General features: G+C 61.4%; 112 protein-coding genes and 1 riboswitch (2 of these 113 cut by a window edge). Of the genes, 76 read left to right on the top strand and 36 right to left on the bottom strand.

Features of this window, described 5'->3' with window-relative positions:
- On the top strand, positions 1-163 hold the final stretch of the coding sequence (locus tag G6N74_RS04925; protein ID WP_165114991.1) for a hypothetical protein. 434 nt of this gene lie to the left of the window's left edge; only the last 163 of its 597 coding nucleotides appear in the window; the start codon falls outside the window, past its left edge; its stop codon occupies positions 161-163.
- A gap of 216 nt (positions 164-379) precedes the next feature.
- On the opposite strand, the gene G6N74_RS04930 is transcribed toward G6N74_RS04925, so the two are convergent.
- On the bottom strand, positions 380-1018 hold the full coding sequence (locus tag G6N74_RS04930; RefSeq protein ID WP_165114993.1) for a TetR/AcrR family transcriptional regulator: 639 nt from the start codon (positions 1016-1018) through the stop codon (positions 380-382).
- 471 nt (positions 1019-1489) lie between these two features.
- Between G6N74_RS04930 and G6N74_RS04935 the strand changes: the two genes are divergently transcribed.
- From G6N74_RS04935 to G6N74_RS04980, 10 genes are all read left to right on the top strand, one after another.
- The gene (locus tag G6N74_RS04935; protein WP_165114995.1) at positions 1490-3904 is read left to right on the top strand and encodes a GcvT family protein; all 2415 of its coding nucleotides are present in this window, start codon (positions 1490-1492) and stop codon (positions 3902-3904) included.
- A gap of 83 nt (positions 3905-3987) precedes the next feature.
- On the top strand, positions 3988-4842 hold the full coding sequence (gene purU / locus G6N74_RS04940) for a formyltetrahydrofolate deformylase (protein ID WP_165114997.1): 855 nt from the start codon (positions 3988-3990) through the stop codon (positions 4840-4842).
- A gap of 20 nt (positions 4843-4862) precedes the next feature.
- The gene (locus G6N74_RS04945) at positions 4863-6116 is read left to right on the top strand and encodes a sarcosine oxidase subunit beta family protein (RefSeq protein ID WP_165114999.1); all 1254 of its coding nucleotides are present in this window, start codon (positions 4863-4865) and stop codon (positions 6114-6116) included.
- Positions 6117-6126: 10 nt separating this feature from the next.
- The gene (locus G6N74_RS04950; RefSeq protein WP_165115001.1) at positions 6127-6390 is read left to right on the top strand and encodes a sarcosine oxidase subunit delta; all 264 of its coding nucleotides are present in this window, start codon (positions 6127-6129) and stop codon (positions 6388-6390) included.
- On the top strand, positions 6387-9221 hold the full coding sequence (locus tag G6N74_RS04955) for a 2Fe-2S iron-sulfur cluster-binding protein (RefSeq protein ID WP_165115003.1): 2835 nt from the start codon (positions 6387-6389) through the stop codon (positions 9219-9221). Before G6N74_RS04950 ends, G6N74_RS04955 begins: the two co-directional genes overlap by 4 nt.
- Positions 9214-9738 (top strand): sarcosine oxidase subunit gamma family protein, encoded by a 525-nt coding sequence (locus G6N74_RS04960; RefSeq protein ID WP_165115005.1) that lies wholly within the window; start codon positions 9214-9216, stop codon positions 9736-9738. The genes G6N74_RS04955 and G6N74_RS04960 overlap by 8 nt, the downstream gene beginning before the upstream one ends.
- A 334-nt stretch (positions 9739-10072) precedes the next feature.
- Positions 10073-11674 (top strand): ABC transporter substrate-binding protein, encoded by a 1602-nt coding sequence (locus G6N74_RS04965; protein ID WP_165115007.1) that lies wholly within the window; start codon positions 10073-10075, stop codon positions 11672-11674.
- A 34-nt stretch (positions 11675-11708) separates the two neighbouring features.
- Positions 11709-12650, top strand: a complete 942-nt coding sequence (locus tag G6N74_RS04970) for an ABC transporter permease (protein WP_281353946.1) — start codon at positions 11709-11711, stop codon at positions 12648-12650.
- 1 nt (position 12651) lies between these two features.
- Positions 12652-13485 carry an ABC transporter permease gene (locus G6N74_RS04975; protein WP_165115009.1) on the top strand — a complete coding sequence of 278 codons (834 nt, stop codon included), beginning with the start codon at positions 12652-12654 and terminating at the stop codon, positions 13483-13485.
- Positions 13485-15119, top strand: a complete 1635-nt coding sequence (locus tag G6N74_RS04980; RefSeq protein ID WP_165115011.1) for an ABC transporter ATP-binding protein — start codon at positions 13485-13487, stop codon at positions 15117-15119. Before G6N74_RS04975 ends, G6N74_RS04980 begins: the two co-directional genes overlap by 1 nt.
- 72 nt (positions 15120-15191) lie before the next feature.
- On the opposite strand, the gene G6N74_RS04985 is transcribed toward G6N74_RS04980, so the two are convergent.
- Entirely contained in the window at positions 15192-16094 is a 903-nt protein-coding gene (locus G6N74_RS04985; RefSeq protein ID WP_281353947.1) for a LysR substrate-binding domain-containing protein, read from the bottom strand.
- A 93-nt stretch (positions 16095-16187) separates the two neighbouring features.
- Here G6N74_RS04985 and G6N74_RS04990 point away from each other — a divergent pair, with 93 nt between their 5' ends.
- The 3 genes from G6N74_RS04990 to G6N74_RS05000 all read left to right on the top strand — a co-directional run bounded on the left by G6N74_RS04990 (position 16188) and on the right by G6N74_RS05000 (position 19361).
- Entirely contained in the window at positions 16188-17441 is a 1254-nt protein-coding gene (locus G6N74_RS04990) for an aromatic ring-hydroxylating oxygenase subunit alpha (protein WP_165115015.1), read from the top strand.
- A gap of 1 nt (position 17442) precedes the next feature.
- The gene (locus tag G6N74_RS04995; RefSeq protein ID WP_165115017.1) at positions 17443-18519 is read left to right on the top strand and encodes a flavin reductase family protein; all 1077 of its coding nucleotides are present in this window, start codon (positions 17443-17445) and stop codon (positions 18517-18519) included.
- 146 nt (positions 18520-18665) lie between these two features.
- On the top strand, positions 18666-19361 hold the full coding sequence (locus tag G6N74_RS05000; RefSeq protein WP_246245650.1) for a tyrosine-type recombinase/integrase: 696 nt from the start codon (positions 18666-18668) through the stop codon (positions 19359-19361).
- Between the two features lie 125 nt (positions 19362-19486).
- Here the strand turns inward: G6N74_RS05000 and G6N74_RS05005 are convergent, their stop codons facing one another.
- Positions 19487-19696 (bottom strand): hypothetical protein, encoded by a 210-nt coding sequence (locus G6N74_RS05005; RefSeq protein WP_165115019.1) that lies wholly within the window; start codon positions 19694-19696, stop codon positions 19487-19489.
- A 252-nt stretch (positions 19697-19948) separates the two neighbouring features.
- On the opposite strand from G6N74_RS05005, the gene G6N74_RS05010 reads away from it, so the two are divergent.
- Entirely contained in the window at positions 19949-20620 is a 672-nt protein-coding gene (locus G6N74_RS05010) for a Crp/Fnr family transcriptional regulator (RefSeq protein WP_165115021.1), read from the top strand.
- A gap of 113 nt (positions 20621-20733) precedes the next feature.
- On the opposite strand, the gene G6N74_RS05015 is transcribed toward G6N74_RS05010, so the two are convergent.
- Positions 20734-21459 carry a response regulator gene (locus tag G6N74_RS05015; RefSeq protein WP_312857834.1) on the bottom strand — a complete coding sequence of 242 codons (726 nt, stop codon included), beginning with the start codon at positions 21457-21459 and terminating at the stop codon, positions 20734-20736.
- 76 nt (positions 21460-21535) lie between these two features.
- Positions 21536-25231: a PAS-domain containing protein gene (locus G6N74_RS05020; RefSeq protein WP_165115023.1), complete on the bottom strand. Its 3696-nt coding sequence runs from the start codon at positions 25229-25231 to the stop codon at positions 21536-21538.
- A gap of 373 nt (positions 25232-25604) precedes the next feature.
- On the opposite strand from G6N74_RS05020, the gene G6N74_RS05025 reads away from it, so the two are divergent.
- The 10 genes from G6N74_RS05025 (at position 25605) to G6N74_RS05070 (ending at position 32875) form a co-directional block, all read left to right on the top strand.
- Positions 25605-25973 (top strand): hypothetical protein, encoded by a 369-nt coding sequence (locus G6N74_RS05025; protein ID WP_165115025.1) that lies wholly within the window; start codon positions 25605-25607, stop codon positions 25971-25973.
- A 110-nt stretch (positions 25974-26083) separates the two neighbouring features.
- Positions 26084-26323 carry a DUF1127 domain-containing protein gene (locus G6N74_RS05030; RefSeq protein ID WP_312857835.1) on the top strand — a complete coding sequence of 80 codons (240 nt, stop codon included), beginning with the start codon at positions 26084-26086 and terminating at the stop codon, positions 26321-26323.
- A 43-nt stretch (positions 26324-26366) separates the two neighbouring features.
- Positions 26367-27170: an alpha/beta fold hydrolase gene (locus G6N74_RS05035; protein ID WP_312857842.1), complete on the top strand. Its 804-nt coding sequence runs from the start codon at positions 26367-26369 to the stop codon at positions 27168-27170.
- A gap of 189 nt (positions 27171-27359) precedes the next feature.
- Positions 27360-28379, top strand: coding sequence for an isopenicillin N synthase family dioxygenase (locus G6N74_RS05040; RefSeq protein ID WP_165115029.1), 1020 nt, complete (start codon positions 27360-27362; stop codon positions 28377-28379).
- Between the two features lie 391 nt (positions 28380-28770).
- Positions 28771-30126, top strand: coding sequence for an LLM class flavin-dependent oxidoreductase (locus tag G6N74_RS05045; protein ID WP_165115031.1), 1356 nt, complete (start codon positions 28771-28773; stop codon positions 30124-30126).
- Positions 30127-30443: 317 nt separating this feature from the next.
- Positions 30444-30773, top strand: coding sequence for an ArsR/SmtB family transcription factor (locus G6N74_RS05050; RefSeq protein ID WP_165115033.1), 330 nt, complete (start codon positions 30444-30446; stop codon positions 30771-30773).
- Complete coding sequence (locus G6N74_RS05055) at positions 30770-31252, top strand: SRPBCC family protein (protein ID WP_165115035.1); 483 nt, start codon at positions 30770-30772, stop codon at positions 31250-31252. The genes G6N74_RS05050 and G6N74_RS05055 overlap by 4 nt, the downstream gene beginning before the upstream one ends.
- A gap of 116 nt (positions 31253-31368) precedes the next feature.
- Complete coding sequence (locus G6N74_RS05060) at positions 31369-31782, top strand: GFA family protein (RefSeq protein ID WP_165115037.1); 414 nt, start codon at positions 31369-31371, stop codon at positions 31780-31782.
- Positions 31783-31907: 125 nt separating this feature from the next.
- Positions 31908-32486 carry a 2'-5' RNA ligase family protein gene (locus G6N74_RS05065; protein ID WP_165115039.1) on the top strand — a complete coding sequence of 193 codons (579 nt, stop codon included), beginning with the start codon at positions 31908-31910 and terminating at the stop codon, positions 32484-32486.
- Between the two features lie 35 nt (positions 32487-32521).
- Positions 32522-32875 (top strand): ArsC family reductase, encoded by a 354-nt coding sequence (locus G6N74_RS05070; RefSeq protein ID WP_165115041.1) that lies wholly within the window; start codon positions 32522-32524, stop codon positions 32873-32875.
- Between the two features lie 68 nt (positions 32876-32943).
- Here the strand turns inward: G6N74_RS05070 and G6N74_RS05075 are convergent, their stop codons facing one another.
- Positions 32944-34197 (bottom strand): aminopeptidase, encoded by a 1254-nt coding sequence (locus G6N74_RS05075; RefSeq protein WP_165115043.1) that lies wholly within the window; start codon positions 34195-34197, stop codon positions 32944-32946.
- Positions 34198-34230: 33 nt separating this feature from the next.
- Positions 34231-35181 (bottom strand): LysR substrate-binding domain-containing protein, encoded by a 951-nt coding sequence (locus tag G6N74_RS05080; RefSeq protein WP_205826536.1) that lies wholly within the window; start codon positions 35179-35181, stop codon positions 34231-34233.
- 99 nt (positions 35182-35280) lie between these two features.
- On the opposite strand from G6N74_RS05080, the gene G6N74_RS05085 reads away from it, so the two are divergent.
- Positions 35281-35484 (top strand): hypothetical protein, encoded by a 204-nt coding sequence (locus G6N74_RS05085; protein ID WP_165115045.1) that lies wholly within the window; start codon positions 35281-35283, stop codon positions 35482-35484.
- Here G6N74_RS05085 and G6N74_RS05090 read toward each other — a convergent pair.
- On the bottom strand, positions 35481-35888 hold the full coding sequence (locus G6N74_RS05090; protein WP_165115047.1) for an MAPEG family protein: 408 nt from the start codon (positions 35886-35888) through the stop codon (positions 35481-35483). The genes G6N74_RS05085 and G6N74_RS05090 overlap by 4 nt on opposite strands.
- Positions 35889-36018: 130 nt before the next feature.
- Here G6N74_RS05090 and G6N74_RS05095 point away from each other — a divergent pair, with 130 nt between their 5' ends.
- Together G6N74_RS05095 and sbmA are read left to right on the top strand one after the other, a co-directional pair.
- On the top strand, positions 36019-37185 hold the full coding sequence (locus G6N74_RS05095; RefSeq protein ID WP_246245651.1) for a YbfB/YjiJ family MFS transporter: 1167 nt from the start codon (positions 36019-36021) through the stop codon (positions 37183-37185).
- A gap of 122 nt (positions 37186-37307) precedes the next feature.
- Complete coding sequence (sbmA, locus tag G6N74_RS05100; RefSeq protein WP_165115049.1) at positions 37308-38582, top strand: peptide antibiotic transporter SbmA; 1275 nt, start codon at positions 37308-37310, stop codon at positions 38580-38582.
- Between the two features lie 149 nt (positions 38583-38731).
- On the opposite strand, the gene G6N74_RS05105 is transcribed toward sbmA, so the two are convergent.
- Positions 38732-39745 (bottom strand): polysaccharide deacetylase family protein, encoded by a 1014-nt coding sequence (locus G6N74_RS05105; RefSeq protein ID WP_165115051.1) that lies wholly within the window; start codon positions 39743-39745, stop codon positions 38732-38734.
- A 219-nt stretch (positions 39746-39964) separates the two neighbouring features.
- Here G6N74_RS05105 and G6N74_RS05110 point away from each other — a divergent pair, with 219 nt between their 5' ends.
- The 8 genes from G6N74_RS05110 to G6N74_RS05145 all read left to right on the top strand — a co-directional run bounded on the left by G6N74_RS05110 (position 39965) and on the right by G6N74_RS05145 (position 46546).
- Positions 39965-40630 (top strand): tetratricopeptide repeat protein, encoded by a 666-nt coding sequence (locus G6N74_RS05110; RefSeq protein ID WP_165115053.1) that lies wholly within the window; start codon positions 39965-39967, stop codon positions 40628-40630.
- A 9-nt stretch (positions 40631-40639) separates the two neighbouring features.
- Positions 40640-42070: a ribosome biogenesis GTPase Der gene (der, locus tag G6N74_RS05115; RefSeq protein WP_165115055.1), complete on the top strand. Its 1431-nt coding sequence runs from the start codon at positions 40640-40642 to the stop codon at positions 42068-42070.
- Between the two features lie 404 nt (positions 42071-42474).
- Entirely contained in the window at positions 42475-43662 is a 1188-nt protein-coding gene (locus G6N74_RS05120) for a cell wall hydrolase (RefSeq protein ID WP_376767682.1), read from the top strand.
- A 254-nt stretch (positions 43663-43916) separates the two neighbouring features.
- Positions 43917-44327 carry an AtpZ/AtpI family protein gene (locus G6N74_RS05125; RefSeq protein ID WP_312857843.1) on the top strand — a complete coding sequence of 137 codons (411 nt, stop codon included), beginning with the start codon at positions 43917-43919 and terminating at the stop codon, positions 44325-44327.
- Positions 44328-44363: 36 nt separating this feature from the next.
- A complete protein-coding gene (locus tag G6N74_RS05130; protein ID WP_165115059.1) occupies positions 44364-45113 on the top strand; it encodes a F0F1 ATP synthase subunit A in 750 nt (249 codons plus the stop codon).
- Between the two features lie 72 nt (positions 45114-45185).
- On the top strand, positions 45186-45410 hold the full coding sequence (locus G6N74_RS05135; protein ID WP_091918644.1) for a F0F1 ATP synthase subunit C: 225 nt from the start codon (positions 45186-45188) through the stop codon (positions 45408-45410).
- Between the two features lie 65 nt (positions 45411-45475).
- Entirely contained in the window at positions 45476-46057 is a 582-nt protein-coding gene (locus G6N74_RS05140) for a F0F1 ATP synthase subunit B (protein ID WP_165115061.1), read from the top strand.
- A 9-nt stretch (positions 46058-46066) separates the two neighbouring features.
- Positions 46067-46546, top strand: a complete 480-nt coding sequence (locus G6N74_RS05145; protein WP_091918642.1) for a F0F1 ATP synthase subunit B — start codon at positions 46067-46069, stop codon at positions 46544-46546.
- Positions 46547-46637: 91 nt separating this feature from the next.
- Here the strand turns inward: G6N74_RS05145 and rnhB are convergent, their stop codons facing one another.
- Together rnhB and G6N74_RS05155 are read right to left on the bottom strand one after the other, a co-directional pair.
- Positions 46638-47336, bottom strand: coding sequence for a ribonuclease HII (rnhB, locus tag G6N74_RS05150; protein WP_165115063.1), 699 nt, complete (start codon positions 47334-47336; stop codon positions 46638-46640).
- Positions 47337-47529: 193 nt separating this feature from the next.
- The gene (locus G6N74_RS05155) at positions 47530-48684 is read right to left on the bottom strand and encodes a PA0069 family radical SAM protein (RefSeq protein WP_119819420.1); all 1155 of its coding nucleotides are present in this window, start codon (positions 48682-48684) and stop codon (positions 47530-47532) included.
- Positions 48685-50029: 1345 nt separating this feature from the next.
- On the opposite strand from G6N74_RS05155, the gene G6N74_RS05160 reads away from it, so the two are divergent.
- Positions 50030-50536: a glycosyltransferase gene (locus tag G6N74_RS05160; RefSeq protein WP_165115064.1), complete on the top strand. Its 507-nt coding sequence runs from the start codon at positions 50030-50032 to the stop codon at positions 50534-50536.
- A 15-nt stretch (positions 50537-50551) separates the two neighbouring features.
- Here the strand turns inward: G6N74_RS05160 and moaB are convergent, their stop codons facing one another.
- From moaB to G6N74_RS05195, 7 genes are all read right to left on the bottom strand, one after another.
- A complete protein-coding gene (gene moaB, locus G6N74_RS05165) occupies positions 50552-51103 on the bottom strand; it encodes a molybdenum cofactor biosynthesis protein B (RefSeq protein WP_165115065.1) in 552 nt (183 codons plus the stop codon).
- 3 nt (positions 51104-51106) lie between these two features.
- Entirely contained in the window at positions 51107-51973 is an 867-nt protein-coding gene (locus G6N74_RS05170) for a 4-(cytidine 5'-diphospho)-2-C-methyl-D-erythritol kinase (protein WP_165115066.1), read from the bottom strand.
- Between the two features lie 20 nt (positions 51974-51993).
- Positions 51994-52179, bottom strand: coding sequence for a hypothetical protein (locus G6N74_RS05175; protein WP_165115067.1), 186 nt, complete (start codon positions 52177-52179; stop codon positions 51994-51996).
- Positions 52180-52251: 72 nt separating this feature from the next.
- Positions 52252-53121, bottom strand: coding sequence for a S49 family peptidase (locus tag G6N74_RS05180; RefSeq protein ID WP_165115068.1), 870 nt, complete (start codon positions 53119-53121; stop codon positions 52252-52254).
- 73 nt (positions 53122-53194) lie between these two features.
- A complete protein-coding gene (locus G6N74_RS05185) occupies positions 53195-53974 on the bottom strand; it encodes a tRNA1(Val) (adenine(37)-N6)-methyltransferase (protein WP_165115069.1) in 780 nt (259 codons plus the stop codon).
- A gap of 8 nt (positions 53975-53982) precedes the next feature.
- Positions 53983-54207, bottom strand: a complete 225-nt coding sequence (locus G6N74_RS05190; protein WP_165115070.1) for a putative signal transducing protein — start codon at positions 54205-54207, stop codon at positions 53983-53985.
- A 243-nt stretch (positions 54208-54450) separates the two neighbouring features.
- Positions 54451-56103 carry an alpha/beta hydrolase gene (locus tag G6N74_RS05195; RefSeq protein WP_165115071.1) on the bottom strand — a complete coding sequence of 551 codons (1653 nt, stop codon included), beginning with the start codon at positions 56101-56103 and terminating at the stop codon, positions 54451-54453.
- 226 nt (positions 56104-56329) lie between these two features.
- Between G6N74_RS05195 and G6N74_RS05200 the strand changes: the two genes are divergently transcribed.
- The 4 genes from G6N74_RS05200 to glyS all read left to right on the top strand — a co-directional run bounded on the left by G6N74_RS05200 (position 56330) and on the right by glyS (position 62864).
- Positions 56330-57346 (top strand): polyprenyl synthetase family protein, encoded by a 1017-nt coding sequence (locus tag G6N74_RS05200; RefSeq protein ID WP_091913752.1) that lies wholly within the window; start codon positions 56330-56332, stop codon positions 57344-57346.
- 135 nt (positions 57347-57481) lie between these two features.
- A complete protein-coding gene (locus tag G6N74_RS05205) occupies positions 57482-59500 on the top strand; it encodes a tetratricopeptide repeat protein (protein WP_165115073.1) in 2019 nt (672 codons plus the stop codon).
- A 94-nt stretch (positions 59501-59594) separates the two neighbouring features.
- The gene (locus tag G6N74_RS05210; protein WP_205826563.1) at positions 59595-60530 is read left to right on the top strand and encodes a glycine--tRNA ligase subunit alpha; all 936 of its coding nucleotides are present in this window, start codon (positions 59595-59597) and stop codon (positions 60528-60530) included.
- A complete protein-coding gene (gene glyS, locus G6N74_RS05215) occupies positions 60531-62864 on the top strand; it encodes a glycine--tRNA ligase subunit beta (RefSeq protein WP_165115077.1) in 2334 nt (777 codons plus the stop codon). It begins immediately after the preceding gene.
- 26 nt (positions 62865-62890) lie between these two features.
- Here the strand turns inward: glyS and G6N74_RS05220 are convergent, their stop codons facing one another.
- Positions 62891-63310 (bottom strand): hypothetical protein, encoded by a 420-nt coding sequence (locus tag G6N74_RS05220; RefSeq protein WP_165115079.1) that lies wholly within the window; start codon positions 63308-63310, stop codon positions 62891-62893.
- 187 nt (positions 63311-63497) lie between these two features.
- On the opposite strand from G6N74_RS05220, the gene G6N74_RS05225 reads away from it, so the two are divergent.
- The 3 genes from G6N74_RS05225 (at position 63498) to G6N74_RS05235 (ending at position 66664) form a co-directional block, all read left to right on the top strand.
- Positions 63498-64442 (top strand): L-threonylcarbamoyladenylate synthase, encoded by a 945-nt coding sequence (locus tag G6N74_RS05225; RefSeq protein ID WP_165115676.1) that lies wholly within the window; start codon positions 63498-63500, stop codon positions 64440-64442.
- A 9-nt stretch (positions 64443-64451) separates the two neighbouring features.
- Positions 64452-65882 (top strand): FAD-binding oxidoreductase, encoded by a 1431-nt coding sequence (locus tag G6N74_RS05230; RefSeq protein WP_165115678.1) that lies wholly within the window; start codon positions 64452-64454, stop codon positions 65880-65882.
- 215 nt (positions 65883-66097) lie between these two features.
- A complete protein-coding gene (locus tag G6N74_RS05235) occupies positions 66098-66664 on the top strand; it encodes a DUF6101 family protein (RefSeq protein WP_165115081.1) in 567 nt (188 codons plus the stop codon).
- Positions 66665-66891: 227 nt separating this feature from the next.
- Here G6N74_RS05235 and ubiA read toward each other — a convergent pair whose 3' ends face one another.
- Positions 66892-67875: a 4-hydroxybenzoate octaprenyltransferase gene (gene ubiA / locus G6N74_RS05240; protein WP_165115083.1), complete on the bottom strand. Its 984-nt coding sequence runs from the start codon at positions 67873-67875 to the stop codon at positions 66892-66894.
- A 137-nt stretch (positions 67876-68012) separates the two neighbouring features.
- Between ubiA and purD the strand changes: the two genes are divergently transcribed.
- The gene (gene purD, locus G6N74_RS05245) at positions 68013-69287 is read left to right on the top strand and encodes a phosphoribosylamine--glycine ligase (RefSeq protein WP_165115085.1); all 1275 of its coding nucleotides are present in this window, start codon (positions 68013-68015) and stop codon (positions 69285-69287) included.
- Complete coding sequence (gene arsC / locus G6N74_RS05250) at positions 69284-69688, top strand: arsenate reductase (glutaredoxin) (RefSeq protein ID WP_165115087.1); 405 nt, start codon at positions 69284-69286, stop codon at positions 69686-69688. Before purD ends, arsC begins: the two co-directional genes overlap by 4 nt.
- A gap of 226 nt (positions 69689-69914) precedes the next feature.
- On the opposite strand, the gene G6N74_RS05255 is transcribed toward arsC, so the two are convergent.
- Positions 69915-71039: a glycoside hydrolase family 25 protein gene (locus G6N74_RS05255; RefSeq protein ID WP_165115680.1), complete on the bottom strand. Its 1125-nt coding sequence runs from the start codon at positions 71037-71039 to the stop codon at positions 69915-69917.
- A 233-nt stretch (positions 71040-71272) separates the two neighbouring features.
- Here G6N74_RS05255 and G6N74_RS05260 point away from each other — a divergent pair, with 233 nt between their 5' ends.
- Both G6N74_RS05260 and G6N74_RS05265 read left to right on the top strand, forming a co-directional pair.
- Positions 71273-73051 (top strand): acyl-CoA dehydrogenase family protein, encoded by a 1779-nt coding sequence (locus G6N74_RS05260; protein WP_165115088.1) that lies wholly within the window; start codon positions 71273-71275, stop codon positions 73049-73051.
- A gap of 19 nt (positions 73052-73070) precedes the next feature.
- Entirely contained in the window at positions 73071-73820 is a 750-nt protein-coding gene (locus G6N74_RS05265) for a crotonase/enoyl-CoA hydratase family protein (RefSeq protein ID WP_165115089.1), read from the top strand.
- Between the two features lie 54 nt (positions 73821-73874).
- Here the strand turns inward: G6N74_RS05265 and G6N74_RS05270 are convergent, their stop codons facing one another.
- A complete protein-coding gene (locus tag G6N74_RS05270; RefSeq protein ID WP_165115090.1) occupies positions 73875-74327 on the bottom strand; it encodes a BA14K family protein in 453 nt (150 codons plus the stop codon).
- Positions 74328-74535: 208 nt separating this feature from the next.
- On the opposite strand from G6N74_RS05270, the gene G6N74_RS05275 reads away from it, so the two are divergent.
- Positions 74536-75477: an adenylate/guanylate cyclase domain-containing protein gene (locus G6N74_RS05275; protein WP_165115091.1), complete on the top strand. Its 942-nt coding sequence runs from the start codon at positions 74536-74538 to the stop codon at positions 75475-75477.
- Between the two features lie 80 nt (positions 75478-75557).
- On the opposite strand, the gene pdxH is transcribed toward G6N74_RS05275, so the two are convergent.
- A complete protein-coding gene (gene pdxH / locus G6N74_RS05280) occupies positions 75558-76175 on the bottom strand; it encodes a pyridoxamine 5'-phosphate oxidase (protein ID WP_165115092.1) in 618 nt (205 codons plus the stop codon).
- Positions 76176-76296: 121 nt separating this feature from the next.
- Here pdxH and G6N74_RS05285 point away from each other — a divergent pair, with 121 nt between their 5' ends.
- The 4 genes from G6N74_RS05285 (at position 76297) to G6N74_RS05300 (ending at position 79543) form a co-directional block, all read left to right on the top strand.
- Positions 76297-76689 (top strand): RT0821/Lpp0805 family surface protein, encoded by a 393-nt coding sequence (locus G6N74_RS05285; RefSeq protein ID WP_165115093.1) that lies wholly within the window; start codon positions 76297-76299, stop codon positions 76687-76689.
- A 376-nt stretch (positions 76690-77065) separates the two neighbouring features.
- On the top strand, positions 77066-77995 hold the full coding sequence (locus G6N74_RS05290) for a DnaJ C-terminal domain-containing protein (RefSeq protein ID WP_165115094.1): 930 nt from the start codon (positions 77066-77068) through the stop codon (positions 77993-77995).
- Between the two features lie 109 nt (positions 77996-78104).
- Positions 78105-78923 carry an enoyl-ACP reductase FabI gene (gene fabI, locus G6N74_RS05295; protein ID WP_165115096.1) on the top strand — a complete coding sequence of 273 codons (819 nt, stop codon included), beginning with the start codon at positions 78105-78107 and terminating at the stop codon, positions 78921-78923.
- A 32-nt stretch (positions 78924-78955) separates the two neighbouring features.
- Complete coding sequence (locus G6N74_RS05300) at positions 78956-79543, top strand: histidine phosphatase family protein (protein WP_165115098.1); 588 nt, start codon at positions 78956-78958, stop codon at positions 79541-79543.
- Between the two features lie 160 nt (positions 79544-79703).
- On the opposite strand, the gene G6N74_RS05305 is transcribed toward G6N74_RS05300, so the two are convergent.
- Positions 79704-79952, bottom strand: coding sequence for a DUF1344 domain-containing protein (locus G6N74_RS05305; protein WP_165115100.1), 249 nt, complete (start codon positions 79950-79952; stop codon positions 79704-79706).
- A 185-nt stretch (positions 79953-80137) separates the two neighbouring features.
- On the opposite strand from G6N74_RS05305, the gene aroC reads away from it, so the two are divergent.
- Positions 80138-81238, top strand: coding sequence for a chorismate synthase (gene aroC, locus G6N74_RS05310; RefSeq protein ID WP_165115102.1), 1101 nt, complete (start codon positions 80138-80140; stop codon positions 81236-81238).
- 104 nt (positions 81239-81342) lie between these two features.
- Positions 81343-82440, top strand: a complete 1098-nt coding sequence (gene ribB / locus G6N74_RS05315) for a 3,4-dihydroxy-2-butanone-4-phosphate synthase (protein ID WP_165115104.1) — start codon at positions 81343-81345, stop codon at positions 82438-82440.
- A gap of 64 nt (positions 82441-82504) precedes the next feature.
- On the opposite strand, the gene G6N74_RS05320 is transcribed toward ribB, so the two are convergent.
- Positions 82505-83719, bottom strand: coding sequence for an MFS transporter (locus G6N74_RS05320; protein ID WP_165115106.1), 1215 nt, complete (start codon positions 83717-83719; stop codon positions 82505-82507).
- 116 nt (positions 83720-83835) lie between these two features.
- Here G6N74_RS05320 and G6N74_RS05325 point away from each other — a divergent pair, with 116 nt between their 5' ends.
- Positions 83836-84435, top strand: coding sequence for a TetR/AcrR family transcriptional regulator (locus G6N74_RS05325; protein WP_165115108.1), 600 nt, complete (start codon positions 83836-83838; stop codon positions 84433-84435).
- A gap of 8 nt (positions 84436-84443) precedes the next feature.
- On the opposite strand, the gene bluB is transcribed toward G6N74_RS05325, so the two are convergent.
- Positions 84444-85166, bottom strand: a complete 723-nt coding sequence (bluB, locus tag G6N74_RS05330) for a 5,6-dimethylbenzimidazole synthase (protein WP_165115110.1) — start codon at positions 85164-85166, stop codon at positions 84444-84446.
- 47 nt (positions 85167-85213) lie between these two features.
- Positions 85214-85397: riboswitch (cobalamin riboswitch) on the bottom strand.
- A gap of 122 nt (positions 85398-85519) precedes the next feature.
- Here bluB and G6N74_RS05335 point away from each other — a divergent pair.
- From G6N74_RS05335 to G6N74_RS05370, 8 genes are all read left to right on the top strand, one after another.
- Positions 85520-86446: a histone deacetylase family protein gene (locus tag G6N74_RS05335; protein WP_165115112.1), complete on the top strand. Its 927-nt coding sequence runs from the start codon at positions 85520-85522 to the stop codon at positions 86444-86446.
- Between the two features lie 3 nt (positions 86447-86449).
- Complete coding sequence (locus G6N74_RS05340; protein WP_165115114.1) at positions 86450-86701, top strand: exodeoxyribonuclease VII small subunit; 252 nt, start codon at positions 86450-86452, stop codon at positions 86699-86701.
- Positions 86702-86772: 71 nt separating this feature from the next.
- The gene (locus G6N74_RS05345) at positions 86773-87045 is read left to right on the top strand and encodes a DUF2277 domain-containing protein (protein WP_165115116.1); all 273 of its coding nucleotides are present in this window, start codon (positions 86773-86775) and stop codon (positions 87043-87045) included.
- A gap of 137 nt (positions 87046-87182) precedes the next feature.
- Positions 87183-88103 (top strand): pirin family protein, encoded by a 921-nt coding sequence (locus G6N74_RS05350; RefSeq protein ID WP_165115118.1) that lies wholly within the window; start codon positions 87183-87185, stop codon positions 88101-88103.
- Between the two features lie 106 nt (positions 88104-88209).
- Positions 88210-90123, top strand: a complete 1914-nt coding sequence (gene dxs / locus G6N74_RS05355; RefSeq protein ID WP_165115121.1) for a 1-deoxy-D-xylulose-5-phosphate synthase — start codon at positions 88210-88212, stop codon at positions 90121-90123.
- Positions 90124-90223: 100 nt separating this feature from the next.
- A complete protein-coding gene (locus tag G6N74_RS05360; RefSeq protein WP_165115123.1) occupies positions 90224-90523 on the top strand; it encodes a hypothetical protein in 300 nt (99 codons plus the stop codon).
- A gap of 38 nt (positions 90524-90561) precedes the next feature.
- Positions 90562-91323 carry a TlyA family RNA methyltransferase gene (locus tag G6N74_RS05365; protein ID WP_165115125.1) on the top strand — a complete coding sequence of 254 codons (762 nt, stop codon included), beginning with the start codon at positions 90562-90564 and terminating at the stop codon, positions 91321-91323.
- Positions 91320-92561: a class I SAM-dependent RNA methyltransferase gene (locus tag G6N74_RS05370; protein ID WP_165115127.1), complete on the top strand. Its 1242-nt coding sequence runs from the start codon at positions 91320-91322 to the stop codon at positions 92559-92561. The genes G6N74_RS05365 and G6N74_RS05370 overlap by 4 nt, the downstream gene beginning before the upstream one ends.
- A 7-nt stretch (positions 92562-92568) precedes the next feature.
- On the opposite strand, the gene G6N74_RS05375 is transcribed toward G6N74_RS05370, so the two are convergent.
- The 4 genes from G6N74_RS05375 to G6N74_RS05390 all read right to left on the bottom strand — a co-directional run bounded on the left by G6N74_RS05375 (position 92569) and on the right by G6N74_RS05390 (position 96206).
- Entirely contained in the window at positions 92569-93270 is a 702-nt protein-coding gene (locus G6N74_RS05375) for an NAD-dependent deacylase (protein ID WP_165115129.1), read from the bottom strand.
- A gap of 49 nt (positions 93271-93319) precedes the next feature.
- Positions 93320-94081, bottom strand: a complete 762-nt coding sequence (locus G6N74_RS05380; protein WP_165115131.1) for a methylamine utilization protein MauJ — start codon at positions 94079-94081, stop codon at positions 93320-93322.
- A gap of 19 nt (positions 94082-94100) precedes the next feature.
- The gene (gene tldD, locus G6N74_RS05385; RefSeq protein ID WP_165115133.1) at positions 94101-95513 is read right to left on the bottom strand and encodes a metalloprotease TldD; all 1413 of its coding nucleotides are present in this window, start codon (positions 95511-95513) and stop codon (positions 94101-94103) included.
- Positions 95514-95597: 84 nt separating this feature from the next.
- Positions 95598-96206 (bottom strand): invasion associated locus B family protein, encoded by a 609-nt coding sequence (locus G6N74_RS05390; RefSeq protein ID WP_165115135.1) that lies wholly within the window; start codon positions 96204-96206, stop codon positions 95598-95600.
- A 385-nt stretch (positions 96207-96591) separates the two neighbouring features.
- On the opposite strand from G6N74_RS05390, the gene coxB reads away from it, so the two are divergent.
- The 11 genes from coxB to rnhA all read left to right on the top strand — a co-directional run bounded on the left by coxB (position 96592) and on the right by rnhA (position 105763).
- Positions 96592-97458: a cytochrome c oxidase subunit II gene (coxB, locus tag G6N74_RS05395; protein WP_165115137.1), complete on the top strand. Its 867-nt coding sequence runs from the start codon at positions 96592-96594 to the stop codon at positions 97456-97458.
- A gap of 38 nt (positions 97459-97496) precedes the next feature.
- Complete coding sequence (gene ctaD, locus G6N74_RS05400; protein WP_165115139.1) at positions 97497-99146, top strand: cytochrome c oxidase subunit I; 1650 nt, start codon at positions 97497-97499, stop codon at positions 99144-99146.
- Positions 99147-99219: 73 nt separating this feature from the next.
- Positions 99220-100167 carry a heme o synthase gene (locus G6N74_RS05405; RefSeq protein WP_165115141.1) on the top strand — a complete coding sequence of 316 codons (948 nt, stop codon included), beginning with the start codon at positions 99220-99222 and terminating at the stop codon, positions 100165-100167.
- Entirely contained in the window at positions 100164-100322 is a 159-nt protein-coding gene (locus G6N74_RS05410) for a cytochrome c oxidase system small membrane protein (RefSeq protein WP_165115143.1), read from the top strand. The genes G6N74_RS05405 and G6N74_RS05410 overlap by 4 nt, the downstream gene beginning before the upstream one ends.
- Positions 100323-100329: 7 nt before the next feature.
- A complete protein-coding gene (locus tag G6N74_RS05415; protein ID WP_165115145.1) occupies positions 100330-100959 on the top strand; it encodes a cytochrome c oxidase assembly protein in 630 nt (209 codons plus the stop codon).
- 1 nt (position 100960) lies between these two features.
- Positions 100961-101851, top strand: a complete 891-nt coding sequence (locus G6N74_RS05420; RefSeq protein WP_165115147.1) for a cytochrome c oxidase subunit 3 — start codon at positions 100961-100963, stop codon at positions 101849-101851.
- A 129-nt stretch (positions 101852-101980) separates the two neighbouring features.
- Complete coding sequence (locus G6N74_RS05425; protein WP_165115149.1) at positions 101981-102379, top strand: DUF983 domain-containing protein; 399 nt, start codon at positions 101981-101983, stop codon at positions 102377-102379.
- Positions 102376-103128 carry an SURF1 family protein gene (locus G6N74_RS05430; RefSeq protein WP_165115151.1) on the top strand — a complete coding sequence of 251 codons (753 nt, stop codon included), beginning with the start codon at positions 102376-102378 and terminating at the stop codon, positions 103126-103128. Before G6N74_RS05425 ends, G6N74_RS05430 begins: the two co-directional genes overlap by 4 nt.
- A gap of 225 nt (positions 103129-103353) precedes the next feature.
- A complete protein-coding gene (gene ispH / locus G6N74_RS05435; RefSeq protein ID WP_165115153.1) occupies positions 103354-104364 on the top strand; it encodes a 4-hydroxy-3-methylbut-2-enyl diphosphate reductase in 1011 nt (336 codons plus the stop codon).
- Positions 104364-105326, top strand: a complete 963-nt coding sequence (locus G6N74_RS05440; protein ID WP_165115155.1) for a homoserine kinase — start codon at positions 104364-104366, stop codon at positions 105324-105326. Before ispH ends, G6N74_RS05440 begins: the two co-directional genes overlap by 1 nt.
- Positions 105323-105763: a ribonuclease HI gene (gene rnhA, locus G6N74_RS05445; protein WP_165115157.1), complete on the top strand. Its 441-nt coding sequence runs from the start codon at positions 105323-105325 to the stop codon at positions 105761-105763. Before G6N74_RS05440 ends, rnhA begins: the two co-directional genes overlap by 4 nt.
- A 60-nt stretch (positions 105764-105823) precedes the next feature.
- On the opposite strand, the gene G6N74_RS05450 is transcribed toward rnhA, so the two are convergent.
- A complete protein-coding gene (locus G6N74_RS05450; RefSeq protein WP_165115159.1) occupies positions 105824-106309 on the bottom strand; it encodes a peroxiredoxin in 486 nt (161 codons plus the stop codon).
- 99 nt (positions 106310-106408) lie between these two features.
- Positions 106409-107215, bottom strand: a complete 807-nt coding sequence (locus tag G6N74_RS05455) for a protein-disulfide reductase DsbD domain-containing protein (RefSeq protein ID WP_165115161.1) — start codon at positions 107213-107215, stop codon at positions 106409-106411.
- Between the two features lie 147 nt (positions 107216-107362).
- On the opposite strand from G6N74_RS05455, the gene G6N74_RS05460 reads away from it, so the two are divergent.
- Entirely contained in the window at positions 107363-107971 is a 609-nt protein-coding gene (locus G6N74_RS05460) for a YqgE/AlgH family protein (protein ID WP_165115682.1), read from the top strand.
- On the opposite strand, the gene G6N74_RS05465 is transcribed toward G6N74_RS05460, so the two are convergent.
- The 4 genes in view from G6N74_RS05465 to thrC are tightly spaced (at most 15 nt apart) and all read right to left on the bottom strand, a layout consistent with a single transcriptional unit that may run on beyond the window.
- A complete protein-coding gene (locus G6N74_RS05465; protein WP_165115163.1) occupies positions 107962-110850 on the bottom strand; it encodes an EAL domain-containing protein in 2889 nt (962 codons plus the stop codon). The two genes, G6N74_RS05460 and G6N74_RS05465, sit on opposite strands and share 10 nt — an antisense overlap.
- Positions 110851-110853: 3 nt before the next feature.
- Complete coding sequence (locus tag G6N74_RS05470) at positions 110854-111450, bottom strand: GNAT family N-acetyltransferase (RefSeq protein ID WP_165115165.1); 597 nt, start codon at positions 111448-111450, stop codon at positions 110854-110856.
- Between the two features lie 15 nt (positions 111451-111465).
- Positions 111466-112758: a M16 family metallopeptidase gene (locus G6N74_RS05475; RefSeq protein ID WP_165115167.1), complete on the bottom strand. Its 1293-nt coding sequence runs from the start codon at positions 112756-112758 to the stop codon at positions 111466-111468.
- Positions 112759-112772: 14 nt separating this feature from the next.
- Positions 112773-113259, bottom strand: partial view of a threonine synthase gene (gene thrC / locus G6N74_RS05480; protein WP_165115169.1) — the end only. It continues 908 nt past the right edge of the window; the window shows 487 of its 1395 coding nt (coding positions 909-1395); the start codon falls outside the window, past its right edge — the gene reads right to left on this strand; its stop codon occupies positions 112773-112775.

The following is a 113259-nucleotide window of genomic DNA, read 5'->3' on the forward strand; positions in this document are numbered from 1 at the left end:
TGCGACCAACGGCGACAAGATGCTGTTCGCGCTTGTGCCTCCCGATGTTACCACGCGTTGGCGGGATAAGAGCCGTTGGGTTCTTACTGAGCAACCCGAAAGATGTGTCTATCCTGTAAACAGTGAATGGCCGCTTCGCGCCCTCTTCTCGGCCGTTCGATGACGCTAGCGGTTTCCCGAGAGCGGACGTTCGATTATGCTTATGACAGCCGTGGTCAAGTCTGCGACCGCAATCGAAATTCCTCATCCGATTCATTGCCTCCGTCATATCGATCGGCCATCGGGTAGCGAAATGGAGACTCGCCGTCCTTAGACTAAATCCTCGCCAACGAAGCGCGTACAGAACCAGTCGACAGGCTGGAGCGCTCGGACGACCCAGTCAACGCGTCATTAGAGCTTTCAGCGCGGCCACGTCCTCAGGCTGCGGCTCGACCCCAGTGAACGTGACGAGATAAGACGGGACGTGGGAAAAGCGTTCCACCAGGCTCTCCCTCACCTGCAGGGTGAAGTGGCCAATCTGCGTATAGTAAAGCACACGGGCCCTGGTTTCGGATACTTCGTCATCGTAGCCATAACGCCTGAACATCCTGGTCAACGCATCGACTCTTTGCCGGTCCGCTTCGTCCAGCACCGAGCGTATCCTGTCTTCGTGCCGGCCCCAATAACGGATGGCGATATCAAGATCCGGGTCGAACTGGTTGCTGTCGATCCAACACTCGAAGACGTTGCAGACAGCCTTGTTGATGTTGGCGGCCGGTCTCATCGCGCACTCGATGATAGGTCCCGTGTTCTTTTTGAGCCAATAGTCCAGAAGCTGGTCCTGCAGGTCCTGGATGTCCTGGAAAAACCAGTAGAAGCTCGATCGGGACACACCAAGCTGCTTGGCCAAGAGCTGAACCTTTACGCCAGCGATTCCCTCGGCGATCAGCTTGTCGATTGCAAGCTTCAACCAGTCCTCCTTAGAAGACTTGGCTGCTACCTCGAGCGCGGGATCCGCGACAGCCCGCTGCACAGTCATGCCAATAGCCCCTCTCCAATGGAGAAAATTATACCGTACTACATTGTGGACACAGTGGTACAGCTAAAAGCAGTCTAATACGATTTCCAGGTCAAGCCGAACCATTTTTTTACGGGCCGCCCATGAACCTGGAATGCGCTTCTCTGCCTCCTTAGACTAGCCAAGCCCGACGCATTTTGCCAGCTGTAACACAGCCGTGGCCCGTGTCCAAACCCTTCCAAATTTTCGCGAGTTAAATCCATGCGGCTGCAACCCATTCGCCTAGCAAGCTTCTTCCGGTTTTAACCTTATCATTGGTGGTTGAATCACGCTCTGGCTGCGCCGGGCGCACGCCTCGTCATTCCTCGTCAGATAACAAATAAAGGGCCTGACGACACGCTTCAGTGAAGAGTCAAAAGGGTCGGAAAAATCTCTAGACATTAGTGTACAATACGGCTAGCGTTCCGGGAAATCTGCAATGGGAGCAGCCATATGAAAACTCATTATCGCGCCGTGATCATTGGCGGCGGTGTCGTCGGCGCGTCTGTCGCGTACCATCTTGCCAAGTTGGGATGGACCGACATTGCCCTTCTGGAGCGGGACGTGTTGACTGCAGGATCCAGCTGGCATGCCGCAGGCGGATTCCATGCGCTGAACGCTGACCCCAACATCGCAGCGCTACAGGCCTATACGATCGATCTCCTGTCCGACATCGAGCTTGAATCCGGTCAGAACATCGGGCTCCACATGACAGGCGGCATATCCGTCGCTTCCGCTCCGGAGCGCTGGGAATGGCTCCAGGCTTCGTACCGCGTTTTTCAGACGATGGGCATCGATGACGTCCACCTCATTGGCGTCGATGAGATCAAGAAGCGCTGCCCCATCATCAATACCGATGGCATTATCGGCGGCATGTTCGCCGAGCGCGAAGGCCATATCGATCCCTCGGCCGTGGTGCACGCATATGCTCGCTGCGCCAAAAAGCGCGGTGCCGACATCATCGAGCACAACCGCGTGCTGGAGTTGCGGCAGCGGCCGGACCTCAGCTGGGACGTCGTGACAGAGAAAGGCACAATAGTCGCGGAGCACGTGGTCAACGCGGGCGGTCTTTGGGCCAAGCAGGTTGGACGCATGGCTGGCATTGACCTGCCTGTCACGCCGATGGAGCACCACTATCTCGTCACCGAAGCGATCCCTGAAGTGGCAGCTCTGGACAAGGAGCTTCCGCTGACCGTGGATCTCGAAGGCTTCACCTACCTTCGACAGGAACAGAAGGGCATTCTGCTCGGCATCTATGAACTCGACTACAAGCACTGGAACATGGAAGGTGCTCCCTGGGAGTATGGCATTGAACTGATCCAGGAGGATGTTGGAAGGATTTCGAACGAACTCACCATGGGGTTCAATCGGTTCCCGTGCCTTCAGGAAGCCGGTGTCAAACGTTGGGTGAACGGCGCTTTCACCTTCTCGCCCGATGGCAACCCACTCGTTGGTCCCGTCCGTGGCGTGCCAAACTATTGGGTCGCGTGCGGCGTGATGGCAGGCTTCCTGCAAGGCGGCGGCGTGGGCAAGTCACTTTCCGAATGGATGGTCCATGGCGAGCCGGAATCGGACATCTTCGGCATGGATATCGCGCGTTATGGCGAGTTCGCTTCGAACCGCGAATACATCCGGCAAACGACTGGTCAGTTCTACTCGCGTCGTTTCGTAATGAGCTATCCGAACGAGCAGCTGCCGGCCGGACGCCTCCTCAAGATTCCTCCGGCTTACGACGCAATGACCGCCGTCGGCGCCCGCTGGGGCAACAGCTGGGGACTCGAAACGCCCCTCTATTTTGCCCCCGAAGACTTCGAGGAAAAGCCGACACTGAAGCGCTCCAACGCACATGACTTCGTAGCCAAGGAAGCGCGGGCCGTGCGTGAGGCAGCTGGCCTCATCGATACGTCGGCATTCTCCCGGTACGAGGTCGCCGGACCGAATGCGGAGAAGTGGCTGGACTGGCTCCTTGCCTGCAAGTTGCCAAAGCCGGGGCGAGCCAAGCTTGCGCCGATGCTGGGCGAGAACGGCAAGCTCAAGGGCGATCTCACCGTGCTCAACTGGGGCGACGGCACATGGTGGATCATGGGATCGTACTACCTGCGTCAGTGGCACATGCGGTGGTTCGAAAGTCACCTCCAGGACGGCGTCGCCATCCGGGACCTATCCGACAGCATCACGGGCTTCGGCCTGGCAGGGCCGAACTCGCGGAATATCCTTGAGAAGCTGACCCATCAGGACATCTCGAACTCAGCGATGCCTTTCATGGCGTGCAAATCCCTGGATATCGGCCTTATCCGCGCAAAAGTCGCGCGCCTCACCGTCACGGGCGAGCTCGGCTACGAGATCAATTGCTCGGGGGCCGAAGCTCAGACCCTTCGTCGGCTCCTCCTTGAGGCGGGGAAAGATCTCGGACTTGCCGAGATCGGCTTCAACGCAGTCCTTTCGCTGCGGCTCGAAAAAAGCTTCGGGATCTGGTCGCGCGAATTCACTCAAGGTTACACACCCGGCATGACGGGAATGGATCGCTTCATCGACTTCGGCAAGGCCGATTTCGTCGGAAAGGCAGCGGCGATCAAAGAGCGCGACGGCGACGAAAAGGGTCGTGTCGTGACAACGCTCGAGGTCGAGAATGGCGATTCCGACGCGACGGGCTTCGAGCCTGTGTGGAAGGACGACAGGCTGGTCGGATACGTTACTTCCGGCGGCTACGGCCACACGCTCGATAAGAGCCTGGCGCTGGCTCTCCTCGACAGGGATGTCATCGCCGAAGGCACGGACCTTCGAGTCCATATCGTAGGCAACGAACGAAGGGCAAAGGTTCTCCCTGCCTCTCCTTACGACACAAAGGGCGCCAGGATGCGCTCATAGCGCATCCTTTTCCTGACCAGCTCTGCATTGCCGATGCCATCCGGGCAGCGGCTTTGCGCAGCCATGCCATTTCGGAGCACGCGGTGACCAAAACAGCCTTCACCCTTAACCTGTCATGCCATGACGTACCCGGCATCGTCGCCGGAGTATCGACCGAGCTCGCCGCGATCGGCGGCAACATCATAGAAAGCAACCAATACCGGGACGCCACCACGAACCGGTTCTTCATGCGGGTGGCATTCGAAGTTCCCGAGGGAACCACGAAGGACGCGATCGAGAAGCTTCTGTCGCCTGCGGTCACCAGGTTCGACATGAAGACGAAGATATCGGACGCCACCTCGGTGCCCAGGATCATTCTCATGGTCTCGAAGTTCGACCACGCCCTTCTCCACCTGCTGTACCAGATCCGCGTGGGTTGGCTGCGTGCAGAAGTGGCGGGGATCGTGTCCAACCACGAAGACAGCCGCGACACCGCCGAACTGGTAGGGATTCCCTATCACCATTGGCGCGTCACCAAGGACAACAAGTCGGAGCAGGAAGAGCAGCTTCTTCAGCTGGTCCGCGATACTGGCGCGGAACTCGTCGTCCTTGCCCGCTACATGCAGGTCCTGTCCGACAACCTCTCCACGCGACTGCTCGGAAAGGTCATCAACATCCACCACTCGTTCCTGCCCAGCTTCAAGGGTGCCAAGCCGTATCACCAGGCGTTCGACCGAGGCGTGAAGCTGATCGGAGCGACGGCTCACTATGTCACCGCCGATCTCGACGAGGGGCCGATCATCGAGCAGGAAACCGAGCGTGTCAGCAACGCGATGACCGCTGAAGACTACGTGGCGACGGGCCGTGACATCGAAAGCCGCGTGCTGGCCCGCGCCGTCAAACTGCACCTGGAAAACCGCATCATGCTGAACGGACACAAGACCGTTCTGTTCAACTGATAAACCCCCGAAGGCTCTAAATGACGAGGCATTATTCGGCTCTGTCCCTACTGAAGGAGGGCCTCAACGATCAGCGAGGCTGGCAGAAGGCATGGCGTTCGCCGGAGCCGGCCGGCCGCTACGATCTCATCATCATCGGCGGTGGCGGACAAGGATTGGCGACGGCATACTATCTCGCCAAAAACCACGGCATCACCAACGTCGCCGTGATCGAACGGGGCTGGCTTGGTGGCGGTAACACAGGCCGCAACACGACGGTCGTCCGTTCCAACTACTTCTTTCCGGAGAGCGTCGCGCTCTACGACATGTCGTTGAAGCTATACGAGAAGCTGTCGCTGGAGCTCAACTACAACGTCATGCTTTCACAGCGAGGGATGGTGAACCTCGCGCACAGCCCGAACGACCTTGAAATGGCGGCGCGCGCGGTCAACGCCATGCAGATCAACGGTGTTGATGCTTCGCTTCTCAGCGAGGCCGAGACCCGCGACCTGATGCCGCTCTACAACGACAGCCCGACGGCCCGCTGGCCGATCTACGGCAGCGTTCTTCAAAAGCGCGCCGGCACGGCCCGTCACGATGCCGTGGCCTGGGCCTACGCCCGGGCAGCCGACCGCCTCGGCGTCGACATTATCCAAAACTGCGACGTCACCGAGTTTATCGTCGAAAACGGCCGATGCCGGGGTGTCAGGACCTCACGGGGTGACATACGTGCCGAGCGGGTCGGAATGGCTGTAGCAGGCCACTCTTCGGCGTTGGCCGCAAAGGCGGGTTTTCGCCTTCCGATCGTCTCGTATGCCTTGCAGGCGTGCGTTTCGGAGCCAATCAAGCCGGCTCTCGACTGCATCGTGCTGTCGCCTTCAACCGGGGTATATGCCAGCCAGTCCGACAAGGGCGAAATGGTGATCGGGGGAGGGCTCGACCGTATCCCGTCCTACGGTCAGCGCGGAAACCTTCCGGTCCTCGAGCATATCATCTCCGGGCTTCTCGAGATGTTTCCAAGCTTCAGGCAGCTTCGGCTTATGCGGCAATGGGCGGGCATCGTCGACGTGGTGCCCGACAGTTCGCCGATCCTCGGCGAGAGTCCCGTCCCAGGCCTTTACCTCAACTGCGGCTGGGGGACCGGCGGATTCAAAGCGATCCCGGCCGGGGGAACGCTGCTGGCCCACCTTCTGGCAACCGGAACCCATCACGAGGTGAGCCGGCCTTTCGACCTCGACCGCTTCGCGCGGGGTCGACTGATCGACGAGGCGGCCGGCTCCGGCATCGCGCACTGACAGGATAGCCATGCAACTCTTCCCATGTCCGTTCTGCGGTCCCCGCAGCGAGAGCGAGTTCCACTTCGGAGGCGACTTCGGAAACCTTCGTCCCGAAGGTTCCGACGTGTCGGCAAGCGAGTGGTCGGCATACCTTCACCTTCGCGCCAATCCCAAGGGCTCTTCCTCCGAGGTCTGGATGCACATGACGTGCGGAGAACTCTTCCGCATGGATCGCAACACCGTCGACAACACGGTGAATTCATCAGCCGAACTCGAGGATACGCATCGATGACCTCGTTCCGTATCGGACGACAGGGCGAACCAGCGCCGGCGAAGACGATCAGGTTCTCGTTCGACGGAAAGGACGTGACCGGGCTTGAAGGCGACACGATCGCATCGGCCCTGCTGGCAAACGACATCGCCATCGTGGGCCGCAGTTTCAAGTACCATCGCCCCCGTGGGGTTTGGGGAGCCGGCGTCGAAGAACCGAATGCCATCGTCGACATCGACATGCCCTCCGCCGTGCGCAACGCGCGTGCCACAACGACACCTGCCTTGGACGGCATGGTCGTTCGAAGCGTCAACGCGCATCCGACCGCCGCCACTGACAGGCACGCATTCCTCGATCGCTTCGCGCGGTTCATCCCGTCCGCATTCTACTACAAGACTTTCATGTGGCCCGACTGGCATTGGTTCGAGCCGAACATCCGGAAGATGGCAGGCCTGGGCATCCTGGATCCGACAGCGATTTCCGTCGAGCGGGCAGATCAGGTCAACGAGGAATGCGACCTTTTGGTGATCGGCGGCGGTCCTGCCGGGTTGTTTGCCGCGCGGACTGCTTCTGAAAAAGGGAAGAAAGTCATCATCTGCGATGACGGCTTCCATTTCGGCGGATCGCTGCTTCATCGTCAGGCAAACATCGACGGCGGCGATGGCCCCGCCTGGATCGCGGCGACGCTGAACGTCCTGCGTGACCGGGGCGTTCAGCTGCTTGCTCGCACGACCGCATTCGGGCTCTACGACCATGGACTCGTAGCCCTGAACGAGATCCGTCCTGGAAAAGCTTCTTCCCGCCTCTGGCGCGTTCGGCCGACGAATGTCCTGCTCGCGACAGGCGCCATCGAACGCCCTTTGCCCTTCGCCAACAACGATCTGCCTGGAGTGATGTCGGCAGAAGCTGGACTGAGCTATCTCAGGCGGCATGGCATAGCTGTCGGCCGCAGGGTCGTTCTGGCCACGAACAACGGAGTGGGGGTCGAGACGTCACGGGAACTGGCTGACGCCGGGATCGAGGTCACTCTTGTGGACTATCGTTCGGGACGCAGGCTTATGGTTGCCGAAGGCAGCAAGCGCGTGGCCGGAGTCAAGCTCAGCGACGGCACGCGTGTCGCCGCTGATGCCGTGCTGGTTTCAGGCGGATTTACTCCGACGCTGCATCTTTTCGGCCAGGCCAAGGGTAAGCTTCGCTGGGACGACGATCTGCTGACCTTCGTCGCGGGCGATCCGGTCCCCCGTTTGTCGGCCGGCGGTGCGGCGGCCGGGAGTTTCGGCCTGACAGGCGTGTTCGAAAGCACGGCCCGCGCGCTGGCATCGTTCGGTCTGACCCCACGCGCGATGCCGAAAATCGTTGGCCGTGACACCGACTACGGCATCGTGGCGGCGTGGCCGGAGCCGAATATGTCCGGCCGTGTCTGGATCGACCTTCAGCACGACGTCACCACCAAGGACATCGAACTCGCGGCCCGCGAGAACTTCGTGTCAGTCGAGCATCTCAAACGCTATACCACCCTTGGCATGGCGACCGATCAGGGCAAGACATCCAACCTGAACGGCCTGGCCCTCATGGCGCAGCTGACCGAGAAGGCTATTCCTGAAGTCGGGACGACGACATACCGCCCGCCGTTCACGCCCGTTCCGTTCACCTCCCTTGCAGGTGTTACATCCGGAAGCCTGATGAATCCGCCGCGAAGGCTGGTGCTGGAGAATGAGCACTTCGCCGCTGGTGCCAACCTGCGGGAATATGGCGGCTGGTTGCGGCCGGCTTGGTATGGAGCCGAACCTGAAGCGACGGCTATCAACCGGGAGGTACGCCAGGCCCGGGACTCGGTCGCGTTGTTTGACGCATCGCCTCTCGGCAAGATCGAGGTGCTAGGCCCGCAGGCAGCAGAGTTCATGGACTTCGTCTACTACAATACGATGTCCACCCTAAAGGCCGGCCGCTGCAGGTACGGCTTCATGCTTAGCGAGTCGGGGATCGTGTATGACGACGGTGTCCTGGTGCGCCTGGAGGAGAACCGTTTCATCGTCTCCTGTTCGTCTTCGCACGTGCCCGGCGTTTATGCGCTTCTCGAGGAATGGCGTCAGGACCGTTTCGATCGCAAACGGCTTTTCATCCACAATACGACTGCGGACACGGCCACTTTGACGGTGTCGGGACCGAAATCCCGGGCGTTGCTCGAAGCCGTGGGACTTGGAATCGACCTCGGTGACAAAAACCTCCCGCACATGGCCACGGCCTGGGGAAGCTTCGGCGACGATACCGTCCGGATTTCCCGCGTGAGCTTCACGGGTGACCGTTCGTACGAGATTTCGATACGCGCCGACCGGGCCAAGCACCTCTGGAAGACCCTCAGGCGGCGTGGCGAGGCTTTCAACGCCACATTGCTCGGCCTCGAGGCCCTGATGGTGCTTCGGGCGGAGAAGGGATTCATTGTAATCGGTAAGGACAGTGACGGGATGACGCGCCCGATGGATCTCGGTGCCAGCGCTCCGCTGGCCAAGAAAACTGCAGAGTTTATCGGCAAGCGCTCCCTGTTCACTGAGGAAGCCCAGCGGCCGGACCGGAACCAGCTTGTCGGCCTTGAGGTCGTCGATGGAACGCAGCCTTTCGCGATCGGGTCTCATGGGGTGGAATCCACGCCTGCAGGAAAGCGAAGCCTTGGCTACGTGACGTCGTCCTATTTCAGCGCGACCCTCAACCGTCCGATCGCGCTGGGACTGATCGAGCGGGGTGCCGCCCGCCATGGCGAGGAGATCGATGTACAGCATCTTGGCCAGATTCGCCGGGCACGACTGGTTCCACCATGCGTCTTCGATCCTTCAGGAGATCGCCTCAATGGCTGAGCAACGGAACTGGCAGCGGCTGCCTGATCGCGAAACCAAGACGCTGGACGTCGGCGTTCTCCACGCCCGCAACGTCACGGGCCTCTCGCAGTACCTCATCAGCGGCGCCACAGGCGATCTGACATCTCGACTGGATGTGAGTTCCGAAGGCGTTGGCGCGCTGGGGCTCGCAAGCGGCGCCAGGTACACGGTGCGGCTCGCCCGCGATCGAATCCTTGCCGTCAGTGTCGACGAGCTTCCCGTCGAGTCCGGCTGGCACGTCTCCGGGTGCGCCGTCAGCCGGATGACAGGGGCCCTGGAAGTGTTCGAGATATCGGGCACCGCCTGCGACGAACTCGTCAAGCGCGGGACGACGCTTTCGCTGTCGGGCTCCAGTCGCAGCGCGGCAACGCTCTTTGCGGGAATTTCTGCCCTTCTTTACCGATACCAGGATCAGGACAGAATCCGCGTCCATGTCGATCGAGGCTTGGCCGCATATTACTGGGAATGGCTCGAGACGGTTTCCGCCGAGCTGTGAGCGAAGCACTCCTTGGCAAAAATAGGCGAAACCTAGACACATATGTAGATGGGTAGCGAACGCCCGATTGACTAAGGAGGCCCTCTGTATCAATGAACGTTGAGGACCAACCTCCCAGGACGCAGAGATCCCGGTGCGCCGAGACAAATTCTATGGACACATGTGAACGGATGCGCTAGCTTCGGGCAAAATATAAAGGGAACTCTGCATCCGGCTTAAGCACCTGCCAGATGCATAGGCGAGACGAAGGTATTAACCGGAGTGCTGGGCAGGTTTTGCCTGGGATCATCCTTCCCAGGCCCTCCTCCGCACGTCCTTTTGTGGGAGACAGGACATGACGGATAGCATCTTTTCCAAATCGGGAAGCTCGTCGCTACTCGTGCCAACCAGGCGGGACCTGCTGCGTTTCGGCGGCGCGGCGCTAGCAGGAACGGCGTTGTTCGGGACGCTGGGAAAGAGCCAAGCCCAGGCCGAAGAGCCAAAAAAAGGCGGCACGCTCCGTTTGGGCTTGGAAGGCGGCAGCGCGACGGATTCCTTCGATCCGACGACTTACAACGACTCGATCCCCATCTTCATGTCTCTGACGATGATGAATGGTCTCATTGAATACGACCAGGCGGGCAACCCGACCGGAGAACTGCTGGAAAGCTGGGAAGCAACCAACGGGGCAACCGAATGGACCTTCAACGTCCGGCAGAACATCACGTTCTCCAACGGCAAGACCCTTGATGCCGACGACATCATCTACTCAATCCAACTGCACCGGACTGGAGACAGCAAGTCCGCGGTAAAGGGTCAACTGGCAACGGTTTCCGAAATCAAAGCCCTTTCGCCGTCGCAGGTCTACATCAAGCTTTCCGAGGGCAACGCCGATCTGCCCGTTCTCCTGGGCGACTTCCATCTTGTTGTCGTCCCGAACGGCCACACGGACTGGACCAAGCCGATCGGGACTGGCGCATATGTCCTTGAGAGTCATCAGCCTGGCGTGCGCGTGGTCTTCAAGTCGCGCGGCGAGTACTGGAAGCCTGGACGAGGTAACTTCGACGCGATCGAAATCCGTTACATCACCGACCCCGCCGCCCGAACCGCAGCCCTTCAGTCGGGGCAGATCGACGTCGCCAACCGCCTCGATCCGCGAACAGTCAAACTACTCATGCGGGTACCGAGCCTCCAGATCGTCCAGACCAAAGCGACGGGTTTCCGCTACTGCTTCGTCGCTCGCTGCAACGATGTGCCGACCAAGAGCCAGGACCTTCGCCTGGCCCTGAAATACGGCATCGACCGCGAGCAGATCTGCAAGACGGTCTACAATGGCTACGCCACCCCGGGACATGACCATTTGCTCGACAGCGCCAGCCCGTTTTTCAATGCCGAACTGCCCCCTCACGTTTATGATCCGGACAAGGCGAAGTTTCACTTTAAGAAGGCTGGATTGAGCCCCAGCGATGTGGTCGAGCTCAAGGTTTCGGAAGGGGCATACGGCACGTCAGTGGATGCCGGGCTGATCTACCAGCAGAGCATGCGGAAAGCTGGCCTCGACCTGAAAGTAACCAAGGTAGCCGGCGATGGCTACTGGAGCGACGTCTGGTTGAAGACGCCGTTCTGCGCAGTGCATTGGGCTCGACGCATGTCGGCTGATCAGACGTTTACCACCTGCTACGGCAGCAAATCCGACTTCAACGACAGCGATTACCGCAGTGAGAAATTCGACAAGCTCCTCAGCGAGGCGCGCGTTGAACTCGACCAGGCCAAGCGCAAGGAAATCTACGACGAGTGCCAGCGTATGGTCGCAGAGGAGGCCGGCCATGTCGTCTTCGCAATCTCCGATTTCCTCGACGGCTACTCGGACAAGGTCAAGGGCGTAAAGACCCACTCGCGCTTTGACCTCGATGACTGCCGTGTCGCCGAGAAGGCCTGGTTCGCTGAGCCCGTTTGAAACGATGCGCCTGTTCAAGAACGTGATTACGCGCATGATCCTGGAAAGGGTCATGCTCGGAATCCTGACTCTCTTCGCAGTGAGCGTTCTGATCTTCGCCGCAACTTCCATCCTTCCCGGTGATGCGGCTACGGCCGTCCTCGGCCAGGGAGCGACGCCCGAGACCGTAAAGGCTTACCGCGAAGAGCTCGGTCTCGATCGTCCCGCCATCGTTCGCTACGGTGACTGGCTCGCGGGCGTGGTCCAAGGCGACCTGGGGACATCGTTGACGACGCGGCAGCCGATCTCGGACTCCGTAATACCGCGGTTCGAAAACACGCTCTTCCTCGCCGGCTTTGCCGCGCTTATCGCGGTTCCCCTGGCGATAGGTCTGGGGATCATCGCGGCCATCAATGAAGGAAGGCTGGTCGACCGTGTCGCCAACATCGTGTCCCTCGGCGCCATATCGGTGCCGGAGTTCTTCGTCGCCTATCTTCTGATCCTCTTCTTTGCAGTGAAGCTCGGGCTGTTTCCAACGTTGGCGACGGTTTTTCCCGAGATGGGTTTTTTCGACAGGCTTTACGTGACTATCCTTCCGGTCATAGCTCTCATCATGATCGTAACCGCGCACATGCTTCGCATGACCCGGTCCGCGGTTCTGTCCGTCCTTTCCCAGCCATATATCGAGATGGCCTTTCTGAAGGGGCTGCGGCGTCGATCCGTGATCATGCAGCATGCACTGCCTAATGCCGCCGCGCCGATCATCTCCGTCGTAGCGCTCAACCTCGCTTATCTCATCGTCGGTGTGGTGGTGATTGAAGTCGTCTTCGTCTATCCGGGACTTGGCCAGTACATGGTCGACGCAGTTTCCAAGCGCGACCTCCCGGTCGTCCAGGGTTGTGCGCTTTTGTTTGCCGCGACCTTCGTGGCAGTCAATGCGCTGGCGGACATACTGAGCGTAGCAATCAATCCTCGCCTTCGACGCTCCAGGCACTGACATGAAAAGCTCGCTCCAACGCCCACCACTGACCGCGATCATCGGTCTGGTCATCGTCGCAACGTTCCTCCTGCTAGCGATCTTCGGAAGCTACATCGCTCCCTATTCCGAATTCGAAACAGTCGGTGAGACGTGGGCACCGTCTTCGGCCGAGTTCCTGCTCGGCACCGACAATCTGGGGCGGGATATCCTCTCGCGCATCATCATCGGTGCGCAGATGACGATCGGGATTGCCGTCACCTGCACCATGCTGTCGTTCGTGATCGGCACGGTCGTAGGGCTCGCTGCATCCGTTGCGAGCAACGTGGTGGATCAGATTTTTTCGCGAAGTGTCGACATCCTGCTGTCGATCCCCGTTCTCATCTTTGCGCTGATCGTCCTGTCGGCGTTCGGCTCTTCCATGCCGGTGCTGATCCTCACGATCGCGCTGATCGACGCGCCGCGGGTCTTCCGGGTGGCAAGGGCGCTTGCCATGAACGTCCGGAACCTGGAGTTCGTCGAAACGGCCTGGCTGCGCGGGGAAAGCAGATGGTGGTTGATGACAAGGGAAATCCTGCCGAACATCCTGCCGCCCATGATTTCGGAATTCGGGCTGAGATTCTGTTTCAACTTCCTGATCGTCGCAGGTCTCAGCTTCCTCGGGCTCGGCATCCAGCCACCAAGCGCAGACTGGGGCGGGATGGTTCGCGAGAACGGCCAGGCGATCACATTCGGCATATCGGCGCCTATCTGGCCAGCCTTGGCGATCGGTTTGGTGACCATCGGCATCAACCTCGTGGTGGACTGGGTCCTGTCCATGAACGCGCGGCCCTCGGGAGCCTCGGCGGAGCTGTAATGAACGAGCATGTCCTCAAGATCCGGAACCTCCGGATCGAAAGCGTCGCGGGCACGACCTTGGTCGACGGTGTCGATCTTACGGTGGCTCGGGGAGAGGTCCTTGGCCTCATCGGCGAAAGCGGCGCTGGGAAGAGCACCATCGGGCTGGCTTCGATGGGTTATGCTCGCGCGGGATGCCGCATTGTCGGCGGTACAATCGAGCTCGAAGGCAAGGAACTGCGGTCGCTCGGCGCAGAGGGTCGTCGAGACCTCCGGGGCACCCGGATAGCGTACGTGGCGCAGAGTGCGTCTGCGAGCTTCAATCCGGCTCATACGATCATGCGTCAGGTCTGCGAGATCCCCGTCTATCACGGCCTGATGACCCGAGCGCAGGCCAAGGCCCACGCGATCGAGCTCTTCCGTTCACTGGGCTTGCCCGAACCCGAAAAATTTGGCGAGAAGTATCCGCACGAAGTCTCAGGAGGGCAGCTGCAGAGAGCCATGGCAGCGATGGCGATCGCCGGTAAGCCCGACATCCTGGTGTTCGACGAACCAACGACGGCGTTGGACGTCACCACGCAGATCGAGGTGCTGGCTCTCATCAAGAAGATCATCTGGGAATTCGGAACGGCAGCACTTTACATCACCCATGATCTGGCCGTCGTGGCCCAGGTCGCCGACCGTATCATGGTGCTGCGCGGAGGTCGTACCGTGGAGATGGGCACTTGCGAACAGATACTGAGCGCGCCGGTCGAAGATTATACGAGGCTGCTCGTTGCCGAACGGGACGTGCATCACTCGCTCGTGAGCGATGCGTTGGTCGACGCCGAAAAGACCGTACTCGAAGTCGATCGTGTGAATGCAGCTTACGGCTCCATCAGTATATTGCAGGACGTCTCCTTGACTATCGCAAAGGGTGAGACGCTGGCGGTCGTTGGGGAATCCGGCTCGGGAAAGAGCTCGCTGGCGCGGGTGATCGTTGGCCTCCACTCCGCCACGTCCGGTTCGGTTCGGTTCGAGAAGAAGACGCTCGATCCGAACTGCCGCAACCGGAGCCGCACGGATCAACAGGGCATCCAGCTCGTGCATCAGCACCCGGACGTGTCCCTCAATCCGCGGCAGACGATCGGAAACATCATCGGGCGACCTGCGAGGTTCTACGGCGGCCTTTCAGGGCGTGCGCTGAAACAGAAGATCACCGAGCTTCTTAAGATGGTCGGTCTTCCGGAGAATTTCGCCGTTCGTAAACCCGGCACCTTGTCCGGGGGACAGAAGCAGCGCGTTTCCATCGCGCGCGCGCTCGCGGCGAATCCCGCCCTCATCATCTGCGACGAGCCGACTTCCGCTCTCGACCCGTTGGTGGCTCAGGAAATCCTGGAGCTGCTGGTGCGCCTGCAACGCGAGCTAGGGCTTTCTTACCTCTTCATCACGCACGATCTCGGCATCGTCCAGAGACTGGCCCACCGTACACTCGTGCTTCTCAAGGGAGAGGTCGTATCGATCGGCGCAACACGCGAAGTGTTCTCTCCGCCGATGCATCCCTACACGCAGAAGCTGATTGAATCCGTTCCGGCGATGAAGACCAACTGGCTCGACGGCGTCCTCGCCGCACGTGCAGACCGCACGGCTCGAGAGGAGCCAACCGCAGCGTGACCGCTTGCTTCCTGCATTGGCAAAGGTGTCTCTTGGTTCCAGGTAGAAAGCAGCTCTCCTGCCGGATCAACTTCAATTATGGGCCTGCTCGAGCAACCAGTCGCGCAAGGTCGCATGCCGGGTCGACTTGCTCACAAGATCGCTCGTGACCAGGTAGAAATCACCGCGCGGTATCAAGGCGGGGCCAGGAAGCGGAACGAGGATGCCGTTCTCTTCTATACCTCCCGTCAAGCCGCTCCAGACGAGCAAAGCCCCTTGACCTGCCGCGGCGGCCTGAAGGGCATCCCAGTACCGGTTAAAGGAGAGCGCCGGCGGCGCGACAGCGTCGATACCCGCCTCGTGCGCCCAGTCGTTCCAGCTTGTCCAGCTCTCGTCTATGGCATCGTAAGCGATCAAGGGGAGGCGCAGGACATCGCCTGCTGTCTCGATGGGACCATATCGTTCTATCAGCCGCCGGGTCGCCATGACCTGGATCCTGCTCTTCATGAGCGGCTGAACACGGCCATCGGTCCAGTCACCGCTTCCAAAACGGATGACCATGTCGACCGCGCCGTCCTCCAGCGGCACAGGCGTTTCCTGTGACACTACGCGGATCGTCACCTCGGGATGGCTGTCCCGAAATTGCGGCAACTTTGGCAGCAACCAGAAATGGGAAAGCGTCATCGATGCACCGATCGTCACGACCTTGTCGATGCTGCGCTCGCGTATGTTCCGCAGCATCGAGGCCATCGCGGACAGGGAGGCGCTCGTGACTTTCAGGAGTTCCTCGCCCTTCCAGGTCAGCCTGATTTCCCGGTGGTGCCGCGTAAAAAGCGGTGCTCCAACCTCTGCCTCCAAGGCTGCGATCTGCTTGCTAACCGCCGACTGGGACACGCCCATCTCGCGCGCGGCTGCCGTAACCGACAAGTGCCGCCCCGCTGCCTCGAAGGCGAACAGCGCAGCTAGGGACTTAATCTCTCGTCGTGGATTACGCATGTAAAAAGGTTATTCGAACATGGAATATTTGTCGAGTTGTCTGCGGCAACCAAGAAACTTAGTTATGCTAGAAACCTATGCGGGCGCTCGATCATGAACATCCAAGGCGGCAATTTTGTCGGATCACTCATCCATGAGCGAAAGCCGGGATACACGTTGCCGGCCGAGCTTTACACGAGCCAGGACGCGTTCGAAGTCGATCTGGAGATATTCTTTCGCAGGCACTGGATCGTCGCCGGAGTGGAGGCGGACGTTCCGGAGCCAGGCGATATCAAGACGCTTGAGATCGGCAAGACCTCAATCATAATCGCGCGGGACGACGACGGCAGGCTTCAGGCATTCCACAATGTCTGCCGCCATCGCGGAGCCAGGCTCATCACGGAGCACAAGACATCGGTTGGACGCCTGGTCTGCCCCTATCATCAATGGTCGTACGATCTGGACGGATCGCTAGTCTACGCAAGCCAGATGAACAACGAAATCGACCGGAGCTGCCATTCGCTTCGCCCAGTCCACATCCGCTCGATTGCAGGACTGCTGATGATCTGCATCGACGAGAATGCCCCTGCCGATATCGACGACTTCGAGAAGCTTGCCACACCCCGGCTGCTGCCTTTCGGGCTTGCCGAGGCGAAAATCGCTCATGAGGAAGTTCTCATCGAGGAAGGCAACTGGAAGCTCAGCGTGGACAACAACCGCGAGTGCTACCACTGCGAAGGATCACATCCGGAACTGTGCCGGACTTTGAACGGCCTCGACATCGGGTTCGATCCCGGCGCCCTGACCGAAGAGCAGCTCGAGGAATGGAACAAGCATTCCGCGGAAGTGGTGCAGGAAACCGCCCGTTGGGAAGCGGCCGGCTTTCCCTCGTCTTTGATCGAGGAGATCACCGGGCGCACGACGATGCTGCGAACCCAGCGCTTCGTCATCGCCGAGTCCGGCGAGTCGCACACCATGGATTCGAAAGCCGCGTCGAAGAGGTTGATGGGCGAGATGCCTGAATTCCGCATGGGCGACACGCACATGCACACCCACAATTCGTGGCACCACTTCTTCGCCGACCATGCGGTCGTGAGCTACATCATCCCGCTTTCGCCCAGCCGCACCGAGCTCCGGTCGCTCTGGCTCGTCCACAAAGACGCGAAGGAAGGCTTTGACTACGACCTGAACAACCTGATCACGGTCTGGAAAGCGACCAATCAGCAGGACGCTGACCTCGTCAAACTCGCTCAACAAGGCGTCGAGACCACCGGCTACGTGCCCGGACCTCTCTCCAGGCATGTGGAGCGTTTGGTCGATCTCAACCTCAATTGGTACATCGAGCGCCTCAGAGCCGCTGGTTACTGACATGGACATGGACATCGCAGTTGAGCCAGCCGAGGCACGTGTGAATGTCGGCGAAGCGGAATCGCTCAAACTGGTCTGTCGCAGCATCCGGCAAGAGAGCCGCAACGCCAAGACCTACGTTTTTGGCACAGAGGGGGACGTGCGCGTCCTGTTTCGTGCTGGCCAGTTCCTGAACATCACATTCGGAGTAAACGGGCAGGAAGCCGTCCGAAGCTACTCGATCTCATCGTCTGCCTCGCACGGCGCCAGACTTGCCATCACCGTCAAGCGCATCCCGAATGGTACGGTGTCGAACTGGTTGTTCGACAACCTTCGAGTGGGCGATCGGGTCCGCGCCGAAGGTCCGCTCGGCGCCTTCACGGACGAGGAGATCGAAGGTCCGTTAGTTTTTCTGTCTGCGGGAAGCGGCGTCACTCCAGTGGCTGCCATGATGCGAACTTACGTCGATCTGTGCGACGACAGGGATGTCGTGTTCCTGCATTTTTCGCGCTCTCCCGAAGACACGATATTCGCGGCGGACTTCTCAGCCTGGGCACGCGCTCTGCCGAGGGCGCGGATCATCGTGGTTGCGACCAATCCCTCCTTCGGTTCCGGCTGGGTGGGCCCCACGGGCCGCATCAGTCAAGGACTCGTCAGCGCGCTCATTCCGGATATCGCGGGAAGGACGGTCTTTGCCTGCGGCCCCGAAGGTTTCATGCAGACCGCGAGGGAAATCGCCGAACGGATGGGGGTACCGGCGGATCGCTTCTTTCAGGAAAGCTTTGTCACCTTTGTCACCAAAGTCGCTGAAGATGCCCACGAGGGTCCTTCGGAAAAAGCATACGAGGTCCGGTTCGCAAAAAGCGGTTCCACCACGACCTGCAGCGAGACGAAGTCGATACTGAAAGCCGCCCAGGCGATCAATGTGAAGATCCAGACCTCATGCGGGAAAGGCATCTGCGGTACCTGCCGGGTGAAGCTCACCTCCGGCACCGTCACGATGACACATGGCGGCGGCATCAAACAGCGCGAGATCGACCAAGGCTACATCCTTGCCTGCTGCAGCAAGCCCACATCTGATCTGGTCGTCGACCGCTAGCTGCCCTCCAAATCGTGTACTCGACAGATACGGGCGAGGCCCTGGATGCAGCATCGAAGCCAGCAGCTGTCAATCCGCTACCGGCCTGTCAATTCTTGATCTCACGAATTCTCCTGAAGGCCGATGGTGGCCGAAGGAGAACTCAAATGGGTATTGCACAACACGATCCTGCCGCACTGGGCCGTCCGGCTTGGAACGCCGACCGAAAAGTCGGCGTCAAAAAGCCCCTGAAGCAGCGCCAGATTTGGGCGATCCGCTTCTTCCTCGATCGGGAGAGGCGCATGAGAGATCGCGCGCTATTTGATCTCGCGATCGACAGTAAGCTCCGAGGCTGCGATCTTGTTAAGATCAAGATCGGAACCCTTGTCACAGGTCAAGAAATTCGAAATCGCGCCTTGGTCGTCCAGCAAAAGACCGGTCGCCCCGTACAGTTCGAGATTACGGCCGAAGTCAGAGCGAGTTTGCTTGCCTGGCTTGAACGAAGAGGTGGAACAATCGACGACTACGCTTTTCCCAGTCGAGTCGATCATACCGATCATTTCAGCACGCGCCAGTGTGCCCGTTTAGTCGATGAGTGGGTAACTGCAATTGGGCTAAGACGCGAAGATTACGGCACATACTCGCTTCGACGCACGAAGGCCGCGATGATCTACAAAGCGACGGGCAATCTTCGTGCAATCCAGATCCTGCTCGAACTGGCGGGCCTTGACGCGGGTTCTGGTGGTCATGTGCTCGGCGCGCGCGGCGAAGGCGTCATTGAACTTTCCAGGTCAAAAGAGGTCGCCGGCTTCGTCAGAACGCTTGGAGCCCTTCGGGTCTGGAGCGGGGAGACAAAAGCTTAGAGATCACAAAGAAAAATGCCCGCAGCGTGTCTACGCGGCGGGCACAAGCCAGAGAAACTTACCCCTGACGCAAAAGACCCGCCGTCCCTCTCGGGACGACGGGCAAGGCGTGGTGAGGGAGTTTCCTACGCCTGCTGCCTGAGTTTTTGGAAAAGCGCCTCTTCCTCGGCAATCCCTGACGAGAAAAAGCGAAAGGCGCGGTCCGCGATTTCCTTGGCACCCTGGTCAGCGGTGTCGCATCCCCGTTCTTGTCGCAATATTTTGCAAATACGGGTCAGCATCATCAGATCCTCAGGATAGTAGATGTCTGGATGAGAATTTTGAGGCGCAGTCATTGCTTGCTCCACTGCTGGGGCGAAAGCTTGGTGGCCACTTTCAATCGCCAGCGCCCATTCGTATGGCTGACGACCTGATTGTTATAGGCGCGCTTGCAAATGATTTCTGTATAAAATTGACCAATTTCTGAAAATATACCAAATTATTCAAACTAGAGACCATCAATTTCACCGAGAAACTCATTTCGGCGAGTTTATACATTACCGTTCAAGCACTTAATCAGATTAGGCCGATGAATGCGGGGAGCTTTCATGTCTAGCAAAAACAATTCTACGTTCGACCCCATGGCCTTCCTTGCAAAGGCCGACGGAGGGAGAAGCATCACAAGGTATCAGGCTGACCAGGTCGTTTTCCTGCAGGGTGATCCTGCGGATTCCGTTTTTTACATAATGGCCGGAAAGCTGAAAGTTACCGTCGGTTCACCGCAGGGCAAGGAAGCCGTCGTGGCAATTCTCGATCAGGGTAGCTTCTGTGGGGAGGGTGCGCTGGCAGGTCAGCAACGGCGCATGGCTACTGTCACGACTGTGACGGAAAGCGAAATTATGAGGATCGAAAAGAAGGCCATCATTCGCGTTATCCATGATGAGCCCGCCTTCTCTGAGATGTTTATTTCGCACCTGTTGGCCCGCGCTATCAGGGTCGAAGAGGATTTGGTCGATCAATTGTTCAATTCGAGCGAAAAGCGCTTGGCGCGAGCACTTCTTCTTTTGGCGAATTTTGGCAAGGAAGGGAGGCCCGAAGCAATCATAGGCAAGGTCAGCCAAGAAACACTTGCAGAGATGATTGGCACGACACGGTCCCGCGTGAGCCACTTCATGAACAAGTTTCGAAAGTTGGGCTTCATTGAATACAATGGAACGCTCAAGGTCCATAGCTCTTTGCTGAGCGTCGTCCTCTATGACCAGCCGCACATTGAACGATAGGCCTCAATCCCGGTTGGAACAACCAAAACGCAAGCTCTACCGCCGGTTCCGCAACCCAGCGTCAAGCCCAGCTTTAGCGATTGCCACCGGATGTACGCCGTCAGATCGTTTCGCTACGAATAGAGATATCCGACACCGCGAATGGTTCGGATAACCTCGGGCTTGGAAGGATCAATTTCGATCTTCTTGCGCAACCGGGAGATGCGGATGTCGATGCTGCGGTCGAACGGGTCCCAGCCTCGGTCGTGCGCCAGTTCGAGGAGTTGATCCCGGTTCAGGACGCGCCCACGATGATCGGCGAATACTTTCAGAAGCTGGAACTCCATCGCTGTGATCGCGATTTCAATGCCGTCCTCGTCGAACAGCTTGTGCGCCTCACGGTCGAAGCTGCAGCGTCCGAACTGGACCTGCTGAGTACCGTGAGTGCCGGCCTTCATTTCAGGCCGTGCCCGGCCTGAAGTTCTGCGCAACACCGCCTTGAGGCGGGCGAGCAGTTCCCGCAAATCCACCGGTTTTGCGATATAGTCATCGGCGCCCATTTCGAGGCCGACGACGCGGTCGATGGTGTCGGCCGAACCCGTCAGCATGAGAATGGCAACGTCTGAGCGTTCACGCAGATATCGGGCCAGCGACAGCCCATCCTCACCGGGCATCCTTATATCCAGGATTATCGCGTCGATATGGCGTGCATTGGCCAGTTCGCGCAAAGCCGGGCCGCCATCGACGGGCGTGACGGCATAGCCATGGCGCTCCAGATATTCCGCGACAATGTCACGTATATCCGGCTCGTCGTCGCAAACAACGATGTGCGCAGCGTCCATCAAGACATCGGTCGACAAGTAGCTTGCCCCAGATACAAACTATTCTCGTTCACATCGGATGGCAAATCACCGGGCGCCAACACCAGTTACACAATCAGATACTTTTGCTCATCAATTTGGACACGAAAGAACGGAGTTCGTCAGGTTTGACCGGTTTTTCGAGATAGGGCCGCTTTGTCGCCCGCAGGAAAACCTGCGCGTCCGGGCTGATTGTATCGCCCGTCAGGAAGGCCAGCCGCTCGATCTCCGATGGATGGAAATCGGCGACATGGTTGAACAGGTGGCGGCCATCCATATTCGGCATTTTCAGATCGCTCAGGATCAGGGCGAAGGTGCGGTTCTTCAATTGCCGCACGGCTTCCTCGCCAGATCGGGCGACCGTGACCTTGAAACCGTCACGCCGCAGTACTTCCGCAATCAGGTCGCCGACCTCCTTCTCATCGTCCACGACAAGACAGGCCAGTCCCGAGGATTTTGCCGGTTCGTCAGGCTTGATCTCGGCTTTCACACCCGGCCGCGCGGAAGCCGGAAGCGAGACGATGAAGGTGGATCCTTCGCCAACGGTGGTTTCGACCTCGATGGTTCCACCATGCGACTGGACGATGCGGTGACAGAACGACAGCCCGATCCCGGTTCCCGCACCGACCTCCTTGGTGGTGAAGAACGGCTCAAAGATGCGTGACAGGATTTCGCCGGCGATTCCGGGACCTGTGTCGGCGATTCTCACGATCACATTGCCATTCCTGGGGTGCAGATGCGCGGAGATCGTTATTTCTCTTCGTCCCTCCCAGCCGTGCAAAGCCTGTTCGGCATTGACCAGGAGATTGATCAGTACCTGGCTGAGCTGGTCTGGATCGGCCCAGATCGGCGGGAGACCTTGCTGGAGGTGAACCGAGAAGGCGACGTCGGAGGAACTGATGGAATAGCTGGCCACCTCGATCGCAGAGGCAACGACGTCATCTATCCGGACGTTCTGGGTCCTGGTTGGTTGCTGCCGAGCCATAGCCAGGAAGGTCTTGACGATACGGGCGCAACGTTCCGCGGCCTTGCTGATCTTGTCGGCGCGCTCCTCGGTCGTTCGATCCTTTGCCGTTTCCTTCAATATCAAGGAAAGCCCGAGCACAACCGAGAGCGGGTTGTTCAGTTCATGCGCCACTCCGGCCAGCAACTCGCCCAAAGCCGAGAGTTTTTCGTTCTGATGCAGTGTTTCGCGCTGGCGCTCGAGTTCGGTCTGCATCCTGATGCGGTCGGTAAGATCGTAGGCGTGCGAAACGATGACATTCTCGCCGTGGAAGTCGATGAGCCGGGACGAGATCGAGCACCAGCACGTTCCGCCGTCCTTGCGTTTGAGCTGTGTTTCGAAATCGTCGACCGATCCTTCGCCCAGAAGTTTCTCGACATATCGCTTCCGGTCTACCTGATCGACATAGTAGTCCGCCGCGTAAGCGACATTGCCAAGCAGTTCGGCCGTTGCGGGGCTGCGGTAAAGCACCTTGCCGTCGTGAGCGCGGGTCATCTGGATGTTGACCGGGCAGGCTTCAAGAACCTTGCGGACGAGTTCGTCGGCTTCCTTTGCCGCCAGTTCCGCACGCTTGCGTTCTGTTATGTCGACGCGGGTGACGACGAAGCCGCCCTCGCGGGTGGGGCAGGTCGAAACGAAATACCAGCTGCCGTCGGTATGCTGGAATTCCTGCTGACGGAACTCGCGCCGGTCCTTCGCCCGCTCGGCCAGCCAGGAGTCTATCCCCTGCGGCGGAACAGGGAACTGTTTTCGCTCTGCAGTGGTGCGCAGAAAGTCGAACCAGTTCACGCCGGGAGCCAGAACATCCGCGCTTATCGCATGCATCTTGCGATATCGGCTGTTGGCGAGGATCAGGCAATCATCCTTGCCGTAAAGCGCAAACCCTTCCGCCAGTGACTCGATCGCATCGATCAGCCGGTCATTGGCCCGCCGTGTCTGGTCCTGGGCCAGGATCATGTCGTCGATATTTGTCGAGTTGGAGACGATCACCGACTGGCCCTGGAAGTCGATCAGGCGCGCTGAAAGCGAAGCCCAGAACACGCGGTTGTCTGCCGTGTATTGCTGCACCCGGACGTCGTCGACCCTGCCGTCTTCCTGCAGGGTTTCGACAAGGCGCCGGCTGTCGTCGGCATCGATGTAGTAGTCCGTAATCTTAGCGCGATCGCCGTAGAGATTTGCACATGCGGGATTGCGATAAAGCGTCTGGCCGTCGACGGTGGACATGCGTGTGGGCGAAGGGCAGGCATCGAGAACCTGACGCAGCAAGGCATGGGCGTCGCGTTCGGCGGTCTCGGCCTTCTTGCGCTCGCTGATGTCCGCGCGGGTCACCACGAATCCGCCGAGGCGGGTTGGATGAACCGACACCGAGTGCCATTGCCCGTTGCCAAGCTCGACGGGTGCATCCTTCAGGAACCCGACGCGATCCCGAACGCGCTCATTGAACCACTGGTCTTCGCGGCCGATCGCGGCACGATATGCCCCGCGCCTTGCCGCTTCCCGCAGGAGTTCGGCCCATTCGACCCCGGGCTCGACCATATCCTCGACCAGATGGTTCATTTCGCGGTAGAGCCGGTTGCACATCACCAGCCGGTTGTCGTCACCGTAGAGCGCGAAGCCCTCGGATAGGGATTCGATAGCGTCCGAAAGCAGCTCGCGCGCCAGTGCGATTTCGTCGTCACGCTTCTTCTGCTTGGTGACATCGGCAATGCCGCCAAGAATCATCTGCCGCCCTTGATACTCCACGACACGGAGATTGCCGGTTGCCCAGATTTCCTGACCATCAGCCCGCTTCAGGAGTGCCTCACAATTTTCGACGGTTCCCTTGAGCATGAGCTCGCGGCTGATCTTCCGATACTGCCGCTGGTCGACGAAATAGTCGCAAAGCTTAGGCATCTTCCGGGCCGCGCTTGCGTTCTTCGGCCAGCCGAACAGCCGCTCGGCGGCGCGGCTCTGGTAAATCAAATCCCCGGATTCGATATCGTTCATCCACACTGGCAGCGGGTGATGCTTGATGAGAAAGCCGAACAGGTCTTCGCGCCGCTTGCGTTTGGTGATGTCGAGAACGCCTATGACGATCGAGGGACGCCCCTGATAGAGCCCGGGCCGGCAATTGGCCGAACACCAGACAATCGTGCCGTCCGACCGCTTGAACTGTATTTCGTGATCGCGGACGATATCGCTCGCGCTGACGAGTTCCCTGATCTTGTCGAAATCGCGAGGGTCTACGGAATGGTCTGTTATGAATTGCTGCTCATTCGGCTGCCATTTCCTGCCGAGCAGGTTCGAGGCATCGAGGCTCTCATAGAGGATCTCCATGCTCTTCTCGTCGACCACCCAGACCGGCAGCGGATGACTGTCGGTGATGCAGCGGAATATCTCCGCGCTGTCCTGATATGCGATCTGCGCCCGCTTGATATCGGTGATGTCGATGCTGACCAGGGCAACGCCGCCGTCGGGCCGGGGATGTGTCGTCAGCAGTTTCCAGCGCCCGTCCAATGTTTCGGCCTCGACGGGAGCTTTGGCGGTTTCCTTCCAGCGCTCTGCGGCACTTCTAATGAAGCTGTCGCTCCGCTCGACAGTCCTGCCATCGAAGCTCTTGAACCGGGAAAGAACCCTGGCGCTCGCAGTCTCCAGGGTCATTGAGCCCGGTTCAGCGGCCGTGGAGGCGCTTTCACCGAAGATCTCGGCATTGGCCTCGACGAGGACGTTCTCGCCATTGAACAAGGCATAGCCGGTTGGCGCATTCATGACTTGGCTTTCGTCGAGCATGTACTGTCTCCATCCCCGTCGAACATCGATTGCGATCGGCCGCACTGTCCGGAAGAGGTATTTCCGAAGGAATACTACCTCTATTTTTCAGGATTCATTCAAGATTCCGGCGATTTGTTTCAATTGTTTCAGCCGCATCAAGCAACCCGAGCCTGAATCCCGAAACAAAAGAAACACTTCTGCTTCCCGCCAGAAAAACAGGTGAAACAACGCTGCGCTAAAACCGGAGCGTCGACTTCGATTGAATCGATCGTTTGCCGAACAGGTTTTTCAAAACCGAACGATGTCGTCAGTTTCATCAATTTCAGCGGAGCAACGCTGCAATGAAGCGCGACAGCGAAGCCAGAAAATCGAAACAACAACGGAGACTATCATGAGACAGATCATCCTTGCGTTCGCTGCCATGCTGCCGGCAGTGGGCACCACGCATGCCACCGACATCCTTTCCACCCTGCAGTTTCCGGGCGCAGGCATGACTTCCGCCCGTCACGGCGACGCCGCCCCACGCTCCATCGTGAAGAAGGTGCCGACCGGCCTCAACTTCTCGTCAAGCGCCTCGATCGGTGCGCCTGCGGCTAACGGAAAGCTTTCATCCCGCTACACCTATGGCGACGCGCCGATGCCATCGACTGTCTACAAAGCGCCGCGTGCGCTCGGCTTTTCCTCGGCGGCATCTATGTCCGCCGGCAGCCGGGGGACAGGCATCGGGGCCAGCCCGCGCATTCTCTACGGCAGCAACTGACGTTGGGCCGGACGGCGGCATTGTCAGAAGGCGCAAAGCTGCACCTGCCGCCGTCCAGACCGCAATCAACCACGCCGCCGATCGGGCGGTCTCAATCAATGGAGTGTACCGTGTTTGCAATCACCCTTTTACTTTCACCCGACAATCGGGACATGTCTCTCATCGAGAGAGTGCGCATCGCCTACGACGCGTTCCGCGCAGATCGGAGTCAGCGCCGGACCGTACGGGACCTGTCCAAGCTGGACGATTACATGCTCAAGGACATCGGGATCACGCGATCCGAAATCATGTCGATCGCCTATGACTCATCAACCGAGAGGATGCGCGGTCATGATAACCGGACAGCCTGACCGGTTCGCTTTCGAGCCTATTTCGAGGGATCCCCGCTTGCCGGTGCTTGCCTTGCATGATGGGGCGAGTTCCGGCCGGCAATGGCAGGGCCTCTCGAACTATCTTCGCGGCCGGTATCAGTTGATCGCGCCGGATCTCCCGGAGCACGTGGACGTCGGTTTGCGCACAGCGAATGACGTCCACGATATAGCCCAGCTTCTTATCGGCAAGCTCGCCCCTCACACGGTCCCGATACATATCGTCGGCCATGGCCATGGTGCTGCGGTGGCGCTGGAAATCGCGCTGTCCCGGCCGACATTGGTCCGAAGCCTGACGCTGATCGAGCCGACTTGCTTCCACCTGTTGCTCGCGGATGATCCGGCTGATCGGATGCTGTTTAGCGAACTCGTCGATCTTGCCGATCGAATGGCGGCATCCATCGCCGCTATCAGGCCGACTGATGCAATTCAGGCCTATATCGACTTCTGGTATGGAGCCGGCGCCTGGTCCAGAACCAGCAGCGGCCTGCGCGCGTATCTCGCTTCTCAGGCCGAACAGGTGGCGATGACGCTTGCGGCGTCCCTGGCCGAGTACTGGCCCTTGTCGCGCTGCAGGCGGGTGTCGTGTCCGACACTGGCAGTCATGGCGCTGGAAAGCCCTGCCGCAAGCCTTCGCGTCACGGAACTTGTCGCAGAAGCAATAATCGGAGCGCGTCTCGTCATGATTCCCGGCGCCGGGCACATGGCGCCGCTGACCGATCCGCATATTCTCGATCCGTTGATAGGCTCACACTTGAAATCAGTCGATCATATAGAGACGATGCAACCATCGTGGCTCCGCGCAGGTCGACCAAAACGCGCCGCCTGAGTGTGAAGCACCGTGTCTCGCGGTCGAAACAAACTTGCAGGTTCTCAATCGACAGTAGTGCGCTCTTTCCCCGACTTCGCTTAGATTGGATTGGCGATGTCTTTGATTGGCCCTGCAGCTGTGTCACCTTTTTCGGGGCGATCCATGGCGGCGGCTGATGTCTTCACGAGGAAACCAAGGAGCAGACTTATGACCAGAATCGTCCCGGTGTTGGATTTGAGCCGGCTTGAACAGGGCCACTCGGAAAGCCGGACATTTCTTGCCGATCTCCGCTCGGCAGCCCGCGACGTCGGTTTCTTCTATCTGAGCGGCCACGGAATAACCGAAGACGAGATCGCCGACGTTTTGACAGCTTCGCGGCAGTTCTTTGCGTTGCCCGAGACCGACAAGCTTGCCATCGAGATGGTCAATTCCTCGCAGTTTCGCGGCTACACGCGTGCGGGCGGCGAACTGACCAAGGGCAAGGCCGACTGGCGCGAGCAGCTCGACATCGGTGTCGAGCGCGACGCCATTCCGCAAGGCCCGGACACCCCGGCCTGGACGCGGCTGCAAGGACCAAATCAATGGCCGGGGCAGTTGCCGAGCCTGAAGCCCGCTTTGCTCGCCTGGCAGGCAAAGGCGACGGCGGTGGCGATACGCCTGCTGAAGGCTTTCGCTGTCGCGCTCGAGCAGCCGGAAGATGCGTTCGATCCCATCTACCGCGAATCGCCCAATCACCGAATGAAGATCGTGCGCTATCCCGGCCGGGACACGACCGGCGACGGCCAGGGGGTCGGGGCGCACAAGGATGGCGGCTTCCTGACCTTGCTGCTGCAGGACGAAAACAAGGGGCTGCAGGTCGAGTATGACGGTCACTGGGTGGATGTCGACCCGATCCCCGGAACGCTCGTCGTCAACATCGGCGAACTTCTCGAGCTTGCGTCGAACGGGTACTTGCGGGCGACGGTTCACCGCGTGATTACGCCGCCGGTCGGTGTGGAACGTATCTCGGTACCGTTTTTCTTCAGCGCGCGCCTTGATGCCACCATCCCGCTTCTGACCCTGCCCGAAGAACTGGCAGGGGAGGCGCAGGGACCAGCGAGCGACCCGGACAATCCGCTGTTTCGCGATGTCGGCACGAATGTTCTGAAGAGCCGATTGCGCTCGCATCCGGACGTAGCGCGGCGACACTATGCCGATCTGCTGGACTCGACTTTGGCGTCGACCTGAGTCGTCGGTTTTTCGCGAGCAGAGGATACTGTCCTCACAAGGAAGACTATTCGCTGAGTGTCGGTATCTTTAGAATGAAATTCGTATCAAAGAGGATCGAATCGGCGCATAAAAGAAAAATCATCTGGTTCTTCTCCTCCCATTGGAACCGGATGTGTGTTCCCCTCTGGAGGTTTTAAACCTTCAATTCGCCGGGCCGTATTCGAGCCCGGCTTTCTTTTGCTTGATGCAGTGTGTGCCAGGATGGCGCTCTTCGGCGGCCGTTGAGAAGCGGTTTGCTCCACCACACAGCTTGGTGAAACGAAATACCTTTCCCGGATGGCCTGGACGGCTCATCTTCTGGGTCGATGCAACATCCGGCTTAACATCATCGTTTGTCGAAAGTCCTCCCATGGCCCAAACCCGACAATTGCGGCTCGGCGCATTCATGCGCCCGGTCAGTCTGCACACTGGCGCATGGCGCTATCCCGGCGCCTATCCCGATGCCAATTTCAACTTCGCGCATTTGAAGCGCTTCGCGCAGAGGCTCGAAGGCGCGAAGTTCGACGCCTTTTTCATGGCCGATCATCTGGCCGTGCTGAACATGCCAATCGAGGCGCTGAAGCGCAGCCACACGGTCACATCCTTTGAACCGTTTACGCTGCTGTCGGCGCTCGCTGCAGTGACCGATCGCATTGGCCTTGTCGCGACAGCCTCCACTACATTCGACGAGCCCTATCACATTGCCCGCCGTTTTGCCTCGCTCGATCATATCAGCGGCGGCCGCGCAGGCTGGAACATCGTGACGACGTCCAACCCGGATGCCGCGCTGAACTTCGGCAGGCAGGAGCATGTCGAGCACGGCGAGCGCTATCGCCGCGCCCGCGAATTCTACGATGTCGTGACCGGGCTGTGGGATAGTTTTGCCGATGATGCCTTTGTCCGCGATGCCGAAAGCGGTCTCTATTTCGACCCGTTGAAACTGCATGTCCTCGACCACAAAGGGCCTAGTCTTTCCGTCAGAGGGCCGCTCAACATTGCGCGGTCGCCACAGGGCTGGCCGGTCATCGTGCAGGCCGGCGCTTCGGAACCGGGTCGGCAACTCGCAGCCGAAACAGCCGAGGTCATTTTTGCCGCGCATGCCGATCTTGCCGCCGGGCAACGTTTCTACGCCGACGTGAAGGCGAGGGCGGTGAAGGCAGGCCGGTCGCGCGACGACATAAAGATACTGCCCGGCGCTTTTGTCGTCGTTGGCGATACGGTCGAAGAGGCACGTGCCAAGCGCGCCAAGCTCGACAGCCTGGTCTATTACGAAAGCGGCATCGCTTCGCTGTCGATCGCGATCGGTCACGACGCATCCGGCTTCGATCCGGATGCACCGCTGCCCGATATTCCCGAAACCAACGCCAGCAAGAGCGGGCGCGAGCGTGTCATCGAACTGGCGCGCGAGGAGGACCTGACGGTCAGGCAGCTTGCACAGAGGCTCGGCGGCTATTCCGGTCTCGCCTTCGTCGGCACGGCGAAGGCAATAGCCGACGAGATGGAGGAATGGCTGGTGTCGGAAGGGTCGGACGGGTTCAATGTCATGTTCCCGTTCCTGCCTGCGGGGCTAGATGATTTCGTGGACAAGGTGGTTCCCGAACTGCAGCGCCGCAATATCTTCCGACGCGAATACGAAGGTTCGACATTGCGCGAAAACCTCGGCCTGGCCCGGCCGGCAAACCGCTTCTTCGAAGAGGCCCCTGTCGACCGGCGGAAGGCTGTCTGATGCCGGAAATCGGAATGCCTGTTCGCCCCCCAACGTGTATCAGCTTCGGATCGTATCCCGGATAACGAGGTAAAATCTCCGCGCATCTCTCGATCAAGCCAGAGACCTTGCCGAGACCGCTTGCGCGGGTCGCGCGCCGCCACCCGATCGAGAACGCCATGGCGGATGGCGCGCTCGTTCCCGTCTTGCTTGACCAGGGTGTCGCCTCAATCGCGACATCAAGCGCTTTGGCAATACGATTGCGTCAGCAATCGAAGTTTTGGTTCGCTTAATCGATTAGGCTTGACTAATCAATTAGCGTAGACTAATCTTTTTTCATGACTGAAGCTGCAATCATCGACACTGTCTTGCGCACGTTGGCCGATCCTACCCGGCGAGCCTTGTTCGAGCGGGTCGTCAGGTCCGAAGAGATTACCGTGGTTGAGTTGACCCGGGGGAGTGGCGTGACGCAGGGCGCCATCTCCCAGCACCTGAAGACATTGAAGCAGGCGGGGCTGGTTGCCGACCGTCCCGAGGGCCGGAACGTCTACTATCGCGCCCAGCCGGAAGGCCTCGCCCCGCTGGCCGACTGGATGAGCCATTACGGCGTCTTCTGGCGCGAGCGCTTTGCAGATCTCCGAGAATTGCTGAAGGAAATCGATCCATGAATGACGCTGCATTGAAATCCGGCACGCAAGAGATCGTGGTCGACGAGGTCTTCCCGCATGCGCCGCAGACGATCTGGAAAGCGCTGACAACCGGCGAGCTGATCGCCCGCTGGATGATGGAGCCGACGGGGTTCGAGCCCGTGGAGGGCAAGAAATTTACGTTTCAGACGACGCCGGCAGGCAGGTGGGACGGTGTCATCCGCTGCCAGGTGCTGGAGGTGGTCCCGAACGAACGCCTCGCCTATGCCTGGAAGGGCGGAGATGACGCAAACGTCGGATACGGCTCGCGGCTGGACACAGTCGTCACATTTATCCTGTCCAGGGCCGAAAGCGGAACGCGTCTTCGCCTCATCCACTCCGGTTTCGTCATGCCGAAGAACGACACGGCTTTCAACAATATGAGCCAAGGCTGGCCGAAGTGCTTCCAAAAGCTGGATGTCATGGCTGCAGAACAGGTTTCTTCGAAGAAATTGCACTGACCTCGAGCGCGCCCCCAGAGGGCGCAACGAACACGGCGTCTCGTCGCGCCGCCACGACGAATACGGCAAACGCTGAGCGAAGTTCGCTCGGCCACTTCACATCAGGAGAAAAAAACGTGAGCAAGCCTTACACCGGCGGGTGCGCCTGCGGCGCGATCCGTTATGAGATTTCTGCCGAACCGATCGTGATGAGCGATTGTCAGTGTCGCCAGTGCCAGTATGACAGCGGCACCGGGCACCAATCCCACCTCACTTTCAAGGGTGCGCCCATGAAGGTGCAGGGCGAAGCGAACCATTGGAATATGGTTGGCGATGGCGGAACTGCCAAAGCGCGCGCCTTCTGCCCCACTTGCGGGTCACCCGTCTATATGACGTTTCCAGACATGCCCGATCTTTTCATCGTCAGCGCTGCGAGCCTCGACGATCCAGACCGATACAAACCGCAAATGGTTTTCTGGACTGCCGGCGGCCACGCGTGGGACCACCTTGATCCAGCTCTGCCGAAATTCGACAGGATGCCGCCGACCTGAAATGCAGCCTGATCTGGCGGGCATGGTTGTCCGAAGCACATTCGCGAATCATTTTCGTTGCGCATGTTCTTGTTTTGTTCTATCTGTCAACCCAGAAGGGTGAGGGCATTCCAGGGAGGTGTGCCATGCAGGAACAATTTGCGTTCATGGAGGAAAATATCCCGCTTCGGAGGCTGCCGGACCGCGTATTCTTCACCTTCTTTCTGGGCGGAATGGCGAAGGCGCTAGTCGAGAAAATCGGAAATTATATCAAGAGCTTGTATGGTATCAGCGCGCAACTTCGTCCCCCTGATCATTTGCACGTTTCGCTGCAGCATGTCGGCGATTTTCCCCGCCTGAAGAGCAAATATATCTGGGCTGCATGCCGGGCGGCAGAGGCCGTGTCGAGCAAACCTTTCACAGTTTCTTTGGATCGAGCCTTATCCTTCACCGGCCGGCCGGGCAGGTATCCTTGTGTGCTCTGTGGCGGCGAAAACCCCGCAACATTCGAACTTCACCAGCGCCTTGCCGTTGCGATGCGAAAGTACGGCCTCAAGGCGGGGTTTGAGTTCAACCCGCATATGACGCTGTTCTATGCACCAATTTCCGTTCCGCTGTGTCCGATCAAGCCGATCAGCTTCGAGGTGGATGAGTTCTTTCTCATCCACAGCAAACTGGGCCAGACCAAATACGAAACGCTCGGCAGATGGCCTTTGCGCGGGTAAGACGGCTTGGCGCACCAGGATCAAGAGGGCTGGAATTGACCGTCACCATCTACGGCATCAAGAACTGCGACACGATGAAGAAGGCCCGCACATGGCTGGAAAGTCACGGCGTCGCGTACCGCTTCCACGACTACAAATCCGAGGGGCTTGACCGCGCACTGCTGGCCAGTTGGTGCAAGGAACTCGGCTGGGAGGTGCTGTTGAACCGCGCCGGCACCACGTTCCGGGCGCTTGCCGAGGGCGACAAGCAGGACCTCGACACCGAAAAGGCGATGGCGCTGATGCTGGCTCAACCCTCCATGGTCAAGCGGCCTGTGCTGGATGTCGGCGGCAAATTGCTCGTCGGTTTCAAGCCGGAGCGTTACGCGGAAATGTTTCCGGCAAAATAGCAGCTGCGATGTCAGCGGGGTATTGCACCGCGCACCCGGGAGCGCACGGTGCAATCTGGATAAAATGCTCAGGCCCACTCGCCGGCGCGCATGACCGGTTCGGTGCTGCCGTCCTTGTTGACGCCGTCGATGTCGATCTTGCCGGAACCGATCATCCAGTCGATGTGGATCAGGCTCGAATTGCCCCCGCGCGCGGCGACTTCCTGCGGTGTCAGATTGCTGTCGTTGAAGCAGGTGGAATAGCACTGGCCGAGCGCGATGTGGCTTGCGGCGTTCTCGTCGAACAGCGTGTTGTAGAACAGGAGGCCACTCTGCGAGATCGGTGAGGAGTGCGGCACCAGCGCCACTTCGCCCAGCCGGCGCGCGCCTTCGTCCGTGTCGAGAACCTTGCCGAGCACATCCGCGCCCTTTGAAGCGTTAGCCTCGACGATGCACCCTTCCTCGAACCGCACCGAAATGTTGTCGATCAGCGTGCCTTGATAGGAAAGCGGCTTGGTGCTGCTGACGTGACCCTCGACCCGCCGGGCATGCGGGGTGGTGAAGACTTCCTCGGTCGGGATGTTCGGGTTGCAGGTGATGCCGTTCTTCGCAGTTTCGGCACCGCCGTTCCATTTGTGGCCGTCCGCAAGGCCGATGGTAAGATCAGTGCCGGGGCCTGTGTAATGCAGCGCATGGAACGCCTTGCCGTTCAGCCAGGCGGTGCGGCGGGCAAGCGCTGCGTTGTGGTCTTTCCAGGCGCTCACCGGATCGTCCGAATTCACCCGCGACGCAGAAAAGATCGCGTCGGCCAGCTTGGCGACGGCAACATCTTCCTGGTCGTTGGGAAACACCAGCTTTGCCCAGGCGGTGTTCGGGTAGGCGACGATGTTCCAGTTGATGTCGAAGCCGGTGATCTTTTCCAGCGCCGGCCGGTAAGCCATCGAGGTGGCCTTGTTGGCGCGCGAAACCTTTGCCGGGTCTTGCGAGGCAAGCAGCATCGGGTTGTCGCCGCGCACCGCCAGCCGCGCAGCACCGCCGGCGAAAGCCTTGGCCATGCCGTCATAGAGCCAGCCGTCGGCCTTGTCGAAGCTGGCGTCGGGCGCGTGGCGATAGCGGGCCAGCGTCAGCTCGTCGTCCGAGAAGATCGGCGTCACGATGCCGGCGCCCGCCTTGTAGGCGTGCTCGACGATGCGGCGCACGAAGCCAAGTGCGGAAGTCGGAGCCGTCATGACGAGGTCCTGACCGGGCTGCAATTGCAGGCCGATCTTGATGGCTACTTCCGCCAGGCGGTCGAGTTTGACGGGATCGATGGCAGCGTCAATCGCGCTGATATGCGAGGTCATGGTAGAACTGCTCCTTTGACTGTCTGGCAGGATTCATAGCTCCGAAAGCGATGGCTGAACACCTCTGCCGGCAAGCGTCCGGACCTGCGGCGACTGCATATTCGCCAAGGTTGCGCTCACTTCTTCGTGCACCCATTTCCGAAAGCAATCGACTTTGCGGCTTGCCCGCTTGTCTTCGCCGGTGACGATGTAATGACCGAGCCCGCTCGGTGCCGCGATGCCGAACGGCGCGACCAGCCGGCCGTCGGCGAGCGCGTCCGCTGCAAGAAACTGCCATGCGAGCATGATGCCCTGGCCGGCGATCACCGCCTCCAGGCACAGGATCGGATCGGTGAAACTGGCTCCCTGGATGGGTATGACCGGCTCGGCGCCGGCAGCCTTGAACCAGTCGTTCCACGAGATCATCGAATTCTCGTCGCGAATCTCCCAGACCTTGGCAAGATCGGGAATGGATTTCAGCTTGCGGGCGACATGCGGCGAGCAGACCGGAAATATCTCCATCGGAAGCAGCAGTTCTGCCCGCGCACCCGGCCATCGGCCCTTGCCCAGCCGGATACCCAGATCGACATCCGAGCGGTTGAGATCGGCGATCTGGGTCGAGGCATCAATGCGGATGAGGATCTCCGGAAACCGTGAAAAGAAGCGACTGAGGCGCGGCACCAGCCAGCGCGCGGCGATTGCCGGTGCCATCGAGACGATCAGCGTGTTCGACGTGCGATCGTCGGCCAAAGCCACGGCCTGCGCCAGTTCGCGAAAACCGCTGCTCAGGCGCGCCGTGAAAACGGCGCCGAATTCGGTCGGGACGAGGCCCGACTGCCTGCGCTCGAACAGCGTTCGGCCGATCTGCTTTTCCGTCCGGTTTATCTGCTGGCTGACAGCGCTCGGCGAAACGCCAAGCTCCTCGGCCGCCTTGAGGAGCGACCCGCATCGCGCGACGGCCTCGACCGCGCGCAGCCCGTTGAGATGGACGCCGCTGAGATTCATGATTTAGTTTTTCTAAAGCAGTCGCGCGGAAATGTCGATTGCTGAACGGCAGCATTGGCGTAAATTTGGGGCAGAAAATGCAAAATGAGGAAAATGGAGATGAAGTTTCTCTCATTCGTCCGGGCGCTTTTCGAACCTGCTACCGGCCAACCCGCCCATGACGATGTCGCCGTCTGGGTCCGCGACCCACTGGCCCATCCGGTGCTTGAAGCGATGTCTGAGCGCGAGCTTGGCGACCTGCCGTTCAATCGCGGCTATCAGTCGCTTCGCAACCGCAGCGCTGCTTGCGGCACCTGCGGCTAGAACAGTATCCAGATTGCGTGTGCCAGCACGCCGAGCGCAGTCACGAGTATCGCCAGTGCGCTGAGCGTAAAGCCGATGAAGCGCTGCCACTGCTGGCCGCGCTCGACAATGAAATGCCACGCATGGATCGCCCTGCCGATCGTGAAGGCCGCTCCCAGTAAGTGCAGCACATAGACGGGCGTGCCGATAAGCGCCGCTATCAGGAGCAGGATGAGCATCACCGGCATGTTTTCGACGGCATTGGCATGCCCGCGCATGATCCGGGCGAGATGTTCCACGCCGCCATCGCCGATCCAGACCTTGTAGCGATTGCGAAGCGAACTCGTCGCAAGGACCAGCCACAGAAGAATGAAGGCATTCAGCGCCGTGTAGATGCCGACTGTGGCGATTGCTGTCTGGTTCACGAATTTCCCCTCCGCACGATTGCGCAAAATCTGTAAGCGCGGTGGCTCGAAAGGTAAACGTCTGCCACGTCGGCTCTGGCCCATCGGATTGGGATTGCGTCGCAGGCGCACGGGAATATGGTCCGGCGCAATGAGACCAGAGTCGCTCCGTCCGCTTCGCTTCGCCTTCGGCGGCATGATTGCCATGGCCGTCGCCATGGGTTTTGGCCGTTTCGTCTACACGCCGATCCTGCCCGGCATGATGGATGAACTCGGCCTGTCGGCGGCCGATGCCGGACTGATCGCCTCGGCAAATTATGTCGGCTATCTGATCGGCGCAGTCGGGGCTGCCGGCGGCTGGGCGCAGGAGCGCGAGCGAAGCGTGATGCTGGTCGGGCTTGGCGCGACTGCTGTTCTCGCAGCAAGCATGGGGCTGACCGACAGTCTTGCGTTGTTTCTGGCCATCCGTTTCCTGGCCGGCATCGCCAGCGCCTTCGTGCTGGTGTTCGTCTCGACCATCGTCTTCAGCCATCTTGCTCTGGCAGGGCGCAACGATCTTCAGGCGCTGCACTTCGGCGGCGTCGGCACGGGCATCGCGATTTCCTCTGCAATGATGGCAGTTCTTATCGGCGCGCATGCCGCCTGGCCTGACGGCTGGCTCGGCTCAGCCGTTCTGTCGGCCCTGGGCTTTCTTGCCGTCTGGTTTCTCATCGACGAGGGGCCTCTGGTCACCGGAACCGCCCGCCGCGAGTCGAAATTGCCCAAAAGCCTGCCTCTTGCGAAAATCATCGTCGCTTACGGCATATTCGGCTTCGGGTATGTGGTGACAGCCACTTTCCTCGTCGCCATCGTGCGCCAAAGCGAGGCCGGTCGCATATTCGAAGCCGTCGTCTGGCTGGTCACCGGCCTGGCAGCGATCCCTTCTATCTGGCTCTGGAACAAGGTTTCCGTGCGGCACGGTCTCACTGTTGCGCTTGCCATTGGCTGCGTCGTCGAGGCTGTCGGCGTCATCGCCAGTGTCAGCATCGGCGGCTATTTCGGGCCTCTACTGGCAGGTTTTTTGCTCGGCGGCACATTTATTGCAATCACGGCGATCGGCCTTCAGGCCGGCAGGCTGCTTGCGCCCGAGGCACCCCGCCGCGTGCTCGCCCTTATGACTGCGGCCTTCGGAGTGGGCCAGATAATCGGGCCGATCTTTGCCGGTTTCGCGGCCGAATGGTCGGGCAGCTTCACCGTTCCTTCGATAGGCGCTGCACTGGCGCTGCTGCTTTGCGGCGCCATAGCATGGTCGGCCGGGCCAACGCCAAAATTGCCATGATTGTCGGCTTTCTCAGCAGACGGCGCTGAAGAAAGGGTCTTCCTCTCTTTGGCGCCGAACTGCGACTTCACCCCGATGAATCGCAGCCCTGCCATTCCGCGCTCCACAAGGAGATCGCTCAAGTGTTCGTATCGTTTTTCCCGAAGCCGAAGCTGTTTTTCACCTCGGCGACTGTGTGGAGCCTGTTCCTTATCCTGTTGTGGTTTTTTGGTGGCGCGCGATTCGGGGCGCATTTTGGCTTAGGGCCAGCTGCCCCCGGCACGCCACCCATCGTCGGCATCAGTGTATTCTGGTCCAAGCCATTTCTGTGGTTCTACATCTACTTCACGGTTGCCGTCGCGCTCTTCTACCTGTTCTGGAACTGGTATTCCCCTCATCCCTGGCAGAACTGGTCTATTCTGGTCACCGCTTTCATCCTGTTCCTCATCTATTTCAATGTGGAGGTCAGCGTCGCGGTCAACACCTGGTACGGCCCGTTTTATGACTATGTTCAGGGCCTGATGGCTGGCACGGCCAACTCCACTGTTGGTGAATTCTATGCGGGGCAGGCGAGTTTTGCCTGGCTGGCGTTGGTCGGCATGAATGTTTCAGTCGTCAACGCTTTCATCGTCAGCCATTGGATATTCCGCTGGCGCACCGCGATGAACAACCATTTCGTGGAAAGCTGGAGCCTGTTGCGTCACATCGAGGGTGCTTCACAGCGTATTCAGGAAGACACGATGCGTTTCTCGCAGATCATGGAAGATCTGGGGTCGAGCTTTGTCGAGTCGATCATGACGCTGATCGCCTTCCTGCCGGTTATGGTCGCCTTGCAGCAGCATATCACGGAGCTGCCAATCGTCGGCGTCGTTCCGCAACCGCTTGTGGTGGCTGCGATCGGCTGGTGCCTCTTTGGAACGCTTGCCATCATGCTTGCCGGCGTCAAGCTCCCAGGGCTGCAGTTCCGCAACCAGCGCGTCGAGGCTGCCTATCGCAAGGAACTCGTCTACGGCGAGGATCATGACGACCGCGCCCAGCCCGCAACGACTGCCGCACTGTTTGACAACGTGCGGAAAAATTATTTCCGCCTCTATTTCCACTACGTCTACTTCAACGTGGTGCGCTTCACCTACCTGCAGGCGGACAACATATTCTCCTTCATCATCCTCGCTCCTTCATTCATCGCACACAAGATCACCTTCGGTGCACTCAGCCAGATATCGAACGCTTTCGGGCGGGTGACGCAGTCGCTCCAGTTCCTGATCAATTCATGGTCGACGATCGTTGAGCTGCAATCGGTCTACAAGCGCCTGCGTGCCTTCGAGGCGACGTTGCGAGGCGAGGAACTGCCCGATATCGACAAGCGCTTTCTGGAGAAAGCGGCCGAGCACGGCGAGCACGCAGCGGTGGCGGAGTAAAAGCGCTCAGAGACTGTTTGATAATTCGCCCTGCCGAGGCATATGGCGTGGTTTTTGAGAACCGGAGGGGAGCGTACATAAGGTACGTGAGCACCGGAAGCGCAGAAAACTGCGTCAGATGACCGGCAGGGTAGAATTTCCAAACGGTCTCAGCCGCCGGGAGCGGATGTCTGTTGCGGGTCGGGCTTCCGCCCGACCTCGGCAAGATACTGCGCATAGCTGACGCATTTCACGTCGGCCTTCACGCAGACTTCGCCGGCAAAACGCTCCAGCGCGCGCCAATAGGCGCCGCCATTCATCAGGGTAAAGTGAAAACCCATTTCCAGCGGAATGCGGCCGCCTTTGTATTCGCCGTCGAACGCAGTCTTGAAGGCATCGTAGGCGCGGTTTTCGAAGGCGGCGTCCTTGTCCTCGCGCTCGAAGCCGCCGGAATGGCGCACGAACATATTGTAGTCCATGGCGATGACGCGGCGCTTGTTCGGCCCCTCCGGAATTTGCGGCAGGGCGAAGCGAGCAATGCCGTTGACCGTGGCGGGTTCAGCCGGGCCGCGAGAGACGCTGCTGGCGTCGTATGAGAAATTGGCCTCGCCAAGGGCTGCGTAAAGGTTCTTGCTGGTCGAAAGATAGGGCGCGCGGAAGCCCTTGATTCCGGTTTCGGCAAACCGCCGCCAGCCTTCCGGCTCGCCCGCGATGCCGTTGATAGTGTAGGCGTCGCGCAGAATCGTCGAGAAGGCGGAAAATTCTTTCAGCCAGTCCGCCTTGGTCCAGTCCTTGCCGTCGAAATGGCCGCAGGCGTGGCTGGCAATGTCATGGCCTTCCGAGCGTGCCAGCCAGATCTGGCCGAGCCGGGCGCGCACTTCGTCCTTGGATTGCGCGAAACCGACATTGGAACGCCCGGCCGATTTGCCCGGAGCAACGTATTGGCTGCGGTTTTCGCGAGTCAGCAGGAAAACGCAGGACAGGAAATAGGTGAAGCTGGCGCCGGTGCGGGCGGCAAGGTTGCGGCTGCGCTGCCACTGCGCCAGTTCGTGCGCGCCGTCGAAGGAGATGATGACATATTGCGGCTTCACTGAAGCGGGTGCGTCCGCAGGCTTTGCCGAAGCGGGCATTGCGAGGGAAAGGGAAACGCTGGCAAGCAAACAAACGCGGAAGGCTACAGACATGATACAATTCTAAAATGATGGGATCAGCTTGGAGGGCTATGCGCCGAATATGGCACGGATGCGGACAAAGCGGTAGCCGAAGTCCCGGCGCGGCGGGTTCTGGCGTTGGTCACAAGCCGGTTTCTTTGATTTTTGGCCTCGCGCCCCTTCCATGCCGGCGAAATATCGCTAAAACGCTGGCTCACAACAGCCCCAAGCGGGCAAACATGGTTAGATTGAATGTCGGACGACAGTTTCTTCCGCGAAGTTAATGAGGAGATCCGCCAGCAGCGGGCAAGGGATCTGTGGGAGCGTTTTGGCCCCGCACTGATCGTGCTTGCGGTTCTGGTCGTTCTCGGCACGGCACTTTTCGTGGCCTACGAATATTGGACCGGAAACCAGGCAAACCGTTCCGGCGACGAATTCTCGCAGGCATTGACGCTCGCCAATTCCGGCAAGCCCGACGAGGCGCTGGCAGCGCTGAAGGCATTGGAGACGGAAGGCTACGGCGCCTATCCGGTGCTGGCGCGCATGCGCTCGGCCACCGTGCTCGTCGACAAGGGTGATTTCGACAGCGCAGTGAAGGCGTTCGACGCGGTTGCGGCAGACACTGCCATTCCCGCCCCGATCCGCGACATGGCCCGCCTGCGCGCCGGCCTGGTGCTGGTCGATCACGGCTCTTATGAAGACGTCTCCAAGCGCGTCGAAGACCTGACCGCCGACACCAACACATTGCGCCACGCTGCACGCGAGGCACTCGGCCTTTCCGCCTGGAAGGAAGGCAAGGCCGGCGACGCGCTGAAGCTTTTCGAGCAGATTTCATCCGACGACGGCGCGCCGCGCAACGCACGCGAACGTGCCACCCTCATGTCCGAACTGATCCGCGGTTCGGGCGCTGCGTCGTGATGCTGAGAGATGACATTCAAAGTCGCAATCATCGGCCGGCCTAACGTCGGAAAGTCTACGCTTTTCAACCGCCTCGTCGGCAAGAAGCTGGCACTGGTCGATGATACGCCGGGCGTAACGCGCGACCGCCGCGTGCATGCGGCAAAACTCTACGATCTCCATTTCGACGTGATCGATACGGCCGGCTTCGAGACGGCTGCACCCGCCACGCTCCAGGGCCGCATGCGGGCACAGACCGAGATCGCCATCCAAGAGGCGGACCTCATCTTTTTCGTCGTCGATTCGAAATCCGGCCTTATGCCGGACGACAAGGCGTTTGCCGACATCGTCCGCCGCGCGGGCAAGCCGGTGGTGCTGGTCGCCAACAAATCGGAAGCGCGCGGCTCGCAAGGCGGCATGCTGGAAGCCTGGGAAGTCGGGCTCGGCGAGCCGATCCCGATTTCGGCTGAGCACGGGCAGGGCCTGCCGGATCTTCGGGACGCTGTCGTTGACGCTCTCGGCCATGCCCGCGTCTTCGGCGAGGACGAAGAGGACGAGGACGAAATCGCCGTGACCGAGGTGCTGGTTGGCGAGGATATTGCCGACCCGGACGCCGAGCACGAATATGACGACACCAAGCCGATGCGCATTGCCGTCGTCGGCCGCCCGAATGCCGGCAAGTCGACGCTGATCAATGCGCTCATCGACGAGGAGCGGCTGCTGACCGGCCCCGAGGCCGGCATCACTCGTGATTCGATTTCGGTCGACTGGGAATGGCGCGGCCGTCTCATCAAGCTGTTCGATACGGCCGGCATGCGCCGCAAGGCCAGGGTGCAGGAAAAGCTCGAAAAACTTTCCGTTGCCGACGGGCTTCGCGCCATCCGCTTTGCCGAAGTCGTGGTCGTCGTGTTCGATGCGACCATTCCCTTCGAGAAGCAGGATCTCCAGATCGCCGACCTGATCATCCGCGAGGGCAGGGCGCTGGTGATCGCGTTCAACAAATGGGACATGATCGAGAACCCGCAGGAAACGCTTGCCGAGCTGCGCGAAAAAACCACGCGGCTTCTGCCGCAGGTGCGCGGACTTCAGGCGGTGCCGATCTCGGCTGAAACGGGCCGGGGTCTCGACAAGCTGATGGACGCGGTTCTCAAGACCCACAAGGTCTGGAACAGCCGTATTTCGACCGGACGTCTCAATCGCTGGCTGGAAGGCATCCTCGCCCATCACCCGCCGCCCGCCGTCGCCGGCCGCCGCCTCAAGATCAAATACATCACGCAGGCCAAGACGCGCCCACCGGGCTTTGTGTTGTCCTGCACGCGGCCGGACTCCATGCCACAGTCCTATGTGCGCTATCTCGTCAACAGCCTGCGGGAATCCTTCGACATGCCCGGCGTGCCGATCCGCATGGCGCTCCGCGCTTCCGAAAACCCCTTTGCCGGGCGTGCGAAGAAGCGCAGCTAGCGCATGTCGCGAAAAAGTGTGCAGCGGTTTTGCGATAACGACATGCGCAAAAACAAAGACTTAAAGCGCGAGAAGCGAATCTGAAAGATCGCGACGCGCTTTAACGCGCAGGTCTGTATCGGCTTGCAAAGTAAGATGTTGGCTGGTGCTGGGAAGGCGGGAGAAGCCCTTCTGCTCCTTTCGGAGCCCCAGCTTTTCCCCTCGCCAGGTCTTGCCTCCCGGCTTGGTTAAGGGCGACCATCCCATATCATCGTCGCGTGCAATCGCGCAAATCCATGAATGAGCGATCTGCCGCACCCGATCCAGGCTCGTCGTCGAATATTGGCGGCGGTCGTTAACCATGCATCAAGGTTAATAGACGATTTTCTCTCCAGAGGGTTTCTGTTGCGTTCTGGAGAGTTTCTGTGCATCGACGTCTACCGACGCTGCAGATGGTTGTTGCCAATCTGAAAAAGCGTTCGTTCCTGCCTCCCCTTGTTGTCGGATTGGGTATCTGGGTCGGATTTCCGACCACGGTGGCCTATCAGGACATGCGCAGCCTGGTGTCCGGTGTCGAGACGTCGGATACGCGCTGGAACGCCTTCGTCCAGACGTCGGTAGCCGGTTCCGTGCATGCGGCCGAGATGCCCTTTGCGGACGCAAACATGCCCACAGGTTCCATCTCCGGTTCGGGCGTCAACGCGCCTGGCATCGGCTCCGTTGCCTTCAAGGGCAAGGGTGCTGCCGCCAATGAAGTGCCGGACGAACAGCGCATCAATCGCAGCGAGAAGAAAGGGCGCATCGTCAATGTCACGCCGGTCGCCCCGCCCAAGGCGTTCAATGCCGGCTCGGTGCTGGATCGCACCAGTTCTCTCATTCTCCCGGAATTCGATGCCGGCCTGAAGCAGGCCTTCGTCAAATCGACGATCAAGGGCAAGGAAATCCAGATCGCGACCGCCTTCTACGTCAAGGAAGACAAGAAGGTGGCGCCGGGCGTTCCCGCCATGCTCGCCGATCTCGTCAACAACGACACGCCCGACATTCTGGCTACGGCTTATGCCCCCGCCGAGCCCGACTACGCCAAGTCCTCTCCCTTCGAGAGCCTGCTCAAGGATGAAACGCCGAATGACGGCCGCTTCATTCCGCCGGTATCGGAGGGGGACCACAATTGGATGAGCAAGCCGCTGCCGGCGAGCGTATTCTCCAAGCCCGAGCAGAAGTGCCTGGCCACGGCCATTTATTTCGAAGCGCGCGGCGAAAGCCTGAAAGGGCAGGCGGCTGTCGCCCAGGTCATCCTGAACCGCGTCCGCAACCCCGCCTATCCCAGCACGATCTGCGGCGTCGTCTACCAGAACGACAACTGGCTCAACCGCTGCCAGTTCTCCTTTGCCTGTGACGGCAGGAAGAAGGTCGTGACCAGCCGCGAGCACTACAAGATCGCCGAAGATATCGCCATGGCGGTCACGGCCGGAAAGATCTTCATTCCCGAGGTTGCCTCCTCCACGCATTATTACGCGGAATATGTGAGCCCGCGCTGGGCGCGGACGATGGAGAAGATGAAGAAAATCGGTCTTCATATTTTCTACCGCACCTATGGCGGCGGCTGGAGCTGATTGTCGTAAGCCAGCCTCCTGTCTGCGGCCTGAGCCGGGTAGCCTGCGGAGGGGATTCCCCGCGGATTCGCGCGCCATGATGCGCGATATATGTCGGGCAGGTTGTCGCACTTTTTTAAGCTATTGATTTTCCTTCGTAAAATACATGGTTTGACCACCCACTCCGTGGCTTGACGGGGATGGCCCCGCTAACTATGTTGCCGGCGACTTTGAAGCGGATGGACGGTGCTGTTCTATCCAGGCAGGGGGTTGCGGTGGCCAACACGAAAAGGCCAGACGAAACCGGAAAAACCGGGCCTGGAGATCAAGACGAACCGGAATTCCGCGACGACGACCTGGAGCGCCGCCGGCGTCAGCTTGAAGCATCTCTTGCGACAAGAAGACCGGATGGAAGCGCCAGTCGAGAGGGTGCTAAGTCGAGCGGTGTTGCCGGCTATGGTCAGGCCTTGAAGCTGTCCAGCGAATTCATCGCGGGGATAGCGGTTGGTGTCGGGCTAGGCTGGGTGATCGACCGTATGGCGGGGACTTCGCCATGGGGATTGATCATTTTCCTGCTCCTGGGATTTGGCGCCGGGGTTCTCAATGTCCTGCGTTCCGTGGGCGTCGTTGCAGATACGGGTCCGAGGGTGCCGAAGAAAGGCCCCGAGGACCGAGACATTACGTAATCGCGCCTGCGGGCGCTTCTTGCCGAGGGGGTCCAGGTGGCCAACGATCCGATCCATCAGTTTCACATCACGAAATGGATTCCGATCGAAATCGGCGGTCTCGATTTCTCCTTCACCAATTCGTCCGCCTTCATGGTTGCGACTGTCGCTGCCGCCGGCCTGTTCCTGTTCCTGACGACGTCGAGCCGCGGCCTGATCCCAGGCCGGCTTCAGTCGATCTCGGAAATGTCCTACGAATTCGTGGCATCCATGCTGCGAGATGCGGCGGGCTCGCAGGGGATGAAGTTCTTCCCCATGGTGTTCTCGCTGTTCATGTTCGTGCTCGTCGCGAACCTGCTCGGCCTGTTCCCTTACTTCTTCACCATCACCAGCCACATCATCGTCACCTTCATGCTGGCGCTGCTGGTGATCGGAACCGTGGTTGTCTACGGCATCATGAAGCATGGTTTCAGCTTCTTCAAACTCTTCGTCCCGCAGGGCGTGCCGGGCATTCTGGTGCCGCTGGTTGTGCTCATCGAGGTTATCTCGTTCCTGTCGCGGCCGATCAGCCTTTCTGTTCGTCTGTTCGCCAACATGCTGGCCGGACACATCACGCTCAAGGTTTTCGCTGGCTTCGTCGCCTCGCTGAGCACGCTTGGCGCGGTCGGCGTCGCCGGCTCGATCCTGCCGCTCGCCATGACGGTTGCGATCACCGCCCTCGAATTTCTCGTGGCCTTCCTGCAGGCCTATGTCTTTGCGGTGCTGACCTGCATGTACCTCAACGACGCTCTGCACCCGAGCCACTAGGAAACTGTCGCCGGCGGGTTCCTTCCGCCAAACGAAAGCATTGACTGAATTACGATCCACAAGGAGTTGGACATGGAAGTAGACGCAGCAAAGGCAATCGGCGCAGGCATCGCCTGCCTCGGCATGGGTGGCGCAGGCATCGGCCTCGGCACGATTTTCGGCAACTACCTGGCGGGCGCACTGCGCAATCCGTCGGCTGCCGACGGTCAGTTCGGCCGCCTGATTTTCGGCTTCGCCGTGACCGAAGCTCTGGGCATCTTCTCGCTCCTCGTCGCTCTTCTGCTCCTCTTCACATAAGAGTTGCGAAGCGATGATACTGCCGGCCGCGCAGTGCGGCCGGTTTGTCTGGACAGGGGAAGCAGATGTTTGTGACACCGGGATACGCGCAGGAAGCTGCCCCCGCTGAAGGTGAAACCCACACCGAGACCGGTGCGGGCCATGAAGCTGGCGGCAAGCCGTCGTTTCCGCCATTCGATTCTTCGACCTTTGCGTCGCAGATCCTGTGGCTGGCCATCACGTTCGGCCTGTTTTACCTGTTTTTGAAAAAGGTCGTCCTGCCACGCATCGGCGGCATCCTGGAAGTCCGTCGCGATCGTATCGCGCAGGATCTGGACCAGGCTGCCTTGATGAAAAGCGAGGCGGATGCGGCAGTTGCTGCTTACGAGCAGGAACTGGCTGAAGCCAAGGCCAAAGCCAACACCATCGGCCAGCAGGCGCGCGACAGTGCCAAGGCCGACGCCGACGTCGAGCGCAAGAAGGTTGAAGCAGCACTCGAGCAGAAGCTCGGTGAAGCCGAAGCGCACATTGCCTCGATCAAGACGTCTGCCATGAAGGAAGTCGGCACGATCGCCGAGGACACGGCAGCTGCCATTGTCCAGGAACTGATCGGCGGCAAGGCCGATAAGGCTGCCGTCGCTGCCGCCGTGAAAGCGGTTCGGGAGTAGGAGAGGGCCATGGACGCAACATTTTGGGCAACAGTAGCCCTCGTTATCTTCCTCGCCGTCGTCTTCTACCTGAAGGTGCCGGGCGTGATCGGCAAGTCGCTGGATGAGCGCGCCAAGCGCATCAGCGACGAACTCGAAGAAGCCCGCCGGCTGCGCGAGGAATCCCAGCAGCTTCTCGCCGAATTCCAGCGCAAGCGGAAGGAAGCCGAGAAGGAAGCTGCCGAGATCGTTGAAGCCGCCAAGCGCGAGGCCGAACTTCTGGTCGCCGAAGCGCAGAAGAAGACCGAAGACTACGTTACCCGCCGCACCGCTCTTGCCGAGCAGAAGATCGGCCAGGCCGAGCGCGACGCCGTCAACGAGGTGCGTTCGAGCGCCGTCGATCTGGCGGTCGAGGCCGCGCGGGCGCTGCTCGCCGGCAAGGTAGATACAAAGGCCGACGGCGACATCTTCAAGGCGTCGCTGCAGGAAGTGAAGTCGAAGCTCAACTGAGTTTTGACTTCAGGCTTCGGCCGGGAAATTCAAAGATTAGAAAAGTCGCTGGAAATTCCGGCGGCTTTTTTCTTGAGTGGCGTAGGGGCCATCAGAGCGCGAGTTCGTCGTCGTTGGCAGCGCCAGCCTGCAGCTCTTCAGCAAGCCGGAATGGCGCAAACGAGACGCGGTGCCAGCGCGCAACCGCGCCGTGGATGTCGATAGCCGCGCGATGGCGCGCAGTCGCGTAGCCCATATGGATTTCGAAGCCGTAGCGTGTGTCGGTCTGGCCGCAGCCGGTCATCATGCGGTCACGCATGACCTTGGCGACGATCGAAGCCGCAGCGATCGACTGCGAGCGCTGGTCGCCCTTGACCAGCGCTTCGCAATCGCAGGGCAGGCCGGGCGGCACGTCGCGGCCATCGGCAAGCGCCAGTTTCGGCGCCAGCGGCAGGCCGCACAAGGAACGCCGCATGGCTTCCAGGCTCGCCTTGCGGATATCGCTGCGGTCGATGCCTTCCGCACAGACCGAGGCCATCGAGACGCCGAGAGCGGTGGCGAGGATTTCCGAAAAAAGCTCTTCGCGCTGAACGCCGGTGAGCCGCTTGGAATCGTCGAGCCCTGCCGGGATACGCTTCGGGTCGAGCACGACGGCCGCCGCGACCACCGGCCCGGCAAGCGGGCCGCGGCCGGCTTCGTCCATTCCTGCGACCGGCCATTGGCCGCGCGCGATCGCTCGTGTCTCGACGGAAAAGTCGGGTCGTTCGAGGATTTCGAAGAGGGGCGGAGAATCGGAGCGTGCGCGAGCCATGGTGCGGCGATGGTCGCATCGGCCCCGATTCCCCGCAAGTCCTTCCGAGCCGAGGGGCGGGGGCAGGGAAGGTACCGTCGGCAGTCGGGGAAAAGCCGGACGGGATTTTCGGTTTATCGATATTCGGGTGATGCCGGCCTGCAAGTGATGGCTCGGCTTGACCTGAATTTCACAAACCTTGGTAGCGCTGCTGCTAAAGCAGCATCAGCTGTTCGTTCTTCTTTTCGACGCCGACGAAGAGGTCGGTGCGCAGCTGCTTCCTTTCGACATTGAGGCCGAGCTTGCGCGCGGTGATTTCGAAGCGGCGGCCGATCTGCCAGGCATAGGGACCGGTGCCTTTCATGCGCTTGCCCCACTCGGCATCGTAATCCTTGCCGTCGCGCATGGAGCGAATGAGGGACATGACGTGCCGGTAGCGATCGGGATAGTGGCGCAGCAGCCAGTCCTTGAAGATCGGGCTGACCTCCAGCGGCAGGCGCAGGATGACATAGCCCGCCTCGCGCGCGCCGGCCGCACGGGCCGAGTCGAGAATGCGCTCGATCTCCTGGTCGTTGAGACCGGGAATGATGGGGGCTGCCATCACGCCGACCGGAATGCCGGCATCGCTCAACTGGCGAATGGCTTCCAGACGCTTGGTCGGCGTGGACGCGCGCGGCTCCATGGTGCGGGCAAGCATCCTGTCCAGCGTCGTCACCGACAATGCCACCTTGGCCAGTCCGCGCTCGGCCATCCGCGACAGGATGTCGATGTCGCGCGTGACCAGCGCCGACTTGGTGACGATGCCGACAGGATGGCTGCGCGCTTCCAGCACCTCAAGTATTTCGCGCATGATGCGCCACTGCTTTTCAATCGGCTGATAAGGGTCGGTGTTGGTGCCGATGGCGATGGTGCGTGCCTGATAGCCCTCCTTGGAAAGCTCCTTGTCCAGCAGCTTGGCAGCGTCCGGCTTGGCGAACAGCTTGGATTCGAAATCGAGCCCCGGCGACATGCCCATATAGCTGTGGGTCGGCCGGGCGAAGCAATAGACGCAGCCATGCTCGCAGCCGCGATAGGGATTGATCGAACGGTCGAAGGAGATGTCCGGCGACGTATTGCGGGTGATGATGGTGCGCGGCTTTTCGGTCTGCACTTCAGTCTTGAAGGGGGGCAGTTCCTCAAAACTGTTCCAGCCATCGTCGAAGACATGACGCGTCACCGGCTCGAACCGGCCGGTCGGATTGATGCCGGCAGCGCGGCCACGACGGCGTTCGTCGTGAATTCGGATGCCGCTTTCCTCGATCATCGCATTGGCCATCGCGGAACCTCCGTTCCTGAAAGCCGCAACATCTGCGCGTGCAATCGGTTCCATTCCGCTGTTCTCCAACCGGGTTTTGCGGGGGCGCGAATCGCGCCGTTCATGAAACTATTCCTATTTTGAAAATGAGAACAAAGCAAGAACTTTGTGAATTAGGTCCCTTTCCTTCTCCCCTTGTGGGAGAAGGTGGATTGGCGCGCAGCGCCAAGACGGATGAGGGGTGCTGGAAGAAACTCCAGCGCCTGCGCTCCGTCCAACACCCCTCATCCGACCTCCCCTTCGGGTCGGCCACCTTCTCCCACAAGGGGAGAAGGAGAGACGCGCTTCATCATCGCCACGCCCTGCATCGCAGTCTGGCCATTGTCAAAGAGCCGGGAAAGACGGGCGGCTGAAATCTCGCTCATCTTTTGTATTTTTCTGCGATCTCTCGACCGCCCGTCTCGGTATCTGTCCCGAAGTCGGCCGGTCACAACGCCCGCTCCATGTACATTCCATGGACAAGACGCCGCGGGTTCTCCGCATCCTGCGCGATCTACCCTTGATCCTTCCGCCGCAGGCTTTCGCCTGAAGTTTCCAGCCAGGGCATGCGGCCGCAGGACGCCGGCCTGTGTCGGGCCCTCGGAGCCCTGGCTACCACACCAGGGCGGGAGGTCACCGCCACTCCCCCTTGATCCCGGTTCCAGACCCGGTCCCGCAGGAGCGATGAAGGGATTATGGATGAAGGCGGAAAGGGTGGGGATAAATCGGGCGTGAAAAAATGTGTGGGGTGAGCGAAAACAATGGGTTGGCAGAAAATCGGACTGAAATCTTTCCTCCACTTCGCAAGCTTCACCTTCGATGGTTCTGCACCGCAGTGATCTTCACAGATGTCCGGCATGGATCCCGGGTCTCCGCATGTGCTTCGCTCATGCTCCGCCCGGGATGACGAACTGCATGTTTGGCTCGTGCTGATCGTCAACGCTGGTGCGCGGCAGTCATGTATGCGGGTGCAAGGGTTATGCCTGCGGTAGTGTTCGCCGCCTTTCCACTCGATGCGCCAGCATTTTGCGATGTTCACGTTTACGGCCAGCAATAACGTTTGCGATTTGCGGCACCACCGCTTCCTTCGTCATCCCGGGCGGAGCATGAGCGGAGCGAATGCGGAGACCCGGGATCCATGCCGGAACGGCGGAGAGCTTCGGCGGTGCCGAACGCGTCGACATCAGGGCCGCGCCTGACGACGCTGCGACCAATGGGTCCCGGATAACCTGCGCTTCGCTCCGGTTTCCGGCATGACGATTGCGTGGTTGGTCTTCGCTCATCGTCAACGCAGGCGCGTGCCACACAGATTCAGCCCGCTGAACCCTAACCGGCTAATTACGAAGTGGCGCTCGGTAAAAGTTTAGGCTACGCGAATATTATGCTGTCGGTTGTAATCGAAACCCGGAACAACGAGGAAGCGCTGGCTCGCACGCTGGCGTCGCTGGTGGGTGCTGCTGTTGAGGGCACGGTGCGCGAGGTTATCGTGTGCGATCTCGGCTCGTCGGATCAGACGCATAAGGTCGCCGATCAGGCCGGCTGTCATTATATCACCGGCGGCATAGGTGCCGGCGTGGCGCAGGCCAAGAGCGACTGGCTGCTGCTGCTGGAACCCGGCGCGCGGCTGGTGGATGGCTGGACCGAGGCCGTGCAGGACCACATGGAGATGATGGCCATGCCTGCCCGCTTTTCCCGCTCGCGGCTGGACAGGCAGCCCTTTTTCTCGCGCGTGCTGACCTCGAGAACTGCGCTGAGCGAGGGGCTGGTGATCAGAAAGTCGCAGGCGCTTCCCTTGTCGCGCCATGCGGCAGACGCCGAAGCGGTTGCGCGCGGACTGGCGACGAAGCGGATTTCGGCCGAAATACGTGTGGCGCCGCCGCGCAAATAACCTGGCAGCCCGAATTCAGGCCGTCTTGTCGCTGCCACGCTTCAGATGTTCGTCGAGCCGGGGCATGATTTCCACGAAATTGCAGGGCATGTGACGGTAGTCGAGCTGAGCCTTGATGATGCCGTCCCAGGCGTCCTTGCAGGCGCCGGGCGAGCCGGGCAGGACGAAGACGAAGGTGGCGTTGACGACGCCGCCGGTGGCCCGCGACTGGATCGTCGAGGTGCCGATCTTGTCGTAGGAAATGCGGTGGAAGACCTCGGAAAAGCCGTCCATGCGCTTTTCGAAGATCGGTTCCAGCGCTTCGGGCGTCACGTCGCGGCCGGTGAAGCCGGTGCCCCCGGTGGTGATGACGACGTCGATGGCGTCGTTGCGCGACCATTCCAGAACCTGCGCGCGTATCTTGTCCTTGTCGTCGGTGACGATGTCACGTGCGGCAAGCATGTGGCCGGCCTCGGTGATGCGGTCGGCAAGCGTCTGGCCGGATTTGTCATCGGCCAGCGTGCGCGTGTCGGAGACGGTCAGCACTGCGATGCGGACGGGGATGAAGGGGCGCGTTTCGTTTGCCATTGGCTATCTCATGCTCGAGGTCGCGACCGAGAACCAGCCGGGCTTGGCCTGTTCGATCGCATTTGCAGCGTTTGCGGCAGCACCCGTGGTTTCGAAGACACCGAAACAGGTGGCGCCCGAACCCGACATGCGGACGAAGGCGGCACCCGTGCCGCGCAGCGCGTCGAGCGCCTCCGTGATCGCCGGGGCAAGCGCCTTTGCCGGCGTTTCGAGATCGTTGCGCGTGGCGCGCAGCCATTCGATCACATGCGCCGGCTCCGGGTCGGCGGGCGGCGGTGAAAAGGAAGGGTTCTCGCGGCTTTCGAGCGCGCGAAATACGTCCGGCGTCGCGACGCCGATGCCGGGATTGACCAGCACCAGCGGCAGGGCCGGGTAATTTTCCAGCGGATCGACGATCTCGCCGATGCCGCGTGCCAAAAGCGGGCGGGCGAGCAGGCACATCGGCACGTCGGCGCCGAGCCGCAGGGCCAGAACCGACAGGTCGGCATCGATGTTCCAGTGACGCGCCAGCGCGCGCAGGGCCGCTGCCGCATCGCTGGAGCCGCCACCTATGCCCGAGGCGATGGGAAGGTTCTTTTCCAGCGTGATGGCGACGGGCGCGGCGGCAGCGTCGGGATAGGCCTCGCGCAGGGCATCGCGGGCGCGGATTACGAGATTGCCGCCATCCAGCGGCACCTGGGCCGCGAAATGGCCCATGACGACGAAGCTGTCTTCCTCGGCGGCGACGACGGTGATGTGGTCGCCGAACTCGGTGAAGACGACGAGGCTTTCGAGCAGATGAAAACCGTCAGCCCGCTGCCCGGTGACGTGGAGCGCGAGGTTGATTTTCGCCGGCGCGTGTTCGGCGGACGACACGAAGCCGGAATCCATGATGCTCTGAGGTACCCTGATCAGTCCTTGGCCAGACGGTATTCGCCGGTCTTGGGATCCTTGACCAGCGTGCCGATCGTGCCGTTGGCGGACTGGCGCTCGGCGCGGCGGACCTTTGCCGTCACGCGCTCGGCTTCCTTGACGAAGGAGCGGTAGCCGTAATAGGCGGCCAGGCCGACGAGGGCGAAAAAGATAATCTGTGGCATCTGTCCTTGTCCTCCTGGAGGTTCGGGCTGCCGGTCAGGGAGAGCCCATCATAGGCACAATGGTCCGCCTTTTCAAAGTCCAAAGCGGGACCACAGCGCGCGCTCTTCCGCCGCATCGATTAGGCCACCGGCTGCGGCACCCGCAATGTCGGGCGCGGAGAAGCCGGCAGCCGAGCCGAAGACGCCAAGCCTGCGGCCGAAAAACCCGCGCGGCGGCGTGATCAACTGCAGCCGCGTCTTGGGCCCGAAGCGCTGCTTGAGCACGGTGCGCATGTCGCCCAGCGCGTCGACCAGGCCGAGTTCCAGGCCCTTCTTGCCGGTCCAGAACAGGCCGGTGAACAGATCGGGATCGTCCTTTAGCTTGGAGCCGCGCCGCTCCTTGACCAGATCGATGAAGGTGTCATGCACCTCGAGCTGCAGCGCCTTCAGGCGTTCGATGTCTGCCTTGTTCTCCGGCTTGAACGGGTCGAGAACGGCCTTGTTCTTGCCGGCGGTGTAGACGCGGCGCTCGACGCCGATCTTCTTCATCAGCTCGGTGAAGCCGAAGGAGGCCGACACCACGCCGATCGAGCCGACGATAGAGGAGGGGTCGGCGATGATCTCGTCACCCGCTACCGCGATCATGTAGCCGCCGGAGGCCGCGACATCCTCGACGAAGATCAGCACGCGCTTGTTCTTCTCGGCTGCTAAGTCGCGAATGCGCTTGTAGATCAGCCGCGACTGCACCGGCGAGCCGCCGGGCGAATTGATGGAAATGGCAACCGCCGGCGCATCGGTGAAGGCGAAGGCCTTTTCGATGAGGCTGGCGGTCGAGGCCAGCGACAGACTTGGGCGAAACTGGCCGCCGCCCGACATGATGGTTCCGTGAAGCCGGATGACCGGGATCGTGACTGCCTGCGAGCGCATTGATTTCGGCAGAAGGCGGCTGAGCAGTCGTCTCACTTATGTGTTTCTCCGGTCCTTGATGCTTCGCATGTAGGTATCTGAGCGCAAACCACAATCCCGCGCAGGCTGCTCAATCGCCGAAAAGTGAAGCGCGGCCGTTGCTGATCGCGTCCGCGTGTGGCGAAAGTGCGTTGCCGTCGTCATGAAGGATGAGCGGCGGCATGAGCGAAAGTGCGCCGCGCGCGCCGAGCCGTGCCCTGAGCACAATGCGGATCGCGGGCTTGTCGGCGCGGGGGTGAACCGGCACGATCTCGGCCGAGCCGAAGCGGCCCTCGAGCGCTGCAAGGATGGGTGCCAGCGATTGCGGACGGGCAATCAAAGCGAGCCCGCCGCGCGGCCTGACCATGGCTGCCGCACTGCGCAGCCAGCTTTCGAACAGCCCGTCCTCCATCACATGCGCCTGTTTTCTCAAGGCATCCGGCGTCGCCCGGTCGCGCGCTTCGTTGAAAGGCGGGTTCATGATGACGAAATCGCAGGATTTGTCGGCAAGGCCGGCTTTCACGCGCGCCTTGCCGGTGAGCGCGACATCCGCGACTAGAACCGAGATGCGTTCGCGCAGGTGGGCGTTGCCTTCATGAGCGAGCGACTTTTGCGCGAAATCGGCCATTTCGGGGGACTGCTCGATGAGGTTGATCGTCGAGGCCGGGCATCGCGCGGCAACGGCGAGACCGGCCGCACCAGCACCTGCGCCGAAATCGCAAAGCACGCCGCTGAAATCCGACGGCACGCAAGCCGCCAGCATCAGCGCATCCATGCCGGAGCGGTGCCCGCCGCGCGGCTGCACCAGCCAGAAATTTCCGCGGTGGAAGGCGTCTATCGTATGGTCCGCGGGCTCGCGCTCGGATGTCATAGACGCCGTCAGCCTTCGCGCATTTCCTTGGCGAAACCGGCGTCGGTCAGGAGACACCTAGCCGCTATCGCATCGTCGTCAGACACCAGCACCCGTCGCGGCAGGATGCCGATCGAGCCGTCCAGAATGCTCATATTCTGATCGGCGACAAGGAATTCGATCTCCGCATCGCGCAGCAGCGATTCGATGAAGGAAATGAGGACGATATCGTTGGTGCGGATGAGCTCGATCATGCGCTGAAACTCGCAGGTTGCCCGGGGGAAGTAAACGGGTGGGGGCACCAACTGAGATGCCTCGTTTGTTATCGAAAGAGTTCCCCCTCTCCGTCTCGGCTTCGCCGAGCCACCTCTCCCCCGCTTCGCAGGGGCGAGGAACCTAGGTTCTGTTAGGCCGCGACGCTTCAGGACTTGGGTTCCTCGCCCCATGAAATGGGGGAGAGGTGGCACGCGAAGCGCGACGGAGAGGGGGAACTGTCACTACCGCCGCGCAAAATGCTCCTTCAGCCGCGCGACATCGTCTCCCGACCAGCCCTGCACATCGGTCACCTCCATCCACGCATCGATGTAATGTTCCGGCGCGTAGACGTGGCCGTGGCCCATCGGCGTCGTTGTGGCGACGGCCATGTCTACCAGCAATTGCAGGAACGTCACGATCGGATACCAGCGCAGTTGCGGCGAAACATCAGGCCCGCGCGGCTCGGCCATCCAGGCGGGTGCCCGGTAGACGGATTGCGGGTCGAAGAAGGTGACGGAGTCACTGGCATATTGCAGATAAACGATGCGCATCGGCCCCCAATGCGCGCCGGGGATGGTCAGCGCGTTCTTCTGGTTGGTGAAGCGCACATAGGAGCCGTCGCGGAAGCGCGGCAGCCATGCTGGTGTGCCGGCGTTGCGGGCGGCGGTGATCGAGCGCCAGATCCGGCTGGAATAGGGCGGGCCGGACCACAGCGCCCCCTGGTAAGGATCGCCGAGCACCTCGAACAGTTCGCTGGACTGCTCCGAGTTCTTGGCGCCGAGGCTCAGGCCATAGAGATAGAGTTTTGGCCGCTTGTCCTTCGGCAGCGTCGTCCAGTAGCCGTAGACCTCGGCGAACAGCGCGCGCGACGCCTCGCTGCCATAGCTTGGCTCGACCAGCAGGGACAGCCAGCTTGCGAGGTAGGAATACTGGATCGCCACGCTGGCGATGTCGCCGCCATGCAGATACTCGACCGTGTCCATGGCGGCGGGGTCGATCCAACCGGTGCCGGTCGGCGTGATGACGACGAGGACGGAGCGGTCGAACCCGCCGACGCGCTTCAGTTCCGCCAGCGCCAGCTCGGCTCTTGCTTGCGGCGTATCGGCAGAGCGCAATCCGGCATAGACGCGGATGGGGTCGAGTGCGTCGTGTTTCAGGAACGTCTGCAAATCTTGCCGGTTGGGGCCTGCCGCAATGAAGTCACGCCCGGCGCGCCCGAGTTCTTCCCAGCCGAGCAGCGAGGCAGCACTTCCCGTTTGGTTGGGGTCGGTGGGCTGGATGGTGTCGTCTTCCACAAGCTCGTCGAGCTTCTGATAGGAGCCGTCGAGGACATGCAGCGCATATCGGAAGATGACGCCGTTGACGACCGTTCCGAACAGCACGGCGGCAATCGCAATGCCGATGACATAGGCGATGCGCCGTGGCACGAACCGCCGAAGCCTTCCCGCCAGAAACAGAAACGTGAGCTGAAAAAGCCGCGCGAAAGCCAGCAGCACGATGAAGGTCGCGAGCGCAATCGCGCCGACCCGCAGCGGGTGAGCGCTGTCCACCGGCTGCATGTCCATCAGCACCCGGATCGAATTCTGCCAGCCCGAAGCACGCCACAGGAAGACGAGGGCGATCGCCGCGCAAATGACTGCCGCAGCGGTCTTGATGATGCGCGCATTGCGCTCGCGCGGCTGCGGCAGTTCCAGATAGGACCACAGCCACAGCCCGAACACGCCGATGCCATAGCCCGCCGCGAAGGAGAATCCGGAGAGGATGCCCTGCATCAGGAAGCTGCGTGGAATGAGCGAGGGGGTGAGCGACGCGGCGAAAAACAGCGTGCCGACCAGCAGGCCGACAGTCGAGAACGACAGCCAAAATCTGATTATCCAGCGCTGAATCACATCCATCGGTCTCTCTGCCTGATTGGAAGGCCGCCAGCCCGGTCGCCGAAAAGTGAACGGACCCAACGGCTTCACGAGAAGAGCGTCTATTGCAGCAGAATTACCCGATGTCGCGCATACGGCAACAGTGAGTTGCGATTGCCGCGCCAATTCGCCTCTTGCCCAGCTAGGCCTTGCCGACCTAAATCATGCTCAGGGCTGAAGGCTCGTCTCTAAGGACGGAGAGTTTGTCGTGGGTGTCGTTCTCAACATCGATAACGGGAAGCGTGAAGGCGCTTCCATCAAGGAGCTGATCGACCTGACGGCGTCCGACATGGGGCGCGTCAACAAGCTGATCTTGTCCAAGGCAGGCTCCGATGTCGAGATGATTCCCGAGATCGCCAATCACCTCATCTCGTCCGGCGGCAAGCGCCTGCGCCCGATGGTGACGCTCGCCGCCGCCCAGATGTTCGGCTATTCGGGCGAGGGCCACGTCAAGCTCGCCACCAGCGTCGAGTTCATGCACACGGCAACGCTGCTGCACGATGATGTCGTCGACGAAAGCGGCATGCGGCGCGGCAAGAAGACGGCGCGCATGATCTGGGGCAACCAGGCCAGCGTGCTGGTCGGCGATTTCCTGCTCGGCCAGGCTTTCAGGCTGATGGTCGAGGTCGGTTCGCTCGACGCGCTGGATATTCTTTCCACGGCTGCCTCGATCATCGCCGAGGGCGAGGTCATGCAGCTCGCGGCGGCCAAGAACCTCGAAACCACCGAGGACGAACATTTCGCCGTGATCAAGGCCAAGACCGCAGCGCTGTTTTCGGCCGCCGCTGAAGTCGGCCCGGTCATTGCCGGCGCCTCGAAGCCCGAGCGGGCGGCCCTGCGCTCCTACGGCATGAATCTCGGCCTTGCCTTCCAGCTCATCGACGATGCGCTCGACTATGGCGGTAACTCGAAAGACCTCGGCAAGAATGTCGGCGACGATTTCCGCGAGGGCAAGGTGACGCTGCCCGTCATCCTGAGCTATCGCCGTGGCACCGCTGCAGAGCGCGAGTTCTGGAAGCGCTCGATCGAGGAAAACAATGCCGACGACGCTGCTTTCGAAAAAGCGGTCGGCCTGATGACCCGTCACGGCTCCATTGCCGACACGATCGGCCGTGCCCGCCATTTCGGCGAAATTGCGCGTGATGCGCTGGCGCCGCTGGAGGCGACGCCGCAGAAAGCAGCCCTTATCGATGTCATCGATTTCTGTATAAGCCGCGTCGTCTGAGGGCGGTTGCCCGCGCTTTGACCGGATTGTGAAACAGTAACGATTGAACCGCGACCGCAAAAAGGCCATGCTTTTGCGAACTATCGCTTGAGCGAGTCATGCTGTCACAGGGACGGCGCGGCGGGAAGGACGATAATGCGGCGTAAAAACTTGGGCTGGCTTGCTGGTGTCTCAGCACTGGCGGGTCTTATGGTGGTCGGCCAGCCGGCTTTGGCGAAGCAGTCCGAAGAACAGGTGCAGATCAACTCGTTTTCCGGCGCTTATCTTGCCGCACGCGTGGCCGAGGTCGACAACGATCTCGACAGCGCAATCGCCTATTACAAGCGGGCGCTGGCCTTCGACACCGAGAACCAGCAGCTTCAGCAAAGCCTGATGCTGGCGCTGATTTCGCAGGGCCGTTTTGACGAATCGCTTCCCTATGCCGAAAAATTGAAGTCGGTGCCGGATATCGAGCGTTTCTCGCGTCTGGCGCTGGCAGTCGATGCCATCCGCAAGAAGGAATACCGCTCGGCTGAGACCTTCCTGAAGCTTGCGCAGGAATCCGATCTCGACAAGCTGATTTCCGGCGTCATGACTGCATGGGCCAAGGCCGGTGCCGGCGACGCCAAGGACGCACTTGCCTATCTCGAAAAGCTGCAGGGTCCCGAATGGTTCACGCTGTTCACGACCTATCATCGCGCGCTGATCGCCGAGGCTGCCGGCAATGCCAAGGAAGCCGACAAGATCTATAGCGAGACCATCGACAACGTCGCCGCCGGCGGTGCCGCGCCCGAGACATGGCTGCGCGCGGCCGAAGCCTATGCCGGCTTCCTCGCCGGTCGCGGCGAGAAGGACAAGGCGCTGGCCGTGCTCGACAAGGCCGACGAATTCGCAACCGGCCGGCTGCCGCTGATGGCGCTGCGTGAGAAGATCAACAAGGGCGACAAGATTTCGCCGCTGGTCGCCGGCCCGGCCGACGGCGCCAGCGAAATCCTGCTCGACCTCGCCAGTGCGCTGAACCGTGGCGGCGGCGAGCCGTTCGTGCGGCTCTATCTGCAATATGCGCTGGCGCTGAAGCATGACAGCGACGCGGTTCTGCTGCAGCTTGCGGCGGTTGCCGAGCAGCAGGAAAACGCCGAGGAGGCGATCGAGCTTTATCGCCGCGTACCTGCCGATTCCTCACTCAAGCGCGCTGCCGAATTGCAGCTCGGCCTGAACCTTGCCGACCTCAAGCGTCACGATGAGGCGATCACTCACCTCAAGGCGCTGCTCGACCAGAGCCCCGACGACATGCGCGCCTATCTGGCGCTCGGCGGCGTCTATTCCTCGAAGGAGGATTACCGCTCCGCTGCCGACATCTACGACAAGGCCGTCGAGCGGCTGAAGACGCCGGACGCCAGCAACTGGAACATCTACTACCAGCGCGGCATCGCCTATGAGCGGCTGAAGGAATGGCCGAAGGCCGAGCCCAATTTCCGCGAAGCGCTGAAGCTGATGCCGAACCAGCCGCAGGTCCTGAACTATCTGGGCTATTCCTGGGTCGACATGAACATGAACCTGGAAGAAGGCCTCGACATGATCCGCAAGGCGGTCGACCTCAGGCCGAGCGACGGCTACATCGTCGATTCGCTGGGCTGGGCCTATTACCGCCTCAACCGCTTCGACGAGGCGGTGACCGAGCTGGAACGCGCGGTGTCGCTGAAGCCAGATGATCCGGTGCTGAACGACCATCTCGGCGACGCCTATTGGCGCGTCGGCCGCAAGCTGGAAGCCACCTTCCAGTGGAGCCATGCCCGCGACATGAAGCCGGAGCCGGACGTACTGGCGACCGTGTTGAAGAAGCTCTCAGACGGCCTGCCGCCGCTCGAAGGCAAGACCGCGGCCGAAGCGCCGCCCGTCACGCCTTCGGTGCCTGCGATTGCGCCTGCGCCCGAGGCCGAAAAGAAGAGCGATACACCGGCTGCCACGCCGCAATCCTCTCCGGTCGAGAAGATTTCCGCGACGCCGGCCGCCTACAAGGTGCAGCGCGGGCAGTCGCTGTGGTCGATCGCCAACGAGGTGCTCGGCAATGGCGGGCGCTATCAGGAGATTCTCAACCTCAACCCGCAGCTTCAGGGCGATCCCGGCCGCATCGTGCCCGGGCAGGAACTGATCCTGCCGGGTCAGCCGAACTGAAACTTGACGCTTCCGGCAGGCCGGAATAGGACGGGCCGTCTTTTGGCCCCGCCATTCTGAGGCTTATCCCGTGACCGCCAGTCTGCCTGCCCATATGCACCCCAGCCGCTCGTTCCAGGGGCTGATCCTGACGCTGCACAATTACTGGGCCGAATACGGTTGCGTCGTGCTGCAGCCCTACGACATGGAGGTCGGCGCGGGTACCTTCCATCCGGCCACCACGCTGCGCGCGCTGGGGCCGAAGAAGTGGAACGCGGCTTACGTACAGCCATCGCGCCGCCCCAAGGACGGCCGCTATGGCGAGAACCCGAACCGGCTCCAGCATTACTACCAGTATCAGGTCATCCTGAAGCCGAACCCGTCGAACCTGCAGGAGCTTTATCTCGGCTCGCTGGCAGCGATCGGCATCGACCCGCTGCTGCACGACATACGCTTTGTCGAGGACGACTGGGAAAGCCCGACGCTGGGTGCGTGGGGGCTTGGCTGGGAATGCTGGTGCGACGGCATGGAAGTGTCGCAGTTCACTTACTTCCAGCAGGTCTGCGGCATCGAATGCGCGCCGGTGGCCGGCGAGCTGACCTACGGGTTGGAGCGGCTGGCCATGTATGTGCAGGGCGTCGACAATGTCTACGACCTCAACTTCAACGGCCGCGAAGGCGACGACAAGGTAACCTATGGCGAGGTCTTCCTGCAGGCCGAGCAGGAATATTCGCGTTTCAATTTCGAGCATGCCAACACGGCCGTGCTGCTGCGCCATTTCGAAGACGCGGAAGCCGAGTGCAAGGCGCTGTTGGACGCCGGCGCGCCGTCCTCCAAGGACAACCAGCCGCTGCACAAGATGGTGTTTCCCGCCTACGACCAGTGCATCAAGGCCAGCCATGTCTTCAACCTGCTCGACGCGCGCGGCGTCATCTCGGTGACCGAGCGGCAGAGCTACATCCTGCGCGTACGCAACCTTGCCAAGGCCTGCGGCGAAGCCTTCCTGCAGACGGACGCAGGCGGGTTCCAACTAAACGACAAGGCTGCATAAATGCCTGATTTGCTTCTAGAACTTCGCAGCGAAGAAATCCCCGCCCGCATGCAGCGCAAGGCTGCCGGCGACCTGAAGAAGATGGTGACGGACGGGCTGGTGGAAGCCGGCCTGACCTATGAGGCGGCGGTCGAATACTGGACGCCGCGCCGGCTGACGCTGGATATCCGTGGCCTCAATGCGCGTTCGAAGGACGTGCATGAGGAGAAGAAAGGTCCGAGCACGAAGGCGCCTGAGCAGGCGATTGCCGGCTTCCTGCGCTCGGCCGGCCTGACCGACATCAGCCAGGCCCATATCCATTCCGACCCGAAGAAGGGCGACTTCTATGTTGCCCATATTTCCAAGCCGGGCAGGGCGGCGGAAGAGATTATCGCCGAGCTGATCCCGGGGATCATCCGCACCTTCCCGTGGCCGAAATCGATGCGCTGGGGCAAGGCCTCGGCCAAGCCGGGCAGCCTGCGCTGGGTGCGCCCGCTGCAATCCATCGTCTGCACCTTCGGTCCCGAGACGGAAGAGCCGGTGGTTGTCGATTTCGAGATCGACGGCATCCGCGCCGGCAACGTCACCTATGGCCACCGCTTCCACGCGCCGGGCGCCATCACCGTGCGCCGCTTCGAGGACTACATCGCCAAGCTGGAAGCGGCCAAGGTCGTGCTCGATGCCGACCGCCGCAAGCAGATCATCCTGTCGGATGCCAGGAACCTCGCCTTCGCCAACGGGCTTGAGCTTGTCGAGGACGACCTGCTGCTGGAGGAAGTGTCCGGCCTCGTCGAATGGCCGGTGGTGCTGATGGGCGAGTTCGAGCAGGACTTTTTGGCCATTCCGGCCGAGGTCATCCGGCTGACGATCCGCGCCAACCAGAAGTGTTTCGTGACGCGCGTGCAGGGTGAGACGGAAAATCTCTCCAACCGCTTCATCCTCACCGCCAACATCGAGGCCAAGGACGGCGGCAAGGAAATAGCCCATGGCAACGGCAAGGTCGTGCGCGCGCGCCTGTCGGACGCGCTCTATTTCTGGACGACCGACCAGCACGATCTGCCCGACCTCGACCAGCTGACGGATTCGGGCAAGAAGTTCGGGCTCGATATGGCCAAGCCCCTCGACCAGCGCATGGCCCGCCTCGACCATCTCGGCGTGACCTTCCATGCCAAGCTCGGCACGCAAGGCGCGCGGGTGGAGCGGATCAAGCGGCTGGCGCGAGAAATCGCGCCGATCGTCGGCGCCGATCGGGCCCTTGCCGAACGCGCCGCGGTGCTCGCCAAGGCCGATCTGCAGACGGAAGTCGTCGGGGAATTCCCCGAGCTTCAGGGCGCGATGGGCCGCAAATATGCGCTGCTGCAAGGAGAGCATCCTTCGGTCGCCGCGGCGCTCGAGGAGCATTACAAGCCGCAAGGCCCTTCCGACCGCGTGCCGACCGACCCGGTGTCGGTGGCTGTTGCACTCGCCGACAAGCTCGACACGCTGGTCGGCTTCTGGGCGATCGACGAGAAGCCGACGGGGAGTAAGGACCCTTACGCGCTGCGCAGGGCGGCGTTGGGGGTGGTGCGGACATTGATCGAGAATGGGGTGCGGTTGGGACTTGGGCCAATTTTCTCGTTCTGGGAAACTTCCCTTGCACCCGAGAATATTGAAGCGGCAACGCCACTGTCGAAGACAGATATGCGTCCGGCACGCAACGTTGACCTCCTCTCCTTCTTCCACGATCGCCTGAAAGTCTATCTCCGTGACCAAGGTGCGCGGCATGATCTGATTGATGCGGTGCTGGCAAGTGGGGCGCCCTCCCTCCCCCTTGCGGGGAGGGTGTCGGCGGAGCCGACGGGTGGGGGTGGCGATGAAGCGCTCGGCTCTGCCCGACCCCCCTCTGCCCTGCCGGGCATCTCCCCCGCAAGGGGGGAGATGGGCTCGTCGTCCAACGACGACCTCCTGCAAATCGTCCGCCGCGTCGAAGCGCTGGGCTCCTTCCTCGACACCGAGGACGGCAAGAACCTGCTGGCCGGCACCAAGCGCGGGGCCAACATTCTGGCGGCCGAGGAGAAGAAGGGCACGCGCGTGGCTGACGCCGTCGACCCCGCACTGTTCCGCGAGGAGGCAGAGCACAAGCTGTTTGCTGCGGTGAATCACGCTGAGAGCCAAGCCGCGCAAGCGATTCAGAATGAAGACTTTTCTGCCGCCATGCTCGCACTTAGCGTGCTGCGTGAGCCGGTTGATTCATTCTTTGAAGGCGTTCTCGTGAATGATGAGGACGAGGCCGTGCGCGCCAACCGTTTGGCGCTGCTGTCGCGTATTCGCGCGGCGACCGACAAGGTCGCCGATTTCTCGAAGATCGCGGGCTGAGCCGGAGACCCGGCTCGGTCTTCGGCCTATTTCGCCGGGGCCATCGGAGCAAGCGGCGGACCTGAGGGCTTCGCCGGCGTGTCAGCCGCGACCTGCGTCGGAGCCGGCGTGCTCACGCCGGTGCCACGGACGAACGTGTCGCCGGAAATGCCGCCGCGCATGACCATCGGCGCTTGCTGATGGCGCGGCTTCGGCGCTGGATCGGCCGGCGGGATCGCCGCGACCTTCGCGCCATCGACATTCGGCATCGCATCGCCAAGCGCGATCACCGAGGTGCTGATCTTTTCGCCTGTCTGCGCAGGCTTCGCCGGCACCGTTGCCGTGCCCTCCAGCACCATCGACGGCCCAAGCGGCACCGTCATCGCCTCGATATGCTGGATCGAACCGGCCTGCGCCGTACCGGTCAGGAAGATGCCGCCGAGAAGAAAAACGCTCTGAATACGCATAGCCCCACCCATGTTGCTGTCCCGTCATAGCGGCTCTGCGTTGATGCTCGCTTGCGGCGAAGCATGGCATTTTAGGGATTTCGCTATTTCCGGCGCAGCCCTTGCCGCTGCACGCCGTCCGCGATAGGCAGGCGCTGTCTTGAACGAGGTCGGTTGCGTGGCGGAAATCCTCGACGGTGAGCGGGCAATGGAACGGGCGCTGGCGCTGCTGGCGGCCGGCGATGTCGTCGCCATTCCCACCGAGACGGTCTACGGCCTTGCCGGCGACGCCACCAATGGCGAGGCGGTGGCGCGTATTTTCGAGGCCAAGGGCCGGCCGCGCTTCAACCCGCTGATCGCCCATGTCGCCTCGATGGAGATGGCCGAGGCCATCGCCGACTTCGACCCGCTGTCCCAAAAACTTGCCGAAAAATTCTGGCCGGGGCCGCTGACCATGGTGCTGTCGCACCGCGCGGCAAGCGGCATTCACCCGCTGGTAACGGCGGGCCTGGACACGATTGCGCTGCGCATGCCGAAGGGCCTTGGCGCGCAATTGATCGCAGCCCTCGGCAGGCCGCTGGCCGCCCCCAGCGCCAACACGTCAGGCAAGATCAGCGGCACGACGGCTGAGGCAGTCGCCGCCGATCTGGGCAGCAGGATAAAACTGGTGGTCGATGGCGGCGCGACGCCTGTCGGGCTGGAATCGACCATCGTCAAGGTCGAGGACGGCCGCTTGCGGCTGCTGCGGCCGGGCGGCGTTCCTGCCGAAGAACTCGAAGCGGTGGCCGGCACGAAGCTGCTGCGCAACGCCAAGGCCGGCATCGAGGCGCCGGGCATGATGGCATCGCATTATGCGCCGGGGGCCGCGGTGCGGCTGAATGTTTTGGATGTCGCGCCGTATGAGGCGCTGCTGGCCTTCGGACCGAAGCGGGTGGCGGGCGCCGAAGCCGCGGCGGCCGTGCTGAACCTTTCCGAGCGCGGCGACCTGCGCGAGGCGGCGAGCAATCTGTTCTCGCATCTCCAGGCGCTGGACCGCAGCGGCGCGAAAACCATCGCGGTCGAGCCGATACCGCATCATGGTCTGGGCGAGGCGATCAACGACCGTCTGGCCCGGGCCGCAGCCCCCCGCGACAACATCAGCATCGATTCATAAGTGACCGAGATGACTCACAATTCGACCGTTCTCGACCCCGCTCTGCCCGACCGCTTCGCGGCAATCGTCGGCGAGCGCCATGCCGTGCGCGCCGGGGCCGATATCGAACCCTATCTGAGCGAGCCGCGCGGGCTTTTTGCCGGCCTGTCGCCATTGGTGCTGCGGCCCGGCAGCGTCGAGGAGGTGAGCGCGATCATGAAGCTCGCCACCGAAACGGGAACGCCGATCGTGCCGCAGGGTGGCAATACCGGGCTGGTCGGCGGGCAGATGCCGGACCGTTCTGGCGGGCAGGTCGTGCTGTCGCTGTCGCGGCTCAACCGCATCCGCGAGATCGACGTGCTGTCGAACACGGTGACGGTCGAGGCCGGCGTCATACTGGAGACGCTGCACGCGGCCGTCGACAAGGTCGACCGGCTCTACCCGCTGTCGCTCGGTTCTCAGGGGTCGTGCGAGATCGGCGGCAATCTGTCGTCCAATGCCGGCGGCACCGGGGTTCTAGCTTATGGCAATGCGCGCGAACTGTGCCTCGGCGTCGAGGTGGTGCTGCCGACTGGCGAGGTGTTCGACGACCTGCGCAAGCTGAAGAAGGACAACACCGGCTACGATCTCAAGAACCTGTTCGTTGGTGCCGAAGGCACGCTCGGCGTCATCACGGCAGCAGTGCTGAAACTGTTTCCCAAGCCGAAGGGCAGGGAGGTTGCCTGGGTGGGCTTGTCTTCTCCTGAAGCAGCGCTCGACCTGTTCGGCCGCGCGATGGACCAGGCGGGCAGCGGCCTGACGGCTTTCGAGCTGATCTCCGAAATGGTGCTCGGCTTTGCGGTAGAACACATTGCCGATACGCATCGGCCGCTGCAAAGCGAGTGGCCGTGGCATGTGCTGATCGAGATTTCGTCGGGCCGCTCTGCCGAGGACGCAAGCGCGCTGATGGAGGAGGTGCTGACGGCAGGCTTCGAGGCCGGCATTGTCGGCGATGCTGTCATTGCCGCAAACCTGTCGCAGGCGGCAGCCTTCTGGCGGTTGCGCGAAAGCCTGTCGGATGCGCAGCGCCCGGAAGGCGCGTCGATCAAGCACGATATCTCGGTGCCGGTGGCATCGATCCCGGAGTTCATCGAACGCGGTGCTGCGGCGGTGGCCTCGGTCAGCCCGCAGGCGCGCATCGCCTGCTTCGGCCATATGGGCGACGGCAATTTGCACTACAACATCTCCCAGCCGGCGGGTGCCGATGGCGAGGCGTTCCTGAAACTCTACCGTCCGATGAACAAGGCAGTGCACGACATCGTGCGCGCGCTTAACGGCTCGATCTCGGCCGAGCACGGCATCGGCCAGCTCAAGCGCGACGAGTTGATCGCCACCGCGCCGCCGGTCGGTATTGATTTGATGCGACGGGTGAAGGCTGCGTTCGACCCGGCGGGGATCATGAATCCCGGCAAGGTGATTTAACGCCTCCATTCACCACCTCTTCACACACCTTTACAACATCTTGTGGCCGGTGGGATTCCGATAACCATTCCATAGATCAGAAAAATTTAACCGACTTTCTTAAGCGCGGCGGTAAGAACCCCACGCTAGGCTTCTTCCCATAACGAGACCGGGAAAACCGGTTCGGAGAGACCGGAACACCGGCTCTCAGGAGTAACAGGAAGAAGGCATAATCAATGAGCACCGGACTGAAGCCAGTCTGGGCGGGACGCAACATGCGCCTCGACCCTTTCCGCTTGCCCCAGATGACCAGCTACGCCGCCCGTGACGACTATGGCGACGTCAGTTTCACCATCGACCAGCGCGGCGCGATCGTCCGGCGCATCCTTCAGCACAGCGGCCTGCCGGCAACGGTGGTGCTGCCCGCCAACGCCTTCCGCGGCGTGGCCGCCCGTGCGCTGGAGGACGAACAGTACAACGTCACGGTGACGCTCGAACTCCTGCACAACGACCCGATGCTGTCGGTGCCGCTGCTGGTGGCCGACAATCTGGAGGATGTCGCCGCCGACTGGCGCGCCTGGGCCGATGCCTATCGCCTGCCGATGCTTCTGATCGAGGCGGACGGTGTTGCCCGCACGCTGGAGGAATCGCTCGGTGCCGCGATCAAGGTCGCGCCGCCGCGCGAACGCCGCAAGGGTCGCGCGACGCAGACCCGCCGCTCACGCTTCCAGGCCCGCCGCAAGTCAGGCGATCTCGGCATGCGTCTGGTGATCGACGGTGAGGAAATCATCGCGCGGCAGTAGGAGATATCGGCGGGGGTTGAAGTTCCCCTCTCCGTCTCGCTACGCGAGCCACCTCTCCCCCGCTTTGCGGGGGCGAGGAACTTAGATTCTGCGAGGCGGCGACATTTCAGAACTTGGGTTCCTCGCCCCGCTTGCGGGGAGAGGTGGCTCGGCGAAGCCGAGACGGAGAGGGGTTCTTGCGCCGGTAAACGAAGCAACGTCCCTGCGCTTCTCCGTTTGTCACAGCCTCAAACCAGCGGCTTCAGCGCTACCCATGCCGCACCGCCGAGCAAGCCGAGGAAGATCAGCCAGCCGACAGTGCCGTTCGACTTGAACAGCTTCAGGCACTGGTCGGGGTCGTTGATGTCGAGGACCCGAATCTGGCGCGCCATATGCGCGCCGGCGGCGACGAGACCGGCAAGTGCGGGCATCGGAGCTTCGGCGAAAGCGAAGGCGAGCGCGAAACAGAACAGCGCGCCGCTGTAGAGGCCGATCAGCCACATCTTGGTGTTCTCGCCGAACAGGCGCGCGGTCGAGCGCACGCCGACCAGCGCGTCGTCTTCCCTGTCCTGATGGGCATAGATCGTGTCGTAGCCGATCACCCACAGGATCGAGCCGATATAGAGCATGATCGCAGGGCCATCGATGTCGGCGAATTCGGCCGCCCAGCCCATCAATGCGCCCCAGGAAAAGGCAAGGCCGAGAAAGAGTTGCGGCCAGTCGGTGAATCGCTTCATGAAGGGGTAGATGACGACGATGCCGAGCGAGCACAGGCCGACGAGAACGACGAAATAGTTGAACTGCCACAGCACCAGGAAGCCGATCAGCGCCTGGAGCACGAAGAATGTCCAGGCCTGGCGGCGGGTGACCTGGCCCGAGGGCAACGGCCTTGAGCGCGTGCGCTCGACCTTCGCATCGATGTTCTCGTCGACGATATCGTTGAACGTACAACCCGCACCCCGCATGGCGATGGCGCCGGCGAGGAACAGGCCGAGATACCACGGGTCGGGCAGCAGCGACTTCAGCGAATCGCCCGGCAGCCAGTAGGCGCTGGCAGCCAGTGCCGTCGACCACCAGCATGGCCAGAGCAGCAGGATCCAGCCGATAGGCCGGTCCCAGCGGGCGAGTTGCGCATAGGGCCATATCCACCGCGGCAGGACGCGGTAGACCCAGTGGCCGCTCGGCGCATCGGCAACACGGCCCTGCGCCTCTTTTGACTGAATATTTTCCATGTGCCTGACGTGACAGCAGCCGAAGCGGGCGTCAAGACGATGAATTGTCCTTGATAAGCTACGGTCAAGGTTGACCCGCGCGCCCTTGCGCCATACCGGAAAGCTCGCCGATTGGCATGAAGGCACGGAGCGACAGCATGAAGGTTCTTCTGATTGGTTCGGGTGGCCGCGAACACGCGCTGGCCTGGAAGATCGCGGCCTCGCCGATGCTGACGAAACTCTATGCCGCGCCCGGCAATCCCGGCATCGCGAAAGAGGCCGAACTCGTCGGGCTGGACGTGAACGACCATCAGGCAATCGCTGCCTTCTGCAAGGACACGGCGATCGACCTCGTCGTCGTCGGGCCGGAAGCGCCGCTGGTCGCCGGCCTTGGCGACGATCTGCGCGCCGCCGGCATTCGCGTCTTCGGCCCCTCGGCAAAGGCAGCGCAGCTTGAGGGCTCCAAGGGCTTCACCAAGGATCTCTGCCGCAAATATGGCATTCCCACCGCCGCCTATGAGCGCTTCACCGAGGCGGGCGCAGCAAAAGCCTATGTCGAAAAGCTCGGCTCGCCGATCGTCATCAAGGCCGATGGGCTTGCCGCCGGCAAGGGCGTGACGGTGGCGATGACCAACGACGAAGCGTTCGAGGCCATCGACGCCTGTTTCGACGGCGCATTCGGCGGTGCTGGTGCCGAACTGGTCGTGGAAGAATTCCTGACCGGCGAGGAGGCGAGCTTCTTCTGCCTGTGCGACGGCAAGACGGCGCTGCCCTTCGGCACTGCGCAGGACCACAAGCGCGTCGGCGAGGGCGACACCGGGCCGAACACCGGCGGCATGGGCGCTTATTCGCCGGCCCCGGTGATGACGCCCGAAATGATCGAGCGCACCATGCGCGAGATCATCGAGCCGACCATGCGCGGCATGGCCGAGATGGGCGCGCCATTCTCCGGCGTCCTGTTTGCCGGGTTGATGTTCACGGACAAGGGGCCGGAACTGATCGAATACAACACCCGCTTCGGCGATCCCGAATGCCAGGTGCTGATGATGCGGCTGAAGGACGATATTCTGGTGTTGCTCAACGCTGCTGCCGACGGCCAGCTGGCGCATATGTCGGCGCGCTGGCGTGATGATGCTGCCTTGACTGTGGTGATGGCGGCAAACGGCTATCCGGCCACGCCAGAGAAAGGGTCCGTCATACGCGGGCTCGACAATCCTGCCGACGGCGTCGAGATATTCCATGCTGGCACTGCGTCGCGCGACGGCGAGATCGTCGCCAATGGCGGGCGCGTGCTGAATGTTACCGCGATGGGCAAGACGGTGAGCGAGGCGCAGAAGAAAGCCTATGAAGCCGTGGACCGTATCGACTGGCCGCAAGGCTTCTGCCGGCGCGACATCGGCTGGCGCGCGGTGGAGCGGGAGGGGAAAAAATGACCGTCACCATCTATCACAATCCGGCCTGTGGCACCTCGCGCAACACGCTGGCGATGATCCGCGCTTCCGGCGAGGAGCCTGAGGTCGTCGAATATCTGAAGACGCCGCCGTCGCGGGAGCGGCTGGTCGAACTGCTCGGCCTGCTGAAGATGGCACCGTGCGAGCTTCTGCGCGAGAAGGGCACGCCCTATGCCGAGCTGGGCTTGAGCGATCCCAAATGGAGCGATGATGAGCTGATCGACTTCATGATGGCCCATCCGATCCTGATCAACCGTCCGATTGTGGTGACGGAGAAGGGTGCGGTTCTGGCGCGGCCTTCGGAGAAGGTGCTGGGGTTTTTGGCTAATTCTGTTGGCAGCTTCACCAAGGAGGATGGTGAGCTGGTGGGTAAGCGGGGTTAAGACACCGAGATTCGGGACGGTCGCATTCCTTCGCGCCCCCCTCTGGCCTGCCGGCCATCTCCCCCACAGGTGGGGAGATTAGCCTTCATCGCGGCTTTCGCTAATCTTCAGCGTTGCAGAATGGGCGGGGCGGCGAAACTGCTAATCTCCCCACCTGTGGGGGAGATGGCCGGCAGGCCAGAGGGGGGCAACGTAGAGCGCAGCCGGCAAACGCAACAGCACCCACTCAGGGCACTTCCGTCCTCGCCGGAATCGTCGCCGTCGTGATGGGATCAATCCCCGGCGTGTCGCTGAACGCCAATACAACCCTCTGCTTCAGCGACGCGAAATAGGCGGCCACTTTGCCGAAGAGACCGGCCTCGATCTTAGCCAAGGCGATTGCCGGCTCTTCCACGACTTCCATGCCAAAGCGGTCAGGATGCTGCTGGCCGCGCACGTGAAAGGCGTTTTCGAGCGCTGCGATCGCGCTGGCAGGCTGAACGGAAGCGTATGACAGCGTGACATTGCCGGCCAGTCCCGCTTCGCGGCCAATGGGCACAGGCACGCTGGCGATCATTTCCATTGGCACGTCGAGCAACCCGCCGAAGGGCCAGGCCCTGCGCAGGTCCTCCGCGTTCATCGGCGCGACATTGACGTCGATGTCGATCTCGGTTCCGGGCACGCGATAGGGGCAGCTGCGCGCGCTGCAATTGGCCTGCGCGGAGAATTGCCACAGCGCGTAGCTCTGCCAGTTGCCTTTCGGGAAATGCAGGCCGATTTCCGGCTTGTAGCGCGCATACCAGAGCGGCAGGCGCGACAGCAGCGGGTATTTATCGCGGTTATCGGCAATGTGCTGCGCGGTCGTGCCGTTGGTGTATAGGATCGGAAAGCGGCCGGTGCGGCGCTGGATGTGGCGCACGAACTCCTCGGCATCCTCCAGCGACATCCACTTCGTCGGGTCGTTCTCCTCGATGTCGATGGCCATAAGGTCGTCGGCGTCGGGTGCTGCGAAATCGATGAAATTATTGGCCTGGTCGATCGGATTGCCGGGCCGGGCGAGGTGATAAGCGCCCCATTTCAGGCCGAGCGCCTTGGCCATGGATTTGCGGGTCTGGTAGAGCTCGCGCGAAACCGCATGGCGCTTCCACAGCGCCTTGCACAGTTTCACCTCGGTTTCGTTGCCGGAGCAGGCATAGGGCGGCGAGAGCCCGTCGGACGCCTTGTTGATGAAGCCGACGATGCGCTTGTCGGTGGCGAGTTTTTGCCAGTCGATAGCGTTGTATTCGTAGGCATCGATCACCAGCGCGCGGTCGGAACTCTTCCACGGCTCGGAAAAATCCGCGGCCATGGCGGGTGCAAGGTGAAGAGCCATTGCCGCGCCGAGCGCCAGAAGCGCATTGCGGCGAAGACGATGGTCGAAAAGGCGCAAAGGACGGTTCCCGGGATTCAAGGGGGTATCCTGGGCCATCATGGTTAATGAAATATGTGGGCGCGCTACATCTGCGTGAAATTTGACGTAAACGTCAAAAGAAACTAGCGGTGAGCACCGGCACCGCATAGGGTGCCGGGCGAGCGTCAAACGTGCCTGAGGAGGAGCAGCCAAACATGTATCGCGCACCTGTCGAGGAGATTTCCTTCACGCTGAAACACGTGGCCGGGCTGAAAGCCGGGCTGGACGAAGGCGCGTTTGGCGAGCTGAGCGAAGATCTGGTCGACGCGATTCTCGAGGAAGCCGGCCGCTTCGCCACCGACGAGGTTGCGCCGCTGCGCAAGGTCGGCGACGAAAAGGGCGCCGTGCTGAAGGATGCGGCGGTAACCACGCCGCCCGGCTGGAAAGAGCTCTACCGCCGCTGGATCGATGGCGGCTGGAATGCCCTGCAGGGCCCTGAGGAATATGGCGGGCAGGCGCTGCCGGCGATGCTCGGGGTTGCAGCGCTCGAAATGTGGAATTCCGGCTCCATGGCTTTTGCGATAGGCCCGACGCTGACCATGGGCGCGGTCGAGGCGATGGAAAAGCACGCCACCGAGGATCTGAAGAAAAAATACCTGGAAAAGCTCGTCTCCGGCGAGTGGATGGGCACGATGAACCTGACCGAGCCGCAGGCCGGTTCGGATCTTGCCGCGCTGCGCGCGCGTGCCGAACGTGCCGGCGACGGCACCTACCGCATCTTCGGCCAGAAGATTTTCATCACCTATGGCGAGCATGATTTCACCGACAACATCGTGCACATGGTGCTGGCGCGGCTGCCCGATGCGCCGGTCGGCACGCGTGGCATCTCGCTGTTTCTGGTGCCGAAATTCTTCGTCAACGACGATGGCTCGCTCGGCGGCCGCAATGATGTTTTCTGCTCGGGCCTCGAGGAAAAGCTCGGCATTCACGGCTCGCCGACCTGCACGATGATCTATGGCGACGGCTTCGTGAAGGGCAGCGAAGCGGGCGCCGTCGGCTGGCTGATCGGCGAGGAGAACAAGGGCCTCGCCTGCATGTTCACCATGATGAACAATGCGCGTCTGGCGGTCGGCATGCAGGGCGTGGCGGTGGCCGAAGCCGCCTTCCAGAAGGCGCTCGCCTATGCCAATGATCGCCGGCAGGGCAAGGCTTCGACCTATCAGGGCGAGGGCATGGCGCCGATCGTCCATCACCCCGACGTGCAGCGCAATTTGCTGACGATGAAGGCGCTGACGCAGATCGCGCGCGCCATCAGCTATTCCTGCGCCTACGCCACCGACAAGGCGCGGGCCTCCGATGGAGACGACAGGCAGCATTGGCAGGATCGCGCCAATCTGCTGACGCCCATCGCCAAGGCGTTCTCGACCGATGTCGGCGTCGATGTCGCCTCGCTCGGCCTGCAGATCCATGGCGGCATGGGCTTCATCGAGGAAACGGGTGCGGCAGCGCTTTACCGCGACGCCCGCATTGCGCCGATCTATGAAGGCACCAACGGCATCCAGGCGATCGACCTCGTGGTGCGCAAACTGCCGCAGGGCGGCGGCGAGCATGTCTTCGGCTATATTTCCGAATTGGCCGAGATCGTTAGCGAGCTGCGCACCTCCAACCTGCATGGCTTCGGCCAGACTGCCAACGCCATCGACAATGCTCTGGACGATCTCTCCGATGCAACGCGGCACTTGCAGAAGCTTGCCGGCGAAGGCCGGGTGGATGAGGCGCTGGCCGGTGCCACGCCTTACCTGCGGCTTTTCGCGCTGGCTTCCGGCGGCGCCTATCTGGCGCGCGGCGCATTGGCTGAGGAGAATGAAGCGCGGCAATCGCTGTGCCGGTTCTTTGCCGAAAATCTGCTCGGCGAAACGCGGGCGCTTAAGGATCGTGTCGTCGGCGGCGCGGCGAGCCTTTCGGCAGCGGCCAAGAGCCTGATTTCAGCCTGAAGCCAACAAGGATTTGACCGTGACCGAGCATATTCTCATCGAACGGCGGGGCGCCGTGCAGATCATCCGGATGAACCGCCCGGACAAGAAGAACGCGCTGACCCGCGCCATGTATGCGGCCTTCTCCGCGGCACTCAGGGCGGCCGATGCCGATCCTGAAATCCGGGTGAATGTGGTGTTCGGAGTTCCCGGTGCGTTTTCGGCCGGCAACGACCTCGCCGATTTCATGGCGGTCGCCATGGGCGGCGACGGTGGTGGGGAAGTCTGGGATTTCCTGCTGGCGCTGGCTGAGTCGGAAAAGCCGCTTGTTTCGGGCGTCGATGGCATCGCGGTCGGCATCGGCACGACGCTCAATCTGCATTGCGACCTGACCTTCGCCACGCCGCGCACGGTGTTCAAGACCCCGTTCGTCGATCTCGGCCTCGTGCCGGAAGCCGGCTCCAGCCTGCTTGCGCCGGCCGTTCTTGGCCGTCAGCAGGCGTTCGCGCTGCTGGGGCTGGGCGAGGGCTTTTCCGCCGAACGGGCGCGCGATGCCGGGATGATCTATGCGGTGGTCGAGGAAGACCGGCTGGAGGCCGAGACATTGACCGCCGCCGAGGCGATCGCGGCAAAGCCGCCGCAGGCGCTGAAAATCTCACGCGACCTGATGCGGGCACCACGTGACGAACTGATCGCCCGGATCAAGCAGGAAGGCGAGCACTTCCGCGAGCGGCTGAAATCCGACGAGGCCAAGGCAGCGTTCGTCGCCTTCATGAGCCGGAAGAAGTAACCAGCCGAAACAAACAGCCCCGCCGAAGCGGGGCCATTTCTGCAACTGCCGCGCTTATCGCATGTAGGGCGATGCGCACTGCTGGCGCGGGCCGTAGTTCGGCTGGAAGGTGTTGTCCGCCGCGCGGTAGGAGCGATAGCGGTTATAGCACCAGCGCACATGGGCATTGCTTGCCGGCCGGTAGGCGGGTGCGGGGCGATAGGTCGGTTGGTTGGCAATCGCGCCGCCGATGATGGCGCCGGCGATGAAGGCTGCCGGCGGGAACCAGTAGCCATTGTGCTGACGCCAGCCGGCCCGATGGTTCCGGTAGCCGCGATGGCCGTTGTAGTAAGTGTTGCCTCTCTGGCGATAGAATCCGCGGCGTCCGTCGCGCACCTGCTGGACGTCGGTGCTGCCTGATTGCAGTTTCGGCAGCGGCATGGCGGCAGCGCCCGCAGGTGCCATCGTCGAGGCGATGGCTGTAAGTGCCATCGCGGCCGCGCATATTGTGGTCAGGATCTTTTTCATCGTTTCCTCATTCGGTTTACCCAAGCCCATGCACGGCAATCTGGCGTTCCAACGATGAACGCCAACTGAATGAAATCATTAATTATTTGTAACGTTGAGGCCTTGGCCGACGGGCATCCGCAATCCGGAAAAATCGTTTGTGCCTAGCGCCGCCGTTTTCGCTGGTCTAGAAACACGTTGACTGGAATCGACCGACTGCAGGACGTCGATGGCAACCACGCATCGCAAATTGACCACCATCTTCTCGGCGGACGTTCAGGGCTATTCGCGCCTCATGGAGGCCGACGAGGAGCGGACGCTTGCCACGCTGAAGCAGTATCGCGACGCCATGGTTCGGCTGATCGAGGCGCATGGCGGCCGTGTCATCAACACCTGGGGTGACGGGCTGATTGCCGAGTTCCCCAGCGTGGTCGAATCGGTGCGCGCGGCCATTGACGTTCAGAATGAACTGGCCGGGCGCAATGCCAATCAGCCAAGCGAAGCCCGGATGGAATTCCGGATCGGCATCAACCTCGGCGACGTTATCGCCGATGGCGAAGACATCTATGGCGACGGCGTCAACATCGCCGCGCGCCTTCAGACTTCGGCTGCACCAGGCGGCATCGTGATCTCCAATACGGTGCACGATCAGGTCCGCAACAAGATGACTGTTGGCTTCGAGTTCCTGGGGCAGCTGTCGGTCAAGAACATCAGCGAGGCCGTGCCGAGCTATGCCGTCCAGGTCGGCGACGTGAAAAATGCGCGGGCATATGCGGCGCGTGCGGAGGAAGAGGCGAGGCCGCAGGCCGCTGCGGCCGAGTGGGGGCGGACAACCGGTTGGACGCAGGTTCCATCGAAGAAAACCGTTTCCCGCAGCTTTTCGGTCATGGGGCTGGTCGCTGCGGGCCTTGTGGCGATCAATCTGTTCACCTGGCATGGCACGTTCTGGGCTGCCTGGCCGGTTCTCGCCTACTGCGTTCTTGCCGGGCTGTCATGGGCCGGAACCACCAACCTCGTCGACCGCAAGCTGGCGTCGCTCGGCGTAATCGGCGCGATGTTCGTCGCGATCAACCTTTTGACCTGGACCGATACCTTCTGGGCCAAATGGCCGCTGCTGGCCATAGCGATCGCCGCCGGGTTGAGCAGGACGATGCGCCGGAAACGCACCTGATCCATCTAGAGCAGTTCAGTTGTTGATAGGAACGAACCGCTCTAGGTATTTGTTTTTTAGCAATTCCGGACGGAATTGCTCTACGGATAAAGCCGCTCCTTGTCCCAGCCGCCGTCGCTCGCTCGCGTAAAAACGATCCGGTCGTGCAGCCGGAAAGGGCGATCATGCCAGAACTCGATCTGCTGCGGCACGATGCGGAAGCCGGACCAGTGTTTCGGGCGCGGAATCTCGCCGATCGCATGGCGCGCGGTGTATTCGGCCACCGCCTTTTCCAGCGCGAAGCGGCTTTCCAGCGGGCGCGATTGCTTCGAGGCCCATGCGCCGATTCGGCTGCCGCGCGGGCGGGTGGCGTAATAGGCATCGGCCTCGGCGTCGCTGACGATCTCGACAGGCCCGCGAACGCGCACCTGCCGGCGCAGCGATTTCCAGTGGAAGCACATCGCCGCTTTCATCGTCGCCAGAATCTCTCGGCCCTTGGCGCTTTCGAAATTCGTGTAGAAAACGAAACCCTGCTCGTCAAAGCCTTTCAGCAGCACCATGCGCACATCCGGCATGCCGTCGGTATCGACCGTTGCGAGCGCAACGCCGTTCGCATCGTTGATTTCGCTCTTGGAAGCGTCGTTCAGCCATTGCGCAAAAAGCCGAAACGGTTCAGGACTGTCGGTGAAGTCACCTTCTGTTAAGTCTGTCTCAGCCATAGTTTCCGCTCAATGTGATGTTGCTGGCCCGGGAGATTGCCGATTGTCGCGCCTTGCGCAAGCGTGGAGAGATGGTTTGTCGTGCCTTTTCCGGTCGAACTGCCTGAAACTGGCGGCCGTGATGGCCGCTGGCCTATCACTTTCTGCCTGTGCGGCCGGTGGTTTCAGCCTCGAAAAAGCTGAGGTCGACCGTTCGCTGCTGACGGGAACGGTGGCCTCCAATCCGCAGGCGCCTGTCGATGCCGACCGGCTCTCCGACGAATCGACCATCCGCAATGCCGTTTCGGCAGCCGACATCAATGGCCTCGGCACCAGTCCGCTAGCCTGGGCCAACGCCAACACCGGCTCGCGCGGCGCCATCAGCAACATGATCGAGCACAAGGAAAACGGCGCGCTCTGCCGCAAGTTCACCGCCTCGCGCGAAAGCTTCGACGGGGTCAGCCTCTATCAGGGCGAAGCCTGCCTGGCCGATGCCGGGGCGTGGCGCATGCTGGCCTTCCAGCCGGTGTCTTAGGGGCGGCGGTCGAGCCCTAACTGCCTGCCTGAATCTCGAAGCATCCTAGCACTCCAGCCTGAACTTGCGCTCGGCTTACGTTCTGTCGCGCCCCCCTCTGGCCTGCCGGCCATCTCCCCCACAGGTGGAGAGATTAGCTGTCATCACGACTTTCGCTAACCTTCAACGTTGCAGAATGGGCGGTGTGAACGAAACTGCTGATCTCCCCACCTGTGGGGGAGATGGCCGGCAGGCCAGAGGGGGCAACGTAGGGCGCCAAACCCGATCATGGTTTTAAGCGCAGTCTCTGCCCCAAAGGCTGGAATTTCTTCCTACGCAGGCGCATATAGGGGGCGAGCAAGAATTCCAGAAGATTCCGGCAGGCAGTTACACAAGCATGCGCGATCCCTATGAAGTGCTGGGCGTTGCCAAGAACGCATCGGCCAAAGAGATAAAATCGGCTTACCGCAAGCTCGCCAAGAAGCACCATCCGGACCAGAACCCGGACGATCCCAAGGCGAAGGACCGGTTTTCGGCTGCGAACCAGGCCTATGAGATCCTCGGCGACGAGAAGAGCCGGGGCGCTTTCGATCGCGGTGAGATCGACGCCGAGGGCAAGCCGAAGTTCCAGGGTTTTGAGGGTCATCCCGGTGGCGGCGACCCGTTCGCCGGCTTCCGGCGCCAGCAGGGCCAGGGTCCGGGCGGTTCACGCTTCGAGTTCCGTACCGATGGCACGGGTCCCGATCCGTTCGGCTCCAACAGCGATATCTTCAGCGAACTCTTCGGTCACGCCTTCAACCAGCGTCCTGGCGGCGCGGGCGGGCAGCGTGCGCCAGCGGGCGCCGATCTCAACGCGACACTCGATGTCAGCATCGAGGACGCCGCCACGGCCGCCAAGGTCATGGCGATGTTTCCCGGTGGCCGCAAGATTGCGGTGAAGCTGCCGGCTTATGTTGAGGACGGCCAGACGATTCGGCTGAAGGGGCAGGGCGAGGCGGGGCCTGGTGGCCCGGGCGATGCGCTGGTGAAAATCCGTTTCAGGAGGCATCCGCGTTACCGCGTCGAGGGCCGCGATCTGCATGCCGATCTTCCGGTGCCGCTGAGCGATGCCGTGCTCGGGGCCAAGGTGGCCGTGGAAACGCCCACCGGGCGGCTCGCGGTCAACGTGCCGGCCTGGTCGAGTTCCGACAAGGTCTTGCGGCTCAAGGGCCGGGGCCTGCCGGAAAAGGCCGGCGGGCACGGCGATCTCTACGCCCATGTCCGCGTCATGCTGCCGGAACACGGCGACCCGGAACTCGAAATGCTGATGAAGAAGTCGGTCAAGTAACCACTTCGCGGGTCGCTCGGGTGTCTCATCCGCTTTTTTGAAAGCTTGAAGGTGCCCGGTGGCTATGCGATAGGGGCATTCTTGATTTCAGAACGCGGAGAATGATCACATGGCGGTTGGACAGGGCCTGATGGCCGGCAAGCGCGGTCTTGTTCTTGGCGTGGCCAATAACCGGTCGATCGCCTGGGGTATCGCCAAGGCCTGTGCCGACCAGGGCGCCGAGCTTGCTTTCACCTATCAGGGCGAGGCGCTGAAGAAGCGTGTCGAGCCGCTTGCGGCCGAAATCGGCGCGCTGGTCTGCGGCCATTGCGATGTCACCGACATGGCCACGATCGATGCCTGCTTCGCCAAGATCGAGAAAGAATGGGGCAAGCTGGATTTCGTCGTCCACGCCATCGGCTTTTCCGACAAGGATGAGCTGACCGGCCGTTACGTCGATACCACGCACGGCAATTTCCTGCGCACCATGGATATCTCGGTCTATTCCTTCACGGCGATCGCCCAGCGCGCCGAAAAGCTGATGACCGATGGCGGCTCGCTTCTGACCATGACCTATTACGGCGCCGAAAAGGTGATGCCGAACTACAATGTCATGGGCATCGCCAAGGCAGCACTCGAAGCCAGCGTCAAATATCTTGCCGTCGATCTCGGCCCGAAGAACATTCGCGTCAACGCGATCTCGGCCGGTCCGATCAAGACGCTGGCCGCGTCGGGCATCGGCGACTTCCGCTACATCCTGAAATGGAACGAATACAATGCGCCGCTGCGCCGTACCGTTTCGATCGAGGAAGTCGGCGATTCGGGTCTCTATTTCCTCTCGGACATGTCGCGCGGTGTGACCGGCGAAGTGCATCACGTCGATTCGGGTTATCACGTCGTCGGCATGAAGGCCGTCGACGCGCCGGACATCTCGACCGTCAAGGATTGATAGTCGGGCCATCCCGCATTTTTGGAATTGCTATGCCCCCGCTCGTGTATTTCGTGCGCCACGGCCTGACCGAATGGAACGCCGAAGGCCGCCTGCAAGGACAGGCCGACACCGACATCACCGATGTCGGTCGCGCCCAGGCCGACCGCAATGGCGCTCGGCTGGCGGAGCTGATCGAAAACCCGCTACGCTTCGACTTCGTCGCCAGCCCGATGCGGCGCACCCGCGAGACCATGGAGCGCGTGCGCACCGTCATGGGGCTCGACCCGACCGGCTACAGCACCGACGTGCGTCTCATGGAGGTGCATTTCGGCGACTGGCAGGGGTCCACCTTTGCCGAGCTGGAAGCGCGCGAGCCAGGCTGCACGCGCCCTCGCAAGACCAACAAATGGGAATTCGTGCCGCCGGGCGATGCCGGCGAAAGCTACCAGATGCTGCTCGAGCGCGTGCAGCCATGGTTCGAGGCGCTGAGAAGGCCGACGGTCTGCGTGACCCACGGCGGCGTCATCCGCACGATCTTCCGGCTGGTCGAAAACATGCCGGGGCGGCAGGCCGCAGCCCTTGAAGTGCCGCAGGACATGGTGCTGCGGCTGCAGGATGATTATCTGGAGTGGCAGTAAGAGACCGTTGCTAACTCTACCCTGCCGGCCATCTGACGCAGTTTTCTGCGCTTCCGGTGCTCACGTACCTTAATGTACGCTCCGCTCCGGTTCTCGAAAACCACGCCATATGACTCGGCAGGGCGAGTTATCAAACAGTCTTTGGGAGCCGAGCGAACGCTTATTCGGGCAACTGCATGTCGGTGATCTGGTTGACGCCGCCGACCTCGTCATAGGCGAGCACGATGTCCATGCCCTCCTTGAGCGCAGCCACGTCGAACTCGTCCGGCAGCTTGTAGGATTTGCCGTCTTCGAGGGTGATGGTCAAAGCATCGCGATTGATTTTCTTGATGTGGCCTTCCGCCTCGGCAGCGTAGGCGGCGCTTGAAATCATCAATGCAGTGGCAATAGCGCCGATCAGGGTGCGCATGGGTGTCCTCCCAAATTCCTCGCGCGCCGGCAGGCGGCAGCGAACAGCGGATGATAGAGCGAGACGCTCATTAACATCCTGAATGTGTCAAAACTTAATCCTTTCGGATGACGGTTTGACCACCGCCGAAAACGCCAATAGAACGCAGCACGAAACCGGCTAACGGCCGGGCAGGGCTGTTTCTCATGTCGCACAACACTTTCGGACATCTGTTCCGCGTTACCACCTGGGGCGAAAGCCACGGCACCGCCCTGGGCTGCGTCGTCGATGGCTGTCCTCCGGGCATCCGCTTCACCCAGGCCGAGATCCAGAGCGAACTCGACAAGCGCCGTCCCGGCCAGTCGCGCTTCGTGACCCAGCGCCGCGAACCCGACGAGGTGAAGATCCTGTCCGGCTTCGTCATGGACGAGGACGGCGAAACGATGATCACCACCGGCACGCCGGTGTCGATGATGATCGAGAATGTCGACCAGCGCTCCAAGGACTATGGCGAGATCGCCCGGCAGTATCGTCCCGGCCATGCCGACTATACCTATGACGTCAAATACGGCATCCGCGACCATCGCGGCGGCGGCCGGTCCTCGGCGCGCGAGACCGCGGCGCGGGTTGCCGCCGGTGCGCTCGCCCGCAAGGTCGTTCCGGGCATGGTGGTGCGCGGCGCGCTGATCTCGATGGGCGTCAAGGAGATCGATCGCAGCCGCTGGAACTGGAATTTCATCGACGACCCGGAAAACCCGTTCTTCACGCCCGATCCCGGCTCGGTGCAGGTGTTCGCCGATTATCTCGACGGCATCCGCAAAGCCGGCTCCTCGGTCGGCGCGGTCATCGAGATCGTGGCCGATGGCGTGCCGGCGGGCCTTGGCGCGCCGATCTATGCCAAGCTCGATCAGGATATCTGCTCGAACCTGATGTCGATCAACGCCGTGAAGGGCGTCGAGATCGGCAATGGCTTCTGGGCCGCGCGCATCACCGGCGAGGATAACGCCGACGAGATGCGCATCGGCAATGACGGCAAGCCGGTGTTCCTGTCCAACAATGCCGGCGGCATTCTGGGCGGCATCTCCACCGGGCAGGCGATCGTCGCGCGCTTCGCGGTCAAGCCGACCTCGTCGATCCTGACGCCGCGCCAGTCGATCGATGTCGACGGCAAGGATGTCGAAGTGCGCACCAAGGGTCGTCACGATCCGTGCGTCGGCATCCGCGCCGTGCCGATCGGCGAGGCCATGATTGCCTGCGCCATTGCCGATCATTATCTGCGCCATCGCGGGCAAACGGGAAGAGTTTAGGGCAGTAGGGGAGTAGGGCAGTATGTTTTACCCGTCGAATTCCCTATTGCCCTACTGCCTTATTCCCCTACTGCCATACTCCCTTGCGAACGAAAGTGAGCCCCATGTCCTATGACCAGAAACAAGTCGTCGAGGCGCTGCGGGCCTTCGAGCGCGGTGAGATCGTCGTCGTCATGGACGATGACGGGCGCGAGAACGAGGGCGACCTGATCGTCGCTGCCGTGCACTGCACGGCGGAGAAGATGGCCTTCATCGTGCGCCACACCTCCGGCATCGTCTGCACGCCAATGACGCGCGAGGATGCGCGGCGTCTCAACCTTTCGCCGATGGTGGCGGACAATGATTCGGCCCACACCACCGCCTTCACCGTGAGTGTGGATTTCAAGCACGGCACGACGACCGGCATTTCCGCCGACGACCGCACGCTGACGGTGCGCAACCTCGCCAACGGCAATGTCGGCGCGAATGATTTCGTGCGCCCGGGTCACATCTTCCCGCTGATCGCGCGCGAGGGCGGCGTGCTCATGCGCTCCGGCCACACCGAGGCCGCAGTCGATCTGTGCAAGCTCGCCGGGCTGCCGCTGGTCGGCGTCATTTCCGAGCTGGTCAACGATGATGGCACGGTGATGCGCGGGCCGCAGGTTGCGGCCTTCGCCGAGAAGAATGGGCTGAAGCAGGTTTCGGTCGCAGACCTGATCGCCTATCGCCAGCGCCAGGAAACGCTGATTCAGCGCGTAGACTCCTTCGACATCGACACGCCCGGCGGCAAGGCCAAGGCCTACACCTACACGCTGCCCTGGGATGTGATGCACCATCTGGCCATCGTCTTCGGCGATATCCGCGACGGCGTCGAGGTGCCGGTGCGGCTTCACGCCGAGGATGTGGTGACGGATGTGTTCGGCACCGGATGCCGTCTCGACCAGATCATGAAGGCACTGGGCGAGCGCAAGCGCGGCGTCATCGTCTATCTGCGCGAGGGTTCGGTCGGCGTCGCCGACCAGGGCCGCAACCGGCCTTCAGCCGATCGCGAGGATCACGCCGAGGCGCTGCGGCGCGAGGATGAATGGCGCCAGATCGGCCTTGGCGCGCAGATCCTGAAGGATCTCGGCATCTCCTCGATCAACCTGATCGCCTCGCGTGAGCGCCACTACATCGGACTGGAAGGCTTCGGCATCAAGATCGCCAAGACGGAAATCCTGTAAAACGGAAAACCTGTAAAACAAAGGGCTCCGGTCGACCGACCGGAGCCCTTTGTTGCAAGCCAGCTTATTCCGCCGGTTGCGGCAAGGCCGAAACCGCGCGTCGTTCGCCGCCGAGCGACCTCTGACCCAGAAGCACGGTCAGCAGGGCAATCGTCCCGGCCGCTACCGACACCCAGAAGCCGTTATGTGCGCCGTAATTATCCACCACCCATCCGGTTGCGAATGAGCCGAGCGCCATGCCGATGCCGATGCCGGTCATCACCCAGGTGACCCCTTCGGTCAGCATTGCTGCCGGCACGCGGCGCTCGATCAGGCCGAAGGCGGTGATGAAGGTGGGCGAGATCGCCACGCCGCTGACGAAGATCGCCAGCGCCAGCATCGGCACCGTATTCACGACCAGCAACGGCAGCGTCGTCAGCGCAATGATGGCGACCGCGATGGCCAACTGGCGCTGCAAAGGCATGGTCAGGTTCAGTGCGCCGATGATCAGGCCGACCACGAAGGAACCGACGGCATAGACGCCGATGACGAGGCTTGCAGCGCTCGGCTGGCCGAGTTCCTTGGTGATCGCCACCGCGCTGACTTCTGCGGTCGCGAAGGTCGCGCCGATGAAGATCAGGGCAAAGGTGATGATCTGGACCGGCCGCTGCCGGATCGCCGAGCCGCCTCCGCCATGTTCCAGCGGCCTGATCCTGGGTTCCGTCGAGCGTTGCAGGATGAACGCCGCCGATCCGAATGCGAGGAACAGCGTGCTCGCCAGCATGCCCGCTTCGGGGAACAGGGCGACGCTGAGGCCCACCGACAGCGACGCGCCAGCGATATAGACGAGTTCGTCCGCAGCCGATTCGAAGGCGAAGGCGGTGTTGAGTTCAGGACGGTCGTGGAAAATCTCGGACCAGCGCGCCCGCACCATTGCCGGCATGCTGGGCATTGCCGCCGCCAGCAGCGCCGACACGAACAGCGTCCAGATCGGCCAGTTCTGGTTGGTTGCGACCAGCAGAACCGCAAAGGCGATCACCGAGACGATCGTTGTCGGCGTAAGCACTTTCGCTTGCCCGTGCCGGTCGACCAGCCGCGAGATTTGAGGGGCAAGGACGGCGTTGGTCAGCGCATAGGTTGCCGAGACGGCACCGGCCAGCCAGTATTCGCCATGGGTCTGCGACAGCATGGCGACGATGCCGATCGGTGCCATGGCGATCGGCAGCCGTGCGACGAAACCGGCGGCGGCGAAGCCTTTGGCTCCCGGCGCCTTGAAAATCTCGCTATAGGGGTTGGGCATCGAATGCTCCTGGATTTCCAGAGGGGCACCACTTACATACGTGGCGTATGAAATCTAGATAGTTGCATACGCCACGTATGTCAAATAATATACGCATCGTATGCGAAGGAGATTTGATGGCGCATAAACCACGCAAGGAGATGATAGCCGAAACGCGCACCAAATTGGTGGACGCTGCGCGTCATGCTTTCGGCACGGTCGGCTATGCGGAAGCATCGATGGACGATTTCACCGCCGCAGCCGGGCTGACGCGCGGCGCGCTTTATCATCACTTCGGCGACAAGAAGGGGCTGCTCCAGGCCGTTATCGCCGAGATCGACGGCGAAATGGCCGTGCGGGTGCGCGAAATTGCCGAGAAAGCGCCGACGCGCTGGCAGTATTTCGTCGACGAATGCACCAGCTATATCGAACTGGCGGTGGAGCCGGAAATCCAGCGCATCATGTTCCGCGACGGTCCCGCAGTGCTGGGCGATCCATCGCAATGGCCGAATGCCAGCGCCTGCGAAGCTTCGATGACGGAAAACCTGACTCATCTGCAGCAAGAGGGTGTGGTCGTTCCCGATCTCGATCCCGCCACGGCGGCACGGCTGATCAATGGCGCGAGCAGTCAGGCGGCGCAGAAGATTGCCAATTCCGACGATCCGGAGGCAACGTCGCGCAAAGCCGTCGCGGCTTTCAAGACTTTGCTTAACGGGCTGTTGGTCAACAGGGCCTGAGTGGGGCGCTACGGGCGCATTTTGCCAGCGATGTCCTTCAGCGTGTCTTCGCCTCCGCCGCCGAACGTCTCGCTCATGATGAGCTCTGAGAGCGGCAGGCGGGCGCCCCAGCCGCTCCGCTCAAGGTCTGGCTGTGGCGCGAATTCCGAGACGTGGCCGACGCAGAGATAGGCAATCGGGACGACGTGGTCGGGAATGTTCAAGGCCCGTTTCAACGCTTCCGTATCGATGATGCTGACCCAGCCGACGCCGATGCCTTCAGCCCGCGCCGCCAGCCAGAAATTCTGTACCGCACAGACCGTGCTGTAGATATCCATTTCGGGATTGTGCCAGCGGCCGAGCGGCGAGCCCTTTGAGCGCGAGCGGTCGCAGGTGATGCAGAGGTTCAGCGCGCTTTCGCATATGCCTTCCAGTTTCAGCTTGCGGTAGAGCATCTGACGCTCCTCGGCGATGTTCGGCAACTCTTGCTCGCGCGCGGCAAGGAAAAGGTCGCGCACCGCCTGCCTCCGCTCCATGTCGCGGATAACGATAAAATTCCATGGCTGCATGAAGCCGACGGAGGGCGCATGATGGGCGGCCATCAGCAGCCGGGCCAGCACTGCGTCGTCTATCGGGTCGGGACGAAAATGGCTCCGCACATCGCGGCGGGTGAAGATGGCGCGGTAGACGGCGTCGCGCCCGGCTTCTTCGAAGGCATTTTCACGGCAGGCGTGGTTGCGGACGGCATTCATCGCATTTCCCCTTGCGATCGAAAAACGTCGTTCCGCCTGTCCACGCGGATGACTATCTCTGCCGGGCCGGTCTTCTGGCTTGGGTTCATCCCGCATCCGGCGCCTTCCCGTTCTCGCGAACAGTGGCCTTTGCCGATGCGGTTCCCCTTACAGCGTTGGGCACGCCACGGATTTTCACCGTGTTCCCGATTCTCCCGCCTCGCGGCGGGCACCTGACAGCACCGGAGACTTAACCCGGCGCGCTTGCAAAAACATCCCCCGATGCCGACCTATGATTTCGCAATGAGGATTTTCCCCAGGCTTCGGGCGCCGACGCATGGCGGCGGCACGGTCTTTCCTGATAGGATGTTTGCATGACGACGCGTCTCTATTCACATCCGATCTACCTTGAGCATCTGACGCCGCCGGGCCACCCGGAGCGGCCTGATCGCTTGCGTGCCATCGCGCGCGTGCTGGAAGACGAGGCCTTTGCCGCACTCGACCGTGTCGAGGCGCCGAAGGGCGATGAGGCGACGATTCTCTACGCCCATCCCGAAAGTCATGTCCAAAAGGTGCGCGCTGCGATCCCGCAAGAGGGTATCCGCGCCATCGACGCTGACACCGTGGCCAGCCCGAAAAGCTGGGTTGCGGCGCTGACGGCGATAGGTGCTGCCAATGCTGCGGTGGACGACGTGTTTTCCGGCAAGGCCGACAATGTCTTCGTCGCCAGCCGCCCGCCGGGGCACCATGCCGAAAAGACCACCGCAATGGGCTTCTGCCTGTTCAACAACGCCGCAATCGCCGCGCGCTACGCACAGAAGAAGCATGGCGCCGAGCGGGTCGCCATCGTCGACTGGGACGTGCATCACGGCAACGGCACGCAGGACATTTTCTGGGACGATCCCTCCGTGCTCTACTGCTCGACGCACCAGATGCCGCTGTATCCCGGCACCGGCGCGAAGAGCGAGACCGGCGCCGGCAACATCGTCAACGCGCCGCTGGCACCGCAGACCGGCAGCGACATTTTTCGCGAGGCGATGCGCTCGCGCGTGTTTTCGGCGATCGACGATTTCGCGCCGGACCTGATCATCATTTCGGCCGGTTTCGATGCGCACCACCGCGATCCGCTGGCCGAGATCAACCTGACCGAAGACGATTTCGACTGGGCGACCGGCGAACTCATGGACCGTGCCACGCGGCATTCCGGCAACCGGCTCGTCAGCCTGCTGGAAGGCGGATACGACCTCGAGGGCCTGTCGTTCTCTGTCGCGGCGCATGTGAAGCGCCTGATGAAAGGATAAGAGATGGCCAATGAGCCGAGTGACGAGATCAAGGCGATGAGCTTCGAGCAGGCGCTGGAGGCGCTGGAAAAGATCGTCGACGATCTGGAGCGCGGCGACGTGCCGCTCGACCAGTCGATCAAGATCTACGAGCGTGGCGAAGCGCTGAAAACCCATTGCGACCGGCTGCTGAAGGCGGCCGAGGACAAGGTCGAAAAAATCCGCCTGTCGCGCGACGGCAAGCCGGTGGGCACGGAGCCGCTCGACGGCGAATGACTTGACGTCGTGGCACCTCGCGCCCAGTTATCTGTCAGACAAAGGGTCGATGGAAAATCCGGGAGCTGACGATGTGCCGCAATATCAAGACGTTGTTCAATTTCGAGCCACCGGCGACGCATGACGAAATCCGCGACGCAGCACTTCAGTTTGTCCGCAAGCTGAGCGGTACGACGAAACCTTCCAAGAAAAACGAGGAAGCATTCAACCGCGCTGTCGATCAGATCGCGGAAGCTGCGCACGAACTGCTGCATTCGATGGAAACGCACCAGCATCCGCGCAATCGCGAGGAAGAAGCCGCCAAGGCAAAGGCCCGCTCAGTGCTGCGTTTTGCAAACGCATGACGCTTGCAGTGCGCCTGTATCGGCGCCTCTCGCTCAGCCATTGAACATACCGTCACCGGTACGGGACTTTCGATTGTCGCGCTTGGGGCGTAGCCTCTCTGCATAAGGTTGAACGCAACCGCAGATCGGAGTGTCCCATGAGCTTTTTTCCCGCACGTGATCCCGAGCCGGGCGACGCATTCTCCTGCGATGCCATCGAACTGATGGTCATTCCCAACGCCAAGGATATCGGCGGCTTCGAGGTGCGCCGGGCGCTGCCGACGGCAAAGCGCCGGCTGGTCGGGCCGTTCATTTTCTTCGATCGCATGGGGCCGGCGATCCTGCGCGCCGGCAAGGCGCTCGACGTGCGCCCGCATCCGCATATCGGCCTTTCGACCGTCACCTATCTGTTCGACGGCAAAATCAGGCACCGCGATTCGCTCGGCACCGAAATGGTGATCTCGCCCGGTGATGTGAACCTGATGACGGCCGGGCGCGGCATTGTGCATTCCGAGCGGACGCCCGAGGAAATGCGCGGCGCGCCAATGTCGGTTTCGGGCCTGCAGACCTGGATTGCGCTGCCCGACCACAAGGAGGAAATCGCGCCGGTGTTCGAGAACACGGCAAGCGCCACGCTGCCAGAATTCAGCGCCGAGGGCGTGACCGGTCGCGTGGTAATCGGCGAGCTTGAAGGCATGCGCGCGCCGGTGACGACCTATCACGACACGCTCTATGCCGATATCCGCCTCGCACCCGGCGCCAGCTACAGCATTCCGGCGGACGCCGAGGAGCGCGCCATCTATGTGCTCGACGGAAGCGTGGTAATTTCCGGCGACCGTTTTCCCGAGAATCGCCTGCTGGTGCTGAAGCCGGGCGACGAAATCGTCGTTTCGGCCGAAAACGGCGCGCATTTCATGCTGTTCGGCGGCGCTTCGCTGGGTTCACCGCGTCACATCTGGTGGAATTTCGTGTCGTCCTCCAAGGAACGAATCGAACAGGCCAAGGAGGAATGGAAGACCGGCCGCTTCGACATTGTGCCAGGCGACGACAAGGAATTCATACCTTTGCCCGAAAGTTGATGTTTGTGACGCAAGGATACGCGTCATCACCGCACATTTACTTTCCGGGGTCGACGCTCTATCTCCAATCTGTAGACTAAACGGATTACAGACAGGCCTCGACCTCGTGACTTTGCCACCCAAGACGCCGCTGCTGGACAAGGTCCGCATTCCCGCGGACCTCAAGCTGCTGCCCGAAAGCGACCTGCCGCAACTGGCGTCGGAACTGCGCGCCGAGTTGATCGACGCCGTTTCGCACACTGGCGGCCATCTCGGCGCTGGCCTCGGCGTGGTCGAATTGACCGTGGCGCTGCACTACGTCTTCGACACGCCGGACGATCGCATCATCTGGGATGTCGGCCACCAGGCCTATCCGCACAAGATTCTCACCGGCCGCCGCGACCGCATTCGCACGCTGCGCATGGAAGACGGGCTGTCCGGTTTCACCAAGCGCACCGAGAGCGAATACGATCCCTTCGGCGCAGCACATTCTTCGACTTCCATTTCCGCCGGTCTCGGCATGGCGGTGGCGCGCGACCTCAATGGCGGCACCAACAACGTCATCGCCGTGATTGGCGACGGCGCCATGTCGGCGGGCATGGCCTATGAGGCGATGAACAATGCCGGCGCGCTGAACGCGCGGCTGATCGTCATCCTCAACGACAACGACATGTCGATCGCGCCGCCTTCGGGCGCGATGAGCGCCTATCTGGCGCGGCTGGCCTCGGGCAAGACCTATGCCGGCATCCGCGATCTCGGCAAGAAGCTGACCTCTTATCTCGGCGCACGCGCCGATCGCGCCATCACCCGCGCGGTGGAACATGCGCGTGGCTATGTCACCGGCGGTACGCTGTTCGAGGAGATGGGTTTCTACCACATCGGCCCGATCGACGGGCACAATCTCGAGCACCTCGTTCCGGTGCTGAAGAATGTCCGCGACAACGGCACCGGCCCGATCCTGATCCATGTCGTGACGCAGAAAGGCAAGGGCTATGCTCCGGCCGAAGCTGCAGCCGACAAATATCACGGCGTCAACAAGTTCGACGTCATCACCGGCGCGCAGGCCAAGGCTCCGGCCAACGCGCCGAGCTACACCAAGGTTTTCGCCGAAAGCCTGATCCAGGAAGCGCGCGAGGACGACCGCATCGTCGCCATAACCGCCGCCATGCCTTCCGGCACCGGGCTTGATCTTTTCGGCGAGGTGTTTCCGAGCCGCACCTTCGATGTCGGCATCGCCGAGCAGCATGCCGTGACCTTCGCCGCCGGCCTGGCAACGGAAGGGCTGAGGCCGTTCGCGGCGATCTATTCGACCTTCCTGCAGCGCGCCTACGATCAGGTCGTGCATGACGTCGCGATCCAGAAATTGCCGGTGCGCTTCCCGATCGACCGCGCAGGCTTCGTCGGCGCCGACGGGCCGACCCATTGCGGCGCGTTCGACACGACCTATCTTGCCTCGCTGCCCGGCTTTGTCGTGATGGCAGCCGCAGACGAGGCGGAACTGCGCCACATGGTGCGCACCGCCGCAAGCTTCGATGAAGGTCCGATCGCCTTCCGCTATCCACGCGGCAACGGCGTCGGCGTCGACATGCCCGAGCGTGGCTCGGTGCTGGAGATCGGCAAGGGCCGCATCGTCAAGGAAGGCACCAAGGTAGCACTGCTGTCCTTCGGCACGCGCCTGCAGGATTGCCTGCTCGCCGCCGAGGAACTGGACGCTGCCGGACTTTCCACCACTGTTGCCGACGCCCGCTTCGCCAAGCCGCTGGACGAGGATCTGGTGCGCCGGCTTGCGAGATCGCATGAGGTTCTGCTGACCGTCGAGGAAGGCTCCATCGGCGGCTTCGCCAGCCATGTGCTGCATTTCCTGGCGAAGGAAGGCTTGCTGGACACCGGCCTGAAGGTGCGCCCGCTGGTTCTGCCGGACGAATTCACCGACCACGCCAAGCCGGAAAAGATGTATGTCGACGCCGGGCTGGATTCGACCGGCATCGTTCGCACGGTGTTTGCAGCACTCGGCCAGTCGGTGCGCTCGGCCACGGCCTAACCATCTGTTTACGCTGATATTTGGGATTCTGCTTACCTTGTCTCTTGGGCCATTTTTAGCGCGTTGCCGCTAGAAAGCTCTCCGGGTAGGGAGAGCAGCAGTGAAAAAATTGCTTCTGGGGAGCGTGGCGTGTCTGGCCGTGCTGAGCGCACCGGCAAATGCGCAGATGCGCCATGATGTGAAGCTCGAGCAGGCCGTGATGGAAATCGTCGCGCGCAAGATCGGCGACATTCGCGGCGGCTTTTCCTATGAGCGCAAGCCGGAATTCGTCGTGCTCAACGAATCCTATTCCTACACGCCGACCTTTCTGGAAAGCGCGCGGGCGGAGCTGATCCGGCGCTTTGACGAAGGCTTGCTGCCGCTCACCGAGCGGACGGTTTCCCGGGTCATTACCTTCTGAAGCTTGCGTTCCCTGCATGCATTCGCCAATGAAGGCGGATGAACGCCAATTCCAAAATCGAAACACGCCAGAGGCTCGACGAATTGCTCGTCGCGCGCGGCCTGTTTGCCAGCCGTTCGCGGGCGCGCGATGCCATCGAGCGCGGCACGGTGAAGGTGGACGGCGCTGTTGCAGGCAAGGCCGGGCAGGGGGTTTCGGCCGATGCCGTGATCGCCGTGGACGATCCGGCCCAGAGCTATGTCTCGCGGGCCGCGTTAAAACTGATCGCCGGGCTCGACCATTTCTCTATCGATCCCTCCGGCTGCACTGCGCTCGATATCGGCGCTTCTACCGGCGGTTTCACGCAGGTTCTGCTGGAGCGGGGTGCGGCACATGTGACGGCGATAGATGTCGGCCATGGCCAGATGCATCCGAGCCTGAAGGCCGACCCGTGTGTGCGCTGCATCGAGGGGCTGAATGCGCGCGAGCTGTCTGCCGGCGATCTCGATGGGCGCTTGCCTGAACTGATCGTCTCCGACGTCAGCTTCATTTCATTAAAGCTTGCTCTGCCGCCGGCGCTCGATCTGGCGCGGCCCGGTGCGCGGGGCATCTTTCTGGTCAAGCCGCAGTTCGAGGCCGGACGCGAGGCGATCGGCAAGGGCGGGCTGCTCAAGAACCCGGTCGACGCACCGCTGATTGCCGAAGCGTTGAAAGATTGGCTCGATGCGGTGCCGGGTTGGCGCGCCATTGGGATTTGCCCATCGCCCATCGAAGGCAGCGACGGCAACCGCGAATTTCTGTTGGCCGGGGTAAAGGCATGAGCACTCAGTTTCAGATCGCGCGCCTCGGTGCACAGGGCGACGGCGTGGCGGACACACCAAACGGTCCTGTCTTCATCCCCTTCGCGCTGGCGGGCGAAAAGGTGACGGCGGCGCGCGAGAAGGATCGTGCGATGCTGATTGCGGTGTTGGAGGAATCGCCGCTTCGCATCCATCCGGTGTGCCGCCATTTCACCGATTGCGGCGGTTGCGCTTTGCAGCATCTGGAAGCGCAAGCCTATCTCGACTGGAAGCGCGACAAAGTGGTGCAGGCGCTGAAGAGCCGTGGCATCGAGACGGATGTTGCAGCAACGGTCGCTTGCGCGTCGCATTCGCGCCGCCGCGCCATTTTCTCGGTGCGCCGCACCGAATCCGGCATGCTGCTCGGCTACAATCGGGCGCTGTCGCACCAGATCATCGACATCGAGGAATGCCCTATAATCGAACCGGAAATCGAGCGTGCGCTGCCGATGCTGCGGCAACTGGCGGCGCTGCTTTGCAAGACCGCACAGCCGTTTCACATGACCGTCACCTATACGGCTTCGGGGCTGGATGTGGCGGCCCAGGACGGCGGCAAGCTCGAGGACAAGGCCCGTATGTTGGTTTCCGCCTTTGCCATTCGCGAAGGTCTGGCGCGGGTGGCGGCCGATGGCGAGATCATCGTCGAGCCGAAAAAGCCCGTGGTGCTGTTCGGCAATGTGTCGGTCGCACCGCCTTCGGGCGGCTTCCTTCAGGCTGTCGCGTCAGCTGAAGAGGTCATGGCCGGGTTGGTCGGCGAGCATCTGAAGAAATCGAAGAAAGTGCTGGACCTGTTTGCCGGCGCGGGCGCTTTTGCCCTGCGGCTTGCGGCAAACTCGGAAGTCCACGCCGTGGAAGGCGATGCGGCGGCCCTTGCCGCACTCGATCGCGGCTTTCGATTCGCATCGGGCTTGAAGCGCGTCACGGTGGAAAAGCGCGACCTGTTCCGCCGTCCAATCACATACAAGGAACTCGCGGCCTTCGACGGTCTGGTCTTCGACCCGCCACGCGCCGGCGCAGAGGATCAGTGCAAGCAGATCGCGAAATCCGAGGTGCCTCTGGTCGCAGCGGTTTCGTGCAACCCGACAACGCTGGCGCGCGATTTGCGCATCCTGATCGACGGTGGCTATCGCTTGAAAAGCGTCACCCCGGTCGACCAGTTCCTATGGTCGGCGCATGTCGAAGCGGTGGCGCTGCTGGAGAAGCCGAAGAAGCGGCGGTAGGTGGCCGTTAGCTGCCGAGAAGACGCTCAATGAAAGCCGGCACGATCTTCGTTGCTGGGCCGTACACGGCTTCATCGAAATTCGAATAGCCCTCCGAGCGTTCAAGATTGAGCTCGACCGTATGCGCGCCGGCTGCCCTGGCCTGCTCGACGAAGCCAGCGGCAGGATAGACGTTGCCGCTGGTGCCGATGGAAACGAACAGATCGCAGGCATCGAGCGCCTTTTCGATCTCGCCCATGTGGTAGGGCATCTCGCCGAACCACACGACATCGACGCGCATCCGCCCCTTCGCCTTGCACCATGGGCATTGCGAGTCGATGGACATTTCCCCCGACCAGGGCCTGCGCATGCCGCAAGCCTCGCAAAGTGCCGAATTGAGTTCGCCATGCATATGGACGAGTTTCTTCGATCCGGCGCTTTCATGGAGGTCGTCGATGTTCTGCGTCACCAGCAGGAACGAACCCTTGAAGGCAGGCTCGAGCCGCGCGAGCGCCTCATGCGCGGCATTCGGCTTGATGCCGAGCATGCGCCGGCGGCGCTCGTTGTAGAAATCGTGAACGCGGCCGGGATTGCGTGCAAAGCCTTCCGGCGTTGCCACATCGCGATAATCGACCTTGGACCAGATGCCATTCTTGTCGCGAAAAGTGTCGACGCCGGATTCGGCAGATATGCCGGCACCGGTCAGGACGACGATCCGCTGGAAGGGCATCAGTTGGAAACATTCCTAGCGTCAGAACGCCTAGTATAAACAAATACACTCATTCTTCTCTTATTCTATTTCTAGATGCTTGTTTCAAGACGTCTCTAACGTCATGAAGGTGTTGAATTTGATCAAAGTTGTCCAAATCCAATCCCTTTTCCTTTGACAAAGGATATCTAATAAAATGCGCAATCGAGTGCCTTACGGCGTTTTCCACGTAGTGACCGAACGACACAAAATCCGATTTATTCCTCAGCATCATTGGATTTTCGACAATTCGTCCTATGGAATCTCCCAAATAGCTCGGATGATTTAAGTATCTATCCACGTATTCAATCGCGTAGGCATTTTTTGTATGCGGATAAGAAAGAGAATGCCAATAAAATAAAATATTTAAATACAAGCTGCTTGAAGATCTTGCTTCTCTATATATTCGAACAATATCAGATTGTTCCGAGTTGCGAACAGGCGGTATGTAATAAAATTCATCACTCAATTCACTTACTGGTATCGATCTTCTTTCAACGTATCCTCCTGAGACTTTCTCCAAGTCGAAATGCGTGCCGTGCGCTATTACTCCGGAAGATAGGATGACCTTACAATCTCTTTCAAAGGAGATTACGCTAAGAAGTTCTGCCAATAGACGATAAGCTTCATTTGCTTCTGAGTTGTTGTCGTGGCGAAGGATCGTTAGAACCTTGTCCGTCTCATTTTGTTTCCAGCCAGGAATGTAACGAAACTCGCGATTCTTATATCGAAAGAAATAGTCCTCTTTCTTAAATCCAAGCGAGGTATGAACAGCCAAGGCATACGCAGACATAACGTTACCTAGCTAGGGATCACACCCGCGTGCCGCCGAGCGTCATCTGGTTCATCCGGAGATGCGGCTGGCCGACGCCGACGGGAACGCCCTGGCCGGCTTTGCCGCACATGCCGATGCCGGTGTCGAGCTTCATGTCGTTGCCGATCATGGTGACGCGGTGCATCGCGTCCGGGCCGTTGCCGATCAGCATCGCGCCCTTGATCGGCTGGGTCACCTTGCCGTTCTCGATCATGTAGGCCTCGGTGCAGCCGAACACGAACTTGCCGCTGGTTATGTCGACCTGGCCGCCGCCGAAGGAGACGGCATAGACGCCGTTCTTCACCGAAGCGATGATTTCCTCAGGCGCCATGTCGCCGGCGGTCATATAAGTGTTGGTCATGCGCGGCATCGGCTGGTGGGCGTAGGATTCGCGGCGTCCGTTGCCGGTGGCGTTCATGCCCATCAGGCGAGCGTTCTGCCGGTCCTGCATGTAGCCGACCAGCTTGCCGTCCTCGATCAGCACGTTGCGGTTGGTCGGCGTGCCTTCGTCGTCGACGGTCAGCGAGCCGCGCCGCTCGGCAATGGTGCCGTCGTCCACGACGGTAACGCCCTTGGCCGCAACCTGCTGGCCCAGCAGGCCGGCGAAGGCCGAGGTCTTCTTGCGGTTGAAATCGCCTTCCAGACCGTGCCCGACAGCCTCATGCAGCATGACGCCCGGCCAGCCGCTGGACAGCACTATGTCGAATGTGCCGGCAGGCGCGGGGATGGCCTGGAGATTGACCAGCGCCTGGCGCAGCGCCTCGTCTGCGGCATGCTGCCAGCTGTCTTCGATGAGGAACTCGCCAAAACCCTTGCGGCCGCCCATGCCGTAGGAGCCGGACTCCTGCCGGTCGCCTTCGCCGACGACGACGGAAACATTCATGCGCACCAGCGGGCGCACGTCGCGGACGACCTGGCCGTCGGCGCGCAGGATCTCGACATGCTGCCATGACGAGGCAAGCGATGCCGTCACCTGCCGCACGCGTGGGTCCTTGGCGCGCAGCCACGCGTCGATTTCCTGAAGCAGCTTGGACTTGGCTTCGAATGAGGGCGACGGGATCGGGTTCTCGTCGGTGTAAAGATGGCGGTTGGTGCGGGCAGGCGCCGCTGCAAGCGTGCCGGAATAGCCGCCCTTGACCGCCGAGACCGCATCCGAGGCGCGCAGGAGTGCGGCTTCGGAAAGCTCGCTCGAATGGGCATAGCCGCTCGCCTCGCCGGCGATAGCGCGCAGCCCGAAACCCTGGTCGGTGTTGAAATTGGCGGTCTTCAGCCGGCCATTGTCGAACATCAGCGCTTCGCTTTCGCTGTATTCGAGATAGAGCTCGCCGTCGTCGCTGCCGTTTATCGTGTCGCTGACGATCCGGCGGATCTGGTCTTCGGAAATGTCGAATTGGCCGAGAAGGCTGTTCATGGCGGGTCCGCCTTGTTTTCGAGAAATCAATCGACCCACGATGTAGGCGCGCCGGCCCGTTTCGGCAATGCGCTCGCGCCTATCTTACTGGGGCAGGGCGGCAAAGCCTTCGGCGAAACCCTTCAGGTCGACCGGAATGCCGATGCCTTCTTCGGGCGTCTGGAAGACGATGAAGGTTGCCGACGTACCGGTCTTCAAGGTGTCGAGCAGCGGCTTTTCGAGGATGACCTCGGCATAGCAGCCGTCGCCGAAGCAGCGCACGAAATAGGCGCGGCCGATATCCTTGCCGTCGACATTGAGGCCAAGGCCGTTGGGCAGGAGAACGCCGAGCGGCGCCAGGACGCGGAGAATTTCAGCCTTGTTGTCGGCCGTGCGCAGCACGACCACCGACAGGCCCATCTCCGGCCGGTCCTCGGCAATCACGTTCTGCATCATCACGCATTGCTCGGCGGTAGCGCCGGCCGGCGTGTCGCAGATGATCGACCATGCGCCATGCGTCGAGCGAACGGAACCACTCTGCGGCTGGGGTGCCTGTGGAGCCGGATTGGCCGGCGCAGGCGCTGGTGCTGCCTGAGGGGTGGCGGGCCTCGGCGTCGGCGCAGGCTGTTGCTGCGCGCCCGCCGGGACGACCGTTCCGGACAGAGCGGCGAAAAGGACGACCTTCGCCAAGGTTCTCGAAAGCCGAGATTTCATGATGGCTCCATTGCGAATCACGGAAAACCATACCGTGACGACAGAAATTATAGGGCAAGACAGTGACCGAACCAGCCAATAGCGGCAGTTTGCCCGTTTTTCCAAGCGAAATTCGCCCGAATTGCGACTGGGCCGACATGTTTGAAGTGGTGTGGCCGCAATAAGGATTTCTCATCCTCTATAGCGATCCTCCACCGCAAATCCGAAAATACTTTGTCCATCCGGTGCTTGCGCGCAAAAATGCCGCATGGGTTCTCGTGCTCCTTTCTTGCGGTCGGAAAGAGAGTATGGTTTGAACCACCGCTAGGACCACCGGGATTCCCTTTCCGGTGCGGTAGCATATTCGTGCGGCCCGGACGCATGGAATTGGGAGACATTGAGGGCGATGAGAAAAATCCTTGCAAGTGCCGGAGCTGCGGCAGCCTTTTTCGCCACCGCTGCAGCCTATGCGGCGCAGCCGACGCCGTGGCAGACGGCGTTCCAGCCGGCAGCCACCGGCATGATGGAGCAGATCACCTGGTTCGAGCACTACACGCTGTGGTTCATCGTGCCGATCACGCTCTTCGTGCTCTTCCTGCTCGCCTATTGCATCATCAAGTTCCGCGCCAGCGTGAACCCGGTTCCCTCGCGCACCAGCCATAACACACTGATCGAGGTGGTCTGGACAGTCGGGCCGGTCGTGCTCCTGCTCTTCATCGCAGTGCCCTCCTTCCAGCTCCTGACGTCGCAATACACGCCGCCGGAAGAGGCCAAGATCACGCTGAAGGCGACCGCCAACCAGTGGAACTGGGACTACGAATACCAGAATGACGAGCCGCTCTCGTTCAACTCGGCTCTTCTGGCCGATGGTGACCGCGCAGCCGCCGGCAAGGAAGATCGCGGCGCTTATCCGCGTCTGCTGGCTGTCGACAACGAGATCGTCGTTCCGATCAGCACGACCGTGCGCGTTCTGGTTACCGCCAGTGACGTAATCCACGCCTTCGCGATGCCGGCCTTCGGCGTCAAGACGGACGCGGTGCCGGGCCGTATCAACGAGATCTGGTTCAAGGCGGAAAAGGAAGGCCTCTACTACGGCCAGTGCTCCGAGCTTTGCGGCAAGGATCACGCCTATATGCCGATCGCCATCCGGGTCGTCTCGGATGCGCAGTATACGACGTGGCTGGCTGCGGCCAAAACCGACCTGAATGGCGCCAACAAGGCGTTGATGGCCGAAATCGACAGCACCAGCAAGGTAGCGGTCGCCGGCAATTGATGCCGCGACCGGACAGAAATTAGGGAATGGAGCGGAATATGGCAGGCGCTGCAGCTCACGACGATCACGATCACAGGCCGAAAGGCTGGATCCGTTGGGTGTACTCGACCAACCACAAGGATATCGGAACGCTCTACCTGATCTTCGCGATCATGGCGGGCATCGTCGGCGGCTTTCTGTCGGTGATGATGCGCTGGGAGCTGGCTGAGCCGGGCATTCAGGTTTTCCATGGTCTTGCATCCATGGTCTACGGCGTCGAAGGTGACGCCGCGATCGATGCGGGCAAGAGCATGTATAATGCCTTCACCACCGCTCACGGCCTGGTCATGATCTTCTTCATGGTCATGCCTGCGCTTATCGGTGGCTTTGCCAACTGGATGGTGCCGATCATGATCGGCGCGCCGGACATGGCGTTCCCGCGCATGAACAACATCTCGTTCTGGCTGCTTCCGCCGGCCTTCATCCTGCTCATTCTCTCGGCCTTCATGCCAAGCGCTCCCGGAGCCCACGGCGTCGGCGGCGGCTGGACGATCTATCCGCCGCTCTCGACCTCCGGCCAGCCCGGCCCGGCGATGGATCTGGCGATCCTTTCGCTGCACATTGCCGGTGCGTCGTCTATCCTCGGCGCGATCAACTTCATCACCACCATCTTCAACATGCGCGCTCCGGGTATGACGCTGCACAAGATGCCGCTGTTTGCCTGGTCGGTGCTGATCACCGCCTTCCTGCTCTTGCTTTCGCTGCCGGTTCTGGCAGGCGGCATCACCATGCTTCTGACCGACCGCAACTTCGGCACGACCTTCTTCGCGCCTGAAGGCGGCGGTGACCCGATCCTGTTCCAGCACCTGTTCTGGTTCTTCGGTCACCCGGAAGTCTACATCCTGATCCTGCCGGGCTTCGGCATCGTCAGTCACATCGTCTCGACCTTCTCGAAGAAGCCGGTGTTCGGTTATCTCGGCATGGCCTACGCCATGGTCGCGATCGGCGCCGTCGGCTTCATCGTCTGGGCGCACCACATGTACACGACCGGCCTGTCGCTCGACACGCAGCGCTACTTCGTGTTCGCAACGATGGTTATCGCGGTTCCGACCGGCGTGAAGATCTTCTCCTGGATCGCAACGATGTGGGGTGGCTCGATCTCGATGAAGACGCCCATGATCTGGGCGATCGGCTTCATCTTCCTGTTCACCGTCGGCGGCGTCACGGGCGTTCAGCTCGCCAATGCCGGCCTCGACCGCTCGATGCACGACACCTATTACGTCGTGGCTCACTTCCACTACGTGCTGTCGCTGGGTGCGGTGTTCGCGATCTTCGCGGCCTGGTACTACTGGTTCCCGAAGATGACCGGCTACATGTACTCGCCGTTCATCGCCAACAGCCACTTCTGGATCACCTTCGTCGGCGTGAACCTGGTGTTCTTCCCGCAGCATTTCCTCGGCCTCGCCGGTATGCCGCGCCGTTACATCGACTATCCGGACGCTTTTGCCGGCTGGAACATGGTGTCGTCCTACGGCTCCTACATCTCGGCCTTCGGCGTACTGGTATTCCTGTACGGCGTCTTCGAGGCCTTCTCGAAGAAGCGCGTTGCCGGTGCCAATCCGTGGGGTGAAGGTGCGACGACGCTGGAATGGCAGCTGCCTTCGCCGCCGCCGTTCCACCAGTGGGAACAGCTCCCGCGCATCAAGTAAGCGTAGCTGACAAGATACGAGACCGCCGCTCGCCGGCGGTCTCTGCCAAACCGAAAGAGTGGACTGCGTAGGCATGGCCCTGGTTGACAAGAACACGCTGGATGACGGAGGCTTTCGCATGTCGGAAGCGACCGCCCGCGACTTCATCGAGCTGCTCAAGCCGCGCGTGATGTCGCTTGTCGTGTTCACGGCATTCGTCGGCCTCGTTGCCGCACCTGTTTCGATCAATCCTTTCATCGCCGTCGTCGCCATCCTGGCGATCGCCATCGGTGCGGGCGCTTCCGGCGCTTTGAACATGTGGTACGACGCCGATATTGATGCGGTCATGACCCGCACCGCAACCCGGCCCGTGCCGTCGGGCCGCGTTCTGCCGGGCGAGGCGCTGGTCTTCGGCCTGATCCTGTCGGCACTCTCGGTGATGACGCTGGGCGTGCTGGTCAACTGGCTGTCGGCCGCACTGCTGGCCTTAACCATCTTCTTCTACGCCGTCGTCTACACGATGTGGCTGAAACGCTCGACGCCGCAGAACATCGTTATCGGCGGTGCCGCCGGCGCTTTCCCGCCGATGATCGGCTGGGCCGCGGCGACAGGTTCCATCAGCCTTGAAAGCGTTATCCTGTTCCTGATCATCTTCCTGTGGACGCCGCCGCATTTCTGGGCGCTGGCGCTGTTTAAGTCGCAGGATTACGGCCGCGCCGGCATCCCGATGATGCCGAACGTTGCCGGTGAGGCTTCGACCCGCAAGCAGATATTCGCCTATTCGCTGCTTCTCGCACCTGTCGGCATGCTGCCCTGGGCCTTCGGCTTCACGACCGCCGGTTACGGCGTCGTCGCCACCGCGCTCGGCATCGGCTTCATCTGGTATGCCTGGAAGGTTCTGGTCATGCCCGACAGCGATCGCGTCATGAAGCCGGCCAAGGCGCTGTTTGCCTATTCGCTGCTCTATCTCTTCGTCATCTTCGCTGCCTATCTGGCTGACAGCGTCGTCGAACGCACGCTGGCTTCGGGAGTGTTGTCATGATCGAGAACGAACTGGTGACGCTGACTGATAAGCAGAAGAAGGCGCGCCGCAGCCGCTCGATCGCCATCGGCCTCGGGCTCGCCGTACTTGTGGTCGTCTTCTACGTCTCGACGATCATCAAGTTCGGCCCCGCAATCCTCGACCGTGCGCTGTGAGGACCGAATGAATCGCGAAACACTCGTCGATCCGAAGACGCAGAAATCCAACAAGGTGGTCGCAGGCGTCTGCGCGGCCTTTTTTGCCGGCATGATCGGCATGGCCTATGCCGCCGTGCCGCTCTACGCGATGTTCTGCAAGGTCACCGGCTATGGCGGCACGACACAGCGCGTCGACCAGTATTCCGACCGCGTCCTCGACCAGAAGGTGACGATCCGCTTCGACGCCAACACGACCGGCGGTCTGCCGTGGAAATTCCAGCCGGTGGCGCGCGACATGTCGATCAGGATCGGTGAAACCGCGCAGGCCCATTACACGGCTGCGAACATGTTCGACAAGCCGACCTATGGCCGCGCGACCTTCAACGTCACGCCGGAACTGGCGGGTGCCTATTTCAACAAGGTCGAGTGCTTCTGCTTCACCGATACGACGCTGAAGCCGGGCGAGACGCTCGACATGCCGGTCGTTTTCTATGTCGATCCCGACATCGTCAACGTGCCGGAACTGAAGGACGTGAAGACGATCACGCTTTCCTATACCTTTTTCCCCATAGAGGGGGTAAAGCCGGTTGCGGCAGCGCCGCAAGCTGGACCAATCAAGACTAACGATAATACCGACGGAAACCTCGGGGGCTGACATGGCTGACGCGCACGCAAAACCAAATCACGACTATCACATCATTGCCCCGAGCCCGTGGCCGTTTCTGGGTTCGCTCGGCGCGCTCATCATGGCGATCGGCGGCGTCGCCTGGATGCAGTATCTGAAGCAGGGCAACTTCCCGTTCTTCGGCTTCAACCTGGCCTCCAGCCACTGGTATCTTTTCGCCATCGGTCTCGCGATCGTCCTCTACACCATGTACGGCTGGTGGGGCGACACCATCAAGGAAGCGCATGAGGGCCACCACACCCGCGTTGTGTCGCTGCACCTGCGCTACGGCATGATCATGTTCATCGCCTCGGAGGTGATGTTCTTCGTGGCATGGTTCTGGGCTTTCTTCGACGCCAGCCTGTTCCCGAATGAGGTCCATCAGGTCGCCCGCGCGGAATTCACCGGCGGTGTCTGGCCGCCCAAGGGCATCGAGGTCCTCGACCCGTTCCACCTACCGCTCTACAACACCATCATCCTGCTGCTGTCCGGCACGACGGTCACCTGGGCGCATCACGCGCTGATCCATGGCGACCGCAAGGGCCTGATCAACGGCCTGGCGCTGACGGTCGGCCTCGGCGTGCTGTTCTCCTTCGTTCAGGCCTACGAATACATCCACGCACCATTCACCTTCCACGACTCGATCTACGGCGCGACCTTCTTCATGGCGACCGGCTTCCACGGCTTCCACGTCATCATCGGCACGATCTTCCTGCTCGTCTGCCTGATCCGTGCGATGAAGGGCGACTTCACGCCGAAGCAGCATTTCGGCTTCGAGGCCGCTGCCTGGTACTGGCACTTCGTCGACGTCGTCTGGCTGTTCCTGTTCGCCTCGATCTATGTCTGGGCATCCGTAGGCGCGACGATCGCTCACGGCCACTGAGGCAACATATCGTGTTATTGGAAGGCGGTCGTGGCAGCACGGCCGCCTTCCGCTTTTCTGGCGCAATGACGGGGCAGATATCGGTCCGCTTCTCACGCTCTCGGCGGTTCCCTCGATAGAGATAGATCCATGACCCAGCCCACACATGAAGATCAGGCGCTTTGGCCGCCGGTTGAACCGATCGCGGCGGGTCTCAAGGGGCGCTGCCCGCGCTGCGGTGAGGGAAGGCTATTCTCCAGTTTCCTGACGGTCGCCCCACGCTGCGGCACCTGCCGGCTCGACTATTCCTTTGCCGACGCCGGCGATGGCCCTGCGGTCTTCGTCATCCTGATCATCGGCTTCATCGTCGTCGGCTCGGCACTGTGGATGGAAGTTACCTACAACCCGCCGCTGTGGCTGCATTTCCTGTTGTGGATCCCGCTCACGATCATACTCAGCCTGACGGCGCTGCGGTTGATCAAGGGCGTGCTGATCACGCTGCAATACCGCAACAAGGCTGCCGAAGGGCGCATGGATCAGCCGGAATGAGCGGTTCTGCTGTATCCGGTTTCCGTGCGAGCAGGCCGGCACGATTGCTTGCATTGGTCCTTGGCTTGGTGGCTTTCGCCGTGCTGATCGGGCTCGGCACATGGCAGGTCGAGCGACTGCACTGGAAGGAAGCGCTGCTGGCGACGATCGACCAGCGCATCCACTCAGTGCCGCTTCCGCTCGCCGATATCGAGAAGAAATTCGCCGAGGGCGGCGACGTCGATTACTGGCCGGTGACGGTCAGCGGCCAGTTCATGCCCGAAGGCGAGCGGCATTTCTTCGCCACCTATGAGGGCGATTCCGGCTTTTATGTCTACACGCCGCTGAAGCTTGCCGATGGTCGTGCTGTTTTCGTCAATCGCGGGTTCGTGCCCTACGACCTGAAGGATGCGGGCAAGCGGCCTGCCGGACAGGTCACGGGCGAGGTAACGGTCACCGGACTAGCCCGCAATCCGCTGCCGGAAAAGCCGTCCTCGATGGTTCCCGACAATGATACGGTCAAGAACGTCTTCTACTGGAAGGACCGCGACGTGATGGCGGCCAGTGCTGGCCTGCCGACCGGCGCGGCACTCGTGCCCTTCTTCATCGATGCCGACAAGACGCCCAATCCCGGCGGCCTGCCGGTCGGTGGTGTGACGATGATCGACCTGCCCAACAGCCATCTGCAATATGCCGTCACCTGGTACGGGCTGGCGGCAGCGCTCGCCGGTGTGCTCGGCGTGTGGCTGTTTCGCTCGCGGCGTAACTAGATCGCTGTTGCTCCTCATTCACCGGCCGACACCTTGTTCCCCTCAAAGAACGAGGGAGAAGGACGAAGCTCCAGCGTACACGCCTCCCTCTCCCCGTTTTTCACGGGGAGAGGGTAAGGGTGAGGGGCTATTTTGAGATGACGGGAAACGATCTAATGATACCACCGGCCTTGACATAAGGTGGGTGCAGACATCATTTCGGCACTATCAAACAGACCGGACGCCATGCCTGAAATTTCATCCAAGCCGCCACTCACCATCCGGCTCTGCCAGCCGCGCGGATTTTGCGCCGGGGTCGACCGTGCTATCCAGATCGTGGTGCTGGCGCTGAAGAAATACGGCGCGCCGGTCTATGTGCGCCACGAGATCGTGCACAACCGATATGTCGTCGAAGGCCTGCAGAATCTCGGCGCGGTCTTCATCGAGGAGTTGAACGAAATCCCCGCCGAGCATCGCGAATGCCCGGTGGTGTTTTCGGCCCATGGCGTGCCGAAATCGGTGCCGGAAGATGCCCAGGCGCGCAACCTCTTCTATCTCGACGCGACGTGCCCGCTGGTCTCGAAGGTGCACAAGCAGGCCATGCGCCACCAGCGCCTCGGCCGCCACGTGCTGCTGATCGGCCATGGCGGTCACCCGGAAGTCATCGGCACGATGGGGCAACTGCCGGAAGGTTCGGTAACGCTGATCGAGACCGAGGCCGATGTCGCAGCCTTTGTCCCTAGTGATCCCGAAGCGCTCGGCTTCGTCACCCAGACGACTTTGTCTGTCGAGGATACCGCCGGCCTCATTCGCGCGCTGCAAGACAGGTTCCCGGCGATGATGGCGCCTTCGGCCGAATCGATCTGCTACGCCACCACCAACCGCCAGGAAGCGGTGAAGGAAACCGCGTCCGGCGCCGATCTTTTCCTCGTTGTCGGCGCGCCGAATTCCTCGAACTCCAAGCGCCTTGTCGAGGTTGCGGAACGCGCCGGTGCGAAAATGTCGCTTCTCGTGCAGCGCGCCTCCGAAATTCCGTGGGATGACATCGCCGGCATTTCGACTTTGGGCCTGTCGGCGGGAGCGTCCGCGCCGGAGATCATCGTCGACGAGATCATCGACGCCTTCCGCGCCCGTTTCGACGTGAAGGTGGACCTGGCGATAACGGCGACGGAAACGGAGAATTTCCCGGTAATGAGTGTGCTGCGTGACATGAAGCTGACCCCGTCGGACATGGCCTTCGTCAACGGAACCGTATGATGGCAGTCTATACGGACGTTTCCGAAAACGAGCTCGGCGCGTTTCTGAAGGAATATTCGATCGGCGACCTTCTGTCCTACAAGGGCATCGCGGAAGGCTCCGAGAACTCGAACTTCCTGCTGCACACGTCGAGCGGCTCCTACATTCTCACCCTCTATGAGAAGCGGGTCGACAAGGGCGACTTGCCGTTCTTCCTCGGCTTAATGGAGCATCTGGCCGGAAAGGGCATTTCCTGCCCGCTGCCGGTGCATCGGCGTGACGGCAGCGTCACCGGCGCGCTGGCTGGCCGTACGGCGGCGGTCATCACCTTCCTCGAAGGCATGTGGATGCGCCGCCCGACGGCGGCCCATTGCCGCGAAGTGGGTACTGCACTGGCAAGCCTGCATGTCGCCGGCGTGGATTTCCCGCTGAAGAGGCCAAACGCGCTCGACATCGCCGGCTGGCGCAAGCTGTGGGAAGGATCGCACGACCGCGCCGACGAAGTCGAAAAAGGGCTGGCGGCTGAAGTTGACGCGGACTTCGCTGCGTTCGAGCGCAATTGGCCAAAGGACCTGCCTGCAGGTGTCATCCATGCCGATCTGTTTCCCGATAATGTCTTCTTTCTCGGCGAGAAGCTCTCGGGGCTGATCGACTTCTATTTCGCCTGCAACGACCTCTACGCCTATGATGTGGCGATCTGCCTGAATGCCTGGTGCTTCGAGAAGGACGGTTCCTTCAATCTCACCAAGGGCACGGCATTGCTGGCAGCCTATCAGGCGGTGCGGCCGCTGAGCGATGCGGAAAAGCAGGCGCTGCCAATTCTGGCGCGGGGTGCTGCACTTCGCTTCATGCTGACGCGGCTTTATGACTGGCTGACCATTCCCGACGGCGCGCTGGTCCAGAAGCGCGATCCGATGGAATTCATCCGCAAGGTGCGGTTCCACCGCCAGATCAATTCCGCGTCCGAATATGGGTTGAAATGAACAAATCAGTCGAAGTTTTCACCGACGGCGCCTGCTCGGGCAATCCGGGTCCCGGCGGCTGGGGTGCCATCCTGCGCTTCAACGGCAAGACCAAGGAGCTTTCCGGCGGCGAAGCGGATACGACCAACAACCGCATGGAACTGATGGCGGCGATTTCGGCGCTGAACGCACTGAAGGAACCCTGCACGGTCGACCTTCACACCGATAGCAAATATGTGATGGACGGCATTTCGAAGTGGATTCACGGCTGGAAGAAGAACGGCTGGAAGACCGCCGACAAGAAGCCGGTGAAGAACGGCGAACTTTGGCAGGCGCTGGACGAGGCGAACAAGCGTCACAAGGTGACGTGGCACTGGGTCAAGGGCCATGCCGGCCACGAGGAAAACGAGCGCGCTGACGAGCTCGCCCGCATGGGCATGGCGCCGTTCAAGAAATAGCTTGTAACAACAGGAAATTGACCGGATGCGCGGTGTTACCGCGCATCCGGCCGGTTCTGATCAGAGCTGTTCGAGAAGCTTGGCAGCGCCCGATTCGACGGCCTGGCCGGGCGAGTCTTCGATGTTGAGCGCGGTCACCTTGCCGTTATCGACGATCATCGAAAAGCGCTTCGAACGGATGCCGAGCCCGCCACCGCTGAGGTCGGCTTCAAGGCCGGCCGCGCGGACGAAGTCGCCATTGCCGTCGGCCAGATAAAGAATTTTGCCTTCGCCGCCGGTGAAGTTCGCCCATGCGCCCATGACGAAATGATCGTTGACCGCAACGACGGCGATGGTGTCGACGCCGCGCGAGATGATCGCGTCGTGGTTTTCCAGATAGCCCGGCAGATGGTTGTTGGAGCAGGTGGGGGTGAAGGCACCCGGCACGCCGAACAGAACGACCTTTTTGCCGGCAAAAATCTCGGCGGTGGTCACGGCCTTGGCGCCGTCGAAGGTCATCGTCTTGAAGGTCGCTTCGGGCAGTTTGTCGCCAACGGAAATCGTCATGAAGTCTTCTCGCTTTGTCCGGTTAAGGTTCGGGAGATTGGGTATCGACTTATCGTCTTCAGGGCAATCGCCGGGAGGCGATTTCGAAGTCCTCAGAGGTTACATATAGGGCAGGATGCCGCTGACGGAACCGGCGTCAGAAACCAGCGTATAATGCAGGCCGCCCTCCGCCGGCGCCTGTGCGGGACGGTTCAGTATCTCCACCGAAAACAGCGTCCTGCCGTCCTTTTCCACGCGCTTCGGCGCGGCGAAGGAATAGCCATTCTCACCCGCGATGAAAAAATCGGCTGACGTCGGATTTCCGGGAAAGGTAGCCTCCACGAGCAGGCTCTTTTCGTCCTTGCTGACGATCTTCACGTTGAAATCCGGCTGCTCTGCAGCGGGCAATGCCTCCTGCGCCGCCGAGACCAAGGCGGCATCATCGGCATTGTCCGGGTCGCTGGCGGGATCGAGCAACAGCTTCGTGCTGACCGGTATGCAGATCGTCTCGCATATGCCGAGGAAAACGTGAGCGTCGATCATCGCCGGCTCACCTGCCGCCTTGAGATGAAAGGTGATCGGCAGCGCGACCGACTGGTCATATCCGGCCCATTTCGAATAGCCGTCATCGTGGTGCTGCGGGGCGGGGAAGTCGAATTCCGCGCTCGAAATGTTGGTGCTGGCACTGATATCGAGCTGCGGCGGCACGCCTGCGTCGCCGGGGTCGCGCCAGTAGGTCTTCCAGCCCGGATCGAGATCGATGTCGAGGATGCCGTGAAGCTGGCCGTTTGCGTCCGGCTTGCCGGAGGTGACGAGCCGCACCCTGCCGCCCTGAGTTTCGAACCAGTCGGTGGAGGATGCCAGCGCAGGCGCCGAGCCGAGTGCGATGGCAAGCAGGCCGATTGCTGCGACTTTCGTGCTTTTCATGTCTGCGATTTGACCTTGCGGATGGCGTTACGCAACCGGCTCATCCTTTCGCCACCATCATTTTTGCGTGAGGCCACGCCCTGCATCTGTCAACATTGGCCTAAGGCGTATCTTTCAAGCGTGTCGAAAACGCGTTACTTTTCTCGCATGGACCTGTTGCGACAAAAAAAAGGTGCAGAGAAACGTGGATTTCTCGATGACCAGTTCCTCATCGCCATGCCGGGGATGAAGGATGAAAGGTTCGCGCGCACCGTGATTTATGTCTGCGCCCACAGCGACGAGGGCGCGATGGGCCTCATCATAAACCAGTCGCAGCAATTGCTGTTCCCCGACCTTCTGGTGCAACTCGGCATTCTCGACCAGCAGGAGGCGATACGCCTGCCTCCGTCGGCGCGCGATTTCGTCGTGCGCAATGGCGGCCCGGTCGACCGCAGCCGCGGCTTCGTGCTCCACACCGACGACTACAAGGTCGAATCCTCGCTGCCGGTGTCGGAGGATATTTGCCTCACGGCAACCGTCGATATCCTGCGCGCGATCTCGTCGGGCAGGGGGCCGCGCCATGCGCTGATGGTGCTAGGCTATGCCGGCTGGGGTGCCGGTCAGCTCGAAAGCGAGATCGCCCAGAACGGCTGGCTGACCTGCCCGGCCAAGCCGGAATTCCTCTTCGACGGGGATATCGATCGCAAATATGATCGCGTGCTGGCCTCTATCGGCGTCGACCTGGCCCATCTCAGCCAGGACGCCGGTCACGCCTGAGCGACAGGATACTGCTCTTTCAACAGCTTCAAGACAGAATCGCCGGGTATCGGCGCGCCGAACATGTAGCTCTGGACATATTCGCAGCCCATCTGGCGCAGTTGCAGCGCATCGTTCTCGTCGGCGATGCCTTCGGCAACCACCGACATGCCAAGCTCATGCGCCATGTTGACCATGGATTTCAGCAGCACCGAGCGCTTGGGCGAAGAATCGTCGAGGAAGCTCTTGTCGATCTTGATGGTGTCGAAGGGAAAGCGCGTGAGATAGGAGAGGGACGAATAACCGGTGCCGAAATCATCCAGCGACAGGCCGATGCCGAGTTGCTTCAGCTTGGCCAGCACATGGGCGCTCTGTTCGGGATTGTCCATCACCAGCGATTCGGTCAGTTCGAGACGGAAGCAGCGTGCCTTGAGGCCGGCGCGCGCAATAACCGAGCGCACGTCGCTGACGAGGTCGCGGCGAATGAGCTGGCGGCTGGAAAGGTTCACCGACACTGAAAGCGGCGCGTCGCCGATCTGCTTCTGCCAGCCGGCAAGGTCCTCCGCCGCGCGCTGCATGGCGAACAGGCCGAGCTGAACGATCAGGCCGCAGCTCTCGGCGACCGGGATGAAATCCGACGGCGGGATCTGTCCGCGACGGGGATGGTCCCAGCGCAGCAGCGCTTCGAAACCGGCGACGCTACGGTCTTCCAGGCGCACGATGGGCTGGTAGGCGAGCGTAAGCTCCTTGCGCTCGACGGCGCGGCGCAGGTCGGATTCGAGCTGCAGACGGTCCGTGCCGACCGAACGGAAAGCGGGCCGGAAGGGTTCGATGCGGTCGCCGCCGAAGCGCTTGGCCTGGTGCATGGCGAGTTCGGCGTCCTTGACCATGTCCTCGGCCGAAGCCTGGGCTTCCGTCCAGGTGATGAGGCCGACGGACGCCGTCAGCACGATCTCGCGCTTGGCGAAGGTGATCGGCGAGCGGATCGCCTGCTTGATCGCATCGGCGACCGCCGCGATGCGGGCCGGGTCCTGCTCGGAAAGCAGCATCAGGGCGAACTGGTCGCCGGCAAAGCGCGACAGCGAATCCTTTGGCTTGAGAATGCGGTGCAGGCGTCTTGCGATCGTCAGCAGGATCGTGTCGCCTGCCGAGATGCCGAGGCTGTCGTTGACATGCTTGAAGCGGTCGATGTCGATGACGAAGACGGTCGGGCGAACCTTCTCCTCGGTCTTGGCGATCGAGATGATCGCCTCCAGCCGGTTCATGAACAGCTCGCGGTTCGGCAGGCCGGTGAGGTTGTCATGCACGGCATCGTGCAGCAGCCGTTCCTCGGATTTCTTCTGCTCGGTCACGTCGATGAGCGTACCGACACAGCGGATCACTTCGCCGTCCGAGCCGATAACGGGGCGCGCGCGCAGCGAGAACCAGTGATAATGCCCATCGGCGCCGCGCAGGCGGAAATTCTGCGCCACACGTCCGCGCCGGTGTTCCAGCACGACGTCGAGCGTGGTGCGGAACGTGTCGCGGTCGTCGGCGTGCAGAACGGGCAGCCAGTTGCGGGCCGGGCCGCCAAGGCTGTTGGGCGCAAGGCCGAGCTGCAGGCTGACATCCGGGCGCGTCACCACGCGGTCGCGCAGCACGTCCCAGTCCCAGACGATATCGCCTGAACCGGCCACGGCCAGCGCCTGGCGTTCAAGATCGCTGAACAGCCCCTGATGCAGGGCGCCGCCGGCGAAAGCGTGTTGCATGACGGTGAAGCCGATCAACAGGATGATAAGGATCAGGCCGCCGCCGAGCGCCGGCTGGACGACGTCGTTGTCCAGTATGCCGGTGATCGCCATCCACGATCCGCATAGCCACAGGAGCACCATGACCCAGCTGGGGATCAGCATGATGGCGCGGTCGTAGCCGCGTATGCCGAGATAGACGATGAGGCCGACGCCCAGGAGTGCCGTTGCGCCGAAGGATAGCCGCGCGATGCCGGCGGCCACGGCCGGATCGATGACCGCCACGCCGGCAATCAGCACCAGTCCGAGTATCCAGGCGAAGACGCCGTAACTGAAATGGCCATGCCATCGGTTCAGGTTGAGGTAGGCGAAGAGGAACACCACGAAGGTCGCTGCCAGGCCGACCTCCGTGCCGGCTCGCCATATCTGCTCATTGCCGGGCGATATCTCGATGACCTTGTTGAGGAAACCGAAATCGACGCAGATATAGGCAAGAACCGCCCATGAAAGCGCTGCGGTCGCCGGGAACATCGAGGTTCCCTTGACGACGAAAAGAATGGTCAGGAACAGCGCCAGCAGGCCTGAAATGCCGATGACGATGCCGCGGTAGAGCGTATAGGAATTGACCGAATCCTTGTAGGGCTCGGGGTCCCAGAGATAGACCTGCGGCAGCTTCGGCGAGGCGAGCTCGGCGATGAAGGTAACGACCGTGCCGGGGTTGAGCGTCACCAGGAATACGTCGGCGTCGGGGCTCGCCTGGCGGTCGAGCGCGAAGCCTTCGCTTGGAGTGATCGCTGTGATGCGGCTGGAGCCGAGATCGGGCCAGAACAGGCCGGAATTCACCAGGCGGAAATGCGGCGCGACGATCAGGCGGTCGATCTGCTGCTCGGTCGTGTTGGCGAGCGCGAAGACCGCCCAGTCGCCGCTGGAGCGCTTGTTGTTGGCCTCGACCTCGATTCGCCGCACGATGCCGTCGGGGCCGGGGGCGGTCGAGACCTGAAAGTTCTCGCCCTGATTCCGGTAGATCTCGACCGCGCCCGAAAGATCGAGCGCGACATCGTCGCGGGCGATCTTGATGGGCTCGATGGCGAATGCCGACGAGATGGCGCACAGGCTTACGATTGCCGCTAGGACAAAAGCCGCAAGGCGCCGTATCCGCAGAGAATATGCCAAAAATCAGCCCTTCGTCCTGACGCCAAGCCGATCGTCCGCGATCAGGGCGTAGAGGTAGTGATCCTGCCAGTTACCATTGATCCTGAGATAGGATCGCAAAAGTCCTTCACGCTGAAATCCGGCTTTTTCAAGCACGCGTACGGAGCGCGAATTTTCGGGAATACAGGCAGCCTCGATCCGGTGCAACCTCAGCGTATCGAAAGCGAACTGCACGAGCAGAAGAAGGGCGTCGACCATGTAACCCTTTCCGGCGTAGCGCTCGCCGACCCAGTAGCCGATCTGGCCGCTCTGCGCGACGCCCTGGCGGATGTTGCCGATGGTGATTCCGCCAACCAGCCGCCCCGAAGCATTCTCGAAGATGAAGAAGGCGACGGCGCTGCCATTGGTGAAATCCTCGCGGTAGCGGCTGAGCCGCTGACGCCACGAGGCCCGCTCGAGCTCGTCGGAAGCCCAGCGCGGCTCCCATGGCTCGAGGAAGGCACGGCTCTCCGCACGAAGGGCCGCCCACTCGCGGTAGTCGCCGGATTCCGGCACCCGCAGGTTGACACGATCGCCTTTCAGCGCCGGAAAATCTCGGCGGAAAAAAGGAAACGCGATCATCGCTTTTGCGAGGGCTCAGACGGCCAGCTTGCGAAGACCGCTGTCGAGTCTCGGAAGCGCGTCGAGAATGCTTTCATAAGGCGGCAACGTGCCCACCGGCCCAACGGCGGTTACCGTCGGCTTGGTCGAAAACAGCCGCGACGACAAATCCGTTAGACGATCCACCGTCAGCGCCGAAAGCCGCTCCATCAGCTCTTCCTTGGCGATCGGGCGTCCGAACAGCAGCATCTGCCGCGCGATCTGCGAAGCCCGGCTGGAAGCGCTCTCACCAGACATGATGAGACCGGCGCGGTACTGCGCCCGGGCGCGGTCCAATTCTTCCTGGCCGATATGCTCACCGGCCCGCTCCAGTTCCTTGATGATCACCGGAACAAGCTTGGCGATGTCGCCTTCGCCAGTCGCGGCATGAACGCCGAAGATGCCGGTGTCAGAAAATCCCCAGTGAAAGGCATAGACCGAGTAGCACAGGCCGCGCTTTTCGCGCACTTCCTGGAACAGTCGTGAAGACATGCCACCGCCGAGGATCATCGACAGCACCTGCGAGGCGTAGAAGTCACGCACATGATAGGCGCGGCCCTCGAAGCCGAGCACGATCTGCGCGTCCTGAAGGTCGCGATGTTCGCGGTAGTCGCCGCCGACATAATGCGCATATTGCGGAACGACACTGTCGGACTTGGCGCGGAAGCCGCCCAGCTGGCGCTCGACGTCGCGGACGAAGACATCATGCTTCACGTCGCCGGCGGCCACGACCACCATCTGGTCCGCGCCATACTGGCGTTCCATGAAGGCGTGCAACTGGCCGGAGGTGAAGGATTTTACGGTCTCGGGCGTGCCGAGGATCGAGCGGCCTATCGTCTGGTGGCGAAAAGCCGTCTCGGTGAAGTGGTCGAACACGACGTCGTCCGGCGTGTCGTGTGCTGCGCCGATCTCCTGCAGGATCACGTGCTGCTCGCGCTCCAGTTCCTCCGGATCGAATTTCGATTCCGTCAGGATATCTGAGAGCAGGTCCATCGCCAGCGGCACGTCATCGGCGAGCACGCGGGCATAGAAGGAAGTTGTCTCGACGCTGGTGGCGGCGTTGATCTCGCCGCCGACATTCTCGATTTCGGAAGCGATCTGAAAGGCGCTTCGCCTCTTGGTCCCCTTGAACGCCATGTGTTCGAGGAGGTGGGCCATCCCATGCTCGTCGTCGCGTTCGTTGCGGGCCCCGGATTTGACCCAGACGCCCAATGCGACAGATTCGATACTTGGAAGGGTTTCGGTGGCGACTGTCAGGCCGTTCGACAGACGGCTTACCTCAACACCCATATAGATATTACTCCCTAACGCGCCGCCCGTGCGTGGCGGCTAATATGATCTTCCACCATTTTAAGCTCGGATGGAAGTACCGTGTATTTTTCCTCGCGTTCCATCAATCCCGCAAGCCATGCAGGCAGGGGCGGGACAACACCGCTCGCCGCTTCGACGGCGGCGGGGAACTTGGCCGGATGGGCCGTGGCAAGCACGATCATCGGTGCGTCGCCCTTTTGGCGGTTCGCGACATGAACGGCAGTCGCCGTATGCGGGTCGAGCAGATAGCCGCTCGCCTTCAGCGTCTCGCGGATCGTTGCCGCGGTCTCGTCCACCGTCGCGCGCCCGGCGTCGAATTCGCCGCGGATCTTTGCAAGGGCAGCGGCGTCGATGGTGAATGCACCCGACTGCTTGAGGCCGGCCATATAGCGGCGGACAGTGCCTGCATCGCGGTCTGAGGTTTCGAAAAGCAGGCGCTCGAAGTTGGACGACACCTGGATGTCCATCGACGGCGAGGTC

The organism is Mesorhizobium zhangyense (assembly GCF_011045115.1).
In the GTDB taxonomy this organism is placed as follows: domain Bacteria; phylum Pseudomonadota; class Alphaproteobacteria; order Rhizobiales; family Rhizobiaceae; genus Mesorhizobium_M; species Mesorhizobium_M zhangyense.

Bases quoted from the DNA above. Each gene is read 5' to 3' on its own strand.
- G6N74_RS05350 (WP_165115118.1), top strand. From the start codon at position 87,183: ATGAGCTTTTTTCCCGCACGTGATCCCGAGCCGGGCGACGCATTCTCC.
- G6N74_RS05340 (WP_165115114.1), top strand. From the start codon at position 86,450: ATGGCCAATGAGCCGAGTGACGAGATCAAGGCGATGAGCTTCGAGCAG.
- G6N74_RS05045 (WP_165115031.1), top strand. From the start codon at position 28,771: ATGGCCCAAACCCGACAATTGCGGCTCGGCGCATTCATGCGCCCGGTC.
- G6N74_RS05095 (WP_246245651.1), top strand. From the start codon at position 36,019: ATGAGACCAGAGTCGCTCCGTCCGCTTCGCTTCGCCTTCGGCGGCATG.
- G6N74_RS05405 (WP_165115141.1), top strand. From the start codon at position 99,220: ATGGCCCTGGTTGACAAGAACACGCTGGATGACGGAGGCTTTCGCATG.
- G6N74_RS04935 (WP_165114995.1), top strand. From the start codon at position 1,490: ATGAAAACTCATTATCGCGCCGTGATCATTGGCGGCGGTGTCGTCGGC.
- G6N74_RS05225 (WP_165115676.1), top strand. From the start codon at position 63,498: ATGGAACGGGCGCTGGCGCTGCTGGCGGCCGGCGATGTCGTCGCCATT.
- G6N74_RS05410 (WP_165115143.1), top strand. From the start codon at position 100,164: ATGATCGAGAACGAACTGGTGACGCTGACTGATAAGCAGAAGAAGGCG.
- G6N74_RS05190 (WP_165115070.1), bottom strand. From the start codon at position 54,207: ATGATCGAGCTCATCCGCACCAACGATATCGTCCTCATTTCCTTCATC.
- glyS (WP_165115077.1), top strand. From the start codon at position 60,531: ATGCCTGATTTGCTTCTAGAACTTCGCAGCGAAGAAATCCCCGCCCGC.
- G6N74_RS05140 (WP_165115061.1), top strand. From the start codon at position 45,476: ATGTTTGTGACACCGGGATACGCGCAGGAAGCTGCCCCCGCTGAAGGT.
- G6N74_RS05000 (WP_246245650.1), top strand. From the start codon at position 18,666: ATGGGTATTGCACAACACGATCCTGCCGCACTGGGCCGTCCGGCTTGG.
- G6N74_RS04930 (WP_165114993.1), bottom strand. From the start codon at position 1,018: ATGACTGTGCAGCGGGCTGTCGCGGATCCCGCGCTCGAGGTAGCAGCC.
- G6N74_RS05285 (WP_165115093.1), top strand. From the start codon at position 76,297: ATGGCCGCTGGCCTATCACTTTCTGCCTGTGCGGCCGGTGGTTTCAGC.
- G6N74_RS05005 (WP_165115019.1), bottom strand. From the start codon at position 19,696: ATGACTGCGCCTCAAAATTCTCATCCAGACATCTACTATCCTGAGGAT.
- G6N74_RS05105 (WP_165115051.1), bottom strand. From the start codon at position 39,745: ATGTCTGTAGCCTTCCGCGTTTGTTTGCTTGCCAGCGTTTCCCTTTCC.
- coxB (WP_165115137.1), top strand. From the start codon at position 96,592: ATGAGAAAAATCCTTGCAAGTGCCGGAGCTGCGGCAGCCTTTTTCGCC.
- G6N74_RS05160 (WP_165115064.1), top strand. From the start codon at position 50,030: ATGCTGTCGGTTGTAATCGAAACCCGGAACAACGAGGAAGCGCTGGCT.
- pdxH (WP_165115092.1), bottom strand. From the start codon at position 76,175: ATGGCTGAGACAGACTTAACAGAAGGTGACTTCACCGACAGTCCTGAA.
- aroC (WP_165115102.1), top strand. From the start codon at position 80,138: ATGTCGCACAACACTTTCGGACATCTGTTCCGCGTTACCACCTGGGGC.
- G6N74_RS05025 (WP_165115025.1), top strand. From the start codon at position 25,605: ATGAGACAGATCATCCTTGCGTTCGCTGCCATGCTGCCGGCAGTGGGC.
- G6N74_RS05270 (WP_165115090.1), bottom strand. From the start codon at position 74,327: ATGAAAAAGATCCTGACCACAATATGCGCGGCCGCGATGGCACTTACA.
- G6N74_RS04965 (WP_165115007.1), top strand. From the start codon at position 10,073: ATGACGGATAGCATCTTTTCCAAATCGGGAAGCTCGTCGCTACTCGTG.
- G6N74_RS04995 (WP_165115017.1), top strand. From the start codon at position 17,443: ATGGACATGGACATCGCAGTTGAGCCAGCCGAGGCACGTGTGAATGTC.
- ubiA (WP_165115083.1), bottom strand. From the start codon at position 67,875: ATGGAAAATATTCAGTCAAAAGAGGCGCAGGGCCGTGTTGCCGATGCG.
- ribB (WP_165115104.1), top strand. From the start codon at position 81,343: ATGTCCTATGACCAGAAACAAGTCGTCGAGGCGCTGCGGGCCTTCGAG.
- G6N74_RS05050 (WP_165115033.1), top strand. From the start codon at position 30,444: ATGACTGAAGCTGCAATCATCGACACTGTCTTGCGCACGTTGGCCGAT.
- G6N74_RS04970 (WP_281353946.1), top strand. From the start codon at position 11,709: ATGATCCTGGAAAGGGTCATGCTCGGAATCCTGACTCTCTTCGCAGTG.
- tldD (WP_165115133.1), bottom strand. From the start codon at position 95,513: ATGAACAGCCTTCTCGGCCAATTCGACATTTCCGAAGACCAGATCCGC.
- G6N74_RS05195 (WP_165115071.1), bottom strand. From the start codon at position 56,103: ATGGATGTGATTCAGCGCTGGATAATCAGATTTTGGCTGTCGTTCTCG.
- G6N74_RS05080 (WP_205826536.1), bottom strand. From the start codon at position 35,181: ATGAATCTCAGCGGCGTCCATCTCAACGGGCTGCGCGCGGTCGAGGCC.
- ctaD (WP_165115139.1), top strand. From the start codon at position 97,497: ATGGCAGGCGCTGCAGCTCACGACGATCACGATCACAGGCCGAAAGGC.
- G6N74_RS05380 (WP_165115131.1), bottom strand. From the start codon at position 94,081: ATGTCTGCGTATGCCTTGGCTGTTCATACCTCGCTTGGATTTAAGAAA.
- G6N74_RS04980 (WP_165115011.1), top strand. From the start codon at position 13,485: ATGAACGAGCATGTCCTCAAGATCCGGAACCTCCGGATCGAAAGCGTC.
- G6N74_RS05475 (WP_165115167.1), bottom strand. From the start codon at position 112,758: ATGGGTGTTGAGGTAAGCCGTCTGTCGAACGGCCTGACAGTCGCCACC.
- G6N74_RS04950 (WP_165115001.1), top strand. From the start codon at position 6,127: ATGCAACTCTTCCCATGTCCGTTCTGCGGTCCCCGCAGCGAGAGCGAG.
- G6N74_RS05205 (WP_165115073.1), top strand. From the start codon at position 57,482: ATGCGGCGTAAAAACTTGGGCTGGCTTGCTGGTGTCTCAGCACTGGCG.
- G6N74_RS05020 (WP_165115023.1), bottom strand. From the start codon at position 25,231: ATGCTCGACGAAAGCCAAGTCATGAATGCGCCAACCGGCTATGCCTTG.
- ispH (WP_165115153.1), top strand. From the start codon at position 103,354: ATGCCTGAAATTTCATCCAAGCCGCCACTCACCATCCGGCTCTGCCAG.
- G6N74_RS05430 (WP_165115151.1), top strand. From the start codon at position 102,376: ATGAGCGGTTCTGCTGTATCCGGTTTCCGTGCGAGCAGGCCGGCACGA.
- G6N74_RS05170 (WP_165115066.1), bottom strand. From the start codon at position 51,973: ATGGATTCCGGCTTCGTGTCGTCCGCCGAACACGCGCCGGCGAAAATC.
- G6N74_RS05145 (WP_091918642.1), top strand. From the start codon at position 46,067: ATGGACGCAACATTTTGGGCAACAGTAGCCCTCGTTATCTTCCTCGCC.
- G6N74_RS05230 (WP_165115678.1), top strand. From the start codon at position 64,452: ATGACTCACAATTCGACCGTTCTCGACCCCGCTCTGCCCGACCGCTTC.
- der (WP_165115055.1), top strand. From the start codon at position 40,640: ATGACATTCAAAGTCGCAATCATCGGCCGGCCTAACGTCGGAAAGTCT.
- G6N74_RS05110 (WP_165115053.1), top strand. From the start codon at position 39,965: ATGTCGGACGACAGTTTCTTCCGCGAAGTTAATGAGGAGATCCGCCAG.
- fabI (WP_165115096.1), top strand. From the start codon at position 78,105: ATGGCGGTTGGACAGGGCCTGATGGCCGGCAAGCGCGGTCTTGTTCTT.
- G6N74_RS05305 (WP_165115100.1), bottom strand. From the start codon at position 79,952: ATGCGCACCCTGATCGGCGCTATTGCCACTGCATTGATGATTTCAAGC.
- G6N74_RS05470 (WP_165115165.1), bottom strand. From the start codon at position 111,450: ATGATCGCGTTTCCTTTTTTCCGCCGAGATTTTCCGGCGCTGAAAGGC.
- G6N74_RS05375 (WP_165115129.1), bottom strand. From the start codon at position 93,270: ATGCCCTTCCAGCGGATCGTCGTCCTGACCGGTGCCGGCATATCTGCC.
- G6N74_RS05390 (WP_165115135.1), bottom strand. From the start codon at position 96,206: ATGAAATCTCGGCTTTCGAGAACCTTGGCGAAGGTCGTCCTTTTCGCC.
- G6N74_RS05075 (WP_165115043.1), bottom strand. From the start codon at position 34,197: ATGACCTCGCATATCAGCGCGATTGACGCTGCCATCGATCCCGTCAAA.
- rnhB (WP_165115063.1), bottom strand. From the start codon at position 47,336: ATGGCTCGCGCACGCTCCGATTCTCCGCCCCTCTTCGAAATCCTCGAA.
- G6N74_RS05155 (WP_119819420.1), bottom strand. From the start codon at position 48,684: ATGGAACCGATTGCACGCGCAGATGTTGCGGCTTTCAGGAACGGAGGT.
- G6N74_RS05175 (WP_165115067.1), bottom strand. From the start codon at position 52,179: ATGCCACAGATTATCTTTTTCGCCCTCGTCGGCCTGGCCGCCTATTAC.
- purD (WP_165115085.1), top strand. From the start codon at position 68,013: ATGAAGGTTCTTCTGATTGGTTCGGGTGGCCGCGAACACGCGCTGGCC.
- G6N74_RS04955 (WP_165115003.1), top strand. From the start codon at position 6,387: ATGACCTCGTTCCGTATCGGACGACAGGGCGAACCAGCGCCGGCGAAG.
- G6N74_RS05040 (WP_165115029.1), top strand. From the start codon at position 27,360: ATGACCAGAATCGTCCCGGTGTTGGATTTGAGCCGGCTTGAACAGGGC.
- G6N74_RS05325 (WP_165115108.1), top strand. From the start codon at position 83,836: ATGGCGCATAAACCACGCAAGGAGATGATAGCCGAAACGCGCACCAAA.
- rnhA (WP_165115157.1), top strand. From the start codon at position 105,323: ATGAACAAATCAGTCGAAGTTTTCACCGACGGCGCCTGCTCGGGCAAT.
- G6N74_RS05275 (WP_165115091.1), top strand. From the start codon at position 74,536: ATGGCAACCACGCATCGCAAATTGACCACCATCTTCTCGGCGGACGTT.
- G6N74_RS05335 (WP_165115112.1), top strand. From the start codon at position 85,520: ATGACGACGCGTCTCTATTCACATCCGATCTACCTTGAGCATCTGACG.
- G6N74_RS05235 (WP_165115081.1), top strand. From the start codon at position 66,098: ATGAGCACCGGACTGAAGCCAGTCTGGGCGGGACGCAACATGCGCCTC.
- G6N74_RS05425 (WP_165115149.1), top strand. From the start codon at position 101,981: ATGACCCAGCCCACACATGAAGATCAGGCGCTTTGGCCGCCGGTTGAA.
- G6N74_RS05260 (WP_165115088.1), top strand. From the start codon at position 71,273: ATGTATCGCGCACCTGTCGAGGAGATTTCCTTCACGCTGAAACACGTG.
- G6N74_RS05420 (WP_165115147.1), top strand. From the start codon at position 100,961: ATGGCTGACGCGCACGCAAAACCAAATCACGACTATCACATCATTGCC.
- G6N74_RS05290 (WP_165115094.1), top strand. From the start codon at position 77,066: ATGCGCGATCCCTATGAAGTGCTGGGCGTTGCCAAGAACGCATCGGCC.
- G6N74_RS05320 (WP_165115106.1), bottom strand. From the start codon at position 83,719: ATGCCCAACCCCTATAGCGAGATTTTCAAGGCGCCGGGAGCCAAAGGC.
- G6N74_RS05365 (WP_165115125.1), top strand. From the start codon at position 90,562: ATGAACGCCAATTCCAAAATCGAAACACGCCAGAGGCTCGACGAATTG.
- G6N74_RS05085 (WP_165115045.1), top strand. From the start codon at position 35,281: ATGAAGTTTCTCTCATTCGTCCGGGCGCTTTTCGAACCTGCTACCGGC.
- G6N74_RS04975 (WP_165115009.1), top strand. From the start codon at position 12,652: ATGAAAAGCTCGCTCCAACGCCCACCACTGACCGCGATCATCGGTCTG.
- G6N74_RS05220 (WP_165115079.1), bottom strand. From the start codon at position 63,310: ATGCGTATTCAGAGCGTTTTTCTTCTCGGCGGCATCTTCCTGACCGGT.
- G6N74_RS05370 (WP_165115127.1), top strand. From the start codon at position 91,320: ATGAGCACTCAGTTTCAGATCGCGCGCCTCGGTGCACAGGGCGACGGC.
- G6N74_RS05345 (WP_165115116.1), top strand. From the start codon at position 86,773: ATGTGCCGCAATATCAAGACGTTGTTCAATTTCGAGCCACCGGCGACG.
- G6N74_RS05065 (WP_165115039.1), top strand. From the start codon at position 31,908: ATGCAGGAACAATTTGCGTTCATGGAGGAAAATATCCCGCTTCGGAGG.
- arsC (WP_165115087.1), top strand. From the start codon at position 69,284: ATGACCGTCACCATCTATCACAATCCGGCCTGTGGCACCTCGCGCAAC.
- G6N74_RS05460 (WP_165115682.1), top strand. From the start codon at position 107,363: ATGGACCTGTTGCGACAAAAAAAAGGTGCAGAGAAACGTGGATTTCTC.
- moaB (WP_165115065.1), bottom strand. From the start codon at position 51,103: ATGGCAAACGAAACGCGCCCCTTCATCCCCGTCCGCATCGCAGTGCTG.
- G6N74_RS05440 (WP_165115155.1), top strand. From the start codon at position 104,364: ATGGCAGTCTATACGGACGTTTCCGAAAACGAGCTCGGCGCGTTTCTG.
- G6N74_RS05415 (WP_165115145.1), top strand. From the start codon at position 100,330: ATGAATCGCGAAACACTCGTCGATCCGAAGACGCAGAAATCCAACAAG.
- G6N74_RS05135 (WP_091918644.1), top strand. From the start codon at position 45,186: ATGGAAGTAGACGCAGCAAAGGCAATCGGCGCAGGCATCGCCTGCCTC.
- G6N74_RS05255 (WP_165115680.1), bottom strand. From the start codon at position 71,039: ATGGCTCTTCACCTTGCACCCGCCATGGCCGCGGATTTTTCCGAGCCG.
- G6N74_RS05055 (WP_165115035.1), top strand. From the start codon at position 30,770: ATGAATGACGCTGCATTGAAATCCGGCACGCAAGAGATCGTGGTCGAC.
- G6N74_RS05300 (WP_165115098.1), top strand. From the start codon at position 78,956: ATGCCCCCGCTCGTGTATTTCGTGCGCCACGGCCTGACCGAATGGAAC.
- G6N74_RS04985 (WP_281353947.1), bottom strand. From the start codon at position 16,094: ATGCGTAATCCACGACGAGAGATTAAGTCCCTAGCTGCGCTGTTCGCC.
- G6N74_RS05450 (WP_165115159.1), bottom strand. From the start codon at position 106,309: ATGACGATTTCCGTTGGCGACAAACTGCCCGAAGCGACCTTCAAGACG.
- G6N74_RS04960 (WP_165115005.1), top strand. From the start codon at position 9,214: ATGGCTGAGCAACGGAACTGGCAGCGGCTGCCTGATCGCGAAACCAAG.
- bluB (WP_165115110.1), bottom strand. From the start codon at position 85,166: ATGAATGCCGTCCGCAACCACGCCTGCCGTGAAAATGCCTTCGAAGAA.
- G6N74_RS05010 (WP_165115021.1), top strand. From the start codon at position 19,949: ATGTCTAGCAAAAACAATTCTACGTTCGACCCCATGGCCTTCCTTGCA.
- G6N74_RS05210 (WP_205826563.1), top strand. From the start codon at position 59,595: ATGCACCCCAGCCGCTCGTTCCAGGGGCTGATCCTGACGCTGCACAAT.
- G6N74_RS05185 (WP_165115069.1), bottom strand. From the start codon at position 53,974: ATGACATCCGAGCGCGAGCCCGCGGACCATACGATAGACGCCTTCCAC.
- G6N74_RS04945 (WP_165114999.1), top strand. From the start codon at position 4,863: ATGACGAGGCATTATTCGGCTCTGTCCCTACTGAAGGAGGGCCTCAAC.
- G6N74_RS04990 (WP_165115015.1), top strand. From the start codon at position 16,188: ATGAACATCCAAGGCGGCAATTTTGTCGGATCACTCATCCATGAGCGA.
- G6N74_RS05455 (WP_165115161.1), bottom strand. From the start codon at position 107,215: ATGAAAAGCACGAAAGTCGCAGCAATCGGCCTGCTTGCCATCGCACTC.